A 111,973-nucleotide genomic window follows, 5' to 3' on the forward strand; every position below is an offset into this window, starting at 1 on the left:
ACGGATTCGAGGTGGGCCTTCTCCGCGCGGAGGCGCTCGCGGTCGTCGACCGACTCGTAAGAGCCGTGGAGGCCCACTTCCCACCCGCCCGAACGGAGCGTTTCGAGGAGGTCACGGATGCGGTCGTCCTCGATGTCGTACCGGCCGGCGTACAGTTGCCACCCCTCCATCGTCAGCCACTCGCTGGGGGGACGGTCGGTGAACAGCGACTGCTCGTCGAGCACGTAGAACGCCGACCGGACCCCCTGTTCTCGCTCGAACGCCAGCAGGTCGTCGAACGTCCAGTAGGGCGTCCGACTCGGCGCGAGGTCGAGGAGGTGGCTCGGGTCTCGCCGGGTCAGCGCGTAGAACAGCGACTGGTAGGTCTTGAACGGCCGGTCGACGTCGTGGGTGAGACAGAGGGCGAACTCGTGACCCTCCGGGACCCACTCCGTCCGTTCGGCTGGCGTGTTCATCGGCCCGCGGCCAGCGCCTCCTCGACGACGACGTCGGTCACGTCGACCCGTTCGGCGAGCAGTCGCTCCCGCCGGTGGTCCCACTGGGCCGCCGACTCGGGGCTCTCGACGATGTCTCTCACCCGGTCTATCGCGGCCCACTCGTCCCGGACGTTGGCGATGAGGCCGCGCTCGTCCAGTTCGCGGAACATCGAGATGTCGTCGTCGCCGACGAAGGAGTTCGACCGGACGGCCGGCGTCCCCAGCAGACCCGCTTCGAGGGCCATCGTCTGGGACTCCCCGACGTAGGCGTCGGCGTAGTACAGCAGGTGGTGTATCGCCTCCGGCGGGATTGGGAGTCGGTACGTCTCGAACTCTGGCGGGAGTTCCGACTCGCTCGTGATGTACACGCGCCCGCGCTCGTCGAGGTACTCGACCAGCGCTTCCTTGGCCTCGCGGCTGAACCCGGACTGGCCCACGTCGTGGTGGGCGGCCCACGAGACGAACCGCAGGACGTAGTACGGTTCGTCCACGGTCACGTCGTGTTCTCTGAGCAGGGCCGGGTCCGGTTCGAAGCGGTCCGGGTGGAGGTACGCGAGTTCGTGGTAGCCGTCGTAGCGTCGGTGTTTCGGGCCGAGGTCCATCTCGAAGCAGGCGGGGGTGCAGATACGCGACGTGAACGGGACGGTGAACCGCCGCAGCGTCCGCGTCTCCACCTCGTCGTCGGTGAACGTCACGCTCGGGGTGCCGGTCAGACGGGCCGCCTGCGCCGCGACGGGGCTGAGGTGACTCACGACGACGTCCGAGTCGAACGAGCGGATGGCCCGGACGAGTTTGAGTTCCCGCAGGGCCCACTCGAGGAGGAGTCTCGGCGTCGAGTCGGCCTGCGTCGAGAGCACTTCGTAGTCGATGTCGTAGGCGTCCAACAGGTCCGTCGTCACCTCCTTCTCGCGTGCGGTGACGAACGTCTCGTGCCCCCGTCCCTGCAGGTCCCAGATGGCGTGCTTGAACAGGTGGACGTGGGCCGGGTGACCGACTTCGAAGTGGACGTTCATCGCAGCAGCGTCAGCCCCCGTTTGCCGACGTTCGTGATGGCGTCTTTCGCCGCCTCCGCGACCAGCTCCGGCGTCGAGTCGGCCCATCGGTTGGGGTGGGTCAGCAGGCACGCCCGGTCGACACGGTGATTCCGCAGGAGGGCCTGCAGGTCCGCCGTCGTGTCGGCGCTCACGCGCTTCTCGCCCTCGCCCATCGTGTGGTCCTTTATCTTGAGGGCGCCGTCGCGCCACGTCCGCCCGGTGTCCGAGAAGTACGTCACGTCCGCGAAGTCCATCGAGAGGTACGCCTCGCCCACGAGGTCGTAGGGTTCGAGGTCGGCGGGGTCGTCCCACATGTCCCGGTTGTCGTGGGGCGTCAGCGGGTTGCCGTGCATGCAGACGGTGTCGACGCTGACGTACTCGCGCAGGCGCGCCAGTTGCTCCGCGAAAGAGGATCTGGCCGCCGCCACGTCGCCGTCGGCCCGGTCCAAGTCCTCGTAGTGGTAGCCGACCTCGTGGCCGAGGGCGTCGAGCGTCCGGAGTATCTCCGGGTCGAACACCTTCTCGATGGTCCTGACGTAGTAGGTGCTCGGCACGTCCCGGTCGGCCTCGATGCGGGCGAAGCGGACGGAGTTCTCCGGCTTGCGGTCCACGTCGTGGCGGAGGACGAGGAACCGCTCCGGCAGGTCGCCGCCCTTCCGGCGGACGTACTCCCGGACGGTCAGGAAGTCGTACCCCGCATCGATAGCCGTGTCCAGCAAGTCGGCGTAGGTGTCGTCTGTGAAGTCCCGCGTCATCGGTAGGCGTTGGTCGCGTCCAGATGTTCAGGCAACGGCCGGTGTTTCGCCGGCGTACCGACCGCGAGTGTCCGGGGCGGGACGTCCTCCGTGACGACGGCCCCGGCCGCGACGAACGACCGTTCGCCGACGGTGACCCCCGGGAGGACCGTCGCGTTCGCCCCGACGGAGACGTCGTCTTCGAGCGTCGGGCCGACGAGGTCGACGCCCATCCGGAGCGGGTACGGGTCGTTCGTCAGCGTCGCTCGCGGCCCGAGGAACACCCGGTCCCCGATGGTCGTCTGCGGGGGGACGTACACGCCGGTCTGCATGCTCACCTCGTCGCCGACGTCGGTCTGACCGTCGATGACCGTCTGCGTCCCCACGACCACGTCGTGACCCACCGTCGTCTCCTCTCGGATGACGGCGTTGTGTCCCGTCTGCAGGCCGTCGCCGACGACCACGTCCGGGTATATCACCGACCCGGACCGGACGACGCCGTCGTCGCCGATACTGGCCGGCGTCTGGTCCCCCTCCGGCGGGAGAATCTGCGCCGACTCCGCGATTCGGCACCCGCTTCCCAACTGGCACTTACTCATCGCTCGGCCCCCGTTCGGACGGTCGATACGTCGCTCCTCCGTCGGTACGGTCGGTCCCGGTCATCTGGGCTCTGTCGGAGATTTCCGCCAGTTCCGGGCTTTGTTATGGGCGTCCTGTGTTTCGGCGGGTCCGCGCCGGCGGCGTCGACGCCCCCGTAACGTGTTACTACGACCGGCCGTCTCCGCCGTCAGCGTCGCATAACCAAGGTGGGTGGCCGCCAGTCGGGTACAAATGGGAACTGTGGTCATCTCCGTGGACGCCGAACTCGGCTGGGGGTTCCACGACTACCCGCCCGAAGAGCGGCCGACAGAGCGAATCGAACGGGCTCGCTGGGGGTGGGAACGCCTCCACGGCCTCTTCGAGGAGTTCCACGTCCCCGCGACGTGGGCCGTCGTCGGCCACCTGTTCGAGAGCGAGTGCAACGGCGCTCACGTCGGGCACCCCTCGCCGCCCGGGTGGTTCGCCCACGAGCGAGACCCGGACCCGATGCCGGAGGAGTTCCGCTTCGCGCCCGACCTGATACGACCGCTCCTCGACGGCCCCGTCGCCCACGACGTGGGCTGTCACACCTACTCCCACGTCCTCTTCGGCGCGGAGTACGCGACGCCCGAACTCGCCGAGGCCGAGTGCCGGCGGTCCGTCGAGGCCGCCGAGGCGGCGGGCGTCTCGATGGAGTCGTTCGTCTTCCCGCGCAACCGCGTCGGTCACCGGGAGGCGCTCGCCAACGCCGGGTTCACGTGTTACCGCGGCCACGCACCGACGCCGGCCGTCGACGGACCCCTCGTCGGCGCGGCGCGGAAGCTCGCGCGTGCGACAGTGGTGGAACAGGCCCCGCCGCTGGTCACGCCCACCGTCGACGAGTATGGCCTCGTCAACGTTCCTGCGTCGATGTACCTGTTCGAGTTCGAGGGGGTCGCCCGCCGAGCGCTCTCCGCGACCCTCGGGGACCCCGTCGTCAAACAGGCCCGCCTCGGCGTGGACGCGGCCGCCGCTCGCGACGGCGTCTGTCACCTCTGGCTCCACCCCAACAACGTCACCGACGCGAGCGACGTGGCTCGTCTCCGTGCGATACTGGAGTACGTCGACCGCACGCGCGAGCGGACCGACCTGACCGTCGAGACGATGCGGGACGTCGCACGGCGAACGTTGCAGGCCGAGTCGGTGCCGACCGCCGGTCGGAACACGTCGTGACGGTACGAACGTAGCCGTCTCGTTCGCGCCCGCTCACTCGCTCCCGGAGGAGACGGCCCCCGCGGCGTCGTCCGACGCGCTCTCCGCGTCCCCCTCGACGCTGACCGAGTCGCCCTGCAATCGCTCCTCGGCGGCCTCACGGTCATCGGGATAGCCGACGTCGACGCGCCACCCGTCCATGCGGATGGCGTCGATGGTCCGGCCCGAGTACAGGAGGAGGTCGATGGCGTCGCTAATCTCGTACTCGCCTCGGTCCGATGGCTGGACGAGGCGACAGGCGTCGAAGATGGCCGGCGTGAACGTGTAGAACCCAGTCATCACGAGGTTCGACGGGGGGTCCGCTGGTTTCTCCACGACTTCGGTAATCTCGCCGTACTTGTTGGTGTCACAGACGCCGTATCGGCTAGCCTCCTCCCACGGCACCTCCTCGACGAGGAAAGCGGCGTCGGCGCGCTCTTCCTGCTGGCGGTTGACGACGTCGCTGAGGTTCGCCTCGAAGATGTTGTCCCCCAGCATCAACATGAAGTCGTCGTCGACGTGTTCTTCGACGGTGAGGAGGGCGTGAGCGAGTCCGTTCTGCTCGCGCTGGTGAGTATAGGTGATGGGGACGCCCTCGAACTCGTCTTCGTAGTGGTCGATGATGACCTGCTTCTTGTAGCCGACGACCACGTGCAGTTCCTCGGCCCCCAACTCGATGAGTCGCTCGAAGCAGTGTGCGAGGATGGGCTTGCCGGCCACCTCGACCATCCCCTTCGGCTTGTCGTCCGTGAGCGGGCGGAGGCGCGTGCCCCGACCCGCCGCCAGTATCACAGCGTCCATCGTACCCGTCACGCGGACGTGCCGGCGCAAAGGTATGGCCCGCCTTCGGACGGTAGGCGGCGGTTTTCAGGTCTGGATGTCGTTGCCCTCGGTGGGGAGGGCCGGCAGCCCGAGGAGGTCCCGGGTCTCCTCCGGTGTGGCGAGGTCACGGAGCGAGTACCGCGCTCGCTCCGCCGCCTGTCTGACGAGTTGGGCGTTTCGCTCGACCGGTTGCTCCGGAGCGACGAAGAGGTTGTCCTCCATGCCGACCACGGGGTGGGCACCGAGGAAGAAGGCCACAGCGGTCAGCGGGTACTGATTGGGTCCCGTCGCCCGGGCGAAACAGACCGCCCGGTCCGGGACGGAATCGAGCAGGGAGAGGACGTTCAGCGGGGTGGCCACCGTCCCGTCCGCGGCACCGAACAGGAGCGTCAGGACCGGCGGGTCCGAGAGGACCGACTGCCTCTGGAGGCGGTGGACTTCGTGTAGGTCCCGACCGTTGGTCACCAACAGGTTGGGCCGTATCGAACGGTCGACCAGTTGTTCGACCAGTCTGTCCACGTCCCGTCGGCTAGTCCCGGTGGCGTCACGATACCCGTACTGTGCGGGCCCGACTCGGACCGACGCGAGGTCGGGGGCGGGACCTTCGTCGAGGATGGCGAGGAAGTCGCCGGGCGGACAGTCCGGTCCGACGGCGTACTCGAGGAGGACCTCGTCGTCACAGAGGTCCCGAACCGCCGACCCGAACGACGAGAGCCGAGACGGCGACGGGTCCCCGTCGGGGCCGCGGCCGTGGAGGTGGGCCAGCGTCGCTCCGAACGACGCCGACTCGTACACCTGCTCTGCGACCTCTTCTGGGGTCACTGGAAGCGATTCGTTCACGTCGGTCGAGTACCGGTAGCCGGTCGGTGCGACGCCGAGTATCGCCTCGTCGCCGCGAATGTAGTCGTCGTACGTCATCGTCACCCACACCGTAGTCGTGGTGTGAGTGAGGACACCACGAGACGTCGAATAGTTATGCCCTGCCTTAGGCCGTCACTCGCGCAACTCGACGAGAGCGTCGGCACCGGCGACGATGAACGCGTCCTCCAGCAGGTGAGACTCCTCAGCCGGGAGGAACACGTACTTGTCGTCGGTCTCGGACTGGATGACGGTGAGGTCCTCCAGTTCGTAGTTCAGGTTCTCGTGCGGGTCCGGGTCGTCGGGAACGTCGTCCCAGTCGTCGTTCGACAGCATTCTCAGCCACGGTAGACGTTGAGGTCTGCTTCGCCGTCGATGTCGACGTCGCGGAGACGGCCGCTGTAGTAGAACGCGTCGACGCCGTTGCCGACCTCCCCTCTGACGAACCGGCACCCGATGCGGTCCGCCTCGACCTCGGGGGAAACCTCGCTGGTGACGGTCTTCGTCCGCTTCTCGTCGACCACGACGTCGCCGGTGACGGAGAAGACGTAGGTCGACGTCTCCTCGGCGTCCCCGGTCCCGTCGAACTCGATGCGGTTGGGGAGCGGCTGTTTCCGGCGGTTCGACTTCGACACGGAGTCGGTGGCGGACACGTTGACCTCGTCGCTCGGCCCCTCGCTGTTCTCGTCGGCCGGTTCCGGACTCTCGGGGGTGGCCGTCGCCGTGCTCTCCTGGGTCGCGTTCCCGGAGGACGTCGTGGAGTTCTCCGGCGTGGCCGTCTCGGTGGCCGTGGCGGTTTCAGTTTCGGTGGCGGTCGCGGTCTCGGTGGCCGTGGCGGTTTCCGTTTCAGTTGCGGTCTCCGTCTCCGTCTCCGTCGCTGTCGCAGTTTCCGTCTCTGTTTCGGTGGCGGTCTCCGTCTCCGTCTCCGTCTCCGTCGCTGTCGCAGTTTCCGTCTCTGTTTCGGTGGCGGTCTCCGTCTCCGTCTCCGTCTCCGTCTCCGTCGCTGTCGCAGTTTCCGTCTCTGTCTCGGTGGCGGTCTGGGTCTCCGTGGACCCACCGTCGCTGGTACTGCTGGACTCGCCGCCGACGGGCGTCCAGATGGCGTACTCGGTGTTCGCGCTCGTCGCTTCGCTACCGGTGACGGCCTCGAACCCGCTGGGGAGTTCCTTGTTGCCGCTCCCGGTGAGGTTGATGTTGTCGCCGCTCCAGTTCCCGGAGACGTCCCACTCGGTGTCTATCGGCGCGCTGTCGCCGTCGTTCGTGATGCGGCAGTTCTGGACGACGCCGGACCCGCCCTCGCCGCGTTCGTGGAAGTCGATGCAGGCGCTTCCGAGGTCGGTCCAGTTGAAGTCACAGTCTTCGATGCTGACGCCCTCACCGGCGTCGTCGACCTTGATACCCCGCTGTGAGAGTCCGCCACCCGTCTCCGTGGGGGCTTCCTCGGTCGCCTCGAAGTAACAGCCACGGACGACGCTGTCGCCGGGCGCGAAGCGAACGCCCGCCGAGTTCGTGTTCCGGAACACGCAGTCCTCGACGACGACCTTCCCGTTGCCGCCCGTGTAGGGGTCGGAGACGTACAGTGCGACGTTGCCCAGTCCCTCGAAGTAACACGCCTTGACCCGAAGGGTGCCGGCGTGGTCGGACCCGGCGTAGATGCCAGTCGAATCGGAGTTCTCGACGGTGCCGTCGGGGACGTTGACGTTGACTACCTCCATCGTCGCGCCCTCCGCCGCGCCGACGCGCCAGCGAGACTGCTCCTCGCCGCGCTTGCCGCGGATGGTGATGTTCTCGACCCGGACCGTTCCGCTCGTCGCCCGGATGGTCGGGCGAACGGTCGTCTCCGGGTCCGGTCGGTTGAAGACGACGCCCTCCGCAGACCCGACGAGGGCGGCGTCGGAGAGGTCGCCGCCGAGACCCTCGCCGGTGTATTCGTACTCGCCAGCGGGAATCAGCACTTCGTTCCCGTCGACGAAGTACTCGTCCAGATACGGGTCGATAAGGTCCCCATTCTGGAGGCCCTGTGCGCCGAGGTCGACGGTGGTTTCGGCCGCGAGCGTGCTTCCGACGGCCGTGCTCCCGACTGCGGCCGTCGCGGCGACGCCGACCGTCTTCATGAACGTCCGGCGGTTGGTACGATGTCCTTTCTCCGCGGAGTCGTCGTCATGGCTTCCTGCCATATCTCGGCAGGCAAGACCTACCTGAAAAGGCGTTCTGACCACCTACTGCGTAAGGTACTCCTACTTGGACGCAGATACCCACCAACTACGTACGGAGTGCTTACCACCGGCGGTTGGTTTCCGGTATCCACATCTTAATTCAGTTCATCGAGACGCACGCGAAGGAAAGGTTCGATAATCTGAATCTACCGTTCGGTAAGATATGTCTAGGAATACCATACCACGGTCGTACTGGCGGTAAGACTCAGATAACAAAGCCCGCCGCGGCGGGAGTCGCGGACGATGCGGACACTCCTGTTGGGGCTGGATGGGACCTGTCGGTCCGTACTCGACCCGCTGTTCGAGGCGGGCGTCGCGCCGACGCTCGCGTCGCTGTTCGACCGAAGCGTCACCGGGCCGCTGACGTCGCAACTCCCCCCGTGGACGCCCAGCGCGTGGCCGTCGCTGTACACCGGTGTCAACCCCGGCAAGCACGGGGTCTACGGTTTCCTGCGGTTCGACGGGTACGACTACGACGTGGTCGACGCCACCGACGTTCGCGCACACGCGCTCTGGGAACTGCTCGACCACCACGGCTACAGCAGCGTCGTCGTGAACGTTCCGGTGACCGCCCCGGCCAGCGCCATCGACGGCGCAGTCGTCCCGGGCTACGTCTCGCCGGAGGACCCACCGGGGCACCCCGAAGGTGTCCTCGACGACGTGCGCGAGGCCATCGGCCACTACACCGTCTACGGGCCGATGGACACCCCGGGCGAGGCCGAACTGGCCGACGTCGCCGCCCACGCGAAGAGCAGAGGCGACGCGTTCGCGTACCTCGTCGACCGCTTCGACCCCGACTTCGGCTTTCTGGAGTTCCAGCAGACCGACACCGTGTTCCACCGCCGACCGGAGGACAGAGAGGCCGTCGAGTGCGTGTTCGGGGCCGTCGACGACGCCGTGACGACGGCCCTCGACGCGGCGGACCCGGACAACGTCGTGGTGGTCAGCGACCACGGCATCGGTCCGTACGCTGGGCGCGAAATCCGCGTTAACGAGTGCTTACGCGACTGGGGACTGCTGGAAACGACCGCCGGTGGCGAGGGGATGCCGTCGTGGGACGCCATCGCCCGGCGACGGCTACAACGGGGCGAGTCGGGCGGGACGCCGGACCCCGGTCTGCTCGAACGCGGGGTGGCCCTCCTCGCTCGCGCGGGCGTGACGAGTCAGCGCGTTGAGGCCGTCCTCGAACCGCTCGGACTGGCCGACGTCGTCGCCCGCGTCGTCCCGACGGACGCCGTCCGGGCCGGCACGGAGCAGGTCGACTTCCCGAACTCCGTGGCGTACATGCGCGACCGAATCGAACTGGGCGTCAGGCTGAACCTCGCCGGGCGCGAACCGGACGGCGTGGTCGCGCCCGAGGCGTACGAGCGGACGCGAGACGAGGTAATGGACCGCCTCACGGACCTCGACGACCCCGACGGGAACCCCGTCTTCGAGCGCGTCGAACCGAGAGAGCGCGTCTTCGAGGGGCCCTACGTGGAGGACGCCCCGGACGTGATGGTCGTCCCCCGCGAGTTCGAGCACTTCCTCAACGGGTCGTTACTGGGCGAGTGGTTCGGGACGCCTCGGGAACCGTGGAACCACAAGCGGGACGGGGTTATCGCCGCCGTCGGCCCGGACGTCGACCCGACCGAACCGCTCGACGACGCACACCTGTTCGACGTGGCACCGACCGTCCTGAGTACGCTCGGAGTCCCTCTGTCCGACTCGATGGACGGCACACCCCTGTCCATCGTAGAGCCGGCACCCGTCGAGTCGTATCCGAACTACGAGGCGACGGAGCGACGGGTCCGGCAGGACCACGACGTCGCCGAACGACTCGCGCAACTCGGTTACCTCACCGACGAGGAGTGACCGGCGGCGGAACACCCGCACGTCGAGTCGTCCACGCGACCCGACCGGTCGACGGACTGGAGACGGACCTCCGAGCGGTCCAGCGGCGACCCGCGCGTCACCAGCGGCGTGCCCGTCACGGTGATGTTCGCGCGACGGAGCGCACATCCGATCGAGTCGACGACGTGGAGACCGTCCCTGTCGCGTCCGGGCTGGCAGATACAGAGGCCGTCGACGAGCGTTCCGTCGCGGTTGCTTATCTTGACGGCGGTGCCACGGGCCGCCGACCCGTCGACCGTCAGGTTCTGAACCTGGAGCGGGAACTCTCTGTCCGCGGCCACGCCGTTCTGGGGTGACTTCGCCCACAGGGCCCGGACGCCGTCGGCACGGACGGTGACGTGCGTGTTCCGAATCGTGGCCGATTCCAGCCAGTTCGCGCACGTGATGGCCCCGTCGCTCGCCGTCACGCGGTCCACGACGACGCGAGAGTCCTCCACGAGGACGCCCCGGCCCTCCCGGAGTCGGATGCCTCGCATGTTCGGGACGCCGGGTCGGGCCTCGGCGAGGCGGACGGTCACGCCGCGCACCGTCGCGGGGCCGCTCACCCTGACGTTCGAGATGCCGCTGTTCTGGTAGCGGCCGCCGACGACGTCCACCCGGCCGACGGCGGGCGAGGCGTACAGTCCGTTGTCCGGGAACCCGTCGATGAAACAGTCTTCGAAGCGGATGTGTCCGCGGTGGTCCTCGCCGACGTAACACCCCGTGTTCCGGTACTGCGGGGCACCGCCGTCGGGCATCCTGAGGCCGCGCACCACTCCAGTTCCCTCGGGGTCGGTCACGCCGAACCGCATCCCGTCCTGATTCGCGTCGAACTCGCCGCGGACCGTCACGTCGGCGACGTGGAGTCTGTCTGTGGCGACTACGTGGAGCGGGCGTGGCCCCGTGTTTGGCTGGCGGAAGTCGAAGGTCAACCCCTCGACGGCGACGTCGCTCGCGTCCGCAGTCCCCCCCAACCCGAACAGCGGTCCGGCGAACCGCGGGACGGTCGTGATAGTGGCCTCCGGACCGCGAATCCCGAGGCGGTCGAACTCGCGGACGTACCAGTGCTCGTCCATCAGGTACCGGCCGGGGGGGAACACGACCAACGTGTGGTCCGTCTCGATAGACTGGAGCGTGGGGAGGATGGAGGACGACCCCGTGGGGTCCGCACCGGCCTCTACGACGTCGACGACACGGTCGTACGACTCGGGGGCCGCGGTCGGCGTCTCCGTTCGCGCCTCGGTCGGCGTCGGCGTCCGCCTGTCGACGGCGGTGTCGCTGACGGGCGTGGACGGCGTCGCCGCTGTCGGGGTCTGTGTACCGGGGTCACCGTCTTCGCGGGGACACCCGGCGAGTGCGCCGAGCAGACCGGCACCTCCCAAGCGTGTCAGGAGGCGACGGCGGGACCAATCGCTGGACATACCGACTCTGGTGGAGGACGGGGAATTGTTATAGTGGTCGTATCGGTGTAAACTGTCCTCTGTCAGTCCTGGCCGACGGCGGGGGGGACCGTCGAGTCGGACGCCTCGGATTCGGCGGCCCGGTCGCCCTCGGCCGACGGGTCGATACGGTCGTCGAGATACGCCTCGTGCGACCGGTCGAGGGCGAACGCGCCCGCGAGGAAGACGCCGCTCAGGACGAGCGAGACGACGAGCCGGAGAGCAGTCCCTGCGGGGCCCTCGTCGCGAGTGACCGCGTCGGCCGCGCCGAGGAGGGCGGTCACCGCCGCCGCGGCGAACAGGGCGAGCATCGTGAACGGGCCCTCGCGGAGGTGTTTGCGCCGGAGACGCCAGAGGAAGTCGCGGAGCAACATCCCCGACACCTTCGGGATGTACGACCGGTAGTCGATGTGGCTCTCCTCGTCCCCGTAGTTGGCGGGGCGCGGAACGTCCACGACGCGGAGGCCGGCCACGTTCAGCCTGACGAGGATGTCGTTGCAGTAGCCGTAGTACTCGTACATGTCCTCGATACCGGCCGTCTTCAGCGCGTGCAGGGAGATGGCCGTGTAGCCGTTCTGGGGGTCGCCGATGGTCCAGTAGCCGCTGGCGATGCGGGTCAGCCACGTCAGGATGCGGTTCCCGACGTAGCGGAACGTCGGCATCCCGCGCCTGTGGGCATCGCTCATGAGGCGGTTCCCCTTCACGTAGTCGGCCTCCCCGTCGACGACGGGCCGGACGACGCCTTCGAGCAGTTCCGGTTGCATCTGCGCGTCACCGCCCATGACGGCGGTGACGTCGATGTCGTCGTCCCGAGCGGCGAGATAGCCGGTCTTTATCGCCCCGCCGACGCCCCGGTTCTCCTCGTGTCGAATCGGGACGACCCGACGGCAGAACCCGTTAGTAGCGCTCGTCTCGGCGTTGACGCGCCGTGCGGTCCGCTGTATCTCCTCCCACGTGCCGTCGGTGGACCCGTCCTCGACGGCGTAGATGCGGTCGACGTAGGCGGGAATGGTCTCTATCGTCTCGCCGACCAGTCCTTCCTCGTTGTACGCCGGGACGACGACGGCGACGGTTGCATCGCGGTACATCGTCACCACGCCCGGCCGCGGGATGCTCGTTCTGAGGCCATTCTCGCCGGAAACTGCTCCGCTGTATCGCATTGTTATGGTCGGCTTGTCAGTCCGGCCGGTGGATGCACCATCCCGACAGGCGAGTACCGCCATCGACGCCCGACAGCAGTCCGATGGGCAGGTCGTAGGAGCCACGTACCGGGGCACACAGCGCCTATAACAATACCTACGGGGGTGAGGTGATGTGACGATGAGACTGAACAGTGCAGTCGTCGGCGGCGGTACGGTGTCCGACGTCCACCTCTCCGGCCTCCAGAAGTGCCCCCTGACGGACCTCGTGGCTATCTGCGACCTCGACGAGTCGCGCGCCCGGGCGAAGGCCACCGAGTACGACATCGGTGCCTACGCCGACTTCGAAGGATTGCTGGCCCGCGAGGACCTCGACTGGATTCACCTCTGTACGCCGGTCCAGACCCACCTCGACCTCGCGCGGATGGCCATCGAGGACGGCATCGCCGTGCAGATAGAGAAACCCGTCACGACGTCCGCGGTGGAGGCGGAAGAACTCGAAGCGCTCGTCGCGGAACACGACGCGACGGTGTCGGTCGTCCACAACCACAACTACGCCCCGGCAATCCGGAAGGCCGCGCGACTCATCGACGCCGGCGCTATCGGCGACCTGCGCTCCGTCGACATCCTGTACACCGGCGAGACCTATCCGGACGACGTGCGCCGCGGCGCGTGGGCGTTCGACCTCCCGGGCGGTGAGTTCGAGGAGGGGCTTCCACACCCCATCTACATGGTCCTGAAACTCGGCGGGTACCCCGCCAGCGAGGAGGGGATTCAGGCCCAGACTGCGCTCACCCGCGAGTACGAACAGGGGTTCGATTACGACAGCGTGCAGTTCCAGTACACGAGCGAGAGCGGCGTCCTCTGTAGCGGGACGCTACTTGCGAGCGACGTCCCGCACAAGGCGATCCGCGTCCACGGCGAACGCGGGAGCCTCGACGTGGACATCATCTCACAGACCGTCACGATGCTCGACCGGGACTACGAGGCCTCCCCGAAGGCGCGGGCGCTCATGAACGTTGACCACGCCCTGGCCCGTGCCCGCGGCACGGTAGAGAACGTCGTCGCCGTCGCCCGCCGCGCCCTCGTCGACGACTGGGAGGCGGAACGGGACCTCGACTCGCACTACTACCAGTTCGACGTTGAGGCCAGAGCCATCCTCGACTGCGACCCGATGCCGGTTCCGGTCGAGGAGGGGACGTGGACCCTCCGAATCATGGAGGAGATACGGACGGCGGCCGCGAGACCGGCAGACAGCGAGCAGATTCACCTGAACACGGACTGACCGTAAGACCCAGTTACCCGGAGACGGCGCTCCATAACAAAGCCGTACTCTTCTGAAACCCGGCCATACTCAGTCGGGCACCAGCCCGTCAGACCACCATGGAACGGGAGACACTCGCAATCGGGAGTATCGCGTGGGTACTGCTCATCGTCAGTGCCAGTATCGTCCCCTTAGGGCCGGTAGGGACGGCCGCGGGGAACGTACAGAACGTGGAGAACCGACCGCAGGCGTACAGCGCGGTGCAGGGGGAGATGTGCGTCCCGCTGACAATCGTCGGCGACGCCTCCGAGAACGTCTCGACGTACTACGACTATCACGGCGGCATCGGGACCGACTACAGCTCGCACGGCACCGACGACCGGCAGGTGTCGCAGGTAAGCCAGTTCTACATCTACCGCGGGTCCGAGGGCGATAGCCTGCTGTTCCTGCACGACAAGCGCAACGACGGCGTCGGCAACGGGTCGGTCAGCATGACGATTACGAACATTCCCGAGGAAGCGGGGTGGGCCGTCGAGGACGACACCTACGAGGGGCGAGACGACAACTTCGACCATCAGGCGACGAGTAGCGAGATAGACTGGATGTGGCAAGCCAGCAGAAACGACGGCGGAGCGCTCCGCGGCATGGGTCACGCCAACGACAGCGGCGTCGTCATCGACCCGGCGTTCGGCGCCGAGAGCTACGCCGCACAGGAGCGGGGCTGGCCGTACGACCCCGTCGACTGGAGAGCCAGAGGCCCCGAGGAGCGACTGGCTCCGCTCTCGAAGGCCGACACGGTGACCATCCAACAGGGTGGCTGTGCCGGGAGCGCTCCGAACGCGGCGCTCTCCGCGTCGCCGGAGAACGCCAGCGTCGGTGAGACGGTCACCTTCGACGCCTCTAACTCGACGGACGACGGTGACATCTACGGCTACTTCTGGGACACGAACGGTGACGGCTCCGTGGACGTGGAGACGGACGGGCCGACGCTGAACCGGACGTACGACACGGCGGGCGAGAAATCCGTCACCGTCTACGTCGACGATATGGCCCGACGCCGTGGTGAAGCCACGGCCACCGTGACAGTGACCGACAACCAGTCCGTCGAGGCCGTCGTCGAGGGGCCGACGAACGCCACCGTCGGCGAGGCGGTGCAGTTCGACGGCACGAACTCGACGGTGGGCGATTCGGGGACCTACCAGTGGACGTTCGGCGACGGCGAGTCCGCGGCGGGACCGACGACCACGCACACGTACGCCGAGTCGGGCACGTACGACGTCGCGCTCACCGTGACCGACAGCGGGGGGACCAGCGACACCGCCAACGCGACCATCTCCGTGTCGCCCAACGAGAGTCGCGACCCGACGGCGGTCATCGAGGGACCCGCGACCGCCGCGGAGGACGAACTGGTCACCTTCGACGCCTCGAACTCGACGGTGCCGCGCGGGAACGCGTCCTACGAGTGGGACCTGAACGGGGACGGCACCGCCGAGACCGAGACGACGCAACCGACCGTCGAGACGGCATACGATAGCGTGGGCGACCGAACCGTGAGCGTGACCATCGTGGACGCCGAGAACCGGACCGACACGGCGAGCACGGCTATCTCCGTGGGCGCGAACCAGAGCAACGACCCGGTCGCGCGACTCGACGCGCCACCGTCCGCTCGCGCGGGGACACAGGTCACGCTCGACGCCTCGAACTCGACGGTGCCGCGCGGGAACGCGTCCTACGAGTGGGACCTGAACGGTGACGGCACCGCCGAGAACGTGACCAACCAGTCGTCGCTGACCACGACGTTCGACAGCGTGGGTGACCGGACCGTCGCCGTGACCGTCGTGGACGCCGAGAACCGAACCGACACCGCGACTGCGACGGTGTCGGTCACCGTCGAGAGGGACCTGTCGGCGACGCTCACCGCGGACCGACAGCAGATTCGACCCGGGGAGAGCGTGACGTTCACCGCCGACGCCGCACCGACCGACCGAGTCACCGGCGAGCGCCTCGACTTCGGGGACGGTACGAACACGACCGACGTGGGGGCGTCGGCGACCCACACCTACGAGGAAGCGGGGACCTACACCGCCACCTTCGAGGTGACCGGCCGCTACGGGCAGACCGCGACGGCCAGCGTCACCGTGACCGTCGAGCAGTCGTCTGGGGGCGGTGGGAGCGGCAGCAGCGGTGGGGACGACGGAAGCGAGAGCGGGGGCGGGAGCGTGGCTCCAGCGCCGGAGCCTGAACCCGAACCGACGGAAGAGGAACCCCGCGCGACGGTGACGAGCGACGGGAACTCCGTCACCGTCGAGAGCAACGTCGAGTCGGACCTCGTGGGCGTCGCGGTGGACGGGACGCTCGGCGACGGACGCGCGACGGTCCAGCGCATCGCGCTCTCGGACGTCGAGTCGGGGAGCGCAGTGACCGTGACCGACGAGTGGAACGGGAGCGACGGACCGCCGACGGGGAGCGACGAGACGCTGTTGGCGCTCTCTCCGAGCGTCGCGTCCGGACCAGCGCCCGACTCGGTCACGTACCAGCTAGCCTTCGACCGGGAGGCGGTCCGGAGTTCGGGCGGGACCGTGGACTCGCTCGTGGTCGCGACGTGGAACGGGTCGGGCTGGGAGTCTGCCGAGACGACGGTAGTCCAGAACGGCTCTCGCGGTCCGGCCGTGGTGCTGAACGCGACGGCCGGACCGCGAGAGCCGTTGGTCGTGGGCCTCCCGACCGCGAGAGTGAGCGGGACCGGCCTCTCGGTCGGCGGGTCGCCGGTCGCGAACCAACCGCTCGACGTCACGGTGACGCTGACGAACGCCGGCCACCGCGACGGGACTGAGACGGTGACCGCGGTGGTCGGCGGCCGCGTCGCCGCCTCGGAGCGCGTGACGATTCGGGCCGGCGAGACGGAGCGAGTCACCCTGACTGTCGTGCCCGCGTCTGCGGGGACTCAGCGACTCTCCGTCGCCGGCCAGCAGACGACGCTCGACGTGGCACCGTCCGAGGCGACCATCGGAGCGCCGACGGTCACCGTCGTCAACGAGACGGTCGGGACCGGTGAGTCGGTGCAGGTGCGGGCGACGTTCACCAACACCGGGACCGTCTCCGGCACCGCGAGTGCCTCGTTCTCCGCGTTCGGGGACGTCGTCGAGCGAAAGACCGTGACCGTCCCGCCGGGCGAGTCCGCGACGGTCACGTTCGAACAGCGCATCGACCACCCCGGCCGCTACACGCTCGGCGTGAACGGAGAGAACACCACCGTCGACGTCGACGGCGAGGCCCGAACGGTCCGGACGGAGTCGTTCGTCGGCGACGAGTCGGGAGAGGACGGCTCGATGTCACCGCTGCTGCTCGGGCTACTGGGAGTGGGGAGCGTCGGATTGGTTGCCGGCGGCCTCGTCGTCCTCAGCCGACAACTGTGAATCGCCTCGGGGTCAAGCCCCGGGGCATTCTCCTCTACCGCTTGTAAACTCCATCGGAGGGCGTCGTACAGCGATTCGAATACTCGTTCCTTCAACTCGCTCGGTACAGGCCAATGGCTGATCATTCGTCTCCATCTATTCACAAGCGACTGTCACCCACCCTGTTGATGGTATTTGCTCAGCTTGCTGTCGTTCAGTACGTAATGTGTAGGTTCGGGTGATATAGTACCACGACCGGAGCCGTTCACTACCGAGGTCAGTCTCTGCTTCACTTCCCTGTTTCATTGAGTAATCAACGGACAGCCAGACGGCAACTACGAAGCCCGCACTCGTTTCTTTCTGAACCGTACTTTCCCAGCCATCAAACCCATTGAATTTCGTATCTGGACGGGACGCGATTTCTGCCTTGACATATTGCTTCTCGAAAGTTAGTGCAAATGAACTCACCCGGTCTCTCGAAAGTTCAGTCGGAAGAGTAGGGTACTCACCTTCGGGAAGTTCCGAAACGGTACACGACTCGGTGGGTGACGGAAGGGAGTCCGTCTCCGTGGGTTCGTCGGTTACAGTGGAATTCTGCTCAGAAGATGAACAGCCGGCAAGAGACAGTAATAGAGCCAGCAGAGTACGAATAAACTGGCGCCGAGAGTAGTCGAACATACCGGCAATTGATAGATGTGTGTTAAGTTCTTTGTGTCGGATTCGTTCTGTTCGCACGCCCACTGAGCAGGTAGTTCACCCCAACAGGCCTGAAACCAACCACCTCGCGAACTGTTCGATGGAACCCTAAACCCTCCCCTACTTCGCTCACCTCGTACGGGTCCGCTCGTCGAAAGGAGGACGTCGACGTTGACTCCCAGCAATCAGTCAGCAAGGGGCTGGTGACTCTCGCAGTTCACCGTCCCACCGTGTACACGCACGTCTACGGGCGCGTCTCTGCGGACGAGGAACGGAGTCTGGTCGTCGCTTCCGAGCGTACCGCCCGCCGATGTTCTTCACTGCGGCGTCGTCCGTGTTCACTCCGTATCCGCACCTCTGGCAACAGCAGTGCTCACCGTGGCGATTGTCCCCGTGCGTGAATCCACAGTCCCCACGAGGAGAGCGGTGGGGCGTGTGGTTCGGTCCGACGTGTTCACTGTCCTGCCTGTGGGTCCGAGGCGGACAGGGACCGAGTGCGTCATCGAACGGCCTCTCTCGTGGTCTACGAGATTCGGAGCGGGACACTCGAAAAGGAACGGCTGTGCGCGGACTGAGTTCCCTGTGGATACGTCCGTATCTGCGAAGCGCGTCGTGGAAGCAAGAGGCCGCTCCTCTCACGGAGCGAACGGCGTCAGGTGTGAGCGACTAGGAGAGGGTGTGCGAGTAGGATAGGGTAGTGTGGTTTACCGGGGCGAGACGTCGATGCGGAGGTACAGCACCTTGTCGGCCGTGCCCTCGTCCACCGTCTCCGGAACCGGGCCGCGGACGACGTAGTAGACGAGGCGGAGGTCCTGCCCCGCCATCGTCGGCGTGACCGTGTGGTCGTACGTCCACGTCTCGTCGACGCCGACGCGTCGGGACTCCCGGAGGAGTTGGTCGCTCGCCAGCACAGTCCCGCCGTCCACCCGCTGAATCTTGGCGACGACAGTGTAGTCGGACGCGTTGTCGTGGTGGTTGGTCACCTCCACGACCAGGGGGATGGGGTCGCCGACCGTCCCGTTCGTGGGATAGCCGCCAGCAATCGGCTCACCGCCGGGCGATTCCGTCAACAGGGAGGTGCTGGTGTACGACATCGACTGGGATGGACCGGCCAGCGCGACGGTGAGCGACCCGAAGGCGGCGACGACGGCGATGCAGAGCCCGAGGGTCAGCGCCGTCGTTACGGCGTCGCCGCCGAAGAACCGCTCGGTCCCCGTCTGCTGGGCGACAGCCAACGGGTCGAACCGCTCGTGGGCGGGGAGCGAGAGCCGACGAATCGACCCGACGACGACGCCGAAGACGACGACGGCCCACACGGCCGCGAGGACCGACTCGGTCGTCAGTCGGACGCCGAACGCCCCGAGAGTGACGGCGACCAACGGAATCAACGTCACGCTCACGCCGAACGCCAGCGCAAGCCGTTCCCGTGCCAACACGCCGTCGTGGGCTGCCGTGAGCGAGAGGCCGATAGCCCCCTCCCCGGCGTCTCGGTTCTTCGGGCGCCCCGGAAACAGGGCGGAGACGAGAGCGTACCCCGGCGCGAAGAACACGAGCGCCGACCCGACCAGAAAGTGGAACACCGTGCCGCCGACGCTGATAGTCACCGCCGCGGTGGCGAAGACGACGTACGCCAGCAGAACGACGAGGTCTATCGGAAGCACCTCGAGCGTCGACTCCGCGAGGCGTCGTGCGGTTTCGGTGACACTCACGCCTCGGTCCTCCCCCGGTCCGTCCTCGACTCACAACTACCCCGCACGCTAGCCACAGACATTGTTCGGTTACGGGCTATCCGGCTACGTCGCTTTGTTATGGCGTCCGTACCGCCGCGACGACGTCGTTCCCCGCGCTCTGGCGGTCCCGGTCTACGTGCGGGTAGGCTGACTATAACTTACCCCCCGGGGCCGGCACTACGAATCGAGCGATGTTGGCGTCTACGGGGCTCCGAACACGGGGTACACGGCGAGGGACGGATGCATGAGTCTGGAGATAACCGAACTCTCGGCGAGCGAAGCCGACGAGTGGAACGACGCGCTCGAACGGACGGACGAACGAACCCCGTTCCACCGCTTCGAAGCGCTCGAAGTGTTCGCCGACCACGGGGGAGCGACGCTCCACCCGCTGATAGGGTACAAAGGGCAGGAACCGGTCGGTCTGTTCCCGCTGTACACCCTCCAGAAGGGGCCGATAACGACCGCGTTCTCGCCGCCGCCGGACCTCAAAGTGAGCTACCTCGGTCCGGTCGTCCTGAAGAACCCGGCCATGAAGTCGAACTCCGTCGAACGGCGGCGACGACGGTTCGTGGAGCGTTGCATCGACTGGCTGGATCGGACGCACAACCCGCGGTACGTCCACGTCCGCACGTCCATCACGACGCCCGACACCCGCCCGTTCGACTGGGAGATGTTCGAGGAGACGCCGCGGTTCACCTACGTGGTGGACCTCCGGGCCGGTCCCGACGAACTGTTCGACCGGTTCAGCCGTGACGCCCGGTCGAACGTCCGCGAGGCCGAGGAGGCCTGCGAGGTCACCGAGTCCGGACAGGCGGCGGCCCGGAGTATCATCACGCAGGTCCACAACCGACACGCGGAGCAGGACATCCGGTTCCCGGTGACCGTCGGCCTCGTCGACGACCTCTACGAGGCACTCCCGGCGGGCTACCTCCGCCCGTACGTCTGCACGGTGGACGGCGTCTTCGCCGGCGGGAGCCTCGTCCTCGACGACGGCCGGCGAGCCTACGGCTGGCAGGGGACGGTCAAGCCCGAGACGGAGTACGACATCAACGACCTCCTGCACTGGCACATCATCCGCGACGCCGCCCACCGCGGCGTGGAGGCGTACGACCTCGTGGGCGCGAACAATCCCCGCCTCTCGCGGTACAAATCGAAGTTCGCGCCGACGCTGACGAGGTACCACTCGCTGGAGCGGAGTGCCACCGGGTTCGGCACGATGGCGCGGCTCTACCGTCGTCTCAAGTGAGCCGAGAAGTGCGTCACTCCTCGGCCATCGACTCCAGCCACGTCTCGATGCGGCCGTCCCCGAGGTAGGTGACCTCGTTGGTCCGGGGGTCGTACTCCACCACGTCGAAGTCGTCGAGTTTCGGCAGGTGCACGTGGTGGAGGGAGACCCCGACCCGATGGGTCGAGACGTTACCGAGGTCAGTCCCCTGTTCGGTCTGTGCGACGACGGCGGCGAGTTCCGTCAGCGAGTGGTCGGGGTCCTCGGCGTCGACGAGAATCCGAAGGAGGGTGCGCCGCCGGTTCGACGCGAGCAGTTCGATGCAGTCCGCGTCGGGCAGGAGCCCCGTCTCGCTCTCCTCGTCGGCCAAGGGTGAGGGACCGTCGGCGTCACTCGGCATGGCTGTGCGACGAGTGGGCGGTCGGCGGGCGAGCGACGACGGCGCGCATCACTCGTCGTCCCCGGACCGCAACGTCCGGTACGCGAGGCCCACCGAGAGGATGACTATGCCAACTAGCAGGAACCGTTTGGGTGCGAACATCACATCGAGTCAACTCGTTGTCAGTACAGTAGTTATACGCTTCCTTCACCCGTTCGCAGACGCGATAACCGGTGAATGACGGTCGTTCGTGGGTACGACAGTGGGCACGAACCGCACTCCCTACCGGTTCTAACCAAGTAATAACAATACAGACGCCCACCGACTCCCGAACCGGGGAGAGCGAACACCTGCACGTACTGGCCACACCGGTCCATCCCTTGCCAACTCACCCACCCCACCCCCACTCAGGCCACACGAGACGGCGGGCGTCGTCGTCCCGACTGTGCTGTCCGCTCTCCCCAGATGCGTCTTATCGGCCCATAATTGGACGGAGAGATTCTGTAAGGCGGTCTTATGTGTCGAAAAGGTCCTTGCCTTTTAATACCTCACTCCGGCCATCGGTAGGTGATATACATGAGTTCAAGAGAGCACGACGCCGCCCTCGAAGAGTTACTGCAATCCACAGGGAGTCCTCTCAGAGCCGAGGTGTTCGTCCACTCGCTGGCCCCGGTCGGCGGGAAACGACAACAGGACGAACTCGTCGAACGGGTCGAACGGCTGGTCGACGACGGGGTGCTCGACGACGTCGACCTCCTCGTCTGGGGGGACAGCATCTGCACCGGGAGCGCGCTCGCACACGTGGGTAGCGGGAAGCGAATCGTCTCGACCATCGGCGAGTTCTACGCGCTGGCGGCCAAGCAAGACGTCTCTATCTCACCGTTCTTCCGCATCTCGAAGGTCTCCTCCAGCCTCGCCGACGAGACGTTCCGGCGCATCGTCCCGCCCTGCCGCTGTCTCGCCTTCTACGACGAGACGGGCCTGGTCGCTGTCTTCCCGTGCCTCCACGACGGCGTGGCCTACACGATAGACGATGCCCTCTCGTTTCTCGAAGCCGCGCCCGAGTCGGCACGCCTCTCCCGAGTTCTCGCGGACGAGTAGACCCGACTCAGACGCAGGCGGGGGCGTACTTCACGAGTAAGACGCTGTTGTGCCCGACAGCGAACAGTTGCGGGAGCGAGAACGCGCCGAGGGCGACTCGCTTGTACTTCGGACTCACCCACCGATAGACGACGAAGAGGGCACCGAGGGCCAGCAATTTCAGCGTCAGCAGTCCGAGACCACCGGCCGCGTCGAGGGCCGCGCGCGCGACGGGATTCGCCTCGCTGAAACACAGCGAGACGCCCACGAGCGTCAGCAACACGTCGGCCGCCGAGGCGACGACGACGACGCCCCAGAGTAGGTAGTCGTATCCCAGCGTCGTCTCGCTCCCGAGGTCCACCTCGGCGGTGATGTCGGACGTCACCTGTGAGACCACCGGTCCACGCACTATCGTAACGGACCGGATAACCACCCGCTCTCGGCGGGTATGGAACCGCTTACCGGGATAAATCCGGTCCTATGGGCGAAGTCGGGGACGGCACGGGCTGAAGTCCCCGCTCGAACCCGCAGGGACCCGTACAGAGCGGGTAACTATACCTACGTATCGTCTCCTCTCGCCGTGATGTCCGAACAGACTCAGCGTAACTCGGACCGTCGACGCCGACGGGGAGTGCGTCTGGCCGCCGTCGCGGTGGCCATCCTCGTCGCCGTCGGGGGTCCGATAGCCGGGGTGGGCGTGGTCGCTTCGGCCCCGGCGACCGACGATACCCGCGAGATTGCGTACGGCGAGACGGTGTCGGGCGCAGTCGATAGCGTCGACCCGATACGGTCGAATCCGACAGAGAACGGTCACATCGGCGACTGGTACTACGAACCCGTCTCCTTCGAGGGGAACGCGGGCGACGTGGTCGACATCCGCGTCTTCGCCGCCACCGACACCTCGTTGGTCCTCGTCGGCCCCGACGGCGAACGGCTAGCACACAACGAGGACGGCGGGACCGGGAACAACTCACAGATACTGTATCGCCTCCCCTCCGACGGCACCTACACCATCCAGGTGACGAGCCACTTCCCGGAGGACAGCTTCCAGTACCTCCTCTCGCTGGACCGGCGAGCGGCGAGCGAGACGCCCGAGATATCCGTCGGAGAGACGGTGGTCGGCACCGTCGACGAGACGAACCCCGAGAGCCGTGAGTACAACGGCCGCTACGAGGAAGTGAAGTTGGTCGGAGAGGTTGGTCAGGAGGTCGAACTCCGCCTCACGACGTCCTCGGACTCCGCGCTGTACCTCATCCCGCCGAACAACCGGCTGGTCGCGGAGGAGGTCGCTCCGTACGGAGGACAAGACGTCTCTATCCGGTACACGCTCGGACAGGACTTGCCGCACACTGTCATCGTCGCCACCGGCGACGCGGACGGTGAGTTCTCCTACGAGTTGACCGCGACGGAGGTGACGAACGAGACCGAGACGAACGACACGAGCCAGAACGAGACAGACGATGGCGAGACGGGCGGAGATGGCCACCACGCCGGGACCGGGCACGGACAGACCGGCCCGGCGTCGTCCGCGCTCCGCGTCACCGACGGCGGCCTCAACCGGACGACGGTGGCGCTCGGCACGCCAGTCGAGTACACGGCCACGGTCAGCAACTACGGGGACCTGACCGGGACGTTCGACCGCCCCGTCGTGGTCGACGGCGAGGAGGCGGCGCGTCTCAGCGGTGCGGTCGAACCCTACCGAATGCGAACGCTCACGGCCACTATGATGCCCAACCGGACCGGCCAGTTCAGCGTGGCATTGGGCGACGGGACCACCGAGACGCTGACCGTCGTGCCGCCAGTCGCGCCCGAGGGCAACACCGTCGCCATCAACGACGACACCCAGTTCGGGGTCGAACCGAACACCACGACCGGTGACCGGGTGTCGTTCACCTTCGACATGCCGCGGTCGGCCGCGACGCTCCGGTCGGTGACCGTCGACGCGGGCGGGTCCGGGACCATGTGGCTCGAAGCGGTTCGGACCCGGAACCTCACGGGCGGCGGCCCACCCGCCGACGGCCTGTCCCTCGACCACGGCTACGCGCTCTCGCCCTCGATGGAGACCAACGGGACGATGGCGGACGCTCCCATCCAGAACGGGACCGTAACGGTGGCCGTCGACCGGGCCGCTCTGGGTGACATGGCCGAGGCGAACGTCGTCCTCTACCGCTACGACGAGGCCGCGGGGACGTGGACCCCGCTACGGACCACGCGAGTCGGGTCGAGCGAGGACGCCGTGACCTACCGGGCGGAGACGACGCAGTTCTCGACCATCGCGGTCGGGACGGTCGACCCGGTCAGCGTCGACGGCGCTCTCGCGGCGAGCAGTATCACCGAGTCGGAGACCGTGACCGTGACGGCGACCCTGCGCAACGACGGGTCCGCCGCTGTCGAGCGGACGGTGCCGATTACGGTCGACGGCCAGACGGTGACGGAACGCTCGCTGACCCTGCCGGCACACGGCGAACGGACTGTCTCGGCGGCTATCTCACCGTCGGTCGGTACCCACGACGTCGGCGTGGCGGGAACGTCGGTCGGCACGCTCTCCGTGGAAGCGGCGACCACGGCGGAGAACGAAGACGCGAGTTCCGGGGCGTCCACCGACACCGCCGAGACGACCGGCGGTGGCGGCGCAGGGTTCGGCGTCGTCGTGGCGCTGCTCGCGGTCTCGACGGCGCTACTCCTCGGTTACAGGCGTCGGACGTAGGCAGCGGTCCGATTTTCGACTACCGGTCGGCGTCTCGCCGTGGGGACTCCGGCGGCGTTACCTCGATTCTACCGCCACCGGTGACGGCGACATCGAACCCGTCGAGCGTGAACTGGACGACCAGCGAGGGTTCGCCGGACGCGACCACGGCGTCGAGTGCGTCGGTGTCGATGGAGTGGTAGAGCGGGTCCAACTCCGCCGTCGACCGGTAGCGGATGTCGGCCACGACCTCCATCACCGCGATGCTCGCCGACTGTTCGCTCGTCGAAAACGCCGCGGTGTAGGTGTCTGTCTCCGGGTCGTACGGCGGTCGGTCGCCGACGCGCCGACCCGACTTCTGTCCCCCTTCTTCCCCCGTCAGACCCCTCGAACGGCAGAATTGGTCCCGTGCCATCTATTCAGTCAGATTATAGATATCCAGTTATTAAAGTCTTTGTCAGACGTTTTCCAAATTCGGGAGGCCCTACGTCGTTACGGCACAGGGACTCTCACCGGTCGGACGCCGGACGTCGGAGCAGTTCCACCCCCGGAAGTCCGTCGGCGTGCCAGAGCAGGAGCGTCACACCGAGAAGCGTCGCCTCGACGAACAGGAACCGAACGCCGGCCGACGTCCCGACGGCGTCGACGAACGCGGTGAACAGTTCGCCGACGCGGGCGAAGACGTTCGTCGGCGGGTCCGGTTCGACCGGGACGATGGGCCACAGTAGGAACCCGACCCGCAGTTCGTCGCCCAACACCAGCGGGTAGAACACGTCACCGGGGATATGTGCGAGGTACGCCGTCGAGAACGCGACTCCGAGCGAGGAGCGGCGATAGCGGTCCGCGACGACGAGGATTAGTACCGACAGCGGGACCGCGAACAGCAACGAGTGCGCCAGCGACGTTCCGGAGGGTAAGAGTGTCGTCCCCCACCCGAGGGGCTTGTCCACGAGGTCCGGAAACTGCGAGCCGACGGCCACGGCGAGCACTTCGAGCCCCCGTGGTCGGGGCCGGCCCGTGGCCCGCCGGAGTAGCGAGTAGACGAGGTATCCGACGGCGAGATGCTCCCACGGCCACATCGGCTACACACCCCTCCGTGTGACTGCGTTGGTCTGTCTCACGCACGCCGCTGGGTCCGACCCACGTATTGTTATGCTGTCTGTATCTGCGACCGGAGTGAGCGCCGTCTCGCGGTCTCGGATGGCCGTATCGGTCGTCTCAGTGGAGAAACTGACAACGAGTTATAGGTATCATTACCGGAGCTATGACCTCAATTACTAACCCCGGACACACGGTGTCACCCTGTGTGATGCCCACACACATCACGGACCAAGAGTTGGAACGGATGGCCGAATTTGCGAATACACCGACGTACCTGCGGAAACCAGAGCAGTTGCTCCCCGAGGACGAGGAGTAGTCCTCGGTGGTTCGCCGGCAGTCACTCGGTGAACTCCGACGGTGGCGGGCGCTGTCGCCATCTGTAGACGGCGTGGATGCCAGTAAGGACGACGAACGCACCGACCACGAGCACCGCGACTACCCCCTGTCCGATTCCGAGGCCGGCCGCCGAGGCGAGGATGAGTAGCGTACTCAACGCCGCGAGTCCGAGATAGTAGAGGTACCACGTCGGTTCCTCCTGCTGGTCCCCGAGGTAGGGGTCAATCTCGGAGGCCTTGCGCGCTATCGATACCTCTCCCGACTCGTCGTCGTAGTTGACGAGGCCGGCGTCGGCGAGTTTGGGAAGATGCGTCTGGTACAACGACACGTACACGCGCTTGCGTTGCTGTGTCGAGAGCTCTTCGACCGTCGTGTCGTTCTCCCACGCCGCGACGTGTTCCGCGAGGTCGGTCAACTGAATCGGGTTGGGTTCCGTCCTGAGGAAATAGAGCACGTAGCGCCGGCGAGGGCTACTGAGGATGTCGAAGACCCGGTCGCGTGAGAGTTGTGTGTTGTTTTGTTCCATCGCATCCGTCGCTGCGGTTGGTGGGTGAGCGGTTCATTTCGTTGTCGTCAGAGACGACACGGGCGTACCGATAGCCGGGTACCAATTTGTTACAGCGTCGTTACCCCGGAGACAGGGTTGATTACTGCCTACGGCGGTCGTTTGAACGCCGCCCGGACGCGCCGACACCCCTCGATAGACCGAAAGGAACTGGTAAGTATACGGGAAAGAGCTATATACGTCGACTGTCAGGTAACGTACGTAACACCGCCGAGCAACTGCGTTCAACCACACCTGCACCACCGTCCCAACCGTGAGCAAACAGCCAGATGACCCACCAGAACGAGAGTCTAACGCCGATACCACACCGGGCGAAGAAGAACTATCGGTAGTCCTTCACGACGGCGGACGGCCAGCGGAGTCGCCGGACGACGGCGCGGTGTTCGACGTGTTGAAGAACGACCGCCGCCGTGCCGCTCTCCGAATCCTCTCGTCAACAGACGGGTCGACGTCTGTCAGTTCGCTGGCCGAACAGGTCGCGGCCATCGAGAACGACACGACGCCGGAGGAACTCACCGAGCAACAGCGCAAACGGGTGTACGTCTCGCTCCACCAGAGCCACCTGCCGAAGATGAACACCCTCGGCGTCGTGGAGTTCGACCGGGAGGGGGCGACAGTCGCGCTCGGCCCGGCGAGCGACGTCGTCCTACGATATCTCGACAGTGAGCGGGCCGGCGGCGGGCAGTGGTACCGGTACTACGCGGTCATCGTCGTCCTCGGGGCCGGGGTGCTGGCTGTGAGTTCACTGTTCGGCCCGGTGGTACCGCCGGCGGCCGTCACCGTGGGGGTACTCCTGGCCGTCGCGGCGGTCGCGGGACTCGACTGGGCGTCCGACCACCGATAGCCGGACGGCGGGCGACAGCCGAGCGTGCCGTCCTCGCGTAGCCACGTCTTACCGACACTCGACCGGTCTCAGACGGACTGGAGAGCAGTCTCTTCGGGTTCGGAGAACAGGCTCGCGACGTCCTCGGTCGTCTCGTCGCGTTCGTTGGCGTTCTCGAGGAGGACCGTCTCGCTGGGGAACAGTCGCTCGCCGAGTTCGAGGTCGTGGTCCCGGGCCGTCGACCCGGTCACGGTGAGGTAGACGCCGAGACCGGTGGCCGCGATGTCGGCTTCCTCCTCCTCGCCGTTCTGCGGGTACGTGAACGTGATGTCGTCGAGGGCCGCCGTACCGAGGACGGCCTCGACCAGTCGCTCGTAGCGCGGCGAGATGCACAGCTCGCCGTCGTAGTTCGCAACGAACTCGCGGTCGAGCGGCCGGTCCTGCGAGTCGACTACGTCAGGCGTCGCCAGCAGGGTGTGGTAGACGGTGTCCCCGAGACCGGCGACGACACGGACGTCGGTGTCGAGGGGGTCGATGCGGTCGTTTATCTCGTCGATGCTGGTCAGGGCGTCGTCGCGCAGTTTGACGACTTCCTCCAACACCAGGTCCGCGCTGTCGAACCCGAGTGCGAACTCGTGGGTGCGAAGCGCCCGGAACGGTTCCTCCCGCCCGATGAGTTGGACGTCGCCGTGGGCCGTCGGGACGGTCACGCTGTCGAAGACGACGCGCCGGGGCATCCCGTCCCGGTCGTCGCGGAGCAGCGAGTACTCCGGGCGGGTGGGGTCGTCGAGCCCCGAGTACTCGGCGAGTCGATGGTAGATGTCGTGGTCTGCGCGCTGGTTGCCCTTGGTGATGGCTTTCTCGTAGCGCAGGGTCGAGATGATGTCGTCCGCCAGCTCGGTCGTCCCGGTCCGGGCGGCGAGCCGTTCGAGTACGGCCTCGAGGGGCCGTCCCTTCCTCGGAACGGCCACTCTGGTCGTCGTCATTAGGCCTACCCACAGGCGGGACGAATAAAACCAGTTCGATTAGTTGCCGCCGCCGATGACCGAGGAGAGTTGCTCGCGCCACTCTTCGAGCTCCTGGACGTCGTTCTCTAGCGACGACAGGCGGTCGTCGATTTCGCCCTCGCCGAGCTCCTCGCGCAGGCCTTCGATTTCGGATTCGAGGTCCCCGAGGTGGGACTCCATCTCGTCGAGTTCCTCGTCCACGGATTCGACTTCGTCGTCGAGTCGCGCCACCTCGTCGGTGGCCGTCTCCGCCGCGGATTTGGCGCTCCGGATGTCGTCCTCGAAGGTGGCGAGTTCGCTCTCGAAGGACTCGAGGCGCTCGCGGAAGTCCGCTATCATCTCGTCGCCGGTGCCGTTCTCGTCAAGGAACTCCTCCAGCGCGTCCGTGTACGCGCGCAGGTCCGAGACGTCGGACTGGATGCGCTTGATGCGCGCTTCGTTGACCCCGCCCGCGGACTCGTCCTCGTCAGAGACGGCGTCGAGCGCGCGCTTGAGGAGTTTCACGTCGTCGGCCGAGACGTTGTTCTGGCGAATCTCGTTGGCCATCGCCGCGACGACGTTGCCCGTCTCCACATCGACGTCGTCGCCGTCCGCTCCCGCCGAACCCTCGGCGTCACCGTTCTCGGCTGGGACGGCGGACCCGTTGGGGTCTTTGAGGTTCAGCGTCTCGATGTCCTCGCCGCCGTCGTCCTCCAGTCCGGGGACGCTGTCGGCGTTGCCCGAGATGACGTCCTTCACCGCGTCGTCGCCGCTGCCGACGATGTCCGTCTCGTCGTCGAGCGGCGGGTCGACGTTCTCGATGTCCGGTTCCGTGAGGAACTTCTCTACGTCCTCGGTTCCCGTCGCCCGGATGCCGTAGACCGTCGTGTAGTCGGCGTCGGGTTCGATTTCCTTCTCGAACGCGATGCGGTCCTCGTTGATGTCCCAGTACTCCGACCCGTACTCGGGGTGGAACCCGAGGTCTTCGACGGCGACGTCCTCCGGCACGGAGTCGACCAGACGGAGCGTCACGGGTTCCGACCGCCGGGACTCGACGTTGAACGCTATCGCGGGCACGGGGAACTCGTCGGCCTCGAACCGCTTGGTGACGGCCACCCCATCCGAGGCGACGGTAACCTCCTCGTAAGACTGTGAATCGCTCATGTATGGTACTCCATACCCCGCGAGTATTAAAGGTACTTCGTCTATCTCACCTGACGATAAAGTAACACTAAGTGCGGCCGGTTCAGAGGTCCACGCGGTCCCCGATTTCGACCACTTCCAGCGCGCCCGGATAGTCGAAACTGTTGGCGTGGTTGTGGAGGACAGTCGGTTCGGTAGTCATCCCTTTCCACATGTCCCAGTGGCTCGGCAACAGGGTGTCGAGTTGGAGTTCGTTCGCGGCCTCGATGATCATGTTCTCGTCGTTGTACCACTTGGTCCGGGTCGGCTCACCGGTGTCGCTGTCCCGAATCATGCCGACCGTTCCGAACGCGAGGACGCCGAGGTCGATGTCGTACCGTTCGCCGACCGTCTCGAAGTCGCCGGGTCGGGCGTCGCCGCCGTGGAAGAACGTCCCGGCCTCGTGTTCGAAGACGTAGGAGACGGGGTGTTCGGCGTCCGGGTCGTTGGCCGGTTCGACGTGCACCGTCAGGTCGCCGATTTCGAGCGTGTCACCCTCCTCGACCTCGTGCAGTTGGTCGTCGGTGACCGACCAGTTGTCGAGCCACGCCTCCTCCCGGACGACGCCGTGACCGCTGTCGGTCGTGTAGTAGTCCGCCCCGGTGCCGGCGAGGATGGGGGCCTGCGAGGGACCGTGGACGTGGTCGGTGTGCTCGTGCGTGCCGAGCACAGCGTCGGCCTCCCGCACTTCGCCGGGTTCGAACGGCACCGGGACCATGCGCACCGTCCGTGGCGGGTCTCCGATACCGAGGTACGGGTCGATGAACACCGTCGTGTCCCCGCTCGTCTTCAGGATGAAGCCGTTACAGCCCAGATACCAGATTGCCAGTCCGTCGGGGTCTGCGTCCTCGACGGCGCGGAGGAGCCAATCGTCCCAGTCTGAGTCGACCGTCATGGTTCCGACTGCGAGCGGGCGTGGCTAAGTCGTTACGGACCGTCGCGGAACTGCTCGATACGCTCGTCGCCGTACTCGACGCTTGCGACGGGTGGGAGCGAACGAAGCGAATCGGAGAGCGCGAAGTACAGCGTGCCGACGAAGTTCGCCACGCCGACGGCGACGACGATGGGCACCGGACCCACGACGGCCGCGGCGGCCCCACCGACGAGCGACCCGAACGGGGTGGCCGCCTGCTGGAGCGTGGACGTCGAACTCGTCACCCGGCCGACCGCGTCCTCGGGCACCACCGTCTGGACGAGCGTATCGAAGAGCACGCTGTTCCCGCCGGAGTAGACGATGGCGAGGGCGAAGAACGCGACGATTGCGGGCGTCCACGTCACCAGTCCCGCCCCAATCCACGCGACCCCGGTCAGGGCCGTCCCCACGAGCATGAAGTAGCCGTAGGGAACCCAGTCGAGGCGGGCCGAGAGGACAGACCCGACGAGTGCGCCGGCGGCCAGCGCCGAGAGCAGGACGCCGTAGAGGCCCGACCCGCCCCGCAACGCCGCGAACGCGGGCAAGACGGCCAGCAACATCCCCGTGGCGAAACTGACGAACACCTGCGGGAGCAGAACGGGGACGAACGCGGTGCCCCGGAGGTAGGCGAGGCCCTCCTCGAAGTCGCCCACGTAGCGTCGCGTCCGCGCTCGCACGGTTTCACCGTCGGCCGACGAGTGGCCGTCGCTGCCGCCGTCAGTCGCCGCCTCGGACGGCGAATCTCTCGGTTCCGTCGCCGGACCAGTATCTCGGTCGGGGAGCGTCAACCCCGCGAACAGCAGGATTGCGACGCCGAACGTCGCCGCGTCGACGAGGAACGCGCCGACGGCACCGACGGCCGCCATCCCGACGAGGACGCCCCCGACGGCGTTGAACGTCATGTTCACCCCCTCGTGGGCGGTGTTGAACACCGCGTTGGCCGACGAGAGGTCGTCCCGGTCCACCGCCCGCGGGAGCGCGGCGGACTGGGCCGGATAGGTCACCAGATTCACCACCGAGGCGAGCGGAACGACGACGAGGACGAGTTCCACAGTGAGAGCGTCGAACCACGCGGCCAGCGGAATCGTCAGCACGAGCAGTCCCTGTATCGCCTGCGTCACGACGAGTGCCCAGCGCACCTCGACGTCGTCGACCAGCGGACCGACGAGGAACTGGAGGAGGCCGGGGACCATCAACAGGAACGACGCGAGGCCGGTGTAGAACGTCGACCCGCCGAGGTCGTGGACCAACCACAGGGCCGCGACGTAGTAGATGCTGTCCCCGGCGTTGGTGACGAGACGGCCGAGGAGCAGTCGCAGGAAGGCCCGGTTGATGAGCAACTCGCGCACAGAGCCGACTCTCTCGGCCGGTTACATACGTGTTGCGTAGTTTCCTCAAACGTCAGCGCCAGCCGTCGTCGTACGGTTTCTGGAGTCTTTTCGGGGGTTGTAACTAGATATGCCGTGATTCGGCGTCAAAACGAAGGTGTCGAGTGTCGAAACGGAACCGGCTCGTCAGTCTTCGCAGCAACCGCCGGCCTTCTGGCCGAAGTCGACCGCGAGTTCGTCGGAGACGATTTCGTTCAGTTCCTGGAGGCGCAGTTCGAGTTCGTTCTGGGCCTGCAGGTAGTCGCTCATCACGGGCATCTCGTGGAGTTCCTCTTGGGCCTCCTGCAACTTGCGGAGGTCCTCCTGACTCGCGCGGCCGGTCTGGCGGGCGAGTTGGAACTCCTCGCGAATCTGTTCGAACTCCTTGATGGCCTCCTGGGCTTCCTCGTCGTCCTCGACGGCCGCCTTGGCCTCGACGAACCGCTGGTAGACGGGCAGTTCGGCGATAGCCTCGCCGAACTCCGTCGCGAGTTCGTCCACTCGGTCGCCGGTCGGGTCGGCGGCGGTGTCGCTGTCGATGCTCATCGCGCGAGGGTTGGGACTCGCGCGGTATAGGCTTGCCGAAACCGCGGGTCGAAACGCGGAGGTTTTACCCCGCGAGCAAGTAAGCCGTCTCAATGAGCCAAGAGCGCACCGAGGGTGACCTCCGAAACACGGGCCTCTCGCTGAAGCACGACCGCGAGTGGGATTACGAACTCGACCGCATCGTAGAGGCGGTCGACGAACGCGACGCCGAGACGGTCGGCCTACAGTTCCCCGAGGGGTTGAAGCGGCGCGGCCCCGCCGTCGCCGACGACCTGCGAGAAGAACTTCCAGACGACGTGAACGTGATGATTTCCGGCCAGCCGTGTTACGGCGCTTGCGACCTCGACACCTATCTGATGCGCCGGACGGACGTGTTCGTCCACTTCGGCCACTCCCCGATGAAGGAGTCCGAGAAGATAATCTACGTCCCGCTGTTCTCGAACGTCGACGTCTTCCCGATGATGGAACGGGCCGCCGAGGAGGAACTGACCAGTCCCGACGAGGACTCCGACGTGGGCCTCGTGACGACGGCCCAGCACATGAACAAGTTCGACGAGATGCGCTCGTGGCTGGAAGAACGGGGCTACGAGGTCCACACCCGCAAGGGTGACGACCGCCTGACACACGAGGGACAGGTTCTGGGCTGTAACTACGCCAGCGCCGACGTCGACGCCGACCAGATTCTCTACGTCGGCGGCGGCAAGTTCCACCCGCTCGGACTCGCGATGGAACACCCCGACAAGAAGGTCGTCATCGCCGACCCGGTCAACAACGCCCTCACCGTCGCGGACACGGAGCAGTTCATGAAACAGCGGTACGCCTCGGTCCACAAGGCGATGGACGCCGAGACGTGGGGCGTCATCTTCTGCACGAAGATCGGACAGGGCCGCTGGGACCAGGCACAGGAGATAGTCGAGAACAACGACGACGCCTACCTCATCACGATGGACGAGGTGACGCCCGACCGTCTGACGAACTTCGGGATGGACGCCTACGTCAACACCGGGTGTCCGCGCATCACCACCGACGACGGCCCGCAGTTCAAGAAGCCGATGCTCACGCCCGGCGAGTACGAAATCGCTATCGGGGAGAAACCGCTCGAATCGCTGGAGTTCGACACCTTCCACGGCACGTGGTGACCGACGGGGCCGGACCGCACTCCGCCCTGAATTACCACCAGACATTTGCAAACCTTTTTGCATGATTCTGGCGTATTGCCGCTGATGCCGACAAAGAGCGCGCTCGCCCAGCAACTCGGTGTCGTCGCGGGGTTCGACAACCCACGAGTCAGCCTCGAACAGTACCGGACGCCGCCGGACTTGGCGGCCCACCTCGTGCACACGGCCGACCTGCAAGGCGACATACAGGACCGGACCGTCGTCGACCTCGGCTGTGGGACCGGGATGCTCGCACTGGGCGCGGCGCTCCGGGGACCGGACACCGTGGTTGGTCTCGACATCGACCCCGCGCCCCTCACGACGGCACGGGAGAACGAACGCAAAGTCGGCTCCACCACCTCAGTCTCGTGGGTGCGTGCGGACGCGACGCAGGCACCGCTCTGCCCGCCCGAGGACACCACCGTCCTGATGAACCCGCCGTTCGGCGCTCAGTCGGGGAACGAGCACGCCGACCGGGACTTCCTCGCGACGGCCGCCGAGGTTGCCGCCGTCTCGTACTCGGTGCACAACGCGGGGAGCCAGGAGTTCGTCGAGTCCTTCGCCGCCGACAACGGCGGCGAGGTGACACACGCCTTCGAGGCGGAGTTCGACCTCCCGAGACAGTTCGACTTTCACGACGAGGACACGCGGACCATCTCCTCCGAAGTGTACCGAATCGAGTGGGACTGAACGCGACCCGTGAGTCTCAGTTGGGCGATTGCCGCTTCTCCGCGACTTTCACCTGCGTCCCATTGACGCCCGCGTAGAGACGCGTTCGGTTGCGTTCGAAGGTGAGGCCCCCGATGGTCCGGGTGGTCATGTTCGGCGGTATCCGGTCGACGTCGATAGTCTGATTGCCGCGGCGCACCCCGACCAGAAAGCCCTGTTCCACCGGCCTGAGGGTGACGTTGCGTCCCGCGATGGTCGCGTCCGCCGTCGAGGGCGGGGAAGTGTAGGCCGTGCGTCGCTCGCCCCCCGCGCGGCGGAGTTGGACCCGGTAGACGGTGTCGTTGCCGAGGACCAGCCACCCGCTTCGGTTGGCGATAATCCGTTCGCGCCACCCGGGTCCGCCGACGACGACCGGGGCGCGCTGGTTCAGCGCCAGTTGGCCCTTCTGGACCTGCACTATCCATATCTCCCGGCGGTCGCTGGCGACGATGACGCCGCTCTCGGTGACGTTCGTCCGGTCCTCGCCGAAGCCGAGCGGGAGCGAGATGCCCGCGATGTACTCGTTCCGGACGTTCTCGTCGTAGGTGACGACGTAGTCCCTGACCTCGACGCCGTCGGCGGGGACGTCGGACGGGCCAATCGTGGCGGTGTTCGCCGGCACGGAGGCCAGACAGAGCGCGCCGAACGAGACGAGGAGGACCAGACCGGCGACGGAATGCCAGTCTCGCTCGAAGCGCGGGAGGAGGCGGCGGTCCAACTGCACCGTCGCGGCCGCGACGAGGAGCGCGAGGACGAACACCAGTCCGGTACCGAGCCACCGGAACAGCGTGAACCGACCGCCGCTGACCGGGAGGTAGACGGCCCACAGGCCGTTCGAGACGGCGAAGACCAACGTTGCGAAGAACACCCGCGTCGTCCGGGGCCGTTCCGTGCGCGCCCACAGGAGGCCCGCCGCGAGGACGACGCCAGCCAGTAGCCCGATTGCGTGTCCCTGAATGGCGATGTTGGCCCACCACGGCGTGACGAACCGCGTGGTTCCGCCGACGGTCGGTTGCGGATACAGTATCGCGGTGTACACTTGGTCGAGAATGCGGCTTCCGAGGAAGGCCCCGAGGAAGAGGTACGGCCGAGTGACCAGTGCGAATCCCGCGAGGGCGAAGACGACGCCCGAGAACCCGACGACCGGACCGACGGCGAACACGCCCGTAAACACGCCGACGGCGGCCATCGTCGCCGGGACGGCGAGGACGCGGGCGAACGGGTTCGACGAGAGCGACGAGAACGTCTGCGTGCCGCGGCGTCGGGGGTAGTGCCCCCACACGTACTCGACGACGGTGCCGTACGCCAGCGTCCCGACGAGGTTGCCGGTCACGTGGGCGTCGCCGCCGTGTGTGAACGGCCCCGTCAGCATCCCGAGCGGGTAGAAGTACGACCACGTCCGGAACGGCGTCACGAGGGGGCGCGAGTGCCACCACGTGCCCTGGACGAACAGGTAGATTGCGAGGACGCCCGCCATCGTCAGCAGCGTTCCCCACGGCACGCCCAACAGGAGGCGGCGGCGGAGGGGGGTGGCGAGTCGGTCGCCGGCGAGGCGACGTACGCCGACGAGCACCGCCACGACTACGAGAACGACGGCGAGCGACCGGACCGGCACCGCACCCAGCGCACTCGGCAACGACGACTGCATCATTCACCCCTACCTCTGGACGGTGGCGGCTTATGACTGGCGCCGATGCTGGCGGGTCCTGCGTCACAGACGGCCGTCAGCCGTCGGCGCGCGGATTCAGACGAGGACGACGCCGACGCTGTAGGGCCACGCGGTGCCCGAGAGCGTCAGCAGTGCGAACGCGCCGCCCGCCAGTGCGACGTTCTTCAGGAACTGCGTCATCTCGTCCTGTTGCTGGTCCTCGGGGACGGCCCAGAAGTCGTGCATCGTGACGGCGGACCCCAGCAGGAACGTGGCGAGTGCGCCCGCCGCGACGACGGGGTAGGCCCCCACGACGACGAGGAGTCCGCTGAGAACGAGGAGGCCGCCGCTGAAGTACACCGACGCGGTCGGGGCTGGCAGCCCCTTCATCTCGGCGTAGGGAATCATCTGGTCGGCGTTCGCGAAGTGGTTGAGGCCGGTGAACGCGAGGACGCCGCCGAAGAGGACGCGGGCGAGGAGGAACAGTTCGGCCGCGCCGGCAGTCTCGAACGCCATCAGGCGACCACCGTTGCGAGGACGGCGGGAATCGAGCGGTCGGTGCGCACAGCGAGTTGTAGTTTCATTACGTTACTTGGTTCGGATGCGAACCTATATATCGCTTCCCGGACATAGGGGGTACCAGGTAACACAGATGTCATCCGAAGTGTTCTCAGAGCAAGCCGAGGACGAGGCAGAGGGGCCCTGCGCAATCGTCGAGTCGCTCGAACAGATAGGGTCGAAGTGGCGACTCGTCGTCCTGCACGAACTCCAGAACGGCGAGCGACGGTTCAACGAACTCAAGCGCGCCACCGACGCGAGTTCGCGAACGCTCTCGCGCGTCCTCGACGACTTACAGGAGATGGACTTCGTGGAACGTCGACTCGAGGAGGACGCCCCCGTAGCGACGTTCTACCGACTCACCGACAAGGGCGAATCGCTCTGCCCCGTCTTCGACGAGATAGAGGCGTGGGCCGACGAGTGGCTCGCGTCCTGCAATAACTGAGCCGACGAGAACGCAGGATTTTCCACCCCCTAGGCCGTGACACCAACCAATGGGAGTACGGCCACCAGCGGACGACAGCGACGAACCGGACGTCATCGAGTTCGGCATCGCGGCCCTCGACGCGCGGCTGACTGAGATAAACATCCAGTACCCCGCCGACGCCCGGACGGTCCGTGAGCGTGCGGGTCACGTCGAGGTACCCTACGACGCCGCGGGTCACAGCGTGACCGTCGACGAGGCGCTGGAGGAGGCGACGGCTCAACGGTTCGAGAACGAGCAGGAACTCCTCAACGCTCTCCACCCGGTGTTCGAGCGCAAACGCGAGGCCACCGGTGCCAGTCTGCTCTCGCAACTGCGTTCGCTGGTCCCGTTCTAACGCTGCCGGTCGCGCGCCGAGACGGCCGTCTCTACCTCTCCCTCGTCGGTCGCACTGCCGGCGTCGCCGTCTCCTTCGAGGGACTGTCGCCGTGAGTTCTGGGCACCGATTCTGTGAGCGATGTCTTCCAGCCGTCTCGTCTGTTCCCGGTTGACGGTCACGATCATGTCCGAGAGGACGCCGAACATGAGCAACTGGATGCCCAGTATGATGGCGACGCCGCCGACCATCGCGATGACCTCGTGAGAGATGCTGTTGACCACCCAGTCGTAGACGACGAACGCCCCGAGTGCGACGCCGAGACCGATAGAGCCGAACCCGACGCTCCCGAAGTAAAAGAGCGGGTTGTTGGTCTTGGCCATCCGGTACAGCGTGACGATGATGGTCCCGCCGTCGCGGAACGGTCGGAGGTTCGTCTCCGACTCGTCGGGCCGTGGCTCGTAGGTGATGGGGACCACCTCGGTCCGGACCCCGTGTTTGACGCACTCGACGGCCATCTCCGTCTCGATGCCGAACCCCTCCGAGGAGAGCGAGAGTCGCTGGAACGACTCCCGCGTGAACGCCCGGTACCCGGAGAGGATGTCGGTGAGGTAGTGGCCGTGGATGACGGAGAAGGCCCAGTTGATTATCTTGTTCCCCACCTGGTTGAGGCGGGTCATCGCGCCGGGGCGCATGTCGGCGAAGCGGTTGCCGATGACGTGTTCGGCCCGTCCGTCGAACAGCGGTTCGAGCATCCGGTCGGCCTCGTCGGGGCGGTACGTCTCGTCGGCGTCGGCCATCAGCACGAACTCGGCGTTCACGTGGCGCTCGACGGCCTCTCTGACCGCCTGCCCCTTGCCACTGCCACGCTGTTCGACGACGCGAGCGCCCGCGTCAGCGGCGATGTCTTGGGTCCCGTCGGTCGAGCCACCGTCTATCACCAACACGTTCTCGAACCCGTTGTCGCGGAACCCCCTGACGACGCTCTCGATAGTCTCTGCCTCGTCGTAGGCGGGGAGCAACACACAGACGTCGTCGCGGTCGGCCATTATCCGAACTCTACCACGCTGACCCAAATAAATGCGGGTCCGCGAGCGCCGAACGCGACGGCCGGGGATTGATAACCGGACGGGCCGTGTCATCAACAATCATGAGCTCTGTCACTGACGGTGAGACGATACCCATAACCGTCGTCAGCGGTCCGCTTGGTGCCGGAAAGACGACGCTCGTCAACCGGCTGCTGGACGACCCCGGCGGGCGACGCATCGCCGTCGTGGTCAACGACATGGGCGAGGTGAACGTCGACGCGGAACTGCTGGCGGACGGCGACGAGGAGGGCATCGTCGACCTCTCGAACGGGTGCATCTGCTGTCGGTTGCAGGACGACCTCGTGACCGAGGTGACGCGGCTGGCCGAGTCGCGGTCGTTCGACTATCTCGTCGTGGAGGCGTCGGGCATCAGCGAACCGCTCCCGATAGCGCGGACGCTCACCGTCGGGACGGAGTCGGGGAGCCTCCCCGAGCGGTTCCGACTGGACACCACCGTCTCGGTCGTCGACGCGTACGGGTTCTGGAAGGCGTTCGACCCCGAGGAAGCCCTCCCGGACGCCGCACCGGACCCCGAGCGGCCGCTGACCGAAGTCCTCGTCGACCAGATAGAGTTCTGTGACGTCCTGCTGTTGAACAAGTGCGACATGGTGCCCGACGACGCCCTCGACGACGTCGAGGCGGCGATTCGGGAACTTCAGCCCCGGGCGACGATTCACCGGACGACGTACAGCGACGTCGACCCGGACGCCGTCCTCGGGACGGGTGCGTTCGACTTCGAGGAGACGAAGCGCCAGCAAGGGTGGAAACGGGCGCTCGCGGGTTCGGAGGCCGAGGCAGCGGGTCACGACGAGGGCGGCCACGGTGAGGAGACGGACCACACCCACGGCCACGGCGAGCAGTCGGCGGCCGAGGCCCACGGCGTCGAGTCGTTCGTCTATCGGCGTGAGCGACCGTTCCACCCCGGGCGCTTCGACGCGTTCCTGAACGAGTGGGACGGGAGCGTCGTCCGGGCGAAGGGGTTCGCATGGGTCGCCAGTCGCCCGGACAGCGTGCTCGGGGTCAGTCAGGCCGGCCCTGCCGTACAGGCGGGGCCAATCGGGGAGTGGGGTGAGGACGACCCTGCGACCCGGTTGGTGTTCATCGGACGCGACATGGACGAAGGCGAACTGACGGACCGACTAGACGCCTGTCTGGCGACTGCGGAGGAACGCCGTGAGGGGTTCGAGTCGGACCCGTTCCCGCGCGAGGCCTGACTACGCGCCGTACCCGACTTCGTCTTTCAGGTCGTCCCACTCTTCGTGGAAGCCGTACGTGGACTGAGACTCCCCGCTGACGGCGTTCTGGTACGTCTCGTCGTACTCCAGTAACTGCGCCCACTCGTCGTGGTACCGATAGCTACAGTACTGACACATGTGTCACCGTAGCGCACTCTCGGGCATAGCCGTACCGGTCGAAAAAACGAACGCGGTGGCCGGTCAGGGCTCCAGCAGGACCTTCGTGACGCCCTCCTCGCGGTCGTCGAACTTCTCGTACATCTCGGGGGCCTCTTCGAGGCCGACGCGGTGGGAGACGACCCAACTCGGGTCGGCCCGCCCCTCGATGATGAGGTCACGGAGTTCGCGGTTGTAGGACTTCACGTTACACTGGCCCGTGCCCAGTTTCTGGCCCTTCTCGAAGAGGAGGCCGAAGTCGATACCCAGTCGGCCCTGGGCAGCCATGTCGTCCGGCGCGCCGGGGTCCTCGGGGACGTACAGGCCGGGGATGCCGAGTTCGCCGGTCGGCTTCACCGTCCGGATGAGGTTGTTGATGACGACGGCCGGGTTCTCGCGGGCCGGGTCGTAGGCGTCGTCGGCCTCCTTGTCGGGGTCGATGGCCTGATAGCCGACGGCGTCGACGCCCTTGTCGACCTCGCCGCCGTGTTCGTCCATAATCTGCTCGACGGGGTCGCCCTCCTCAAAGTTGATGGCCGTCGCGTCGCAGTGTTGCTCGGCGAGTTCGAGGCGACTCGGGACGCGGTCGACGGAGTAAATCTCCGCCGCCCCCTTGATTTTCGCGCTGTACGCGGCCATCAGGCCGACGGGACCGGCGCCGTAGATGGCGACGGAGTCGCCGGGTTCGAGGTTGGCGAGTTCCGTGCCGTGCCACCCTGTCGGGAAGATGTCCGCGAGCAGGGAAAACGCGTCCTCGTGTTCGTCGCCCTCCGGGAGTTTCAGCGCGTTGAAATCCGCGTAGGGGATGCGGAGTTTCTCCGCCTGTCCCCCCTTGTACGGCCCCATGGCGACGTAGCCGTAGGCACCGCCGGCGAACCCGGGGTTGACGTTGGTACAGAAGCCGGTATAGCCGTTCTCGCAGTTCTCACAGAACCCGCAGGCGACGTTGAACGGTGCCACGACTCGGTCGCCGACCTCCAGACCAGTGACGGCGTCGCCCACTTCGGTCACGATACCCATGTTCTCGTGACCGAACACGATGCCCGGTTCGGCGGCCGTCCGCCCCTCGTACATGTGGAGATCGGACCCGCAGATACAGGTCGTCGTGATGTCGATGAGTACGTCGTTCGGGTGTTCTATCTCCGGTTCGTCTACCTCCTCGACCGCGACGTCGTGTGGCCCCTTGTACACGACAGCTTGCATGGACATTGAGATGACAGCTCCGACAGAACGCTGGCGTGGCTATCGCTTATAGATAATCATTATGTGTGTAGTACATCAGAACACATCCGCCGAGAGCACCTCTACCGCCGATATTCTGGCCCCTCGTTTACTCCTCGCGCTGTTCGCTGACGTGTTCCCACACTTCCACACACCCGCATCCGTCTTCGACGTCGTCCAGATGGTCGGTTGCGGGCTCTCGTCGGCCGCGTTCTTGGTTACTCACGATGCGAGTAACTATATGAGACGCTGCGTAAATACTTTCCGGCGAACGCTCCCGCGCGTTTTACGGTCCACGGGGCGAACGAATGGGTATGACCGACGCGTCCGACGTGTTCGACAGCGTTGGGCTGACGGAGTACGAGACGACGGCCCTCGAGGAGTTGCTGTCGCTCGGCCGGACCACCGCGCCGAACCTCGCGGAGGCCACCGGTATCCCGAAAGCCCGCATCTACGGCGTCCTCGACGCCCTCGCCGACCGCGGGTTCATCAAGGTGATTCCCGGCCGGCCGAAGGAGTACCAGCCGAAGTCGCCGGAGGAGATTCTGGACCGCGCCGTCGAGAACCGCCGGCAGGACTTCGAGGGGTTCGCCAGCGACGTCGAGGCCCACCGTGACGCCTTCCTCGCCGAGTACCGGCCGCGCTACGAGCGGGCGAGCGAGGACATCTCGCCGACCGCCGAACTGTTCCACGTCGTCGACGTGGGCGCGCCGAGCGAACGGGAGACGCGCCGCCTCTACGACGACGCCGAGGAGACGCTCCGAGTCATCACCAACAGTTTCGCCTACCTCGACAGCGTGGACCGCGCGCTGGCAGACGCCGTCGACCGAGGCGTCGACGTCGCCGTCCTCTTTCTCGACCCGGAGAAGCTACCTCCGGAGAAGGCCGCCGTGCAAGAAGCGGTGGTGGAGCGACTGACCGAGGAGTTCCCCGAAGTGGACGTTCGCTTCAGCACGGCGAAACTGCCGTGGCGCGGGACGTTGGTGGACCCGAGCATGGACTACGAGGGCGGGGAGGCGATATTGCTCGTGGAGGAACCGGATGTGCCGAACCACATGCGTCAGGCCGCGCTCACCGAGAACGGGTCGTTCGTCGCGGGGATGAAGCGGTACTTCGACTTGGTGTGGGAGTACGAGAGCGTGGCCGAGCCTTAACGGTATCCCAGTTCCTCTAGCCGCTGTTCGACCGACGCCTTCTCTACGCCGGTCACGTCTGTGTCTGGTTCTTCGGCGACGATACGACGACGGTTGCCGGTCGTCGACTCGTACCACGGAACTTCGACCAGTTGGTCGACGTACAGGCCGACGTGATGGCCGTAGTCTTTCACCGGGACGGGCGCAGTGCGGTCACCGAGCAGTTCGCCGTGGTCGGCCGTGACAACCGTCTTCCCGCCGAGTTCGTCGAGTAGTCGGTGGACCTCCGGGAGGACCCACTCCAGATTTTCCACGTAGGCCCGCCGTAGAGTGTCGTCGTCGATGTCGAGTTCGCCGCGCTGTATGCGCTCGAACAGCGCGTCGGACTGGTCCTCGTAGGACGGGAAGTGCTCGTCGGCCGTCGGGCCTTTGAACGGATGGTGCGGCGGGATGTAGTGAGCCACGAGTCGCTTGTTCGGGTACTCTTCGGCGGCCTCCAGTACTTTTTCGGTCAGTACCTCCGGGTCCCGGTCGGGGGCGTAGAGGGCCGCGTGGACCTCTGCATCGATCTCGTCTTCGAGTTCGAAGTACCACGTGTTGGCAGTGGCGTACACCACGTCGTGGTGCTGCTTACCGGTGAAGTTTCCCCGCACGAACTCGGGTGTCGCCCCGCCGCGTGAGGTGCGCGTGTCGACACCCTCGAACGCCGTCTCTTCACGGAAGACGTCGGCGCGACAGGCGTCGAGGATGACGAGGTTGTCCCAGTCCGCCTCGAAGACGTCGATACCGTCGGTGTTGTACGGCCTCGTGTAGAGCCGTCGGTGGTAGGCCCGGTTCAGTTCCCGCAGTGCCAGATGCGGGTTCGAGAGCGCCTCACGGAGTTCTTCGAGGCCGTACATTCGACGTCAGTTGGTCCTCGGTAGGCGGTGTTAAGTCCGTCGAACCCCGGCAGGGCCGACGGCGTGACCGGTGCGGCCCCCGATATTGGCGCGGAAGCCAACGCTTTATTGTCGCGGTGGGGAAGGGACACTCAATGTGTGGAATCGGCGGGAAAGTCGCGTTCGGCGACCGGCCGGCCCAGGGCCTCGGCGACGAGATGGCCGACCGGATGGTCCATCGCGGCCCGGACGCCGACGGCGTGTACGCCAACGGGCCGGCGATGTTGGCTCACCGGCGACTCTCGATCCTGGACCTCTCACCGGCCGGGACCCAACCGATGGCGAACGCGGACGGGACCGTCCACGTCGTGTTCAACGGCGAGATTTACAACTACCGCGAACTCCGCGACCGGGTCGGAGACTACCAGTTCCAGTCCGAGACCGACACGGAAGTCCTCCTCCACCTCTACGAGGAGTACGGACTCGACTGCCTCTCGATGCTCCGCGGGATGTTCGCCGTCGCCATCTGGGACGAACGGGTAGAGCGTCTCGTCCTCGCTCGTGACCGTCTCGGACAGAAGCCGCTGTTCTACCACGAGAGCGACGCCGGTCTGACGTTCTCCTCGACAATCTCGGCGCTGCTGGCCGACGACGACGTGCCGTGCCGGCCGGACCTCCCGGCCATCCGCTCGTACCTCACCTACCAGTACGTTCCAAGCCCGGCGACGGGATTCGACGAGATTCGACAACTCGAACCGGGTCAGTACGCCGTCTTCGACGCGAACGGGATGCGGACCGACGCCTACTGGTCGCTGTCGTATCGCGACCAGTTCGGTGCCGGACCGGGCGAACTGGCCGACAAGCTCCGGAAGAAACTGAAAGAGGCGACCCGTCTGCGGATGCGAAGCGACGTACCGCTCGGTGTCTTTCTCTCGGGGGGCGTCGACTCGACAATCGTCACCGGCCTGATGGACGAGGTCGCGGAGACGGACATCGAGACGTACTCTATCGGCTTCGGCGAGTACGACGAACTCGACTACGCCCGCGCGGTGGCCGAGGAGTACGACACCGACCACACGGAGTACACCGTCACGCCAGACGCGATGGAGGTGTTACCGGAACTGGTCCGTCACTACGAGATGCCGTTCGGCGACCCCTCTGCGGTTCCGACGTACTACGTCTCGCAGGTGGCGAGCGACGACATCACCGTGGCCGTCACCGGGGACGCGGGCGACGAGAACTTCGCCGGCTACGACCGATACACCTACGACTGGTTGACACAGCGTGCTGGGGCCATCCCCGAGGCGGTCCGGGAGGCCGGACGGACCGTGCTCGACGCGGTACCCCACGAGGGCGCCGACCGAGCTATCGGCTTGCTGGACAACGCGGACGGCGACCCCGTCGAACGGTACGCCCCGTACGTCTGTCACATGCAAGGCGAGGAGGCCGCGGAGGTGTGGACCGGTCCCGAACCGGCGGACGAACTGGCGTCGCTCCGTCGAGCATACGAGAACGCCGACGGGCCGACACATCTGGACCGTATCCTCCAGACAGACGTACAGACGTACCTCCCCGACGACCTGTTGGTGAAGGCGGACCGGGCGAGCATGGCTCACTCCCTGGAACTCCGCTCGCCGTTTCTGGACCACGAACTCGTCGAGTTCGCGGCGCGAGTTCCGGCGAAGTACAAGTGGCGTCGCGGCGAGAAGAAGTGGCTCCTCAAGCGAGCCTTCGAGGACTACATCCCCGAGGCTGTGCAAGGCCGTTCGAAGCAGGGCTTCGCGGTGCCCGTCAACGCGTGGTTCCGCGGGGACTTGCGCGAGTTCGCGCGCGAGAAGTTCGAGGCGCTGGGGGCGCGTGACCCCTTCGACCACCGGGGACTGACGGCGAAGTTGGACAGACACACGAGCGGCGAGGCCGACCTTGGGTACCACGTCTGGGACCTCGTCCTGCTCGAGCAGTGGTACGAGACCTTTATCGACCGATGAACGTCGCACTACTCGTCAAGGAGTTCCCACCGAACGTCGTCGGCGGCACCGAGACACAGACGATGCGGATGGCGGACGCCCTCCAATCTCGGGGCCACGACGTGACCGTCTACACGAAGTCGTACGGCGACGAGACGCCGGAAGACGACCACAACTACGACGTGGTCCGAGTTCCGAACGTCCGGTTCTCTCCGTTCGTCAGCACCCTCACGTTCGTCCTCACCGCGACGGTGTTGCTGTTGCGCGACGCGAAGCGGTACGACGTGTTACAGTGCATGATGGTGTATCCCAACGGGTTCGTGGGCTATCTGGTCTCCCGACTGCGGGACCTCCCCTACTTCGCGTGGATTCGCGGCGGCGACTACTACTTTATGAAGGACACGCCCGGCAAACGGTGGAGTATCGACGCCGTCCTCCGCGATACGACCGTGCTCGTGCAAGGCACTGACATCGCCGCGGACGTCGAATCAGAGTTCGACCCGACCGACGTTCGAGTCCTCGGAAACGGCGTGGAACTGCCGTCCGTGCGGGCCGACGGCGACGACGTGGTCTTCGTCGCCCGCCTCGAGCGCTGGAAGGGACTGGACGTGTTGCTGGAGGCCCTCGCGGGGACCGAGTACTCGCTGACCGTCGTCGGCGATGGACCGGAGCGCGACTCGCTCGAGGCACTGGCCGACCAACTCGGCGTCGACGCGGAGTTCGTGGGCCTCGTCGACCCCGATGAGGTCGTCGGGTACCTCGAAGACGGCCGCGTGTTCGTCCAGCCTTCTCGCGAGGGCGAGGGCCTACCGAACACCGTTCTGGAGGCGATGGCCGTCGGTCTTCCGCCGGTCGTCACCGACTCCGGTGGGCTTCAGGACCTCGTCACCGACGGGGAGACGGGCTACGTCGTCCCGATGGAGGACCCCGAGACGCTCCGGGACCGCATCGAGACGCTGTTCACCGAAGACGAGACCCACGAGCGACTGGGGGAGAGCGCCCGTGCGTACGTGGAGGAACACCACAGCTGGGACGCCATCGTCGACTCGCTGGAGTCGGTGTACGGCGACGTTGGCGCCGCAGGAGGTACCCGCTGATGTGTGGCATCGCCGGCGTTCACGGCTGGGTGGACGAGGAGAGACTGGACGAGATGCTGGCGTGCATCCGCCACCGCGGCCCGGACGAAGGCGGACGCCACGTCGACGAGAGCGCCAGCGTCATGCTGGGGATGCGTCGCCTCTCCATCGTAGACCTCGCCGGGGGGAGTCAGCCGATTTACAACGAGGACGACACCGTCGCCGTCGTCTTCAACGGCGAGATATACAACCGCGACTCACTCCGGGCGGAACTGGAGTCGGCGGGCCACACCTTCTCCACCGACAGCGACACCGAGGTGCTGGTCCACGGGTGGGAGGAGTGGGGCCAGCGACTCCCGGAGCGCCTCAACGGGATGTTCGCGTTCGCCGTCTACGACGAGGGCGACGAGTCAGTGTTCCTCGCACGCGACCGCGTGGGTATCAAACCGCTGTACGTCGCCACCGTCGACGGCGGCCTCGCCTTCGCCAGCGAACTCCGGCAGTTGCTCCGGGCGGGCGTCAGCCGGGACGTGGACCCGCGGGCCGTCCACAATTTCTTCTCGGTCCGGTACACGCCGGGGTCCGAGACGTTGCTCTCCGCCGTCGAGAAAGTCGAACCCGGCACCTCGTTGCTCGTCACCAACGACGGCGTCGAGCGCCGACGGTACTGGGAACTGTCGCCGTCGCCAGTAACGGGGTCGCGGGACGCCATCGCCGGGAGAGTGCGTGACCTCCTCGAACAATCTGTCGAGCGCCGCCTGATGGCGGACGTGCCCGTCGGGGCGTTCCTCTCCGGCGGTCTCGACTCTTCGGCCATCGTCGGCCTCGCGAGCGAGCACTACGAGGGCGATTTACGGACGTTCTCCGTGGGGTTCCAGCAGGCCGCGGCCGACGAGAGCGAGGAAGCCCGCTTCGTCGCGGACCACTTCGGGACCGACCACCACGAACTGACCGTCGACGTGGACGACATGGACGTGTTCTCTGACCTCGTGGCCCACTACGGGGAACCGCTGGCCGACGCCGCGGCCCTCCCCACGATGCTCGTCTCCGAGTACGCGGCCGACGAGGTGAAGTGCGTTCTCACCGGGGAGGGGGCCGACGAACTGTTCGCCGGGTACCACCGCCATCGCCTCCTGCCCAAACACCGCCGGTACGCCCGGCATCTCCCCGGCGTCGCGTTCGACGCCGCGGACGCCGTGAGCGAGTACGCGGGACCGCTCCGCCGCCCGGTCCGCTACGCCGCGAGTCTGGAGAGCGACCGGCGAGCCATCCTCGAATCCGCCCGTCGATACGACGACGAGCGTCCGGAGACCTACCTCGAAACAGGCCACGACCCGCAATCGAGCGGCCTGACCGAGAAAGTCGAGACGGCGACCCGGCGGGCGAACGACGACACGCTCCAGCGCCTGACCGCCTACGACATCAGCTACTGGTTGCCGGACGACCTGCTGTACAAGGTCGACCGGGCGAGCATGGCCGCGTCGCTGGAGGCGCGGGTCCCGTTTCTCGACCACGAACTCGTCGAGTACGCCTACAACGTCCCGAGCGAGTACAAACTCGCGGGCTACAAGCGCGCGCTCACCGACGCCGTCGACGACGTGGTCCCCCGTCGCATCCTCGACCGGGACAAGCACGGGTTCAACGTCCCCGTCAGCGAGTGGTTCCGACGGGACCACGACGCCATCGCCGGGTGGCTCACGGAGGAGTACGTCGGCGCGACCCCCTACCTCGACCCAGAGGCCGTCTTCGCCCTCCGGCGGGCGCACAAGCGGGGGAACGCGGACCACGGGATGACGCTCTGGAAAGTGCTCACCTACGTCGCGTGGCACGACGAGTTCGTCGCCGGCACGTGACGACGATAGCTGAAAAGCTTCATGTGGCGACGCCCGGCAGTCCAGATATGGGAAGTGACTCGTAGGGATGCGACTCGGTAAGACGACGCTGCTACACTTCGGGTCACAGGTCGTCGTCTCCGGGGCCGGATTCGCGGTGACGTGGGTCATCTCCTACCTACTGGGCGAGGAGGTGCTTGGTCAGTACGCCGTCATCGTCGGTCTCGGCTTCTTCTGGCTGGCGATTCCGATGGCGGCCGTCGGGACGGCTGTGCGGAAGCGAATCAGCGAGGGACGCGACGCCGGGTCGTACTTCGGCGCCGGCGTGGTCCTCAACGCGGCGCTCGGTGCGCTCATCGCCGGTGTGGTGTTACTCGCTGGAGAGGTCGTTACCGCCGTCGATTCGTCCCCCTCACAGACGTTCCTGCAGATACTCGTCCGGTATAACCTCGAAGTGGCCGCCCTCGTCGCCAGCACGGCCGCCTACACGACCGTCGCGGCCGGCCTCGAAGGACAGAAGCGGGTCGCGTGGACCGGGTGGCTGCAGGCATTCGAGCGCGTCACTCGTTCGACGGCGCAGGTCGCCCTCGTCGCGCTGAGCTTCGGCGTCTCGGCGCTGGTCGCGAGCCACGCCGCGGCGCTGACCGTCGCGGCCGTCGTGGGCCTACTCTCCAGCCGGGTTCGACCCGACGTACCGGGGTGGGAGGAGGTCCGCGAACTCGTCAGTTACGCCCGGTACGCGTGGATGAGTTCGCTCCAGACCCACGTCTACGGCTGGATGGACACCATCGTCCTCTCCTTCTTCGTCGGCGCGGGTCTCATCGGCATCTACGAGGCCGCGTGGGGCATCGCTTCCCTGCTCGGTATGGTGAGTCTCTCCATCCGGCGGACGCTGTTTCCGGAGGTGAGCGACCTCTCGGAGCAGGGCGACTACGACTACATCCGTCACATCCTCGAAGAGGGGCTGATGTTCAGTGGCGTGTTCGTTATCCCGGGCCTCGCCGGCGCACTGGTCATCGGCGAGCGAGTCCTCCAGTTCTATCGCCCCTCGTTCGGACAGGGGCAACCGATACTCATCGTCCTCGTCCTCGCGTACGCGGCGGACGTCTACGCCTCGCAGTTCCTCAACGTCATCAACGCCGTCGACGAACCGCGCGCGGCCTATCGAGTGAACGTCGTGTTCATCGTCGCCAACATGGTCTTGAACCTCCTGTTGGTCTGGCAGTTCGGCTGGCTCGGGGCCGCGGCGGCCACGGCCACCGCCTCGGGGCTCCGGGCGGTGCTGGGCTATCGAACGCTCGCACAGACAATCGGCCGTCCGACGCTCCCGCTCAGGGAAATCGCGCTAGAGGGCGTGGCCGCCGCCGCTATGAGCGGCGTCGTGTTGCTCGCCCGACCCGTGGTCCCGTTCCGTCGGTCCGGGACGCTCATGCTCGTCGGCATCGGCACGATGACGTACGGCGTCGTCCTCCTCCTCGTCTCCGGCCGGGTCCGGAAGAAGGTTCGCTCGTTGCGCGCGACGGCGGCCTGAGCGGCGTTGAGTCGGGACCAGCACCCTTAACCCGGCCTGTGCCGGACCGGGCCGTATGGACAACGTCCTCCTCGTGACGATAGACTCGTTGCGGGCCGACCACGTCGGCTACCACGGCTACGAGCGGGACACGACGCCGAACATCGACCGCCTCGCCAGCGATGGCAGTCGCTTCATGCGGACCTTCGCCCACGGTGGCAGCACCATGTTCTCGTTTCCCGCCATCCTCACCGGCGTCACGCCGCTGATGTACGGGGGCCACGACCGAGTCTCCGAGTCCCAGACACTCGTCTCGGAAGTGTTCGACGAGGCCGGCTACCAGACCGGCGGCTTTCACTCGAACCTCTACGTCTCCGGCCAGTTCGGCTACGACCGCGGCTGGGACGAGTTCTACGACTCCGCCCCCGACCAAGGGTTCCTCGCGAGCGCCCGGAAGTGGGCCAAGACCAACCTCGAAGACACGCCGCTGTTCCCGATTCTCCAGTGGGGGTACGACAAACTCGAATCGGAGGGTGGCATCAACGTGGGGTCCTACCACGTCCCCGCCGACGAGATGACCGACCGTGCCATCGAGTGGTTGGAGACGTCCGACGACGACCGGCCGACGTTTCTCTGGGTCCACTACATGGACGTCCACCACCCCTTCTTGCCGCCGGAGGAGTACCAGCGCCACTTCCGCGACGACCTCGTCAGCGACTCCGAGTCGATAAAGCTCCGCCGGAAGTTCATCGAGGAACCGGAGGCCGTGACCGACGAGGAACACCAGCAGTTCATCGACCTCTACGACGCCGAGATTCGGTTCAACGACGCCGAGGTCGGCCGTCTGGTCGACGCAGTCGAGGACCAGTGGGGCGAGGACTTCGTGCTGGCGCTGACCGCGGACCACGGCGACCACTTCCTCGACCACGGCTACTTCGGCGGCGCGAACGCCCTCGACATCAAGACTCACGTCCCCCTGTTCGTCTCGGGATGGGACGACGACCGGAGCTACGACGAACTCGTCGGCCTCACCGACCTCCCCGGAACGCTGGTGGACGCCGCGGGGCTGGAACCCCCCGAGAACTTCTACGGCGAGAGCCTTCGCCGCCTCGTCTTCGACGACGGATGGGACCGCGACGCTATCTTCGGCGGGTGGACCAACCGAGAAGGACAGGACACCAACTTCGTCCGCGAGGACGAGTGGAAGCTTATCCGTCGCCCCGACGGTGAAGACGAACTGTACGACCTCGTGTCCGACCCCGAGGAGCGGACGAACGTCATCGGCGACGAGCCAGCGACGGCGCGCCGCCTCCAGAAGCGTATCGACGAGCATCTGGAACTCGTGCGGGCGACGGCGGACGAAGACGTCGAACGGCCTGACATGGACGAGGACGTCAAAGAACGGCTCCGGCGTCTGGGCTACTCCGAGTAGCTACGGCGAGACGGCGGCTAGAATCCGGCGGTATCGCTCACGGGCGGCCTCGAAACTGTACTCCGTCTCTATGAGCTCCCGCCCGTTCTCGCTGACTCGCAGCAAGTCGTCCCTGTCGAGGATGCCCTCGATGCCGTCGGCAAGCGCCGCCGGGTCGCGCGAGTCGATGAGAAATCCCGTCTCGCCCGCACGAACGACATCGGGGACGCCAGAGACGGGCGAGGCGTACACCGGCGTCCCGCACGCGAGGGACTCCAGAATCGTCGTCGGGAGACCCTCCGTCGGCTGTGAAGGCAGGACGAGCAACGCGAGGTCGTTCAGTTGCTCGCCGACCTCGTCGTGGTCGACCCATCCGGTGAGTTCGACGCGCCCGGCCTCGATTTCGTCTTCGAGTTCCGCTTCGAGCCACCCCCGAAGGTCGCCGTCGCCGATGAACCGGAACGTCACGTGCTCGGGCAGTCGCGTCGCCACCTCGGCGAGTTCGCGGACGCCCTTCTCCTCGTCTAGGCGGCCGAGGAAGCCGACGACCGCCTCGCGGTCCTCGTACGGTCGCTCGACGGCGAACTCGTCGGTCCGGACGTACCGTGCACCGGTCGGGTAGACGTCCGGGGCCTCCGGATGAAGGCCCAGTTGGCGGGCCATCTCCGGCGTGTAGGTCACCACGCCGTCGGCGGCGGCGAAACCCGCGCGTTCGAGTGCCCGGACGAGGCCCGCGAGGCCCCGAGCGAGCGGGGCCGGCATCCGCTGTTCCCAGTTGAGGCGGAGCGTCAGTGGCACGTCGCCGCGCGGTTCGACGAGCACCGTCTTGCCGAGCGCACGAGCGGCGAGGATGGGCAAGAGGTACGACGTGGCCCCGTAGAACAGGACCACGTCCTCGTCGCGGTCCGCGAGGACGCGACACATCCGCAGTTGGTTCAGCAGGAACCGCGCCGCGGCCACGGCCACGGAGTCGCCCGCTCCCTTGCGCGTGAGTTCGACGAGTTCGCGGCGCTCGCGTATCTCGGAGTCGTCGGGCAGGTCGGCCGTCACGAGAGCGACCCCGGTCACGGCCGCGAGGATGTCGAGCAGGCTCCGGGTCGCGTTCTCGCCGGCCGCGGCGAGGGGGTGCGTGACGACGCAGACGTCGGGGAGGTCGCGTTCCGTCATCGAGTTACCCCCAGACGTACATCCCGTAGAGGTACCCGAAGCCGACGGCCCCGGTCAGGACGAACAGGAAGAGGAGTTGCAGGACGCCAGCGACAGACGGCGACCGGACGAGACCGGCCAGTCTCTCTGGCACGAACGAGAACAGCAGGTCTCCGAGGAAGTCCGACTCGTCCCCCGTCGAGTCGGGGACGAACACCTCCATGCCGCGTTTGGAGTACCCCTGCCAGAATGCCCGGTCGACGAGCCAGCCCGGGTCAGTCCGGTAGTCGAATATCTTGTGTGCGACGAGCGCCTCGGGGACGTAGTAGACGCCGCTCCCGTACTCGCTCTCTAGGCGAGCGCACAGTTCCGTCTCCCCACCTTGCAGGTTCTTCGCGCCCTGTCGGCCGCCGATGTCGTCCTCGAACCCGCCCAGTTCGAGGAACACGTCCCGCCGGAAGGAGATGTTCGAGCCGAACGTGTTGCGAACCTCTCCGGCCTCCTCGGGGTCGCCGTCGGGGCCGAAGCCGCGATGTGTCACGCCGACGAGCCAGTAGAACTCCTCGGGGAGGAACGAGGGCTTGCCGGCGACCCACGCGGGAACCATGCGGCCGCCGACGGCGAGTCGGTCATCGTCTGCCTCGTAGGCCGCGACCAGTTCGGCTACCCAGTCCTCGTCGGCGACGGCGTCGTCGTCTAAGAACGCGACCACGCCACCGGTCGCTATCTCGGCCCCGTTGTTTCGGCTCTCCAGCAGGCCGACGTTCTCGTCGTTACAGTAGGTCAGAACGTCGTCTCGGTCCCCGAAGTCTCGTTCGTACTGGTCGTACACCGCCTCGTCGCCGTCGGAGACCAACACCAGTTCGACGTCCTCGTACGACTGGTCGAGGACGCTCTCGGCCGCCGCCCGACAGTCGTCGTACCGTTCCATCGTGTGCGTACACAGGACGACCGAGACGCGCATGCACGAAGGTCCACCACGGGCGCTGTTAGGCGTTTCCATCCCGACTGCGGAGAGAGGTCAAAAGGCTTATGCGCGCGTTGGCAGTGGTTCGGACCAATGAGTCAATCGCGGGGCTATCTCGACGACTACCCCGAACTCGAGTCCGCCCTGGACTGGGTGCAGGAGTGGTACCACATCCCCACACTCCTGGTACTACTCGGGTTCATGCTGTGGAACAGAGTCAGAAACTACTCCAACTTCGTCGTCGACGGCGAAGTACTGTTCAGCGGGCAGGACCCGTGGTACCACTTCCGGTCGACGATGTACGTCGTCAAGAACTGGCCGGCGACGATGCCGTTCGACCCGTGGACGTACTTCCCGAACGGGACGGCCTCGGGCCAGTTCGGTACGCTGTTCGACCAAGTGTTCGCGACCATCGCCCTCGTCGTCGGTCTGGGGTCCCCGAGCGAACAGACTGTCGGGATGGTCGCCATCGTCGCCCCCGCCGTCATCGGCACCGTCGCGGCGATTCCGACCTACTACATGGGTCGCCGTCTCGGCGGCCGCCTCGGCGGTGTCACCGCCGTCCTCGTCCTCGCCCTCTCGGCCGGGACCTTCCTCCAGCGAGGCCTCGTCGGAACGTACGACCACCAGGTCGCCGAGGGCCTCCTGCAGGTGACGGCCGTCTTCGCCGTGATGGTCGCCGTCAGCGTTGCGGAACGGGACAAGCCGGTCTACGAGCAGTTCGGAGAGCGCGACGTGAGCGCGCTCCGTGACACCGTCGGCTACTCCCTCCTCGCGGGCGTGGCAATCGCCCTCTACCTCTGGACGTGGCCGCCGGCGGTCCTCCTACTGGGTATCCTCGCCACGTTCTTCCTGCTCTGGCTGACAATCGAGTTCGCTCGCGGGAAGAGCCCCGAACACGTCGCCATCGCGGGCGCGGTGATGATGGGCGCGGTCACCGTCTTCAGTCTGGCCGCCATCAATACGCTCAGCATCACGGCGACGGACCACTCGCTGCTCCAGCCCTTGCTCGCGTTCGGGACCGGTGCCGGGACCGTATTCATGGCGTGGCTGGCCCGGTACATGGAGGCCGAAGACTACGACCGGAACCTCTACCCCGTCACCGTCGGCGGCATCATCGTCGTCTTAACCGTCCTGATGGCCATCCTCACGCCCGACCTCCTGAGCTACTTCGTCGACCAAGTGCTCCGGGTCGTCGGATTCACCTCGAGTCCGTCCGCCACGCAGACCTCCGTCGGCGAGGCGACGCCGCTCCGGAACCCCGGCGTCCTCTACCGGTACTACGGACTCGCGCTGTTCGTCGCCATCGCCAGCGCGCTGTTCATCGCGGGCAAGCAACTGTTCGACCGCGACGCGCCCGCAGAGCAGTTCCTCATGGTCGTCTGGGGCGCGTTCATCCTCGCGGCCTCGTTCACGCAGATTCGCTTCGGCGTCTACCTCGTCTTCCCCGTGGCCGCGCTGACCGGGTTCGCCGTCACGCGCGTCGTCTCGTGGGTCGACTTCTCCGCCGACGACGGCATCGAGGTCTACGAGGTCCTCACCGTCGTCGCCCTCGTCTTCACAATCGTCGGACCGCTCCTGTTCGTCGCGCCGACGGCGGCCGCCGTCGGGGCCACCGCCGCGCCGGGCGGCGAAGCGCAGGGCTGGAACGACGGCCTGGACTGGATGAGCGAGAACACGCCCGTCGAGGGCGCCTACGGCACGGGCGACGGCGCGAGTCTGGAGTACTACGGCACCTACAAGATCCGGGACAACTACGACTACCAGCAAGGCGAGTACGGCGTGATGTCGTGGTGGGACTACGGGCACCTCATAACGGTCGAGGGACAGCGCATCCCCGTCGCCAACCCGTTCCAGCAGGGCGCGACCAGCGCCGCGAACTTCCTGCTGGCACCCAACGAGAGTCAGGCCAACGACGTCCTCCAGAGCATCGACGAGGACGACGCACAGACCCGCTACGTCGCCGTCGACTGGAAGATGACGAGCGTCTACGGCCAGTACAACGGGAAGTTCTTCGCGCCGCCGCGCTTCTACGACGTCTCGAACGTCTCCGAGACCGACTACTACCGGAGCGTCGTCGACCAGCGGACCGGCCAGCGGTTCAACTACCGCACGCAGGCGTACTACAACACAACCGTCGTCAGGCTGTACGAGTTCCACGGGAGCGCCGTCCAGCCACAGCCAGTGGTGCTCGACTGGGAAATCGCCCAGCAGAACGGCCGGCAGTATCGAGCCACCCCGTCCGACGGCCGCACGGTCAAGCAGTTCAACACGATGGCACAGGCGCGTGCGTACGTCCAGAACGACTCCACCTCACAGGTCGGCGGCTTCGGGACCCTGCCGAGCGAGCGGATTCCGGCGATGGAGCACTACCGCTACGTCGGGTCCAGCGAGCGGGACGCCTACGAGTCGACCGCTCACAACCGCGGCCAACTCATCGAGGCCCAGAGCACGGGCATCCGGTTCCAGCCGGCGACGAACGGCACCTGTCCGGCCAACGCGACGAGGCTGGCGCTCGAGGGCCGGGCGTTCTGTATGCCGGACGCCGCGTCGGACCTGATGAGCACGAACAACCCCGCGTGGACGAAGATATTCGAGCGCGTCCCCGGGGCCACCATCGAAGGGACCGGCCCGGAGAACAGCACGGTCACCGCGGCCGTCCGCATGCGTAACCAGGAGACCAACGAGACGTTCGTCTACCGCCAGCAGGCCCAGACCGACGAGAACGGGAACTTCCAGATGACGGTCCCGTACTCCACCACCGGCTACGACCAGTGGGGGACCGAAGCGGGGTACACGAACGTCAGCGTCCGCGCCGAGACGCAGTACCAGTTCACCGCCCGCGGCACCCAGAACGGGAGCGCGATGGCCTTCGTCGGGACGGCCGACGTCAGCGAGGGGCAGGTCATCGGGGAGAACGAGACGGCGTCCACCGTCGAGCTGGAACCGCTGTTCCAGCGGCAACCCTCCGAGAACCAGACCGTCACCAACGAGTCCTCGGCAGACGAGGGGCTGACGAACGAGACGTCCGAGAACCAGACGACGACGAACGAGACGTCGGGCGACGGGTCGACGACGGAGACGGCGACGCCGTCCTCGACTGAGACGGCGACGCCTTCCGGCACCGAGACCGCGACCCCGACGAACACGTCCGAATCACTCGCGGCACCCGTTCGCTCCGCACCCTGAGAGCCGGCCGCTCTTTCTCTCACTCAGCGCGTTTCGTCGGGTTCGACGGCCTCGTTCCGCCAGCTAGCGAACCGGTTCAGCATCCCCGTCTCGTCGAACCGTTCGATGCAGGGCACCTCGTAGGGGTGGAGCTCTTCGACCCGGTCAGCGAGGTTCGCGTATCGCGCGTCGGTGGTCTTCGCGAGCAACAGCACCTCGCTCTCGTCGTGAATCTCGCCCTCCCAGCGGTACACTGACTCACAGTCGACCCTGTTGACGCAGGCGGCGAGACGCTCTTCGACGAGCGCGGTGGCGATGTCGCTTGCGGCCTCGGGCGGTGCGGTGACGTAGGCGGTCGGCATACCGTCGGAGACTGCCGCCGCCGAGAAGAACGTTCCGTCGGTTACTCCGCGAGCGGATTGAACGTGCCGTTGATGTCCCACTCGTGGAGACAGTGGGGGTTCCCCGCCAGTTTCTCGCCGTCTTCGACGGCGATGCGCCAGGTGTTCAGGTCCTCGTCCCACACGTCACGTCGCCCACAGCGTTCACACTCCCGTTCGCTGGGCGAGACGATAGCTACCATACGCCCCGTGAGGGAGTGGGCGATTATCAGCGTGCCGGTCCCGTCCGGGGATGACGTTTTGTCGCTCGACCCGGTACACCCGAGCGATGGGATTTCACACCTTCGACGCCGACCGGGCCTCGGAACTCGAAGACCCGAGTCGCTACGAGTACGTCTCCGTCGACGAGTTGCTGGCCCTGTTCGACCCGGGTCCGGAAGACGTCGTCGTAGACCTCGGCAGTGGGACGGGCTTTTACACGGACGACGTGGCCGCCGCCGCGGGAACGGTGTACGCGTTGGACATGCAGGCCGAGATGCACGACCTGTACCGGGAGAAGGGGATGCCGGAGAACGTGGTCCCCGTCACCGGCGACGTGGCGTCCATGCCCGTCGAGGGACCGGTCGACGCCGTCGTCTCGACTATGACGTTCCACGAGTTCGCCACGCCCGAGGCCATGGACGCCGTGACCGACGTACTGGCACCGGGCGGGCGGGTAGGGTTCGCCGACTGGTCGCGCGCGGGTGCGGGCGACGACGGGCCGCCTCTCGACGAACGGTACGCCGCCTCGGACGCCGTCGAGATGTGCGAGGCTGTCGGTATCGAGGTTCACCGCGCCGAGGACCGACGGGAGACGTTCGTCTTAGAAGGGGTGCTCTAGAAGTCTGGTAGGTCGCCAGCGTCTACTTCGTCCGCTTCCCAGTCGACGTACTCCTCTAGGACGACGTCACACACCACCTGTCCGAGTTCGGTCAGCGCCGCGTTGATGGAGGACACCGTCTCCCAGGACTCGATGTCCGGGTGAATCTGCCGTTCGCGCCAGTCTTCAGGGAGCCCCGGCGCGTGGTACCCGACGCGCCCCGCGAAGGAGTCCCAGAAGAAGTCGAACTCCGAAATCAGGTCGAGGTCGGTGACGACGGCCCACGCGTCCTCGTCCAGCGAGGTGTCGGCCGCCCACCGCTCGAACGCGTCGGCCCACGCGCCCTCGTCCAGCACGTCGGCCAGTTCGTCGCGCCGGTACTCGTCGCCCTGTACCTCCACGTCCTCGTAGTCCTCGGCGCCCATCGCACTGGACAGTTCGGGGCGGTCGGGGACGGAGACATCGAGTGCCATACGCCGCTTTCGACACCGACCGGGATAAACGTCAACGCTCGCCGTCGAGTGCCGCCTGCTGTAGGGCACGCCCCTCGTCCGAATCGACGGTGAGGTCCGGCACTGGCTGGGGGTCGCCAGCGTCGTCGACTGCGACGTAGACGGAGTACGACTCCGTCGTGGGTTCGCGGTCCCCCGTTCGGGGGTTCTCCCGGGCCGCCTTCAGTCGAACCTTGACGCTCGTCGTCCCCGTGTCGTAGACGTACGCTTCGACGACGGCCGTGTCGCCGACGGGAATCGGCCGCTTGAAGTTGACTTGGTCCATCCGTGCGGTGACACAGCTCTCGCCGGCGAAGCGCATCGCGGCCATCGCGCCGAGTTCGTCCATCCACTTCAGGACGTTCCCGCCGTGGGTGGTCCCGAGGTGGTTGGCGTGGTTCGGCTGGACCATCCAGCGGTTCTCCAGACGCGTCTCCGAGAGGTCGACCATACCGTCCACTCCCACTCCTCTCCAATCAGTGTACCGACGGAACGACGAGACGGTCGCGTCAGGCCGCGACGTACTGCGATTCCCAGTCCTGGCGGGCGTCGAGTTCGCGCTGTCCCCGACGGGTCAGCGTGTAAAAGTTGGTCCGTCTGTCGCGTTCGCCCTTCTCGACTAGCCCTTTCTCGACGAGCGTGTCGAGGTTGGGGTAGAGTCGGCCGTGGTTCACTTCGCTCTCGTAGTAGTCCTCCAGTTCGTCCTTGATGGCGAGTCCGTGCGGTTCGTCCAACCCGGCGATGACGTACAGCAGGTCGCGCTGAAACCCTGTCAAGTCGTGCATGTTTCCCGATAGTTCAGTGGGGCTCTACACGTATCATTATTGCTGATTAAAGAGTGAGTAGCTTACGTTTTGGTTATCCGCTTGAGTCGTGTAGTTACCCGATATATGTTACTGTAAATTAATGAGTCTCGTTCGAATCATCGAGATATCATGACCGCGTTCTTGTCGCCATCGTTATACTAGTTGCTGCGTTGACAGGGGGCCTCTCCCGACCCGACAACGGTAAAGGACGCGACTGTGTAACGCGGGTGATGACCGAACACGCGGCGTCGGCGGGCGACGACACCCCGTCCCCATCGGGCGAGGGGTCGGTAACCGTCGTCGGGACGGCCCACGTCTCCGAACACAGCGTCGAAGAGGTGGAGGCGACCATCGAGGAACGGCGCCCCGACATGGTGGCGGTGGAACTCGACGAGGGCCGGTACCAGCAGATGAAAGGCGAGACGCCGGACGACCTCGACGCGAGCGACCTGCTGCGTGGCAACACCGTCTTCCAGTTCCTCGCCTACTGGATGCTGTCCTACGTCCAGACTCGTCTGGGCGAACGCTTCGACATCGAGCCGGGGGCCGACATGAAGGCCGCCATCGACACCGCCGAGGGACTGGGTCTCGGGGTGGCGCTTGTCGACCGCGACATCCAGACCACTGTCCAGCGGTTCTGGGCCCGACTGACGCTCCGTGAGAAACTCACGCTCGTGGGCAGTCTCCTCGCCGAACTCGGCCCGCCCGTGACGGTCGGGTTCACCATCGGGTCCGTCTTCGGCTTGCTCGGCGCGGTGCTCGCCACGACGCTCGGCGGGCCGTACGTCGTTCCCGCCGGAGTCGTCTCCGGTGGTATCGGGGGCGGCCTCCTGAGCGTCCTCGACGCCGTCGTCGTCGGGGTTCTCGTCACGTCGCTCGTCGGCCTCCCCATCGCCGCCGTTCTCACGCGGATTCGGAGCGGCGGCGAGGACGTCGAGGAGTTCGACCTCGAAGAACTGACCGACACCGACGTCGTCGGCGCGATGATGGAGGAGTTCCGCCGGTTCTCGCCCGGGGGCGCGGAGGCGCTCATCGACGAGCGTGACGCCTACATCGCCCACCGACTCGTCGGCCTGCGCGAGGCGGGCTACGACGTGGTGGCCGTGGTCGGCGCGGGCCATCAAGCCGGCATCGAACGCTACCTCGAACACCCCGAGGAACTCCCGCCGCTGGACTCGCTCACCGGGAGGGAGACGGGCAGCCGATTCTCGCTGTACAAACTGTTCGGCTACCTCATCACGCTGGGCTTTCTGGCATTCTTCGTCCTGTTGGCGATGGCCGGCGTGCGCAACACCTTCCTGTTGCAGGTCTTCGCGGCGTGGTTCCTCATCAACGGCGTCGCGGCCGCCGGTCTCGCCCGTCTGGCGGGCGCTCACTGGAGCAGTTCGCTCGTCGGCGGCGGCGTCGCGTGGATGACCAGCGTCAACCCGCTGTTGGCGCCCGGGTGGTTCGCCGGCTACGTCGAGTTGCGCTACATCTCGGTGAACGTCGGCGACATCGGGAAACTGAACGAGATTCTCGCCGACGAGGAGGCCCCGATACTGGACCTCGTCAGGCGCATGCGGGCGGTGCCGCTGTTCCGCCTCATCCTCATCGTCGCGATGACCAACATCGGGAGTATGATAGCCAGTTTCGCGTTCCCGGTCGTGGCGCTGCCGTACCTCGCCACGCAGGACCGCGACGTGGCGTGGGTCGTCTCGAAGATGGTGGAGGGCGCACAGAACAGCGCCGACCTCGTCTGGGGGCTGGTCGCGTGAACGTCTCGTTCAGCAGGGAGGAGATGCAGGACCTCCTGATAGCGTGGCTGGCGCTGGGCGCGGCTTTCACATTCCTGTTGGAACCGGCGCTCCGGTCGGCTCTACTCGGACAGTTCGGCGGCCTGACGATGGGCGCGGCCGTCCAGACGCTCGTCGTCTCCCTGTTGACCGTCGGCGTCGGCTTCCTGTTGCACGAACTGGCACACAAGGTCGTCGCCGTCCGGTTCGGACAGGTCGCGGCGTTCAAGGCCGACTACCGGATGCTCGGGTTCGCCATCGTCGGCGCGCTCGTCGGTTTCCTGTTCGCCGCGCCCGGCGCGGTCGTCCACCGCGGACGCATCACTCAGCGGGAAAACGGCCTCATCGCGCTGGCCGGCCCGGTGACGAACCTCCTGTTGGCCGCCGTCTTCCTCGTGCCGTTCCTCCTCGCCGTCCTCGGTGGCGTCGGTGGCATCTTCTGGGACCTCGCCCGCCGGGGCCTCCAGATTAACCTCTTTCTCGCGGGGTTCAACATGCTCCCGTTCGGTCCGCTCGACGGCCGGAAGGTCCGCGAGTGGAGCACTGCAGTCTTCCTCGCCGTCGCGGTGCCGTCGATTCTGCTCGCGTTCGCCGCGCTGTTCGTGATTCCGTTCTGAGCGCGGGCGAACGATGCTCTTTTGCCCGACCCACGCACCGTCTCGGGTATGACCGACGACGCGAGCGGGGCCGACGCCTCGGAGGACGAGGAGGGACTGACCTACGCCGAGACGGGCGTAGACATCGACGCGAGCGAGGCCGCGACGAAGGCGCTCATCGGAGCCGCCGGCGAGTTCGAGGGCGACTACGCCGGCCTCGTCGACATCGGCGACCAGTACCTCGCACTGGCGACCGACGGCGTCGGGACGAAACTGCTCGTCGCCGAGGCCATCGACGACTACTCCACCATCGGCATCGACTGCATGGCGATGAACGCCAACGACCTGCTGGCCGCGGGCGTCGAACCGGTGGCGTTCGTCGACTATCTGGCCGTGGAGAACCCAGACGAGGAGACCAGCGAGGAGATAGGGGCCGGCCTGCGAGAGGGGGCCAAACGGGCGGGCGTCGCACTCGTCGGCGGCGAGACGGCGGTGATGCCCGACGTCATCAAGGGACTGGACATCGCGGGCACCTGTGCTGGGTTGGCACCGAAGGGCGCGGTGTTTCCCGGCGAAGCGGAGACCGGTGACGTCCTCGTCGGGTGGCCCTCCTCGGGCATCCACTCGAACGGTCTGACGCTCGCTCGGGAGGCCGTCACCCGGAACCACGACTACACCGACCCGTTCCCCCCGAACCCGGACGTGACCATCGCCGAGGAACTGCTGACCCCGACGCGCATCTACAGCGAAGTCCTCGCTCCGCTTCGGGACGCGGAGACCCACGCGGCGGCCCACGTCACCGGCGGCGGGTGGACCAACCTCACGCGGATGGGCGACCTGCGCTACGAGGTTACGGACCCGTTCGACCCGCAGGCCGTCTTCGAGTTCGTGCAGGAGGAGGGGAACGTCGACGACGAGGAGATGCATCGGACGTTCAACATGGGGACGGGGTTCGTCGCGGCGCTACCCGAGGACGACGCCGAGGCCGTCGTCGAGGCGTCTGAGGATGCACGGGTCATCGGGCACGTCGATGACGGCGACGGCGTCGTCGAAGTGCGCGGCCTCGAACTGCAGGACTGAGTGCGGTCCCGAGGTATCGAGGGACCGCTTTTTTCGCCCACGTTTTTCGAGGAGTGGACCGCGAGCGAAGTGAGTGAGTCCCGACGACGAAAAAGGTGGATGCGGGACCGGGTTCGTCGCGGCGCTACCCGAGGACGACGCCGAGGCCGTCGTCGAGGCGTCCGAGGACGCACAGGTTATCGGGCACGTCGATGACGGCGACGGCGTCGTCGCCGTGCGTGACCTCGAACTACGGGAGTGAACTCAGACGGAGAGGACGTCGGACTCGGTTTCCTGCTCGGCGATTCGTAACTGGAGCGCCTGCCGGATGTGGTACCGGGTGGTGTCGTCGTCGGCCTCCGCCAAGGCGGCTTCGAGGTGTGAATCGAGGGAGTTCTGCGTCGATGACATTGGTGTGACGCTCGTCAGTCGCGCCAGCATGGACATATAATGCAACGACCGTTTTCTCGCCCGTTACCGTTCTTAGGCGGCGTATAATGCGCTTAACAGCTGTTTCAGAAGTGATAGTGGACGAGTCGGCACCCGGCCGAGCGGAACCCCTCAGCTAACCGTCCGGGCGATGTCGGCCTCGGTGATGACGCCGATGGTCTCGCCGCTCTCGACGACCATCACGGCGGCGTTGTGGTTGAGGTAGGCGTCCACCTCGTCGATGGTGGCGTCGGGTTCGACGGTGGCGATGGACTCGTGCATCACCTCGGCGACGGGCAGGTCGCCGACGTTCTCCTCGGGTCGCTGGCGGATGTCGGAGTTGCCGATGAGGCCCTGCGGGGACCCGTCGCGGATGACCGGGACCTGCGAGTAGCCCTTCTCGTCCATCAACTGCTTGCTCTCGTGCACCGAATCGTCGGGTTCGACGCTGACCACCGGCGAGTTCATCACGTCGCGGGCCCGGACGATGCCGCCTTCGGCCTCGTCGAGGGCGTTGACGATTCGCCGAAGGGTCGAGAGGCGCGGGTCGACGTCCTCACCCTCGATGCGGGCGATGAGCGGTTGGGAGACGTCCGCCCGTTCGGCGAGTTCGCTCTGGGTCAACTCCAGTTCGTTGCGCCGTTCCCGCAAGTCCTCGGGTGTCGGCAGTTCCATGCACTGCTATAACTAAAGGTAATACAAAAAGCCACCGCCTCCCCGTTCGTCAGCCGCGGAGTCAGGCCTCGGCTTCCGCCTCGTCGTCTTCCTGCGTCTCGAACACTTCGACGACCTTCAGCGGGACGTCGCGGAGCGCACCGCCGATTTCGCTCTTGGCGATGCGCTGGGCGTGTTCCATCGACTCGGCGTTGAACACTTCCATCTCCAACACCAGTCCGACGAGAGCGGTGTCTGCGGCGATGAACGCCGAGTCGAACGGTTCGCCACACGCCGGACAGCCAGTCGCGCCGACTTCGACTTCGACGTAGTCCATCTCGGCTTCGTTGAGGCGCTTGCCCGCCTCGCTCACCGCGACGCCGATGGCGTCGTCGATGTCGTCTACGTCACGGACCAACCAGGCGGCTTCCATCGCTACGAGGTAGTTCATACACGAACTCTCGTGGTCCGAGTACTCGTTAGTTTTGATTCGCGGACGGTGCGCACGTCACCGTTACTATCCGCATAAGTTACGAGAACGCCGGGCTTTTCCAACGCTCCAGTTACGTCTGACCGGTCAGTTCACCCACATCTATTTGCCTTTCCTGCAAGTGCGCTTTAATCGATAGACGGCGGCGTGGTCATCTATCACGAACGACGCAACTATCTCGTGAGTCGGTGCGAAGAGTTATATATCGGCTGTTGCCTGCCATCTGGCGAGGGACATGGAATCCCGACTGTACACCGCAACGCTGTTCGCACTGTATCAACTCGCGCTGTTGGCCGGCATCGTGCTGCTGCCGATAGCCATGGTCACCGAACGGGTCGGACTCAGACTGCCCGTCAACCGAGTCGTGGAGGGACTTGGAGAGGCGTACGACCAGGCGAGCGCGTAAGCGCGGTGGCGGCGTCCGAGGGAGGCGGTCAGCCTCACCACAAAAAGAGGTTTTATCAGCGGCCGAGTGGTATCGGGCGGTAATGAGAGACACGACTCCTGACTTCTCACGCCCCCCGACGGCCGACGAGTTCCAGACCGACCCCTACGAACCGGAGGTCGGGTCGCTGCCCGACCAGTCCGGGCAGGACGAGGAGAAGGTCAACAAGACCGGAACGACGACCATCGGCATCTCCACGAGCGAAGGCGTCGTCATCGCGACGGACATGCGCGCCTCGCTGGGGGGCCGATTCGTCTCCAACAAGAACGTCCAGAAGGTAGAGCAGATTCACCCGACGGCCGCGCTCACGCTGGTCGGGAGCGTCGGCGGCGCGCAGTCGTTCATCCGCTCGCTCCGCGCCGAGGTCAACCTCTACGAGGCCCGCCGCGGCGAGGACATGAGCATGCAGGCCCTCTCGACGCTCGCCGGGAACTTCGCCCGCGGCGGCCCGTTCTTCGCCATCAACCCCATCCTCGGCGGCGTTGACGAGGACGGCCACCACGTCTACTCCATCGACCCCGCCGGCGGCGTCATGAAGGACGACTACACCGTCACCGGGTCCGGCCTCACCGTCGCCTACGGGACGCTGGAGGACCGCTACGAGGACGACATGACCAACGACGAGGCCCGCGAAGTCGCCGCCGCCTCCATCAAGGCCGCCGCCGAGCGTGACACCGGGTCGGGCAACGGTATCTACCTCGCCGACGTCACCAGCGAGGGCGTCGACATCGAGGGCTACGACTTCGACGAACTGCTGTAACGCGTCTTTTCACGGTGATACCGGTCCTCGCGTGCCCCGAGCGCGGCCGACGTCCGAGAACGGGGGAACTAAACGCGGACCGGACGCACAGACGAGTATGGAACTGTTCGGGACCGCCGGAATTCGCGGGGACGTCGTCGAGCGAGTGACGCCCGAACTCGCACTGCGGGTGGGGCGGGCCGCCGGGCGAGACGGTGAGGCGTTCGCGCTCGGCCACGACGGCCGGGTGAGTTCGCCGGCGCTCGCGGACGCTCTCGCGGCGGGACTGGCGAGCGCCGGGGCCGACGTCGTCCGGGTCGGACAGGTCCCGACCCCCGCGCTGGCGTTCGCCTCGCAGGGGCGACGGGGAGTCATGGTGACCGCGAGCCACAACCCGCCGACGGACAACGGTATCAAACTGTTCGTGGACGGGCAGGAGTACGACGGCGACGCCGAAGCCACCGTGGAACGCCGGGTCGAGGCGGACGAGCGACCAGTCCAGTGGGGGTCGTGGGGCCACGCGACCGCTCTGGACGTACTCCCCGACTACCGGGCGGCCGTGGCCGCCTTCGCCAGTAGATACGGCGCGGACCCCGAGGACACGACCGTCGCCGTCGACTGCGGGAACGGGATGGGTGCAGTCGGGACGCCGCAGGTCCTGCGGGCACTCGGTGCCGACGTGCTGGCGACCGAAGCCAACGTCGACGGCTACTTCCCGGCCCGCGAGAGTAAACCCACGCCGGAGACGCTCTCGAAGTTCCGCTCGTTCGTCGCCGGGACGGACGCCGACTTCGGCATCGGCCACGACGGGGACGCCGACCGGTTGGTCGTGGTGGACGGCAACGGAGACGTGGTCCACGAGGACACCGTCGTGGCGATGCTGGCCGAGCACTACACCCGGGCGTCCGAGGCCGGCGACCCGGTGGTGGTGACGACGCCGAACGCCTCGGGTCGCATCGACGAACGGGTCGAAGCCGCGGGGGGACGAGTCGAGCGAGTCCACCTCGGCGCGCTCCACGAGGGCATCGCCCGCGAGCGAGCGGCGGGCGGCGAGGACACCGCCGTCGTCTTCGCGGCAGAGCCGTGGAAACACATCCACACGGCCTTCAGCGGGTGGATAGACGGCGTCGCGAGCGCCGCCGTCCTCACTCGCCTGTTCGCCGCCGAGGACCTCTCGGCCCGCCGCGAATCCATCACCGAACGCCCGTACCAGAAGGTGAGTGTCTCCTGCCCCGACGACCTGAAGGCCGACGCGATGGCCCGGGTAGGTGAGACACTCCCCGAAGCGTTCCCCGAGGCCGACGTGTCGACGGAGTACGGCGTCCGCCTCTCGTTCCCGGACGACTCGTGGACGCTCGTGCGGCCGAGCGGCACGGAACCGTACGTCCGGGTGTACGCCGAGAGCGACGACGTGGAGACGCTCGCCGATGCGGTGCGCGACGTCGTCGCGGCCGCCGTCGATTCCGCGGGCGACGGCTGACGAAACCGCCGGTGGCTATTTGCCCGGGCCACCCGACCCGTCGGTATGGACGACCTGATGGACGCGGCGCGGGAGGCTATCGACGCCTCCTACGCGCCGTACTCGGAGTATCGCGTCGGTGCCGCCATCGAGACGGCCGACGGCACCGTCTACACCGGGTGCAACGTCGAGAACGCGAACTACAGCAACAGCATTCACGCCGAGGAGTTGGCTATCGGGTCCGCCGTCAGAGACGGCCACCGGGAGTTCGCCCGGCTCGCCGTCTCCTCGGACAAGCGCGACGGCGTGACTCCCTGTGGGATGTGCCGACAGACGCTGGCGGAGTTCTGTGACGACGACTTCCCCATCTACACGGACGGCGAGGACGGCGGGGAGTACACGCTGGGCGAACTGCTCCCGACCACGATTACGCCCGCCCACCTCGACAGATGACGGGCGACAGCGAGGACCCGAACGACGAGGAACAGTACCACCTCGCCGTCGGCCCCGACGACGTGGCCGACAGCGTCCTTCTCCCGGGGAACCCCGAACGCGTCGAAAAGGTCGTCGCCGACTGGGACGACTACGAGATAACGGGCGAACATCGAGAGTACCGGACGGCGACCGGCACCCACGAGGGGACCCCTATCTCCGTCACCTCGACCGGAATCGGGTCGCCGTCGGCGGCAATCGCCGTCGAGGAGTTGGCCCGCGTCGGCGCTGACACCCTCCTGAGGGTCGGGTCCTGCGGGTCCATCCAACCGGAGGCCAGCGTGGGCGACTTGGTCATCACGACCGGCGCTGTCCGGCAGGAGGGCACGAGCAAGGAGTACGTCCGCGAGGACTACCCCGCCAGCGCCGACCACCGCGTCGTCTCGGCGCTTGTCGCCGCCGCCGAGGAGTTGGGCTACGACTACCACCTCGGCGTCACCTGCTCCACCGATAGCTTCTACGCCGGCCAGTCGCGCCCGGGGTTCGACGGGTTCGAGGCCCGCGACAGCGACGCCAAAATCGACGAACTCCGAGCGGCCGGCGTCGTCAACTTCGAGATGGAGGCCGCGAGCATCCTCACGCTCGCCAGCATCTACGGCCTGCGTGCGGGCGCGGTGTGTACCGTCTACGCCAACCGCGAGACGGGGGAGTTCCGCACCGAAGGCGAGCGCAAAGCGGCGAAGTGTGCCAGCCTCGCAGTGACGTACCTCGAACGGATGGACGAGGCCGTCGACGAAGCGGACGCCGACGGGTGGCACGCCGGACTCTCGATAGAGCGGTAGCCTCATCGATAGTCCTTCTCAGACCACCCGAACACTCATCTTCGAGCCGTCAGGAACGACCCGTATGGGGGATTCAGGCAGGGAGAACCGGAAGCTGTGGGACGCGTGGAGCGACGACCATCAGGCACTGTGGAACGCGGCGACTGCCGAGGGTGGGCTTCCACCGGTGTACTCGCCGCTACCCGACCCCGAGTCGATGGCGGACTGGCAAGCCGACCGGTTGCCGGTCCGTGAAGAGATGGCGTTCGTCGAACTGGGCTGTGGCGGTGGGCAGGGGACGGTCGGCGTCGCCCGCGAAGGCGTCGAGACGGCCGTCGGTGTCGACTTCTCCATCGAACAACTCCGCCACGCGGTTCGCCTGCGAAACCTGTACGGCGTCGACGCCCGGTTCGTCACGGGCGACGTGACGGACGTGCCGCTGGCCGACGACGCGTTCGACGTGGCGTACTCGGGGTTCGTCTACTTCATGGTCGAGGACATCGCGGCGGCACTCCGAGAGGCCCACCGACTGCTCCGGGACGGCGGCGTACTCACCTTCGACGTACCCCACCCGTTTCACGAACTATTCGACCCGGAGACGCTGGCTATCGAACGGAGCTATCACACCACCGGGCCCCGCCGCGACAAGCACGACGAAGTCTTACACGAGGACATCGTCGTCTTCGACCGAACTGTGGGTGACCTCCACGCGGCGCTCGTGGACGCGGGATTCACCGTGAAGGAAGTGTACGAAGTCCCGCGGAGCGACGACCCAGACGACTACGACGAGGCCCCCGGCGGCAGTACGTCGCCGGAACTCCAAGCGAAGGTGCCGCGAACGCTCGGGTTCTGGGCCGTCGCAGACTGAGTGGTCCGACGGTGGCCGGGAGCGGCCTCCGTACCGCGACGACGGGGGAGGGCAAGCCGAAGAGTCGAGCGTACCGCGCCGGAACGCGGTTTCACCGGACGCGAACGTTGTGAGCGTCCGGCCGTTTTCCCCCACGTTTCTGCGAGGAGCGGTGAGCGCGATGCACTCACCCGACGACGTAAAAAGTGGTCGTCACATGTCCGGCCACGCCTTCGCGGCGCGACCGATGCCGGTGACGTCGGCTATCCAGCGGGCGGCGATACCCTTCTTCAGCACCTTCGCGGGGAGGCCACCGAACGTGTCGATGGGCATGCCCATCACGTCGTGGGCGACGGCCTCCTCGCCGACGGAGATGACGGTCCCCTTGTCCTTGTGCGTCCACGTTTTCAGCGGCTGACCGCGGACCGAACGGGCGAGGTTCTCACCGGCGACTTCGGCGGCCTGCCACGCGGCCTGTGCGGTCGGCGGGGCCGGCTGTTCGCCCGGCTGTTCGATGAGGGCGCAGTCGCCGATGGCGAAGACGCGCTCGTCCTCGGTCTGGAAGTCGCCCTCGGAGTGGATGCGGTGGTTGCGCTCGTCCTTCTCCAGGTCGACGTCGCGCACGCAGTCGCGACCGGTGATGCCGCCGGTCCAGACGAGGACGTCGTAGTCCAGTTCCTCGTCGTCGCCGATGTACACCGTCTCCTCGTCCACTTCGCCGATGAAGTCGCCGGTCATGATGTTCACGTCGGCGGCTTCGAGACGCTTGCGCAGGGCCCCCTGCAGTTCGGGGTCGTTGCCCGGGAACACCTCGTCCAGCCCCTCCACGAGGTGGATGTCTATGGGCGCGCGGTGCTGGTCGCGGAACTCGGCTATCTCGCCGCAGGTCTGGATGCCCGAGAGGCCGGCCCCGCCGACGACGACCTGCGCCGGGTCGCTCTGGGAGGCGTCGCGGGCCGCCGTCTGTATCGCGTCGTGGATACCCAGCGCGTCGTCGAGGCTCTTGAGCGTGTGGGCGTGCTCTTTGAGCCCCTCGATGCCGAAGAACGCGGTCTGGGAGCCGAGGCCCACGAGAAGGTAGTCGTACTCGACGTCGTCGCCGGCTTCGAGTTCGACGAGTCGCTCCTCGGTGTCGATGTCGACGACCGTGTCCTGTACGAACTCGGTCGTCGGCTGTTTGATTTCGTGGACGGGGATGGACACCTTCTCCTGGACGGACGGGTCCCGGATGCAGCGGTGGGACTCGTGGAGAACGAGGTGGTAGTCCGTGTCGGATATCCACGTCACGTCGGCTTCGCCGTTCAGTTCGTCTTCGAGGCTCTTGATGGCGCCTGCACCGGCATACCCAGCACCGAGTACGACGACCTTGTCGCTCATGATGGCGACTCGGGGGTCGGGTGATACAAAGGCTACGAAATCGCCGTCGTAGACCTGTCGTCGGCAGAGAACAATCGCGGAGAGTCGGGCCGCGTCAGAGCTATCGGCTGGATTTGGGGCGAGAAACGTTGACAAACAGAGAGGCCAAAAAAGATACTGCTCGCCGAATCAGTGTTCGGGCTCGCCGGCCGGCGCGCGCATGTCGTCGATAGTGAGGATGAGTTTGTTGTTCGTGTCGTCTTTCCCCTCCAGCGTGCCGATAATCTGGAGCTTCGAGAGGGGCGTCGGACCGACGGTGACGGAGTCGCCCTCGTGGAACTCGGAGATAGAGCCCTGTAGCTGAATCTCGGCGCGACACTCCTCGGGGTGGTGGACGCTCGTCAGGTCAATCTCCTCGACGTTGGAGTGTTCGACGAGTTCGCCGTTGTGCCGGAGGGGAACCTCGGCGGCTTGGTCCATGTCCTGAATCTGGAGGGCGTCGTAGGCCGTCGCCGTCGGCTTGTACCCGCCCTTCGGTCCGGGGACGCCCTCGACCAGTTGCAGGGCCTTCAGACTCTGCATCTGGTTCCGGATGGTTCCGGGGTTTCGGTCTACTTTCTCGGCGATGTCCTCGCCTTTCACTGCGCTCTCGCTCTCCCTGTACAGGTTCACGAGCTCCTGCAGAATGTTTTTCTGACTGGGTGTCAGCTCGATTGAAGACATAATGTGTCGTTCGGTACAGTCGTCCTTAAAAGCGACGGTGCTTCGTATCGTTTCCGGCTCTCCTCTGGGAGTTTTGGCAATCGAGTGGGAAGAATAAAAACGACACCCATTTACTCGCCGCTAAACCTGACACATGTATGGACGGACAACGCGTGCTCGTCACCGGCGGCGGCGGCTTCATCGGGTCGAATCTGGCCAACGCGCTGGCGGCTGACAACGAGGTGGTCGCTCTCGACGACGGCTATCTCGGCACGGCGGACAACGTCGACGAGACCGTCGAGTACGTCGACCGGAGCGTCCTCGAGGACGACCTGCCGACCGACGTCGACGTGGTGTTCCACCTGGCCGCGTTGTCCTCGTACGCGATGCACGAGGACGACGCGACGCGGGGCGCTCGCGTCAACGTCGAGGGGTTCGTCAACGTCGTCGAACAGGCTCGCGACGACGGTTGTGACACGGTAGTCTACGCCTCGACGTCCTCCATCTACGGCGACCGAACCGAACCGTCGCCCGAGGAGATGAGCGTGGCGGCGAACACGGGTTACGAGGCGTCGAAACTCGCCCGGGAACGGTACGCCGAGTACTTCCACAACCACTACGGAATGTCGATGGCCGGGATGCGCTTCTTCTCGGTGTATCAGGGCATGGAGGAGGGGGCAGAGGAGCACAAGGGCGAGTACGCGAACCTCATCGCGCAGTTCGCCGACGACATCGCCAACGGTCGGCACCCAGTCATCTGGGGCGACGGGAGCCACACCCGCGACTTCACGCACGTCGACGACGTCGTCCGCGGCCTCGAACTGGCCGCCGACCACGACCTCACCGGGGTCTACAACCTCGGGACCGGCGAGCAGTACAGCATCGACCACCTCGTCGACCGACTCAACGAGGCGCTCGGCACCGACGTCGAACCGCTCTACGAGGAGAACCCGATTCCCGACGAGGTGTTCGTCCACGACACCTGCGCCGACGCGTCGAAGATGCACGAGGCGACCGGGTGGGAACCAGAGATATCGTTCGACGAGGGCGTCGAACTCGTCTGCGAGCAGTACGAGTGAGACGATAGCGACGGGCGGGCGGCGGGGTTACGTCTGAGGGCGCTCGATGCCGCGGAACTCCAGTCGAGCGCCGCCCTCCGTTCCGTCGGTGGCGACCACCGACCAGTCGTGTGCCTCGGCTATCTCCCGGACGATAGAGAGGCCGAAACCGGTGCCGTGGTCCGACGTGGTGTATCCCGCATCGAACAGTTCGCTCCCGTCCGGTTCCGGGAACCCCGGCCCGTCGTCTTCGACGTAGAACCCCGACCCGTCGTCGAGCGGGCCGACACGGACCGTCACCGACGGTCCGCCGTGTTCGATGGCGTTGCGCAGGACGTTCGCTATCAACTGCCGAAGCCTGCTCTCGTCGCCGAGAATCGTGCCGAGCGAGGCGACCCGGTGGACGGTCGCGCCGGGGGCGTCGACGGCCGCCCACGTTACGTCAACCACGTCGTCGACGTCGACCGGCGAGGGAGAGACGACCTGATGCCCCTGTCTGGCGAGTGTGAGGACGTCATCGATGAGTTCGTCTATCCGTTCGAGCGCCGTCTCCACGGTGTCGAGGTGGTCGGCGGCCTCGTCGAGATCCGACGCGTCGGTGGCGAGTTCGAGGCGCAACATCGCCAACTGAAGCGGGTTACGTAGGTCGTGGCTCAGCATGCTCGCGAAGCGGTTCAGCCGCTCGTTCTGCCGTCGGACCTGCTCCTGTCGTTCCTTCCGTTCGGAAATGTCCCGGGTGACGCCGATGAGGCCGACCACCTCGCCGTCCGGGCCGTGCCACGGCACCTTCGAGGTGAGGTTCCACTGGTCGAGCATCGGCAGATACTCCTCCTTGTCGAGGACCGGTTCGTCTGCCTCGATGACGTGCATGTCCTCGACGTAGGCCCGTCGCGCGTGACGGTTGGCGACCATCCCGATTTCGGGGTCGGTCTTGCCGAGGAACTCGTCGAGCGAGTCCTCGAAGTACCCGGAACTGACGTATCGGTGACGGCCCTGTCTGTCCTTCACGTAGAGGTGGACGGGGATGGTTTCGAAAATCGTCTCCAGTAGGCGGCTCTTGTGCAGGAGTTCCCTGATTCGGAGGCGGTCCAGACCGCCCGACAGCAGTCGGTCGACGGTCTCGTCGTCTACGTTCGGCGTGAACGGTCCCTCGGGGTCCGGCGTCGAGTGCTGTTCGCCGGCGGCCCCCTCGAGTGCCACGTCCGTCACCGCACTCGTCAGCGCGGTGAACGCCTCGGGCCCGTCGTGGGTGACGAACTCGTCGACCACGGTGCTGACCGCACGCGGGGCGTCGGCGCGACTGTCGGAATCGGCAAAGAGAACTACCGGAAGGCAGGGGTGGGTCTCGCACACCCGCTCGGCCGCTTCGATGCCGTCGAACACGTCCGAGTGACCGACGACCAGACAGTCGACGTCGGGCCACGCCAGTCGGTCCAAGGCGTCTTCGGCCGACGTGGCGGTGTAGACGGCCATGTCCGCCCGTGACTCGAGTTCGCGGGCGACCGTACCGGCACGTGACTCGACGGCCCCGAGATAGAGGACGTGGTGCGCAGCGACGCTATCGTCGGTCCCCATCGATACCTACGGTTTCTTGGCCCGGAACTTAACTGATGCCCCTGCCCTTTATTCGCTGGACCGACAACGGCCGGTATGGACAGGACAGTGCGGATACTCGGCGTCCCGATGGACCTCGGCGCGGACCGCCGAGGGGTCGACATGGGACCGTCGGCCATCAGGTACGGCGGACTGGCGGACCAACTCGGTGACCTCGGCATCGCCTGCATCGACGGGGGTGACCTCGCGGTTCCCCGGCCGGAGGAACGTGACCCCGACGCGGACCAACCGCAGGGCGGCCGCGCCAAGTTCCGTCGCGAGACGGAGGAAGTGTGCGAGGACGTCACGACGGCCGTGCGAGGCACCATCGACGCCAGCGAGTTCCCCCTCGTTCTCGGCGGCGACCACTCCATCGCCATCGGGACCGTCGCGGGCGCGGCCGACCCCGACGAGTCGCTGGGTGTCGTCTGGTTCGACGCCCACGGAGACTTCAACACGCCCCAGACCACGCCGAGCGGCAACATCCACGGGATGTCCCTCGCGGCTATCCTCGGGAAGGGACCCTTCGCCGACGAGGAGTGGGCCCACACCCCTGCGGTCAGCGAGGAGAACGTCGCACTCGTCGGACTACGGAGTCTGGACGAGGAGGAACGCCGTCTCGTCCGCGAGAGCGACGTGACCGCATACACCATGTCCGACCTCGACGTCAGGAGCGTCCCGGCAGTCGTCGAGGACGCCCTCGACGTCGCGACGGACGGCACCGACGCCTTCCACGTCTCGCTGGACTTGGACTGGTTGGACCCCACCGAGGCCCCCGGCGTGGGGACGCCCGTTCGCGGCGGCGTCTCCTACCGCGAGGCCCACATCGGGATGGAGTGCGTGGCAGAGCGGCGCGACCAGTTGCGCTCGATGGAACTCGTCGAGGTCAACCCAATCCTCGACGACCACAACCGGACCGCGGAACTCGCCTGCGAACTGGCCGCGAGCGCCTTCGGCAAACGAGTGCTCTAGTCGCTCGGATACGCCGTGAGGCCGGCGTAGTCGGCGATGACGCCGTCGACCCCCCGGTCGAGGGCCGCACGGGCGTCCCGCCAGTCCCGGACAGTCCAGACGTACCGCGACGCGCCGAGGTCGGCGGCGACGTCGGCGAGCGTCCCTCCGCTACTCTCGTCGAGGATTGATAGCGGGAAATTGACCGCGTCGACGTCGTACCGGCGAGCGACGGCGGCCCCCGCGTCCGGGCTATCGCGGACGACGAGGACGGCGCGGGCCGCCTCGGGTTCGACCTCGTTCAGGGCGGCGAGCGCTCCCTCGTAGAACGACGAGTACAGCATCTCGTTGTCGAATCGGTGCGCGGTTTCGAGGACCGACTCCACGAAGGGCGCCCACCGCTCGCGTGCCCGCCCTCTGGCCGCCGCGTCGAGCGCCTCGCCCGCGCGAACCCCGTCAGTCCCCGGGTTCTTCAGTTCGACGTTCACGGCCACGCGGTCGGGGACTGCCGAGAGGACGGCGTCCAACAGCGGCACGCACTCGTCGGTCCCGAAGACCCGAGCGTCCGTGACCGCGTCGGTCGACTGCTTCCAGAGCACCCCCTCGCCGTCGGTGACGCCGCGGCTCTCACCGCGCCCGTCGAGTCGCCGGTCGTGGAACACGACCACGTCCCCGTCGGCCGTCGGTTGGACGTCTATCTCCACCGCGTCGGCTCCGTCCTCGGCGGCCGCCCGCACCGCCGCAACGGTGTTCTCGGGATACTGCCCGGCGAACCCCCGGTGTGCGACGACGGTCGGCTCGGTCACGGCTCCCTCCCCCCGGTCCTGCGAGTGAACGGTCTCACAGGTGCGATACGGACCCGTCTGTGGTGAGTGTGTGGGTCACACACGGCGAAAAAGGCCGCTCGCTTCGCTCGCGAGCTTACCCTTCAGCGGTCACCGCAGGTACCACCGTCACGCTCGCGACGCTGTCGCCCGCCTCCAGTTCCATGATGGTGACGCCCTTCGTGTTCCGGCCGACCTGTGAGACGTCGCCGGCCCGGATGCGCATAATCTGGCCGCGTTCGGACATGATGACGAGGTGGTCGTCGTCGCGGACGGCCTTCGCCGTCGACACCGGCCCGTTGCGGTCGTCGGTCTTGATGTCGATGAGACCCTGTCCGTAGCGGGACTGCGGGCGGTACTCGGTCAGCGCGGTCCGCTTCCCGAACCCGTTCCTGGTGACGGTCAGGAGCGACCGGTCGTCGTCGTCCGTCGTGGCGACCATCGCCGCGACACGGTCGTCGCCCTGCAGTTTGATGCCGTGGACGCCGCGGGCCGAGCGACCCATCTCGCTGACCTCACTCTCGTCGAAGCGGATAGTCATCCCTTGTTCCGTGGCGATGACGAGGTCACCGGTGCCGTCGGTGACGTCCACGTCCACGAGTTCGTCGCCCGCCTCCAGTTTCGCCGCGCGGATGCCCGTCGAGAGGATGTTCTCGAACTGGTCACAGCCGGTCCGCTTGACGTAGCCGTTCCGGGTGACCATCGTGATGCACTCGTCGGCCTCGAACTCGTCGGTGGAGACGACGGCGGTTATCTCCTCGCCGTCGTCCAGCGACAGGAGGTTGATGGCAGACTTCCCGCGTGCGGTGCGGGACATCTCGGGGACCTCGTAGGTCTTCAGGCGGTAGACCTGCCCCTGATTGGTGAAACAGAGCAGGTAGTCGTGGCTGTTCGCCCGGAACACCTTCGAGACGCGGTCGCCCTCCTTGGGGTCGGCCCCGATGATGCCCTTCCCGCCGCGGTTCTGCGGGTCGAACTGGTCGACCGGCATCCGCTTGATGTAGTCGTCCTCCGTGACGACGACCACGCAGTCCTCCTCGGGGATGAGGTCCTCGTGGGTGACCTGCCCCTCGTCCTCGATGATGCTGGTCCGCCGGTCGTCGTCGTACTCGTCTTTGACCTCCCGTAGTTCGTCCTTGATGACGCCGTCGAGTTTCTCCGAACTGCCGAGGACGGCTTCGAGGTAGTCGATGGTGTCCTGGACGTCGGCGTACTCGTCTTCGATTTCCGCGGACTCCATCGAAGTGAGCGAGCCGAGTTGCATCCGGACGATGTGGGCCGCTTGGTCCGCCGAGAAGTCGAAAGACTCCTGCAGACCCGACCGGGCGGCGTCCCGGTCCTCGCTGTTGCGGATGAGTTCGACCACGTCCTCGACGTTCTCCAGGGCCTTCAGGCGGCCTTCGAGGATGTGGGCGCGGTCCTCCGCTTCGGCGAGGTCGTGTTCGGAGCGTCGGCGGACGACCTCGCGGCGGTGCTCGACGTAGTGCTGGAGCGCCTCCTTCAGCGAGAGCACCTGCGGTTGGCCGTCGACCAGCGAGAGGTTGATGACGCCGAAGGTCGATTCGAGGTGGTGGTCGAGCAGTCGGTTCTCTACGACGTCGACGTTCGCGCCGCGCTTGAGTTCGACCACGATGCGGACGCCGTTGCGGTCGGACTCGTCGCGGAGGTCCGAGATGCCCTCTATCTTCCCCTCGTTCACGTCGTCGGCGATTCGCTCGACGAGCCGGGCCTTGTTCTCCTGATACGGGAGTTCGGTGATGACGATGCGCCCGTCCTCGCGGTCGACTTCGTACTCGGCCCGCACCCGCAGGCGACCACGGCCCGTGGTGTACGCCGAGTAGATGGCGTCGCGGCCGACGATGTTCCCGCCCGTCGGGAAGTCGGGCCCCTTGACGTGTTCCATCAGGTCCTCGACGGTGCAGTCGGGGTTGTCGATGAGGTGGACCGTCGCGTCGACGAGTTCGCCGAGGTTGTGCGGCGGAATGTTCGTCGACATCCCGACGGCGATTCCCGAGGATCCGTTGAGCAGGAGGCTCGGCACCTTCGCCGGCAGGACGTCCGGTTCCTGCAGTCGGTCGTCGTAGTTGCTGGAGAAGTCGACGGTGTCTTTCTCGATGTCGGCGAGCAGTTCCTCGGCGATGGGGGCCATCCGGGCCTCCGTGTAGCGCATCGCCGCGGGCGGGTCGCCGTCCATCGACCCGAAGTTCCCCTGCCCGTCGATGAGCGGGTACCGCATCGAGAAGTCCTGTGCCATCCGGACGAGGGTGTCGTAGATGGCGCTGTCGCCGTGTGGGTGGTAGTCACCCATCGTCTCGCCGACGATGGACGAGGACTTCCGGTGGCTGGAGCCAGAGGAGACCCCCATCTCGTGCATCGCGTAGAGGATGCGGCGGTGGACGGGTTTCAGGCCGTCGCGGACGTCCGGGAGCGCCCGACCCGCGATGACCGACATCGCGTAGTCGATGTAGGACTGCTCCATCTCGTCCTCGATGCGGACGTGTTTGATCTGCTCTGCCGGCGCGTTGGCGTCGTCGGATACGTCTGAACTCATATGTCGACCCACTCCGCTTCAGGCGAGTGCTCCTTGATGAACTCCTTCCGTGGCTCGACGGCGTCGCCCATCAGGATGTTGAACATCCGGTCGGCGGCCGCCGCGTCCTCGATGGTTATCTGCTTCAGGATGCGGTTCTCCGGGTCCATGGTGGTCTCCCAGAGCTGTTCGGGGTTCATCTCCCCGAGGCCCTTGAACCGCTGGACCTGCGTCGGGTTCCCGTCGCACTTCTCTTCGACGATGCGGTCCCGCTCTTCCTCGGTCATCGCGTCGTACGTCTCGCCCCGGTAGCGGATGCGGTACAGCGGGGGCTGGGAGGCGTAGACGTAGCCCGCTTCGATGAGCGGCTTCATGTGCCGGTAGAGCAGCGTCAGCAGGAGGGTGCGGATGTGTGCGCCGTCGACGTCGGCGTCCGTCATCATGATTATCTTCTCGTAGCGGAGGTCCTCGACGTCGAACTCGTCGCCGATGCCGGTGCCGAGCGCGGTGATGAGGTTCCGAATCTCGTCGTTCTCCAGAATCCTGTCGAGTCGGTGTTTCTCGACGTTCAGAATCTTCCCTTTGATGGGGAGGATGGCCTGGAACTCGGGGTTGCGACCCTGCTTGGCGCTCCCGCCGGCGGAGTCGCCCTCCACGACGAACAGTTCCGCTTTCTCCGGGTCGCGGGTCTGGCAGTCGGCCAGTTTCCCAGGCAGCGCCGTCGAGTCGAGCGCTGACTTCCGTCGCGTGAGTTCCTCGGCCTTCTTCGCGGCCTTGCGGGCCTTCGCCGCCTCGACTGCCTTGCCGATGATGGCTTCGGCCGTGTCGGGGTTCTCCTCGAAGAACGTCGAGAGGCCGTCGTGCATCGCCGACTCGACGATGCCCCGGACCTCGCTGTTGCCGAGTTTCGTCTTCGTCTGGCCCTCGAACTGCGGGTCCGGGTGTTTCACCGAGATGACCGCGGTGAGTCCCTCGCGGATGTCGTCGCCCTTCAGCGTGTCGTCTAAGTCTTTCAGGAGGTCGTTCTCCGTCGCGTAGTCGTTGACGACGCGCGTCAGCGACGTCTTGAAGCCGGTGAGGTGGCTACCGCCCTCGCGAGTGTTGATGTTGTTGGCGAAGGCGTGAATCGACCCCTGCAGGTCGGCGGTCCCCTGCATGGCGATTTCGACTTGGACGGTCCCCTCGGCTATCTCCTCCTCGTCCTCGAAGTAGACGACGTCGCGGTGGAGCGGGTCTTTCGTCTCGTTCAGGAACTCGACGAACTCACGGATGCCGCCGTCGTACTCGAACGTCTCCTCGTTGCCGTCGCGTTCGTCGGCGATGGTGATGGCTACGCCGGAGTTGAGGAAGGCGAGTTCTCGAAGCCGCGACTCCAGCGTCGAGAAGGTGAACTCGTCTGTCTCGAAGATGTCGTCGTCGGGCCAGAACCTGACCGTCGTCCCCGTCTCCTCGCCGGGTTCGAGGTCGCGGACGCGTTCGAGTTCGTACTCGGGTTCGCCGTGGTCGAAGCGCTGGCGCCACAGCGCCCCGTCGCGCTTGACTTCGACTTCGAGCCACTTCGAGAGCGCGTTGACGACGCTCACCCCGACCCCGTGGAGACCGCCGGAGACCTGATAGGACTTGTTGTCGAACTTCCCCCCGGCGTGGAGGATGGTCATCACGACTTCGACCGCGGGACGGCCGTGTTCTTCGTGTTCGTCCACGGGGATACCCCGGCCGTCGTCGCTGACGGAGACGGAGCCGTCCTCGTGGATAGTTACCTCGATGTTGTCACAGTAGCCAGCGAGGGCCTCGTCGATAGCGTTGTCGACGACCTCGTAGACGAGATGGTGGAGACCCCGGGCGTCGGTCGACCCGATGTACATCGCGGGCCGTTTTCGGACGGCCTCCAGCCCTTCGAGGGTCTGGATCGACTTTGCGCCGTACTCATCAGACTCACCTGACATAGGAATTGATTCTCCCTAATAGGGCGTGGTTCATAAAACTCCCGCACGCGCGTGTGCGCGTCGGCCGTAACCCATTTAATCGGGCCCTACTTTACGGGTCTGCGTCTGCACCGTTCACTTTCACCGTGGTGGCGATTACCTTTTAACCCCGACGGCGGTACCTACCGCACGACATGACCTCGTATCAGTCGCGACTCGGCGAGGGCGAGGGCATCGCCGAGGAGTTGGCCGAATCACAGCGGGCCATCTCCATCGCCGAGTTCTTCGAGAAGAACAAGCACATGCTCGGCTTCGACTCGGAGGCCAGAGCGCTCGTCACCGCCGTCAAGGAGGCGGTGGACAACGCGCTCGACGCCTGCGAGGAGGCCGGCATCAAGCCCGACATCTACGTCGAGATTCAGGAGGCCGACGACTACTACCGCCTCGTCGTCGAGGACAACGGTCCCGGTATCACGAAAGAACAGTTGCCGAAAATCTTCGGGAAGCTGCTGTACGGCTCCCGGTTCCACGCCCGCGAGCAGAACCGCGGCCAGCAGGGTATCGGTATCTCCGCCGCCGTCCTCTACTCGCAGTTGACCTCGGGGAAACCCGCGAAGATTACCTCCCGTCCGAAGGGGCAGGCCGACGCACAGTACTTCGAACTCATCGTCGACACCGACACCAACGAACCCGAAATCAGCGTCGACGAGACCACCTCGTGGGAGCGGCCCCACGGGACCCGCATCGAACTGGAGATGGAGGCCAACATGCGCGCTCGCGGGAGCCTCCACGACTACATTCAGGACACGGCCGTCGTCAACCCGCACGCCCGCATCGAGTTCGACGAACCCGGACTGGACGAACCGCTCAAGTTCGAACGCGTCGAAGGCGCAGAGCTCCCCGACGAGACGGAGGAGATTCGCCCGCACCCCCACGGCGTGGAACTCGGCACCCTCCTGAAGATGCTCGAAGCCACCGACTCCTACTCTATCTCCGGTTTCGTGCAGGAGGAGTTCACCCGCGTCGGCGGGAAGACGGCCGACAGCATCATCGCGAACTTCAACGACCGGCACTTCGGCCGCGGGATGGCGTGGAAGCCGCCGCAACTCCAGGAAGACGTCGACGTCGAGACGGCAGTCGAGGCGGCCGTCGCCAACAAGGACGCCACGGCCACGGCCGAGTTCGCCGCCGCCGTCAGCGACGAAATCCACGACCGCGACCGCGTCGCCCACCACGAGATAGCGGCCATCGTGGCCGACGCGGCCGAGACGGTCGAAGCCGACCACGACACCACGTTCGGGTCGACCGTCCGGGAGAACGCCGTCGAGGCCGCGTGGACCGCCGTCACCGACGAACGGACGAGCGACCTCTACGAACTCGTCGACGCGGCGACGACGGTCCGGAAGGACGACGCCGCCGTCGAGGGCCTCGCGAGCCGACTGGCCGAGAAGTTCTCGGACGACGGCCCCCACCGCCTGACCCGGGACGAGTTCCGCGCGTACGTCGACCGCGCGGCCGACATGACCGAAGAGCACGACGACGCGACCTTCGGCGAGACGGCCCGCGAGAACGTCGTCGACGAACTCTGGACCGCCGCGGTCCCGGTTCCGGACGACCCGCCGAAGGTCTCTGACGTGGCCGACGACCGGGACGCCGCCAGCCGACTTCTGGACGCGATGCGCGAGACGGACATCATCGCGCCGCCGACGGACTGTCTGGCCCCCATCGGGTCCGACCTCGTCGAGGAGGGCCTGCGCAAGGAGTTCGACGCGGACTTCTACGCGGCCTCCACGCGAGACGCCTCGGTCCACGGCGGCGACCCGTTCATCGTGGAGGCCGGCATCGCCTACGGCGGCGACCTCCCCGCCGAGGGGAGCGTCGACGTGATGCGCTTTGCCAACCGCGTCCCGCTGGTCTACCAGCGTGGGGCGTGTGCGACGACGGACGTCATCAAGAACATCAACTGGCGCAACTACAATCTCGACCAACCCGGCGGGTCGGGCATCCCCAACGGCCCGGCGGTCGTCATGGTCCACGTCGCGTCGACGAACGTCCCGTTCACGAGCGAGTCCAAGGACGCCATCGCGAACGTCCCCGAGATGGAAGACGAGATAGAACTCGCCATTCGTGAGGCCGCTCGCGAACTCAAGAGCTACCTCAACAAGCGCCGGTCGCTCCAACAGCGCCGGGAGAAACAGGACAAACTCGCGACCATCCTCCCGGAGATGGCCGAGAAGTTGACCGAGGTCACCCAGAAGGGCGAGTTGAACATCGACGACTCGCTGGCCCGAATCATGAACAACGTCCTCGTCGAGCGAGAGGTCGAAGACGGGCTAGTTCGTCTCGTCGTCGAGAACAACGACGACACGAACGCCGACGTCGACCTGACCGACATCGTCACCGCCGAACCGCAGGACACCAACGGCGCGACGGTGGTCGAGATGGACGGTGAGTGGTTCGTGAAGTGGTCGCCGACGGTGGCGGCCGGCGAGCGAGCGGTCCTGGAGTACAGCGTGGCAGACGACGCCGAGTTCACCGTCTCCGTCGACGGTGTCGAGGACGAGAAACTGACGGTGGACGCCTGACTATGAGCACAGACAGCGACGACACGCCCGATACGGAGGTGGCTCGCGAGAAACTCATCGACCTCGCGGCGGAGTTCTACGACCAGTTCGCGGAGGGGGACGTCCCGACGATGACGATACCCACCCGGACCAAGTCCAACATCGAGTACGACGAGGACAAGGACGTCTGGGTGTACGGCGACCGCACGTCGACGCGGTCGGCAAAGACCGTCTCCGGGGCCGAGAAGCTCCTGAAGGCGACCTACACCATCGACTTCCTCGCTCAGCAACTGGAAGAGGACCGCTCGTCGACCCTGCGTGAACTGTACTACCTCTCGGAGTCCTGGGACGTAGAGGAGGCCCAGTTCAACAGCCAAGACGAGTCCAACGACCTCGTGGAGGACTTGGAAATCGTCTCCGAAGTCACCCGCGAGGACTTCCACATGCGTCCCGAGGAGTCCGGTGCGACCATCATGGGACCGCTGAAACTCCGCGAGCAGACCCGGCGGGGCGAGCGCGAGATTCACTGCCAGAAGGACGTCGGCGAAGGTGGGTACCAGATTCCGAACAACCCCGACACCATCGAGTTCCTGGACAACGACGCCGACTTCGTCCTCTGCGTGGAGACCGGTGGGATGCGGGACCGCCTCGTCGAGAACGGGTTCGACGAGGAGTACAACGTCATCGTCGTCCACCTCAAGGGCCAACCGGCACGGGCGACCCGACGCATCACCAAGCGACTCCACGACGAACTCGACCTGCCCGTCGTGGTGTTCACCGACGGTGACCCGTGGTCGTACCGCATCTACGGCTCCGTCGCCTACGGCTCTATCAAGTCCGCGCACCTCTCGGAGTATCTGGCGACGCCCGACGCGCAGTTCGTCGGCATCCGCCCGGCGGACATCGTGGAGTACGACCTGCCGACCGACCCCCTGAGCGACTCGGACGTCAACGCGCTGGAGTCGGAACTGGAGGACCCGCGCTTCCAGACGGAGTTCTGGAGAGAGCAGATAGAGCTCCAACTCGATATCGAGAAGAAGGCCGAACAGCAGGCGCTCGCCTCGCGAGGGCTGGACTTCGTGACGGACACGTACCTCCCCGAGCGCTTGACCGAGATGGGCATCCTCTGAGGACGCCGGCCGTCTTTCGACACCCCAAACGGCTATCTCTTGGGACGAGTACGCCGAAGCGATGAGTGACGACGATGCTGACTCTGGTCGGAACGTGGCGCTACTGCTTCTCGCCGTCGTCGTCGGCGGGTTCCTTCTGCTCGGCGTCGTGATTGTTCTCGCCGCCGTACTCGGGTCGTTCGTCCTCGGAGTGGGCGAGGGCGGCGAAACCGGCCCCGCCGCTCCGGACGTGTCGTTCTCCGTGACCGCGAGCGACGGCGGCGTGACCATCACGCACCGGAGCGGCGAGAGCCTCGACGCGTCGCGTCTCACCGTCGCCGTGAACGACCGGGTGCGCGGGTCGTGGGAGGACCTCTCCGCGGGCGGCGACGCCACGGTGACGGCGGGCGACCTGATACGTCTCACCGGCGTGTCGAGCGGAGACAGAGTCACCATCCGGTGGGCGGGCGAGACGGAGAGCGAGGTGCTGTTCGACAGGCAGGTCTGAGTCCCCGACGGGTTTCTGGACCGACGGGAGCGCGGGCCCGTTCTCGGCGAGAACCGACTTCGTCAGTCGCGGTCCAGCACGACCGGCACGCGTCGACTCGCCACGTCGGCGGCGAACGCCTCGTCGTCGGCCTCCAGCGCCTCGAACGTGTTGTAGTGAATCGGCAGGACGAGGTCCGGGTCCATCGCCTCGGCTAACTCGGCCGCACTGTGGCGGTCCATCGTGAAGCTCTGCGAGATGGAGGGACAGAACAGGGAGACGTCCAGTTCCGCGTGACCCGGCAAGACGTCGGAGTCGCCCGGCCAGAACACCCGCGTCTCGTCGACCGCGAGGAGGTACCCACAGCCGATGCCCTTGGGGTGGAACGGGTCGCCGTCGGGACCGACGTTCGGGCCGTCCTCGCGGTTGTACGCCGGGACCGTCCAGATGGGGACGCCGTCGACGAGGAGTTCGTCCTCCATGCCCACCTTGCGGACCTCGTAGTCGAGGTCGGCGAGGCGGTCGAGGTCTCGGTCGCTCGCGTGGACGTTGATGCCCTCGAACGCGACGACGGTGGCGTCGTCTGCCGCGACCCGACGGATGCCGTCCGGGTCGTAGTGGTGGACGTGCGTGACACAGACCACGTCTCCGTCCTTGGGCGCGTAGTCCCGCGTCTCCGGGTGGCCGACGCCGGGCGTGTCCGGTTCCCACTCGCCGGTCAGTACGCCGTAGCGGCCGGGGTCGAGGTAGACCACGGTGTCCTCGCCTTCGAGTCGGAGGGTGGCGTACCCGCGCCACTCGGCCGTGATGCCGTCGTGTCTGATAGTCATGTGCTCCGGTAACGCCACCGCCCGCTTACGAGTGTCGGTCCCCGACAGGTCCGGGTGTGGACCGGGTCACGCCCCGTCGGCGAGACGGTCGACACGCGAGAGCGAGTCGGCGTCGTCGGGAGCCTTGTCCTCTCGAACCGCCAGAAACCGGGGAAATCGAAGCGCGTACCCCGAGTCGTACGTGGTCGACGTCTGAATCTCCTCGTAGCCCACCTCGAAGACGACGCTGGGCGAAATCGTCACGGCACGACCGTCAGACTCGGTGACGTGCGGTTCGAGACGCTCGGTCAGGTCGTCCAGTTCGGCGTCCGTGACGCCGGTGGCGACGTTGCCGACCTGCACGTACCCGTCGTCGGTCCGGACCGACAGTTCGAACGTCCCGAGGACGTTCGCCCGGCGGCCCTCGCCCCACTCCGCACCCGTGACCACGCAGTCGAGCGTCTCCACGTCGGGTTTCCGCTTGCGCCAGTTCTTCCCCCGCTTGCCGGGCGTGTAGGCCGCGTCGGGGTCTTTCAGCATGATGCCCTCGTGGCCCGCGTCGAGGGCGTCGGCCTCCAGTCGGCCGATTTCGTCGCCGTCGTCGGTCAGCCACAGGTCCGACACCACGCCGTCGCCGAACAGGTCGTCGAGGCGGTCGTGTCGGACCCGAAGCGGGGCGTCTAGCAGGTCTTCGCCGTCGGCGTGCAGGCAGTCGAACAGGTGGAGGCGGACCGTGACGTCCTCGCGGGTCGCCGCCACGTCGTGCTTCCGGCGGAACCGCCGGAGCACCTCTTGGAACGGGAGGGGGGCGCCCACGTCGTCGACGGCGACCACCTCGCCGTCGAGGATGGCGGGGGCGTCGAGTGCGTCCTCGACGGTGGCGACGATTTCGGGAAGCGGGTCCGTCACCTCTTCCATGTTCCGTGAGAACAGGCGTGCGGACTCGCCGTCGAAGTGGACCTGTACGCGAGCGCCGTCGTACTTCCACTCGACGGCCACCTCGTCCCAATCGTCCAGCGCGCCCGAGACGGTGCCGGCCTGCGCGAGCATCGCCTGCACCGGCCGTCCGACTTCGAGGTCGATGGCGTCGAGTCCCGGTTCCCCCTCCTCTCGGGCGACTTCCGCGACGTAGCCGTAGTCGTTCGACACCTGCAACGCGCGTTCGACGGCGTCGACGGGCACGTCGAACGCCGCCGCGACGGCGTCCCGGACGGTCCCGTCGCCCACGCCGATGCGCATCTCCGAGAGGACGAGGCGGGCCAGATAGCGCGCTTCGTCGGGGTCACAGCGATTGAACAGGCCGAAGAGGACGTCAACCTTCGTCTCCTGACTGCCGTCGTCGGTGACGGCGGCGAGGTCGGTGAGTTCGCGGTCCACCTCGGCGACGGTGAGCGAGTCGGCCCCGCCCGCACCGAAGGCCGCGAGACCCTGCTGGCCGCCGAAGTCGTAACTCGCCGCCACCTCGCCGATTTCGCCTCGCTCGGCGAGTCGTGTCTCCACGTCGTCGGCGCTCACGTTCCGGCCCGCCGCGCGGGCGATGGCCTCGTAGCAGAGGCGGGGGCCGACGTCGAGGGTCGTCGACTCGTGGGCGGGGAACACCCGACCCTGCACGAACCGGGCGAGGGTCTCGAGGTGGTCTCCGGCGTCGGCGAACAGGTCGGTGACGGACTCGGTGATGGCGGTGTCGGCACTCTCGGCTTCGATAGTGGCGGCGCGGTCGGCGAAGGCGGCGAACTCCATCACCCGCCTCTAACCGACAGGTGACCGTAAAGCCAGTCACTCCAGTTCGACGCTGACGGCGACCACGTCACGCTGGCCGGAGGCGGAGTACGGCCGGTCCCGCTGACCCGGTGCGTCGAAGTCGTAGTCCAGTCGCCCGTTCTCGTTCGTGTCGCGGTGGACGACGAGGACGATGGACTCCCCCCGGGAGGGTGGGTCCTCCAACTGGATGGTCACGTCCCTGTGAGTGCCCGGGTCGAGGTGTTCGGAGACGCCGACGACGTCGCCGTCGGTGTCGTACGTGTGGACCACGATGAACCCGCCGGAGGAGAGCGACGCCGAGTCGACGGTCAGTTCCCCGTCCTGCACCGTCGGTTGGGTGACCGTCAGCGAGGCCACCGGGGAGGTGAGCAGGACGAACGCGAGATAGGCGATACCCAGCAGCACCGCGGCGTGTTTCGCCCCGTCTTTCAGCGTTCCCTCGCCCAACTGCCCCCCGATGAACCCGGTGAGGACGGCCTGTATCAGCGCCGTGTGGAAGAACACCAGCGTGTAGGCGGCCTTGTCCACCTGTCCGAGTCGGGCGAACTGCTCGACGCCGACGCCCAGTCGGTTCGAGGACGACGGCGTCGGCACCGACGAGGGGAGCGCCGGGACCAACACCTCCTGGACGGCGACGATGATGACGAGGAAGACGAAAAAGGAGACGTAGATGACGACCAGATAGGTGAGCATCTGCTGGCGACGGCGGTTCCGGAGTCTGCGGTCGGACCGCGACTGGGTCGCGGCGATGCGCAGGACCGGGCCGAGTTGGCCGGAGGCCCGCATAGCGTTCGTCAGGAGCGTCACGACGCGCGTGACCGACACCGTCCGGATGCGCCGGCCGAACCGGACGAGTGCGTCGTCGACGTTCGCGCCCATCTGCACGTCCGCCCAGATGCGCTCGACTTCCGGCGAGAGGACGCCGACGTCGCTCCCGCGCACTCGACGGAGGCTCTCGACGAACGTCATCCCGGCCTCGTTGAGGCTGGCGAGGCGTTCCAGCAGTTCCGGCGTCGCGTCCTCTATCTGGCGGATGCGGCGGGCGTAGAGCGTCCGCACGACGGCGAACGACCCGAGGACGACCAGCGTCGACTGGACCACGAGGTCGTCGAGCAACCGCACGTTCACCACGTCCGTCTGGAACGCCACCGGCGCGCGGACGGCGAACAGGACCAGCGCGACGGGGACGGCCACGTACAGCACCTGCGTCGGGTTCCACAGGAGCGTTCGCGCGGGCGACCGGAGCGCCTGCCGAACCGTCCCCAACCGCTCGTGGAACCGGAGTCGGGCCCAGTTCTCGCGCTCGCCGGGCACGACGCCGCCGTCGGTCAGTCCGGTCCGGCCGTCGGTCGCGGCCGGACGGCCGAGCGTCGCCGTCTCCTCGCGTTCCAGTACGTCCGTCGTCCCGTCGTCGCCGATACCGAGTGCTTCGAGCGTCTGGTTCAGGTACACCATGAACCCGAGGTTCGCCAGCGGGATGGCGAGGTAGGCGAGCATCTGGAGGAACGCGAGCGTGTCCGTGGTCGTCAGGCCGAATACGAGGAGAATCGTGATGAGGAACAGCACCCCGGCGACGAAGATGGTGACGTACGCCTCCGCGATGGTCGCCAGCGACTCCAGCAGGTCGGCCTGCCGCTCTGCGGCCTCCTCGTGGTGGCGCTCGTACTGGTCGTGGAGGAACGAGGAGAGCGACTGGCCGCTCTGGAGGACGCTGGAGAGGTTCTCCGCGAACGTCTCGAAGCGCTCGCTGGGCGTCCGGTCGGACATCCGCTCGATGGCAGAAATCATGTCCCGGCCGAACAGGTTCATCTCCCGGACGGCGACGCCCATCTCGCGGGCCGTCTCGTCGTATATCTCGTCGTTCCGGGCCAGCAACTGCATCACGTCGGGAAACGAGACGCCACCCCGGGAGAGCGCGTACATGAACGCGATGGTGCGGGTCATCCCCTCGTCGATGTTCCGCCGGCGGACCGCCGCGGTGTTCTTCGGCAGTTCCCACCGCAGCGTGTAGGTCAGCGCCGCCGAGAGGAGGCCGCCGGCGACGCCGCTGGCGACGAGGACGGACAGCGTCTGCGTCTCGGTGAGGACGAGTTCGAACCCGCGAATCCCCAGCGCGGCCACCATCGTCGGCGGCAGTCCCATCAGCAGGTCCACGATGGCGGGGACGGCGAGGAGGAACCCGCCGACGACGTACGCGCCGCCGACGGCCCCGCCGAGGGCCGCGAGGCCGGTGAAGAGGAACGTCCGGGCGGCGTACCCGCGGTACGTCTGGCCGATGTACGCGGCCTCTAGCTGGCGTTCGCGCTGTGGCGAGGGGGTCACGTAGCGGCCGAACAGTCGCCGGGAGAGTCGCGTCAGGCGTCGGTCGAACCCCTCGTAGACGGCGGCGAGGCCGACGACGGCGAGGACGGCGACGACGACGGCGAGGGGTGCCAGCCCTAGCGGGTTCAGCGCCATGTTAGACCGTCACGTCGGTCCCGATGCGGGCCATGACCTCGTCCTTGTCGGCGTAGTACTTGTTGACCATCGCAGTGAAGCGGCGGTAGTCGCCGACGCCCTCCCGCTGGAGGTAGCGGAGGAACCGCTTGCGGTCGTTCATCTCTCTGAGGAGCCGTGACTGATTCCACCCTCGCTCCTGTCGAATCTCGTCCAGCAGTTCGCTGTTGCGCTCTGCGAACCGGTCCTCGGTGGCCTCCCACGAGTAACTGGTCGAGTAGTCCAGTTCGCCGGTCCGTTGGTCGATGCCCTCGATTTCGGCGAGCGTCTTCGCTCGCCGGACCCGTTCGTCGCCCGACCGGGTCAGCACCTGCACGCAGAGCACGTCGAGGCTCTGGACCATCGGCCGCGGGACGTTGATAGGTTCGTTCTCCAGCCTGTTGATGACTGTCTGCACCGAGTCGGCGTGCATCGTCGAGAACGTCGTGTGCCCGGTGTTCATCGCCTGAAAGAGCGTTATCGCCTCCTCGCCGCGCACCTCGCCGACGATGATGTACTCCGGGCGGTGACGCAGGGCCGAGCGCAGGAGGTCGTACATCGTGATGTCCGACTCGTCGAGGCGCTCCCGAGTCACCGAGGAGAGCCAGTTGTCGTGGTAGAGCGACAGTTCGCGGGTGTCCTCGATGGTCAGCACCTTCGAGCGAGGCGGGATGAACATCGCCAGCGCGTTCATCGAGGTGGTCTTTCCGGCCGCTGTCCCCCCGGCGAAGATGAGCGACTTGTTGGACTCGATGGCCAACCAGAGGTACGCCAGCATCTCCAAGGAGAAGGTGCCGTACTCCAGTAGGTCGATTGGCGTGAACGGTTCGTCGGCGTACTTCCGGATGGTGAACGCCGACCCCCGGGGCGTGACCTCCTGTCCCAGTGCGAGTTCGATGCGGGACCCGTCTGGGAGCGTCGTCGAGACGACGGGGTCGGAGACGGAGACGTGCTGACCCGACCGCTGTGCCAACTGGATGACGAAGTCGTCCAGTTCCCCCTCGTCGTAGACGACGTTCGTCTCGACGTCGGTGTAGCCGTCGTGGTAGACGAAGATTGGGAGGTTCGGCCCGTCACAGGAGATGTCCTCGATGTTGGGGTCGTGCATCAGCGGGTCGATGTGGCCGTACCCCTGAAAGGAGCGATAGAGGTAGTAGAACAGGCGGTAGAACGTCTCTGCCTCGACGACGACCCCGTACTCCTCCAGTCTGTCGCGCAACTCCTCGCGCAGCGCTCGCTCCGGGTCGGCGTCCACGTCGGTCCGGTAGATGAGCGGCCCCCTGATGTCCTCGAACAGGCGGTCGAGCAGTTCGCGTTCGATGTCCGAGAGCGACGGTTCCACGACGTGGTAGCGGTGTTCGTCGCTGTCCGGGTCCCTGTTGATGGAGACGAACGCGAACGGGACGTTGAGCCAGTAGCGTTCCACCTCCTCGAACCCGTCCAACCCGTCGAAACTCACCAGCGCCCCGTGCCGTCCCGGGTCGTAGTTCGACTCGGGGACGGCGGACCCCGAGAGAATCGTCGCGGTCCGCGAGAGCCACGACTGGATGTGGCCCAGTGGGTCACGAACGACGTCGCCGGGGTCGGGAGTCTCGGGGTTAGACATCAGTACTGAGAGGGCGTGCGGAACTGCAAGTTAACGTGCCATTATGTGGCCACCTACTTAAATTCGCTCGCCACCTCGCCAGTCGTTACGTCCGGTCCACGGTGAGCAACAAGTACGCGAGGACGGCGGCGACGAGGCCCCCGACGGGGACGGTCAGGCCCGGGAAGTACCGCAGGAACAGCGCCGTCGCCGCGAGGGTGAGGAGGGCGACGAGGCCGAGCAACCCGCCGAACGCGCGGACCGGGTCGACCGGGAGCGCCGCCGCGAGGCGGTCCTCCTCGAAGTAGTAGAAGATGCTCAGCGCGAACGGCACGGCGAACAGGGCGAAGGCGGCGAACCCGAGGTAGCCGGCGAGCGTCAGTGGGCCGGACTGCTGGAATCCCGCCACCTCCCACGCCCAGAGGAACGGCCGTTCGTTCTGGAGCGTCGCTCCGAAGATGAACTGGAACCGGAAGGGGAGAAAGCGGAGCGCAACCACCGTCAGCCCGGACACTTCGAACACGGATGCGGACCACGGCGCGAGCGCCACCAGCCACGTCGAGAGCACCGCGAGTTCGCCAGCGTACTCAGATTTGACCCACGCCATCCTGTCTCGACGGCCTGTTGGCAGGGGGTAAAAGCTACCGAAAGCACCCGACAAGACACTTGTGGTGATGGCACCGCCGTTACGTTCATTGCGACCGACCACCAACCTTCGACCACCCGAATGAGGCGCGACAACTTCACCGTCGACATCGACAGCGAACCCGACGACGGCACCCCCACCATCAGTATCGACTACGACGGCCCTGCGGGGACATTGCGAGAGCGCCTCACGACGACCACAGACGGGACACTCGACGCCGACGAGATAGACGTCGCGTTCCGACGACGGGCGGACGAGGACGGCGGCGTCCTCTCGCTGACGAACCGCCTGACGGGTGAGTTCGTCCTCGAAGTGGCCGCCGACCCCGACGAGATGCAGGCGCTGGTCTCCGCGGCCGAGCGCCACGACGGCGACGGCGAGTACGAGGTCAGACTGACCGACAGCGAGGGGAAGTCCCTCGTCTACGAGAAGCGGACGCTCCTCGTCTACGACCACGACGGGAGCCTCCTGCGTCAGCGGAGTCTCATCCCCGGCGGCGTCGAACTCTAGAGTCGGTCGGCGACGGCCGGCAACACCTCGGTCACGTCGGCCCGAACCACGCGGTCTGCTTCTGCGTCTCGCGGCGTCTCCTCGAAGTTCACTACGACCAGCGTGGCGTCCGACTCGGCCGCAATCTGTGGCAGGAGCGACGCCGGCCTGACCGAGAGGGACGACCCGACGGCGAGGAAGGCGTCGCTCTCCCGGGCTATCCGCTGGGCCTCGTCCATCGCCGCGTCAGGCAACGCCTCGCCGAACAGGACCACGTCGGGCCGATAGACGCCGCCACAGGCACAGCGGGGCGGCACGTCGCCGTCGGCCGCCCGGTCGAACGCCGCGTCGGCGGGCAGTCGGTCGCCGCAGGCGTCACAGCGGACGCGTCGGTTGCTCCCGTGGAGTTCGACGACGGACTCGGACCCGGCGTCCCCGTGCAGGCCGTCGACGTTCTGGGTGACGACTGCATCAAGGTGTCCCGCCGACTCCATCGCGGCGAGCGCCTCGTGTGCGGCGTTGGGGTCCGGGTCGAGGTCGCCGTACAGGGCCTCGCGCAGGTCGAGTCGGTCCCGCCAGAACCCCGCCGGGTCGGCGTCGAGGCGTCTGCGGTGGAACGACGTCGGGTCCCAGCGGTCCCAGACGCCGTCTTCGCCGCGGAACGACGGGATGCCGGAGGCCGTCGAGACGCCGGCCCCGGTCAGCGCCACGGTGGTGTCGGCCTCGCGCACGGCGGCCGCAACGGCGTCGACAGCGTCGCGTTCCTCGGTCACGGCCGCGGATAGCGGACCGTCCGCCCTGTCTCTGTCGGTCTCTCACTCGCCGGCGGACCGGGTCTCGCGGACCCGTCGCCGGTAGCGGTTCGACTTCGACGCACGCCGGACGAGGTACCAGAACGCCGCCCCCTGAACCACCGCCGAGAGGAGGTAGAGCCACCACGCGTCGCCGACGGTCCACTCGCGCGAGCGCCGCCACGCGGCGTCCTTGTAGACGCATCCGGCGAAGAACGGCCCGAACGGGACCCAGAGCAACAGGCCGAGTATCTGGATGCCCAGCTCCGAGAGGGACGGTATGGCCACGGCCAGAAGCATCACCACGAGGAAGTACACGCCGAAGACGTATCCGGCCCGCCGGAACCACGGAGACCCCTCGACGTCGGTGTCGTCGGTGTGTTCGTCCGCCTCCGGAACCCGATACGACACCGTCGCGTCGACGGACTGGAAGGCCGCCCGCCGTTTGTAGAGGTAGGCGGCGCCCGCGAGGACGTTGACGAACGGGAGCGCCGCCCCGATGCTGTACCCTCGCGAGTTCGGGTTCCAGTCGGTGTACCCGCGGACGCGGACGGCGTCGAGCAGTACCCCGACGGGGAGCGCAACCCACGTGAGGAGGACGAAGACGGCCATCGCGTCGTAGAGCGGCTCAGGTATCGTCCCCTGCGGGAGACCGTAGTCGAGTACGAAGGCCACGACCCAGAATCCCACCGACGCCGCCACCACCGTCTCCCAGTGTCGGGACGGGGCCGTCCGACTCGCCGTGACGTACCGACGCAGACAGTAGGCCGTCCCCACGACGACGTTGACGAACCACACGAGCGACCCGAGGACCCACAGCGAGGTGGCGGGGTCCCACGCGAACTCGGCGGCGGGACCGCGCTGGTCGAGCGCGATAGACACCGGCATCGCCAGCCACGCGACGACCATCGCGACGACGACGGGGCCCACGACTCGTCGTTCGAGCGGCGATGACTCGGGCACGGCGCCGAGCGTGAAACAGCCGACCACCCAGACGGCCGTCGAGAGGGCGACGCCGTACCACCACGGAACGCGCATGGCCTACGATTCGTGAGCGCCTCCGTATAATTTACCCTCGAAGCGGCCGATATTTCCAGACCCACGATTTAACCCACCCGAGTCCTCAGTGCGCTCCATGTGTTACGACCGACTCGTGAACGACGACGTCGCGGAGACGAGCGCCGCCGACCTCCTCCGGTCGGAACTGTACTGCGCGCTCCGCAACGGCGCGGTGGCCGGCGCTATCGTCCTCGCGGTGTCGCTGTTCGAAGGCGCGCCGGCGTGGGTGGTCCTCGTGAGCGTGGTCGGCGCTGTAGCTCTCGGCACCGCCCTCCACCAGACGCTCCTGCTGGCCGGTGCCGGCCTGCTCCGCGTTCGACAACGCTTGCGCGGTCACAGTGGGGATGGGCCACCCCATTCCGTGTGAAACTTGCGGCGGACTGGAAGTTCGTCTGCGACTGCGAGATATTTCCGGACGTTCGCGTAGTTCTGTTTGCGTTGAGTCCCGGCCACCCCAACCGAGAAAGACGGATTTAAAACGCCACCGCGCCCCATTCCGTATGACATGCGATTGCACGAATACCAGGCGAAGCAAGTCTTCGCCGACGCGGGCGTTCCAACACCCGCCTCGCAGTTGGCCGAGACAGTTGACGAGGCCGTCGACGCGGCCGAGGACATCGGCTATCCCGTCGCCATCAAGGCGCAGGTCCACGTCGGCGGACGCGGGAAGGCCGGGGGCATCAAACTCGTCGAGAGCAAGGACGAGGCCCGCGAGGCCGCCGACGCCATCCTCGGGATGGACCTCAAGGGCTACCACGTCTCGAAGGTGCTCGTCGAGGAGGCCGTCGACTTCGTCAACGAACTGTACGTCGGCGTGACCATGGACCGCGGCGAGGGCAAGCCCGTCGCCATGGTCTCGACGAAGGGCGGCGTCGACATCGAGGCCGTGGCAGAAGAGGACCCCGACGCCATCGCGCGCGAGCACGTCGACCCCGCGTTCGGGATGCACCCGTATCAGGCCCGGAAGGTCATCTACGAGGCCGGCGTCGACCGCGACGTGGCCAACGACGTGGCGTCGGTGCTGACGACGCTGTATCAGCTCTGGGACGACCGCGACGGCAGCGACGTCGAGGTAAACCCGCTGATGATTACGAGCGACGACGAGGTCGTCGCCGCCGACGCCGTCATGAACATCGACGACGACGCCCTGTTCCGCCAGCCGGAACTCGCCGAGATGGGCGAGGAGGCCGCGGAGGGCGACGAACTCGAACAGAAGGCCGACGAGTACGGCTTCGACTACGTTCGTCTCTCGGGTAACGTCGGCATCATCGGCAACGGCGCGGGCCTCGTGATGACCACGCTGGACCTCGTGGACTACTACGGCGGCGAACCCGCCAACTTCCTCGACGTGGGCGGCGGCGCGAAGGCCGACCGCATCGCGAACGCGCTGGACATGGTGTTCTCCGACGACAACGTCGACTCGGTCGTCTTCAACATCTTCGGCGGCATCACGCGCGGCGACGAGGTGGCACGGGGCATCAACCAGGCCCTCGAACAGTTCGACGAGATTCCGAAACCCGTCACCGTCCGTCTGGCCGGCACGAACGCCGAGGAGGGGATGGAGATTCTGAACGAGGACCTCGTCACGGTCGAGTACACGCTGGAGGACGCCGTCCAGCGTGCGGTCGAGTACGCGAAGGAGGTGGAAGCATGAGTGTTCTAGTCGACGAAGACACGCGCGTGGTAGTGCAGGGTATCACCGGCGGTGAGGGCAAGTTCCACACCGAACAGATGCTGGAGTACGGGACCAACGTGGTCGCCGGCGCCGTCCCCGGACGTGGTGGCCAAGAGGTCGCCGGCGTTCCGGTCTACGACACGGTCCAGCAGGCCGCCCGCGAGGAGGACGCCAACGCCTCCGTCGTGTTCGTCCCGCCCGCGTTCGCCGCGGACGCCTGCTTCGAGGCCATCGACGCGAAGGGCGTCGACCTCGTCGTCGCCATCACCGAGGGCGTCCCGACGCAGGACATGGCCCGCGTCTACCGCAAACTGCAGGAGACCGACACGCACCTCGTCGGGCCGAACTGCCCCGGCGTCATCACCCCCGGCGTCGCCAAACTCGGCATCCTGCCGGGCAACATCTTCTCGTCGGGCAACGTCGGCCTCGTCTCCCGGTCCGGCACCCTCACCTATCAGGTCGTCGACAACCTGACCGAGCGCGGTCTGGGTCAGTCCACCGCCGTCGGCATCGGCGGCGACCCCATCATCGGGACGGACTTCATCGACGCGCTGGAACTGTTCGAGAACGACCCCGACACCCACGCCGTCGCCATGTGTGGCGAAATCGGCGGCGAGGACGAGGAAGAGGCCGCCCGCTACATCGGCGAGCACATGGACACGCCCGTCGCCGGGTTCATCGCCGGCCGCACGGCCCCGCCGGGCAAGCGCATGGGCCACGCCGGCGCCATCGTCTCCGGTAGCGGTACGGGCACTGCAGAGTCGAAGATTTCGGCGCTTGAGGACAACGGTGTCCCGGTGGGCGACACGCCGGAGGAAGTCGCCGACCACATCGAAGACCTGCTGTAACCCGCCCTTTCTTATCCTCGCTTTTCTTACGTTCGGTGAATGAGTGAGTGGGGACAATCGAGACGCGTCGCGGTGACGAGTGCGGCGGCAGCGGACTTCGACGCCGTCGCCGCCGCTCTCGCCGATGCCGACGGGTTCGACGTCGCGCGCGTCGACCGGACCGACCTGCTGGACAGACTCGACACCGAGACGTTCGACGCCGTCGTCGTGGGGGACCGGCCCCCCGAACAGGACGCACTGGCGGTGCTGAAGCGCGTTCGGGACGCCGACTACGGCCTGCCGGTCGTCGCCGTCGGTGCCGACACGGACGGCGACCGAATCGAGACGGCGCTGGTGGCGGGCGCGAGCGACTACGTCCGCTGGCGCGGAGGCGACGGCGCGGAACTGACCGGCCGTCTCGGGGCGCTCCTCCGCCGGCCGTGGCGCGACGGCGCCGCACAGGCGGTCCGGTGGGACGACGTACTCGGGTCGCTCGCCCACGACGCGAAGAACCCGCTCAACGTCGTGACCGGGCGACTCGAACTCCTCGATGTCGAACCGACCCACGAGGAGGCGATGACCCGCTCCATCGGTCGGGTGGAGGCGATGCTCGACGAGACGGCGGTCGTCGGGGACGTCGTCGGCCCCGTGACCGAGACAGAGACGCTCGAACTCGACGACGTGGCCCGGGCGGTGTGGGGGCGGCTGAACGCCCCCGAGGCGACGCTCGCCGTCGAGACGGAGCAGACGCTCACCGCCGACCGGGACCGCCTCGAAGCGGTCCTCGAACGCCTCTTCGAGAACGCCGTCCACCACGCCGGGCCGGACGTGGTCGTCACACTCGGCGCCACGGAAGGGGGCTTCTACGTGGCCGACGACGGCCCCGGCGTCCCCTCGGAGGACCGCGAGCGGGTGTTCGAACAGGGGTACGGGACCGACCGGGCGGGCGAGGGATACGGACTGTGGGTCGTCGCGGAGGCCGCGGCCGCCCACGAGTGGGACGTCACCGTCGGCGAGAGCGACCGAGGTGGCGCGCGGTTCGACGTCCGCACTCGCTGAGGGGTGCCGAAGTAGGGTCGCCGAACCGTGTGCCCGAACGTCCACCCACGCGCCAGATTTCGGGCCACAACTGGACAGACGACCACCGTGTGGTAGGTTGTCACGGTATTCGTCACGAGGAATCGAGCGACGTGAACGTTCCGGTGTAGCTATAAGGCGCGAATGTCAACATTCGGGTATGCCCCATACCTGCCGGAACTGCAAGCGGACCTTCGGGACAGAGCTCGAGCTCGAACTCCATCTCGACACCTGTTCGGCCGGCCAGTTGTACTGCGACGAGTGTGGCGACCGGTTCACCGAGCGAGCGGCCACGGAGGACGGGTGGCACTATCGCTGTCCGAACGAGGACTGCGACGGGAGCGGCATCGACGACGACATCCACCGCGTATCGGACGCCCGGGTCACCAAACAGTAACGTCCGCACCGACTCTCTTTCACGCGTCGTCCGCAGTCGCCAGCGCACCGATTCGAGCGCAGGCTCTTGCACACACCGGCGCGTAGGCGGCGGCGAGCACCGGAATCTCGAACCCGACGACGGCACCGGCGGGGTGTGACTCGACGAAGTGGCCGGTCGCCGGTACGCCGGCGACGGACCACGTCCAGCGGTCGTTCTCACAGGTCGTCACTCTGAACCGGACCCACAGTCCGCCGACCGTCCGAACGCGACCGGTGGTCCCGGCCTCGACGTAGCGGACGGGACAGTCGACGGCCGTTATCGACGGTCCCCACTCGGGCCAGCGTTCGGTGTCGGTCAGCACGCGCCAGACCGACTCCGGAGTCGCCTCGACGACCCGCCGGACGACGACCCGCCGACCGTCAGGCGTCTGCTCCATCGACACGTCGGAGTCGCCGAGCGAGAGCGCCATTATCAGCAACAATAGAGCGGAGCCAAGGTATAGGTTGGTCTGGTCACAAGCGACCGCCAGATGATTGACGCCCGCGACCTGCGCAAAGAGTACGGCGATTTCGTCGCCGTGGAGGGGAGCACGTTCTCGGTCGACCGGGGGGAGGTGTTCGGCATCATCGGTCCGAACGGGGCCGGCAAGACGACGACGCTGAAGATGCTCGCCGGCCTGCTGGAACCGACCGCCGGCGAGGCAGAAATCGCGGGGCTGGACACCCAGACCACCGAGATGCGCCAGCAACTGGGCTTCCTCCCGGAGGAGTCGCCGCTGTACGAGGAGATGACGCCAGTCTCGTATCTGGAGTTCTTCGCCGACCTCTACGACGTACCCGGCGGCGTCGCCGAAGAGCGGATGCACGACACCCTCGACGAACTCGAACTGGAACACCGCGACCGGAAACTCGGCGACATGTCCAAGGGGATGAAACGGAAGGTGGCGATAGCCCGGTCGCTCATCAACGACCCCGACGTGCTCGTCTACGACGAACCCGCCTCCGGTCTGGACCCGCTGACGACGAACTACGTCATCGAGTTCACCGAGCAACTCGCCGAACAGGGCAAGACCATCGTCTTCTCGGCGCACAACCTCTTTCACGTCGAGTCCATCTGCGACCGGGTCGCCATCATGAACGAGGGCCAGATAGTCGCCCGCGGTGACCTCGAACAGTTGCAAGACGAGTACGGCGAGACTCGCTATCACGTCTACACGACCGTCGACGTGCCCGAGGCCGCGAGAGAGAACGGCCACTTCAAGCGGGTGGTCGGGAGCATGGACGCCGTCGAGGAGACGCGGGCGGCCGCAGAGTCTGCCGGTGGGACCGTCGTGGACATCCGGACCGAGGAGTCCAGTCTCGAAGAGGTGTTCCTCAACGTCGCGGAGGCGGGGACCCGCGGCACCCGCTACGTCGGGGAGGACGCGGAGTAGATGCGACCGGACAAACTCCTCCGAGTCGCGAAGTGGGAGGTGACGAAGAACGCGGGCGGCGTCGACAGGCGGACCCTCGCCATCATGGCCGTCGCCGTCGTGGCCATGGGCGGCGTCGCCGCCGTCGCCGTCGCGGGCGCGAGTCCGGGCCTGAACGCGGACATCTACCGGGTCGGCGTCGAGGAGTCGAGCCCCTATCACCCGGTCGTCGAAGACGACGGGAGCTTCCGGATACAGGACCCGAACCCGAAGGCCGTCCGTCGCGGTGAACAGGAACTGGCCTTCGACGGGGCCGAACTGCAGACCCGCCCGCGGACGCCCAAACAGGCCGCCGCCCTCTCGGCGCTCAGGGACAGCACGGAGTCCTACAACGACCGGACGCTGGCCCGCGACGACAACCGGACCGCGGCGTTCCCGGTGTCCGTCACCGTCGTCTATCAGGAGCAGGGCGGCCCGAGTCCGCTGGACACGCGAGACGACCCGTCGAGCGGGGACGGTGACACCAGCGACGGCGACGGTGGCGCGACGGGAGGCGGTGACGGGTCGGCGGACGGCGGTGACGGGACGACTAGCGGAGGTAGTGGGGACGATGCGGCAGGAGGCGGCGGTGCGAGCCTCGGCACCATCGGGGCGCGTCTGGCCGGCGACGTACAGAGCGGGACGCCCTCCGACATCGCGCCGCCGTTCCCGTTCGAGTCGCTCGTCCTCGCGTTCCTCTACGTCGTCCCGATGAACTTCGTCATCCAGGCCTACGGCTCCTCGATGCTCTCGGAGCGGCTGAACCGCCGCGGGGAACTGTTGCTCGTGACGCCCGCCTCGCGTGTCGACATCGTCGCGGGGAAGACGCTCCCGTACTTCCTCGGGGCTGTCGGCGTGGCGACGGCCATCACCGCGACGCTCCGTTTCACCGGCGTCGCCCCGTCGGGGAGTCCAATCGCGGTGCTGGCGGTGTTGCCCATCGCCCTGCTCTTTCTCGCGGCGACGTTCTGCGGCGCGATGTTCGCCCGGTCGTTCAAGGAACTCACCTTCGTCACCGTCACCATCACCGTCTCGCTGACCTCCTACGCGTTCGTGCCGGCCATCTTCACCGACGTGACGCCCATCGCGCTCATCTCGCCGCTGACGCTCGTGGTGATGGACCTCACTGGCCAGTCCGTGGGCCTCGCCGAGTTCGCCTTCTCGACGCTCCCGCCGCTCGTGACGGCGCTGGTCCTCTTTGGCCTCGGTGCGGGCCTCTACCGCGAAGAGGACATGTTCACCCAGCGGTCCATCCCGCTGAAGGTGCTCGACGCCCTCGCGGGCCGCATCAAGTCCCGCAAGAGCGCCCTGAAGATGAGCGCCGTCCTCCTGCCGTTCGTCGTCGTCGCCGAACTGGTCGCCATCGCGTTCCTGTTCGTCCTCGACTCAGTGTCGCTGAACGTCTTCGGGACGAACCAGTCGCTGGGCATCGTGCTCGTCCTCGTCGTCGTCGCCGTCGTGGAGGAACTGGCGAAGAGCCTCCACGTCTACGCCGGGTACGCCCACGCCCGGTACGAGCGGTCGGTCCGGTCCGCCGTCGGTCTGGGCGCGCTCTCCGGACTGGGCTTCTTCCTCGCGGAGAAGGGCCTGCTCATCGCTCGGCTCTCGGATTTGGAGAGCCTCCCTATCGGCGACGCGGCGTTGCAGGGCGCGACGCCGCCGTCCGGCGTGCCTCTCTGGGTCGTCGCCCTCCTGTTCCTGTTCGCACCGCTGGCCCTGCACGCGGTGACGGCGGCCATCTCTTCGGTCGGCGCACAGCGGAGTCGCGGGGCGTACGCCGCCGCCGTCGGCGTGGCCGTCCTCGTTCACTTCGCCTACAACCTCACGGTGGTGAGTAGCCTTGCCTGAGGACCGCGCGTGGTACCGCGACCCGCGACTAGTCGTCGCTCGGCGGGACGTGGCGTCCCTCTCTCGGGAGAAGACCATCGTCCTCGCGCTGCTCATCCAGTTGTTCGTCGCGGGGTTCTCGTCGTTCCTCGTCGTCGGCCTCACCTCGCTGTACGACCCGGGGTCCGTCTCGACGGGTGAGGTGGAAGTCGCGGTCACCGGCGACGCTCGGGACGCCCTGCTCGAAGCGGCGAACGAACACGACGGCGCGAGCGCGATGGCGTTCGAGAACTCCGAGGCCGCGATTCTGGCGTTTCAAGACCGCCGCGTGGACGCGGTGTTGAACGCCCGTTACGTCGAGTCACCGTCGGACGGGGGACGGCAGATAGCCGTCACCGCCCGCATCCCCGAGGGGAGCATCCGCTCGACGCTCATCGTCGTCGAGGTGCGCCGAGTGCTGAACACGCTGGAGCGACAGGAACGCATCGAGCGGGCCACCTCGCTGGATAGCGACCCCGTCCCGCTTCCCCCGAGAGTCGGCGCGAGTCCGTACTTCGGGTTCACCTACACCGTCCTCGTTCCCCTCCTGCTGTTCCTCCCCGCGTTCATCAGCGGGTCGGTGGTCGTCGACACCATCACCGAGGAGATAGAGCGGGGGACGCTGGAACTCCTGCGCGTCGCGCCGGTGTCCCTGCTGGACGTCGTCGACGGCAAGGCGCTGGGGATGGTGCTACTCGCCCCGGCACAGGCCCTGTTGTGGGTGCTGTTGCTCTCGGTCAACGGCATCGCCGTCGCGAACGTCCCGGCCATCCTCGTCTTCGTCACCGCCGTCACCGGTCTCGTCGTCACCATCGGCGTCGTCCTCGGCGTGTCGATGCGGCGGCGGCGGCCCGCGCAGTTGCTGTACTCCGTCCTGACGCTCGTCGTCTTCGGCGCGGCGGTGTTGCTCCCCGAACACCCCGCGACGACGGTGGCGAAACTCGCCGTCGATAGCCCGACGCTCCTGACCTACGGCCACGTCGTCGGGAGCGTCGCCCTCGCGGTGGCGGCCTACGTCGCGGCGCGGCGATACGTCGCGGGCGTGAACGCCGACGCGCTCTGACCGACGCCCAACTTTTTGTCCGCGGCGCTCGGCGCTCGGGTATGGAGTACACGACACTCGGCTCCACCGGCATGGAGGTCAGCCGTCTCTGTCTCGGTTGTATGAGCTTCGGTTCGTCCGACTGGCGCGACTGGGTGCTGGACGAACAGGAGGGCGCGGAGATAATCGAGCGAGCCATCGACCTCGGTATCAACTTCTTCGACACCGCGAACATGTACTCGATGGGCGAGTCCGAGCGCGTCCTCGGGAACGTCCTCGCAGACTACGAGCGCGACGGTCAGGTCGTCGCCACCAAGGGGTACTTCCAGATGGACGAGCGGAACCCCAACTCCGGCGGCCTCTCGCGGAAGGCCCTGGAACAGGAACTATCGAACTCGCTGGACCGGTTACAGATGGACACGGTCGACCTCTACCAGATTCACCGCTGGGACTACGACACGCCCATCGAGGAGACGCTCCGGACCCTCGACGACGCTGTGCGGCGCGGCCAGATTCGGTACGCCGGCGCGTCCTCTATGTGGGCCTATCAGTTCGCGGATTCGCTCCGAGTGAGCGAACGGGAGGACCTCGAGCGGTTCGAGACGATGCAGAACCACTACAACCTCCTCTACCGGGAGGAGGAACGCGAGATGCTCCCGCTGTGTGAGAAGGAGGACGTCGGCGTGATGCCGTGGAGTCCGCTCGCGCGGGGCTACCTCACCCGCCCGCACGAGGAGTTCGAGGCGACGACGCGGGGCCAGAGCGACGAGTACGCCCGCGAACACCCGTACTTCGAGGGCGGCGGCCGCGAAGTGAACGCACGGGTGCAGGAACTGGCCGAGGAGTACGACGCGACGATGGCTCAAATCGGATTGGCGTGGCTGTTGGACAAGGAGTGGGTCGACGCCCCCATCGTCGGGACGACGAGCGTCGAACACCTCGAACAGGCCGTCGAAGCGCTGGACATCGACATCTCGGACAGCGACGTCGAGTACCTCGAAGCGCCCTACGAACCGGTTCGCGTCGCCGGGCACGAGTAGCGAGGGGCAGACCGCAGGGAGGGCCCTCGCCGCGGAGTGGCAAGTAGTGCGGGCCGATGACGTCCACAGCGTCGCTCTAATTTAATATCTCGGAGGGCCTCTCTCTGTCATGTACGACGTCTCATTCCAGAGTGACATCGAAACGCCGTTCGCCGACAGCGTCGTGAGCGCCGCCCGCACGAGCCTCGGCGACGCGCTTCGGAGCGTCATCTACTTCACGCCCTCGGCGATGGACCTCCTCTACGTCCGGTCGGACCTCTACGAGTCCCGTGAGACCGCTCTCGAAGCGAAGTCCCGTCTGGTGGAGTTCGAGCGAGTGGGGTTCGCAGAGGCACCCGTCCGGACGGCGCTCGCCGTCCCTTCGGAGGAGGAGAGCATCGGGCCGTACGAGTTCACCGTCAGGTTCCACGACGACGGGTTCGTGGTGCGGGTTCTCGGCGACGACGCTGGCGTCATACTGACGACGGACGACATGGACGCCGACGCCTTCGGAGACGCCGCGGCCGCTATCACGTCGTTGCTGTCGGAGTGAGTCAGGGCACGCGACCGCCCGCGGTTCCGGGCTGGTCGGTCCCCGACTGCTCGTGAGTGTGGTGGAAGAACCGGATGAGCGGCGTCCCCTCGTCGTCGCTGACCGGTTGAAAGCAGACCCGTCGGAACCGGTCGTTGTCGAGGAGGTTCACCATCAACCCCTCGTCGTGGAGCGACACCGACTCGAAGTCCGCGCCGCAGACCGGACAGACGACGGGACCGTCGTCGGCGCTGTCGGCCTCGTCGGTCACGCCTGTACCTCGGCGGCGATTCGTCGCATGGTCTCGAACTCGGCGTCGTCGTAGGCGATGAGGGACACGTCGGTCAGGGACTCCGGTTCGAACGCCGCAATCTCCTCACAGATGACGCGGACGCCGTCCTCGAAGTCGTACCCCGCGATGCCGCACCCGATAGCGGGCAGGACGACCGACTCGCAGTTCAACGCGTCCGCCTCCGCGAGCGCGTTCCGCGTGGCGTCGCGGATGCTCTCGCCCGTGGACTCCCCGCCGGGATGCATCGCCGCGGCGTGGACGACGTACTCGGCGTCCAAGTCGTAGGCGTCCGTCGTGGCGACCCCGCCGAGTTCGACGGGGCCTTTCGCGACTGCCTCGTCGTCGATGCCTGACCCGGCGGCCCGCTTGAGCGCCCCGGCGACGCCCGACCCCATCCGGAGACTCGTGTTCGCGGCGTTGACCAGTGCGTCCGCGGATTGGGCGGCGATGTCGCCGTGGATGACGTCAAACTCCATGCGAGAGGGTGGGTTCCTCACCCTCAAAGAACTACGGGCCATGCGAGCACCCACCGCACCACTCGGAAAGTCGTCGAGTCCGTAGAGACGGTATGGACCTGCTCAGGATGGACTGGCGCGACGTGGGGTTCGTCCACTGGCCGGTCGCGGCGGAGACGGTGGCAGCGACCCTGCCGCCCGAACTCGACGTCGACACGTTCGACGGGCGTGCGTGGCTCGGCGTCGTCCCGTTCGAGATGGCGGACATCCGACCGCGAGGGAGTCCCATCGGGCGGTCGTTCGGAGAATTGAACCTCCGAACGTACGTCACGGACGGCGAGACGCCGGGCGTGTACTTCTACAACCTCGACGCCGATGACGGACTCAGCGTCGGTATCGCCCGCCGGTTCTTCGAGTTGCCGTACTACCGCGCCAAGATGGAGGTGACTCGGTCGGGCGGGAACGTCCGCTTTCGGAGCGAGCGGACCGACAGTCGGGCACCGCCCGCCACCTTCGACGCGACGTACGGCCCGGCCGCGGACGGCCATACGCACACGCCGGACCCCGGGTCCCTCGAAGCCTTCCTCGTCTCCCGGTACCGCTTCTACGTCGCCGACGACAGTGGGACCGTCTATTACGCCGACATCGACCACGACCCGTGGCCGCTTCGAGACGGGACCGTCGACGTCCGACGGAACGACTTGTTCTCGGCCAACGGGTTCGCGGACCCGCCCGGCGACCCCGTCGTCCACTACAGCCCCGGTCTGCCCGTGACCGCGGGCCGACTCCGTCGGTACTGACCCCGGCCGCCAAACTGATTGTCGCGCCGACCCGAGAGAGCGTGTGTTCTCGGTCCGTCCACTCACGGTGGCGCTCTCGGACGTGTGGTTCTGCCACTGGCCGGTCGACCCCGACAGCCTCGACCGGTCGATACCGGACTGGTTGACCGTCGAGACGGCCGACGGCGACGCGTGGGTGAGCGCCGTCGCCCACACCGTCACCGGCGTCTCGTCGTTCGGTATCGACCTGACCGCCCCGGCCGAGGCGGTCAACGTCCGCACCTACGTCCGGGGGCCGAACGGCCAGCGAGGGGTTCGCTTTCTCGCCCTGTTCACCGACGACGAACTGACCGCCGCCACCTCCGGGCCGGCGCTCTGCCTCCCCTACCGCGACGGGGTACTCGACAGACGGCCGGACGACGAGTACCGAACCCGGCGGACACTCGACGTGGACGGCCGGCGTGCGCTGGACGTGCGCTACACGCCCGATGAGGGGTCGACGACCACCGCACCGCCGGACTCGCTGGCCGCCTTCCTCGTCGAACGCCAGCGGTACTTCACGACTGGCGGATTCGGCACGCGTCTCGTCGGGAGCGTCGGCCACGACCCGTGGCCACTCGCCTCGGTCGACGCCGACGTGAGGGGGCCGCTCCTGCGAACCCTCGGGTTGCCGGCACCGGAAGGGTCGCCGCTGGTCCACTACAGCCCCGGTACCGAACTCGGTCTGTCCCCGCCGCGACCGGTGTGGCTCGACTGACCCGAACTTTTACAACTCGCCGTTCGTGGAGAGTTGTAGACGTGAGAGACGTTGACCGGGCCAGCGGGTTGGCGGGCGTTGTATCGGTAGGGTTGACGAACGCGTCGATAGTGGCGGCGACGCTGGCGTCGCCGACGTTCGAGTGGACGGGGAACGCACTCTCGGACCTCGGGCAACCCGGCACCGCCGCGGCGACGCCGGTGACGACGCTCCTGTTCGACGGCGGCCTCGTCCTCGGCGGCGCCGTCGGCGTCGCGTTCGCGTACACCCTCTGGAGGAGGAGCAGGCACGTCGTCGAGACAGTCGCGGCGCTCCCCTTCGCGGTGTCGCTGGTCGGGATGGCCGGCGTCGGCCTGTTCCCGTCCAGCCAACCGCTCCACGCGCCGGCCGCGCTCACGCACTATCTGGCGTCGATGGTCGCCATGGCGGTGTACGGCGTCGGCAACGCTCTCGCAGGGGCCGTCCGCCGGGCAGCCGTGACGCTGACACTCGTGGCGGCCCACGTCGGGGTCTGGTGGTGGTGGGCGACCGCCGGGTCGCTGACCCGTGGCGGCCTCGCCATCCCCGAGTTCGCCGGCGCGCTGCTGTTCAGCGCGTGGGTCGTGTGGACGGCCCACTGGCACCTCCGGGGCGGGCGGGCCGGGTGAGTGGGTCGGCGACCCGTCCCAGTATCACGCGTGGTGACCGGGGCCAAACAGCTAAGACGACGCCCCGACTGGTCCACGCCGACATGGCTGCCATCGAGACGACGGGACTGACGCGTCGGTTCGGCGACGTCACGGCGCTGTCCGACCTCTCGCTGACGGTGGAGGACGGGGCGCTGTTCGGCCTCCTCGGCCCCAACGGCTCCGGGAAGACCACGACTATCGAACTGTTGACCGGGCAGCGGGAACCGACGAGCGGCGAGGCGCGAGTAGTCGGGCGCGACCCGGTGGCCGACCCGATGGGCGTCAGGCGGGCCATCGGCATCCTGCCGGAGCGCGAGGACCCGCCGAGTTTCCTCACGCCGCGGGAGTACCTCACCTTCGTCGGCGAGGTGCGGGACGTGAGCGACGTGGACCGGCGCATCGAGGCGTGGGCCGAGCGACTGGAGTTCGGGGGCGTCCTCGACGCCCTCTCGACGGGCCTCTCGGAGGGGGAACGCCAGCGCGTGATGCTCGCCGCGGCGTTCTTCCACGACCCGGAGGTGGTGTTCATCGACGAACCGCTGGTCAACCTAGACCCCATCATGCAGGAACGGGTCAAGCGCCACCTCGCGGAGTACTGCGAGCGCGGCAACACGCTGTTCCTCTCGACGCACTACGTCGACGTGGCCGCCGAGTTGTGCACCCACGTCGGCATCGTCGAGGACGGGCGACTCGTCGCCGAGTGCGACCCGCGGGAGATGACCGAGGAGGAACTGCTCTCGTACTTCATCGCGGAGGTGGGCGGGGAGAGCGCGGAGGTCAGCGCGTGACGGGCGCGCTGTTCCGCTGGATGGTCCGCGAGGAGTGGCGACTCCACAGCCACCTGTTCGGCGGGCCCCGATTCGCGGCCTTCCCGGTGGTCGTCGCACTCCTGACCGGTGTGGGGACGTGGCTCCTCTCGGTGACCGGGACGCCACCGCCGGACGTGGCGGGTGGACTGGTCGCGCTCGTCGGTTTCTTCGGACTGCAGGTCGGCACCATCGGACTGGTCGGCCGCGACGCTCTCCGGGACGTACTCGGCGACGTGACGCTGCTCGTGTTCTCGGCGCGGACCCTCCCGGTGTCGTGGCGGCGTCTGCTCGCTACCTTCCTCCTCAAGGACGTCTGCTACTACGCCGGCCTCGTCCTCACGCCCGCGGTAGTCGGCTACGGGGCCGTCGCAATCGCCTCGGGTGTCGCCCCCGCGAGCGTCGCGCGCCTGTGGGTCGCCGTCACCGCGGCGTTCGCCTTCGGCGCGTCCCTGAGTCTCTCGCTGGTCGCGCTCGCGGCCCGGAGCCGTCTCGCGTTACTCGGCGCGATAGCGGCGGGGGCGGCGGCCGTGGTCGCCGGTGTCCTCGACCCCGCCGCCTACACGCCCTACGCGCTGTACGCCGAGGGGTCCCTGTCGGCGGCGGTCCGCGGCCTCCTGCCGACCGTCGCGCTCGCCGGCCTCGGCGTCGCGCTGTTCGAACCCGTCGGCGACGACTCCTCCGGGCGTCACCGGCGGACCGACCGCCTGTTCACGGGCGTCTCGGACCCGCTGACGAGGCGCGCTCTGCTCTCGGTCGCTCGCTCGTCGGGGTCCGTCGGGAAGGTGGCGTTCTCGATGGGCGTCCTGTTCGCGGTGATGGCGCTCTTACTCGGCCGGGTGACCGCCGGGACGGGCGTCACGCCGCACCCGGGCATCGCCTTCGGGACGCTGCTCGGACTCGGCGCGTTCACGACGTATAGCTGGGTGACGCAGTTCGACTCGCCTCGCCAGTACCTCCGGTTCCCGGTGACCTACGCCGACGTATTCGCGGGGACGATGCGGGCCTACCTCGTGCTGTCGCTGACTGCGGGTGCGGGCTACCTCGCCGTCGCCGCGTCGTGGTACCCGGTGGGCCGTCTGGCCGTGGGCTTGCTCGTGATGCCCGGCGTCGCCGTCTACGTCTTCGGCGTCTCGGCGTACCTCACCGGTCTCGCGCCCAACGAACTGCTGTTCGACACCGCGCTGTTCGCGGCGTTCGGCGCGGCGCTGGCCGTCCTCGCAGTCCCCTTGCTGGTCGCCGCACTCGTCGTCAGCGTCGCGCCGCAGGCGGCCGTCGTGGGTGCTCTCGCCCTCTCGGTCGCAGCCGGTGGACTCGGGTGGGCACTCGCACGGCGGGCCGGCCCGCGCTGGGAGCGACGGCTTCGAAGCGCGTGACGCGGTCACGAGCGGTCGCGCTCGCCTAGTCCCGTTCGAGGCGAGCAGCGTAGAGGTGGAGCCCTGAGAGAGGTTTTTCCGTCCCGACTCCCTACCGCAGTCGATGACACTGCGAGGCGTCGTTCTGGACCTCGACGGGACGGTGTACCACGGCGACCGACTGCTACCCGGTGCCGCGGCCGCCGTCGACCGCCTGCGCGACCGCGGACTGTCTCTGTGTTTCTTCTCGAACAACCCGTTGCACGACGGCGGGGAGTACGTGGCACGGCTGAACGAGTTGGGCGTCGACGCTCGGACGGGCGAGGCCTGTTCGTCGGCCGTCGTCACCCGCGAGTACCTGAACGCGCACCACGCCGGCGACGGCGTCTTCGTGGTCGGGTCCGACTCGCTCAGGGACCGGGTTCGGGGGACCCGCGCTGAACTCGTCACGGACCCGCAGGCGGCAGACGCGCTGTTGGCCTCGTGGACAGACGAGTTCCACTACCGCGACATGGTCGCCGCGCTCCGGGCGCTGGACGACGGGACGCCGTTTCTCGGTACGGACCCGGACCCGACGTTCCCCGACGCCGACGGGAACCCCAAGCCGGGGTCGGGCGCGATAATCCGCGCCATCAGCGGCGTGGTCGAACGGGACCCGGACATCGTCCTCGGAAAGCCCTCCGACGCCGCCGTCGAGGCGGCCCTGGAGCGAGTCGGGTGCGCCCCCGAAGAGTGTCTGGTCGTCGGCGACCGGTTGGAGACGGACGTCGCCATGGGCGAGCGAGCGGGGATGCGCACCGCGCTGGTTCGAACGGGCGTGAGCGACGACGCGTCCGTCGAGCGCAGCGACGTGTCGCCGGACCACGTCGTCGATTCCCTCGCCGACGTCGACGCCGTCCTCGACGCGGCCGACTGACGCTCCTGTCGCCTCACCTACGTCTTTAAGCCGCGGGCGCCGCTACGTACGAGTGGTGATACCGATGAGCAAAGACATCCTGATGATAGTCGGTGACTTCGGCGAGGACTACGAGATAATGGTCCCGTACCAGACCCTGCTGACCGTGGGCCACAGCGTCGACGCCGTCTGTCCGGAGAAGGAGGCAGGCGACACCGTCAAGACGGCCATACACGACTTCCGGGGCGACCAGACGTACATGGAGTCGCGCGGCCACAACTTCGAACTGAACGCGGCGATGGCCGACGTGGACCCCACCGAGTACGACGCCCTCGTCGTCCCCGGCGGGCGCGCCCCCGAGTATCTGCGGACCCACGAACCGGTCATCGAGGCGGTACAGCACTTCTTCGAGGCCGACAAGCCCGTCGCGGCGCTCTGTCACGGCCCGCAAATTCTCGCGGCCGCGGACGTCTTGGACGGCTACGAGATGACGGCGTACCCGGCCTGCCGGGCCGAGTGCGAGGCCGCCGGTTGTTCGTGGGTCGACGGCGTGGTCCGCGACCGCAACCTCGTCACGGGACAGGCGTGGCCGGACCACCCGGAGTGGCTGGCGGAGTTCATGACGCTCCTGGGGGACGAAGTGAGCCACGGCGACCCGGCGGTGGCGGCGGACGACTGAACCGTCGGGAGAAAATACGGCGATAAGAACTGTTAGTCGGCTAATATTTGTAAGGGTCGCTACCCAACGTCGGGATAGAATGGCCGCTACTATCGCACTGCTCGGCCTGTTCGTGTTGGCCGGGATAACGGTCCCAGCCGTCGTCTACCTCCTCCGCAAGGGTCAACGGGACCGGCGGGTCAGGACGAATCGATAGCGGGCCGACGCGCCGGAGTCGGGCCGCTCAGCGCACCGCGACGCCGGCGTACGCTTCACCGAGTCAGGCCGAGCGCAGGCGATGCACCGCGCCAGTCGACCCGGAGACGCCCTGTTCGTTCGTCGTACAGACGAGGAGTTCCCCCGCCACAGTCCGGCCGAACGAGAGGACGTTCGACCCGAGTCCGTCACCGTCCACCGGAACAGCCCTCACCGGCCACCGGCCGTTCGCTCGTTCCGTGGCGACGAACAGGTTCCCGCGGGCCTGCCAGTCGGCGAAGACGTAGCGGCCCCGTAACGCCGGGATGGCGTCCCCCGCGTACAGGTAGCCGCCGATGACGGAGATGCCCGAGACGGCACCCCCGTCGTGTGGGTACTGGATTATCGGGTCGCGTAGCGGGGCCCCCTCGGACGTCTCCGTCGGACAGTCGTCCGCCCGGAAGCAGTTCGCGCCCTCCCGGACGTTCCACCCGTAGTTGCCGCCGCGTTCGACGACGCTGACCTCCTCCCAGCGGGACTGACCGACGTCGGCGACGAAGAGGCGACCCTCCGGCCCGAACGAGAACCGCCACGGGTTCCGGAACCCCCACGCGAACTGCTCCGGTAAGCCCGCCGTACCGACCAGTGGGTTGTCGTCCGGGACGGCGTAGGGCCGCCCGCCGTCGCCCTCGCTGTCCACGTCGATGCGGAGGACGCTCCCGAGCAGATTCTCGGTCACGTCCTGCCCGTTGCCGCCGTCGACGGCGTCGTACCAGTCGTCGACGTGGCCGCGCCCTTGGTCGTTCCCGCCGCCGCCGTCGCCGACGGCCACGTAGAGGTAGCCGTCCGGGCCGAACGCGACGGCCCCGGCGTTGTGGTTGCTCTGCGGTTCCGGAATCTCCAGTAGCGTCCGTTCGCTGTCGGAGTCGATGCTCCCGCCCGTGGCCGCGAACTCCGCGAGGACGAACGTATGCGAGTAGTTGTCGGGAGTCCCCTCCCGCCGCGGCGCGCTGTATCGGACGTAGACGCGCCCCTCACCGTCGTAAGCGGGGTGGAACGCGAGTCCCAGCAGTCCGCGCTCGTCGTAGCCGCCCACGTCGACCATGCGGTCGGTGAGGTCGAGCGCCACCCGTGGGTCGGCCCCGTCGCCGTCGACGAAGTACACCTGTCCCGCTTGGTCCGCGACCCAGTACTCCCCGGCGCGGGGCACCACCACGTCGAGCGGGGAGGTGAACCCGTCCGCGACGGGGACCGCGCCGAGTTCGAGCGAATCGAGTGGTGTGCCCGGCGTCGCCGTCCCGGCGGTCTGACCGCCAGTGGCAGTCTCCGTCGGGTCGCTGCCGGCCCCGCCGTCAGCGCACCCGGCGAGGGCAGTCAGGGCGAGGCCGGTCCCCCGGAGGAACCGACGCCGCGTCGAAGAGTCCATATCTCGGGGAGGCGACCCACCGGCAAGAAGATTGGGCGGCCCCGAATAAACTCAGAACAACGGGAGAGTGTATCGATGTCGAATCCTTTATCTAACGGCTCGCGCAATGGACAGAACGAGTCATGGTTGACAAAGCGGACCTTCGCGACCAGTTCACCGAGGCGTTCGAAGACGCAGACTACCCCATCTCCAGCCCAATGGACCTCGTCCCGGCGCTGCCGAACGGTCCGTCCACGAAGTTCGAGTCGGGCGACTTCTCGATGACGGCGATGGAACTCAACACCAAACTGAACGGGGAGTTCCCCTACGACACCGTCGACGCCTTCGTCGACGACGTGATGGAGTCGCTCGAGAGTCAGGACCTCATCTAACCGACGAGTAGCGAGGGCCGGGCGACGGCGACGACGACTGCGACGGCGAACACCCCGAGGGCGAGGACGAAGTAGTTCGCCAGCGTGTTGTCCGCCCGCGTCAGTCCCAGCGTGTACCGTTTCCCGGAGACTGGCCAGAACGGCGCGATACCGGCCGGCG

The 111,973-nt window shown here is 66.9% G+C and carries 110 protein-coding genes and 1 pseudogene (2 of these 111 cut by a window edge); 55 read left to right on the forward strand and 56 right to left on the reverse strand.

All coding sequences use genetic code 11. From position 1 onward, the window contains the following. The 4 genes in view from Hhyl6_RS00780 to Hhyl6_RS00795 are tightly spaced (each overlapping or abutting the next) and all read right to left on the reverse strand, a layout consistent with a single transcriptional unit that may run on beyond the window. Positions 1-455 carry the 5' portion of a polysaccharide deacetylase family protein gene (locus Hhyl6_RS00780; protein ID WP_483737313.1) on the reverse strand. Its footprint begins 439 nt before the window's first position, so the window shows 455 of its 894 coding nt (coding positions 1-455); it begins with the start codon at positions 453-455; its stop codon lies beyond the left edge, outside the window. Continuing rightward, positions 452-1,489: a DUF354 domain-containing protein gene (locus Hhyl6_RS00785; RefSeq protein ID WP_483737314.1), complete on the reverse strand. Its 1,038-nt coding sequence runs from the start codon at positions 1,487-1,489 to the stop codon at positions 452-454. Before Hhyl6_RS00785 ends, Hhyl6_RS00780 begins: the two co-directional genes overlap by 4 nt. After that, positions 1,486-2,265 carry a polysaccharide deacetylase family protein gene (locus tag Hhyl6_RS00790; protein WP_483737315.1) on the reverse strand — a complete coding sequence of 260 codons (780 nt, stop codon included), beginning with the start codon at positions 2,263-2,265 and terminating at the stop codon, positions 1,486-1,488. Before Hhyl6_RS00790 ends, Hhyl6_RS00785 begins: the two co-directional genes overlap by 4 nt. Then, entirely contained in the window at positions 2,262-2,843 is a 582-nt protein-coding gene (locus Hhyl6_RS00795; protein ID WP_483737316.1) for an acyltransferase, read from the reverse strand. Before Hhyl6_RS00795 ends, Hhyl6_RS00790 begins: the two co-directional genes overlap by 4 nt. A gap of 232 nt (positions 2,844-3,075) precedes the next feature. On the opposite strand from Hhyl6_RS00795, the gene Hhyl6_RS00800 reads away from it, so the two are divergent. Next, positions 3,076-4,035: a polysaccharide deacetylase family protein gene (locus Hhyl6_RS00800; RefSeq protein WP_483737317.1), complete on the forward strand. Its 960-nt coding sequence runs from the start codon at positions 3,076-3,078 to the stop codon at positions 4,033-4,035. A 33-nt stretch (positions 4,036-4,068) separates the two neighbouring features. On the opposite strand, the gene aglF is transcribed toward Hhyl6_RS00800, so the two are convergent. From aglF to Hhyl6_RS00820, 4 genes are all read right to left on the reverse strand, one after another. Further along, positions 4,069-4,854: a UTP--glucose-1-phosphate uridylyltransferase AglF gene (aglF, locus tag Hhyl6_RS00805; protein ID WP_483737318.1), complete on the reverse strand. Its 786-nt coding sequence runs from the start codon at positions 4,852-4,854 to the stop codon at positions 4,069-4,071. Positions 4,855-4,920: 66 nt separating this feature from the next. Continuing rightward, the gene (locus Hhyl6_RS00810) at positions 4,921-5,793 is read right to left on the reverse strand and encodes a beta-keto acid cleavage family enzyme (RefSeq protein WP_483737319.1); all 873 of its coding nucleotides are present in this window, start codon (positions 5,791-5,793) and stop codon (positions 4,921-4,923) included. Positions 5,794-5,868: 75 nt separating this feature from the next. Further along, complete coding sequence (locus Hhyl6_RS00815) at positions 5,869-6,069, reverse strand: hypothetical protein (RefSeq protein ID WP_483737320.1); 201 nt, start codon at positions 6,067-6,069, stop codon at positions 5,869-5,871. A gap of 2 nt (positions 6,070-6,071) precedes the next feature. Further along, positions 6,072-7,910 carry a right-handed parallel beta-helix repeat-containing protein gene (locus tag Hhyl6_RS00820; protein ID WP_483737321.1) on the reverse strand — a complete coding sequence of 613 codons (1,839 nt, stop codon included), beginning with the start codon at positions 7,908-7,910 and terminating at the stop codon, positions 6,072-6,074. Positions 7,911-8,192: 282 nt separating this feature from the next. Here Hhyl6_RS00820 and Hhyl6_RS00825 point away from each other — a divergent pair, with 282 nt between their 5' ends. Next, positions 8,193-9,803: an alkaline phosphatase family protein gene (locus Hhyl6_RS00825; protein ID WP_483737322.1), complete on the forward strand. Its 1,611-nt coding sequence runs from the start codon at positions 8,193-8,195 to the stop codon at positions 9,801-9,803. Here Hhyl6_RS00825 and Hhyl6_RS00830 read toward each other — a convergent pair. Together Hhyl6_RS00830 and Hhyl6_RS00835 are read right to left on the reverse strand one after the other, a co-directional pair. Further along, a complete protein-coding gene (locus tag Hhyl6_RS00830) occupies positions 9,782-11,242 on the reverse strand; it encodes a hypothetical protein (RefSeq protein WP_483737323.1) in 1,461 nt (486 codons plus the stop codon). The two genes, Hhyl6_RS00825 and Hhyl6_RS00830, sit on opposite strands and share 22 nt — an antisense overlap. Before the next feature lie 62 nt (positions 11,243-11,304). Next, positions 11,305-12,348: a glycosyltransferase family 2 protein gene (locus tag Hhyl6_RS00835; protein ID WP_483739654.1), complete on the reverse strand. Its 1,044-nt coding sequence runs from the start codon at positions 12,346-12,348 to the stop codon at positions 11,305-11,307. Between the two features lie 232 nt (positions 12,349-12,580). On the opposite strand from Hhyl6_RS00835, the gene Hhyl6_RS00840 reads away from it, so the two are divergent. Beyond that, the gene (locus Hhyl6_RS00840; RefSeq protein ID WP_483737324.1) at positions 12,581-13,684 is read left to right on the forward strand and encodes a Gfo/Idh/MocA family protein; all 1,104 of its coding nucleotides are present in this window, start codon (positions 12,581-12,583) and stop codon (positions 13,682-13,684) included. Positions 13,685-13,782: 98 nt separating this feature from the next. Beyond that, positions 13,783-17,079, forward strand: coding sequence for a PKD domain-containing protein (locus Hhyl6_RS00845; protein WP_483737325.1), 3,297 nt, complete (start codon positions 13,783-13,785; stop codon positions 17,077-17,079). An 860-nt stretch (positions 17,080-17,939) separates the two neighbouring features. Here the strand turns inward: Hhyl6_RS00845 and Hhyl6_RS00850 are convergent. Further along, positions 17,940-18,210, reverse strand: a pseudogene (locus tag Hhyl6_RS00850) (RNA-guided endonuclease InsQ/TnpB family protein); the annotation flags it as partial. A 248-nt stretch (positions 18,211-18,458) separates the two neighbouring features. After that, positions 18,459-19,463 (reverse strand): DUF1616 domain-containing protein, encoded by a 1,005-nt coding sequence (locus Hhyl6_RS00855; RefSeq protein ID WP_483737326.1) that lies wholly within the window; start codon positions 19,461-19,463, stop codon positions 18,459-18,461. A gap of 265 nt (positions 19,464-19,728) precedes the next feature. On the opposite strand from Hhyl6_RS00855, the gene Hhyl6_RS00860 reads away from it, so the two are divergent. Further along, positions 19,729-20,730 carry a GNAT family N-acetyltransferase gene (locus Hhyl6_RS00860; RefSeq protein WP_483737327.1) on the forward strand — a complete coding sequence of 334 codons (1,002 nt, stop codon included), beginning with the start codon at positions 19,729-19,731 and terminating at the stop codon, positions 20,728-20,730. Positions 20,731-20,743: 13 nt separating this feature from the next. Here the strand turns inward: Hhyl6_RS00860 and Hhyl6_RS00865 are convergent, their stop codons facing one another. Then, a complete protein-coding gene (locus tag Hhyl6_RS00865) occupies positions 20,744-21,109 on the reverse strand; it encodes a DUF7344 domain-containing protein (protein WP_483737328.1) in 366 nt (121 codons plus the stop codon). Between the two features lie 555 nt (positions 21,110-21,664). On the opposite strand from Hhyl6_RS00865, the gene Hhyl6_RS00870 reads away from it, so the two are divergent. Continuing rightward, positions 21,665-22,189, forward strand: coding sequence for an HTH domain-containing protein (locus Hhyl6_RS00870; RefSeq protein WP_483737329.1), 525 nt, complete (start codon positions 21,665-21,667; stop codon positions 22,187-22,189). 7 nt (positions 22,190-22,196) lie between these two features. Here the strand turns inward: Hhyl6_RS00870 and Hhyl6_RS00875 are convergent, their stop codons facing one another. Then, positions 22,197-22,553 (reverse strand): DUF5658 family protein, encoded by a 357-nt coding sequence (locus tag Hhyl6_RS00875; RefSeq protein ID WP_483737330.1) that lies wholly within the window; start codon positions 22,551-22,553, stop codon positions 22,197-22,199. Between the two features lie 198 nt (positions 22,554-22,751). On the opposite strand from Hhyl6_RS00875, the gene Hhyl6_RS00880 reads away from it, so the two are divergent. Next, entirely contained in the window at positions 22,752-24,875 is a 2,124-nt protein-coding gene (locus Hhyl6_RS00880; protein ID WP_483737331.1) for a pre-peptidase C-terminal domain-containing protein, read from the forward strand. A gap of 19 nt (positions 24,876-24,894) precedes the next feature. On the opposite strand, the gene Hhyl6_RS00885 is transcribed toward Hhyl6_RS00880, so the two are convergent. The 3 genes from Hhyl6_RS00885 to Hhyl6_RS00895 all read right to left on the reverse strand — a co-directional run bounded on the left by Hhyl6_RS00885 (position 24,895) and on the right by Hhyl6_RS00895 (position 26,817). After that, a complete protein-coding gene (locus Hhyl6_RS00885) occupies positions 24,895-25,269 on the reverse strand; it encodes a HalOD1 output domain-containing protein (RefSeq protein WP_483737332.1) in 375 nt (124 codons plus the stop codon). 94 nt (positions 25,270-25,363) lie between these two features. Then, positions 25,364-25,933, reverse strand: coding sequence for a metal-dependent hydrolase (locus Hhyl6_RS00890; RefSeq protein ID WP_483737333.1), 570 nt, complete (start codon positions 25,931-25,933; stop codon positions 25,364-25,366). A gap of 359 nt (positions 25,934-26,292) precedes the next feature. Further along, positions 26,293-26,817, reverse strand: coding sequence for a DUF7344 domain-containing protein (locus tag Hhyl6_RS00895; protein WP_483737334.1), 525 nt, complete (start codon positions 26,815-26,817; stop codon positions 26,293-26,295). 292 nt (positions 26,818-27,109) lie between these two features. On the opposite strand from Hhyl6_RS00895, the gene Hhyl6_RS00900 reads away from it, so the two are divergent. After that, positions 27,110-27,700 carry a DUF7344 domain-containing protein gene (locus Hhyl6_RS00900; RefSeq protein WP_483737335.1) on the forward strand — a complete coding sequence of 197 codons (591 nt, stop codon included), beginning with the start codon at positions 27,110-27,112 and terminating at the stop codon, positions 27,698-27,700. A gap of 68 nt (positions 27,701-27,768) precedes the next feature. Here Hhyl6_RS00900 and Hhyl6_RS00905 read toward each other — a convergent pair whose 3' ends face one another. From Hhyl6_RS00905 to Hhyl6_RS00925, 5 genes are all read right to left on the reverse strand, one after another. After that, entirely contained in the window at positions 27,769-28,665 is an 897-nt protein-coding gene (locus Hhyl6_RS00905; protein WP_483737336.1) for a phosphoribosyltransferase HisG-related protein, read from the reverse strand. A gap of 39 nt (positions 28,666-28,704) precedes the next feature. Next, positions 28,705-29,829 (reverse strand): zinc ribbon domain-containing protein, encoded by a 1,125-nt coding sequence (locus Hhyl6_RS00910; RefSeq protein WP_483737337.1) that lies wholly within the window; start codon positions 29,827-29,829, stop codon positions 28,705-28,707. Between the two features lie 82 nt (positions 29,830-29,911). Further along, positions 29,912-30,742, reverse strand: coding sequence for an MBL fold metallo-hydrolase (locus Hhyl6_RS00915; RefSeq protein ID WP_483737338.1), 831 nt, complete (start codon positions 30,740-30,742; stop codon positions 29,912-29,914). 32 nt (positions 30,743-30,774) lie between these two features. Further along, positions 30,775-32,109 carry an MFS transporter gene (locus Hhyl6_RS00920; protein WP_483737339.1) on the reverse strand — a complete coding sequence of 445 codons (1,335 nt, stop codon included), beginning with the start codon at positions 32,107-32,109 and terminating at the stop codon, positions 30,775-30,777. A 165-nt stretch (positions 32,110-32,274) separates the two neighbouring features. After that, a complete protein-coding gene (locus tag Hhyl6_RS00925; protein ID WP_483737340.1) occupies positions 32,275-32,673 on the reverse strand; it encodes a YlbF/YmcA family competence regulator in 399 nt (132 codons plus the stop codon). Positions 32,674-32,765: 92 nt separating this feature from the next. On the opposite strand from Hhyl6_RS00925, the gene dph2 reads away from it, so the two are divergent. Continuing rightward, the gene (dph2, locus tag Hhyl6_RS00930) at positions 32,766-33,812 is read left to right on the forward strand and encodes a diphthamide biosynthesis enzyme Dph2 (protein WP_483737341.1); all 1,047 of its coding nucleotides are present in this window, start codon (positions 32,766-32,768) and stop codon (positions 33,810-33,812) included. A gap of 84 nt (positions 33,813-33,896) precedes the next feature. Continuing rightward, the gene (locus tag Hhyl6_RS00935; protein ID WP_483737342.1) at positions 33,897-34,520 is read left to right on the forward strand and encodes an METTL5 family protein; all 624 of its coding nucleotides are present in this window, start codon (positions 33,897-33,899) and stop codon (positions 34,518-34,520) included. 16 nt (positions 34,521-34,536) lie between these two features. On the opposite strand, the gene Hhyl6_RS00940 is transcribed toward Hhyl6_RS00935, so the two are convergent. Together Hhyl6_RS00940 and Hhyl6_RS00945 are read right to left on the reverse strand one after the other, a co-directional pair. Continuing rightward, positions 34,537-36,189 carry a rhomboid family intramembrane serine protease gene (locus Hhyl6_RS00940; RefSeq protein WP_483737343.1) on the reverse strand — a complete coding sequence of 551 codons (1,653 nt, stop codon included), beginning with the start codon at positions 36,187-36,189 and terminating at the stop codon, positions 34,537-34,539. A 93-nt stretch (positions 36,190-36,282) separates the two neighbouring features. Next, on the reverse strand, positions 36,283-36,702 hold the full coding sequence (locus tag Hhyl6_RS00945) for a DoxX family membrane protein (RefSeq protein WP_483737344.1): 420 nt from the start codon (positions 36,700-36,702) through the stop codon (positions 36,283-36,285). Positions 36,703-36,838: 136 nt separating this feature from the next. Here Hhyl6_RS00945 and Hhyl6_RS00950 point away from each other — a divergent pair, with 136 nt between their 5' ends. Next, a complete protein-coding gene (locus Hhyl6_RS00950; protein ID WP_483737345.1) occupies positions 36,839-37,189 on the forward strand; it encodes a winged helix-turn-helix transcriptional regulator in 351 nt (116 codons plus the stop codon). Positions 37,190-37,238: 49 nt separating this feature from the next. Continuing rightward, complete coding sequence (locus tag Hhyl6_RS00955) at positions 37,239-37,565, forward strand: hypothetical protein (protein ID WP_483737346.1); 327 nt, start codon at positions 37,239-37,241, stop codon at positions 37,563-37,565. Here the strand turns inward: Hhyl6_RS00955 and aglJ are convergent. Continuing rightward, on the reverse strand, positions 37,562-38,593 hold the full coding sequence (aglJ, locus tag Hhyl6_RS00960; RefSeq protein ID WP_483737347.1) for an S-layer glycoprotein N-glycosyltransferase AglJ: 1,032 nt from the start codon (positions 38,591-38,593) through the stop codon (positions 37,562-37,564). The two genes, Hhyl6_RS00955 and aglJ, sit on opposite strands and share 4 nt — an antisense overlap. Positions 38,594-38,694: 101 nt before the next feature. Between aglJ and Hhyl6_RS00965 the strand changes: the two genes are divergently transcribed. After that, entirely contained in the window at positions 38,695-39,846 is a 1,152-nt protein-coding gene (locus Hhyl6_RS00965) for a CobW family GTP-binding protein (protein ID WP_483737348.1), read from the forward strand. Here Hhyl6_RS00965 and Hhyl6_RS00970 read toward each other — a convergent pair whose 3' ends face one another. Together Hhyl6_RS00970 and Hhyl6_RS00975 are read right to left on the reverse strand one after the other, a co-directional pair. Beyond that, positions 39,847-40,005, reverse strand: a complete 159-nt coding sequence (locus tag Hhyl6_RS00970; protein ID WP_483737349.1) for a hypothetical protein — start codon at positions 40,003-40,005, stop codon at positions 39,847-39,849. It abuts the gene before it with no gap. Positions 40,006-40,068: 63 nt separating this feature from the next. Then, a complete protein-coding gene (locus Hhyl6_RS00975) occupies positions 40,069-41,226 on the reverse strand; it encodes a glutathione-independent formaldehyde dehydrogenase (RefSeq protein WP_483737350.1) in 1,158 nt (385 codons plus the stop codon). Between the two features lie 332 nt (positions 41,227-41,558). On the opposite strand from Hhyl6_RS00975, the gene Hhyl6_RS00980 reads away from it, so the two are divergent. Continuing rightward, positions 41,559-42,398 carry a TrmB family transcriptional regulator gene (locus tag Hhyl6_RS00980; protein ID WP_483737351.1) on the forward strand — a complete coding sequence of 280 codons (840 nt, stop codon included), beginning with the start codon at positions 41,559-41,561 and terminating at the stop codon, positions 42,396-42,398. On the opposite strand, the gene Hhyl6_RS00985 is transcribed toward Hhyl6_RS00980, so the two are convergent. Next, positions 42,395-43,276: an alkaline phosphatase family protein gene (locus Hhyl6_RS00985; RefSeq protein WP_483737352.1), complete on the reverse strand. Its 882-nt coding sequence runs from the start codon at positions 43,274-43,276 to the stop codon at positions 42,395-42,397. The two genes, Hhyl6_RS00980 and Hhyl6_RS00985, sit on opposite strands and share 4 nt — an antisense overlap. Positions 43,277-43,410: 134 nt before the next feature. On the opposite strand from Hhyl6_RS00985, the gene asnB (Hhyl6_RS00990) reads away from it, so the two are divergent. From asnB (Hhyl6_RS00990) to Hhyl6_RS01010, 5 genes are all read left to right on the forward strand, one after another. Next, the gene (gene asnB / locus Hhyl6_RS00990; protein ID WP_483737353.1) at positions 43,411-45,243 is read left to right on the forward strand and encodes an asparagine synthase (glutamine-hydrolyzing); all 1,833 of its coding nucleotides are present in this window, start codon (positions 43,411-43,413) and stop codon (positions 45,241-45,243) included. Next, a complete protein-coding gene (locus Hhyl6_RS00995) occupies positions 45,240-46,319 on the forward strand; it encodes a glycosyltransferase family 4 protein (protein ID WP_483737354.1) in 1,080 nt (359 codons plus the stop codon). The genes asnB (Hhyl6_RS00990) and Hhyl6_RS00995 overlap by 4 nt, the downstream gene beginning before the upstream one ends. After that, on the forward strand, positions 46,319-48,151 hold the full coding sequence (gene asnB, locus Hhyl6_RS01000; protein WP_483737355.1) for an asparagine synthase (glutamine-hydrolyzing): 1,833 nt from the start codon (positions 46,319-46,321) through the stop codon (positions 48,149-48,151). Before Hhyl6_RS00995 ends, asnB (Hhyl6_RS01000) begins: the two co-directional genes overlap by 1 nt. 67 nt (positions 48,152-48,218) lie before the next feature. Continuing rightward, positions 48,219-49,661 (forward strand): oligosaccharide flippase family protein, encoded by a 1,443-nt coding sequence (locus Hhyl6_RS01005; RefSeq protein WP_483737356.1) that lies wholly within the window; start codon positions 48,219-48,221, stop codon positions 49,659-49,661. A 55-nt stretch (positions 49,662-49,716) separates the two neighbouring features. Further along, complete coding sequence (locus Hhyl6_RS01010; protein ID WP_483737357.1) at positions 49,717-51,072, forward strand: sulfatase family protein; 1,356 nt, start codon at positions 49,717-49,719, stop codon at positions 51,070-51,072. On the opposite strand, the gene Hhyl6_RS01015 is transcribed toward Hhyl6_RS01010, so the two are convergent. Continuing rightward, on the reverse strand, positions 51,073-52,218 hold the full coding sequence (locus Hhyl6_RS01015; protein WP_483737358.1) for a glycosyltransferase: 1,146 nt from the start codon (positions 52,216-52,218) through the stop codon (positions 51,073-51,075). It abuts the gene before it with no gap. A 4-nt stretch (positions 52,219-52,222) separates the two neighbouring features. Further along, the gene (gene aglG, locus Hhyl6_RS01020; protein WP_483737359.1) at positions 52,223-53,161 is read right to left on the reverse strand and encodes a glucosyl-dolichyl phosphate glucuronosyltransferase; all 939 of its coding nucleotides are present in this window, start codon (positions 53,159-53,161) and stop codon (positions 52,223-52,225) included. A gap of 96 nt (positions 53,162-53,257) precedes the next feature. Here aglG and Hhyl6_RS01025 point away from each other — a divergent pair, with 96 nt between their 5' ends. Next, complete coding sequence (locus Hhyl6_RS01025) at positions 53,258-56,353, forward strand: oligosaccharyl transferase, archaeosortase A system-associated (protein ID WP_483737360.1); 3,096 nt, start codon at positions 53,258-53,260, stop codon at positions 56,351-56,353. A gap of 23 nt (positions 56,354-56,376) precedes the next feature. Here the strand turns inward: Hhyl6_RS01025 and cutA are convergent, their stop codons facing one another. Both cutA and Hhyl6_RS01035 read right to left on the reverse strand, forming a co-directional pair. Next, positions 56,377-56,694, reverse strand: coding sequence for a divalent-cation tolerance protein CutA (gene cutA, locus Hhyl6_RS01030; protein ID WP_483737361.1), 318 nt, complete (start codon positions 56,692-56,694; stop codon positions 56,377-56,379). A 41-nt stretch (positions 56,695-56,735) separates the two neighbouring features. Next, positions 56,736-56,915: an HEWD family protein gene (locus Hhyl6_RS01035; protein WP_483737362.1), complete on the reverse strand. Its 180-nt coding sequence runs from the start codon at positions 56,913-56,915 to the stop codon at positions 56,736-56,738. Between the two features lie 86 nt (positions 56,916-57,001). Here Hhyl6_RS01035 and Hhyl6_RS01040 point away from each other — a divergent pair, with 86 nt between their 5' ends. After that, positions 57,002-57,553 carry a class I SAM-dependent methyltransferase gene (locus Hhyl6_RS01040; RefSeq protein WP_483737363.1) on the forward strand — a complete coding sequence of 184 codons (552 nt, stop codon included), beginning with the start codon at positions 57,002-57,004 and terminating at the stop codon, positions 57,551-57,553. On the opposite strand, the gene Hhyl6_RS01045 is transcribed toward Hhyl6_RS01040, so the two are convergent. Genes Hhyl6_RS01045 through Hhyl6_RS01055 form a run of 3 tightly spaced genes read right to left on the reverse strand, consistent with a single transcriptional unit; the run spans position 57,550 to position 58,808 of the window. Further along, positions 57,550-58,005 carry a DUF7992 family protein gene (locus Hhyl6_RS01045; protein ID WP_483737364.1) on the reverse strand — a complete coding sequence of 152 codons (456 nt, stop codon included), beginning with the start codon at positions 58,003-58,005 and terminating at the stop codon, positions 57,550-57,552. The two genes, Hhyl6_RS01040 and Hhyl6_RS01045, sit on opposite strands and share 4 nt — an antisense overlap. A 31-nt stretch (positions 58,006-58,036) precedes the next feature. Continuing rightward, positions 58,037-58,474, reverse strand: coding sequence for an acyl-CoA thioesterase (locus tag Hhyl6_RS01050; protein WP_483737365.1), 438 nt, complete (start codon positions 58,472-58,474; stop codon positions 58,037-58,039). A gap of 58 nt (positions 58,475-58,532) precedes the next feature. Beyond that, positions 58,533-58,808, reverse strand: coding sequence for a PadR family transcriptional regulator (locus Hhyl6_RS01055; RefSeq protein WP_483737366.1), 276 nt, complete (start codon positions 58,806-58,808; stop codon positions 58,533-58,535). 251 nt (positions 58,809-59,059) lie between these two features. On the opposite strand from Hhyl6_RS01055, the gene Hhyl6_RS01060 reads away from it, so the two are divergent. The 4 genes from Hhyl6_RS01060 (at position 59,060) to Hhyl6_RS01075 (ending at position 62,521) form a co-directional block, all read left to right on the forward strand. After that, positions 59,060-60,586 (forward strand): TraB/GumN family protein, encoded by a 1,527-nt coding sequence (locus Hhyl6_RS01060; RefSeq protein ID WP_483737367.1) that lies wholly within the window; start codon positions 59,060-59,062, stop codon positions 60,584-60,586. A gap of 23 nt (positions 60,587-60,609) precedes the next feature. Further along, positions 60,610-61,221 (forward strand): zinc metalloprotease, encoded by a 612-nt coding sequence (locus tag Hhyl6_RS01065; protein ID WP_483739655.1) that lies wholly within the window; start codon positions 60,610-60,612, stop codon positions 61,219-61,221. Positions 61,222-61,269: 48 nt separating this feature from the next. Then, a complete protein-coding gene (gene purM / locus Hhyl6_RS01070) occupies positions 61,270-62,280 on the forward strand; it encodes a phosphoribosylformylglycinamidine cyclo-ligase (RefSeq protein WP_483737368.1) in 1,011 nt (336 codons plus the stop codon). Between the two features lie 73 nt (positions 62,281-62,353). Beyond that, complete coding sequence (locus Hhyl6_RS01075; RefSeq protein ID WP_483737369.1) at positions 62,354-62,521, forward strand: hypothetical protein; 168 nt, start codon at positions 62,354-62,356, stop codon at positions 62,519-62,521. Positions 62,522-62,523: 2 nt separating this feature from the next. On the opposite strand, the gene Hhyl6_RS01080 is transcribed toward Hhyl6_RS01075, so the two are convergent. The 3 genes from Hhyl6_RS01080 to Hhyl6_RS01090 all read right to left on the reverse strand — a co-directional run bounded on the left by Hhyl6_RS01080 (position 62,524) and on the right by Hhyl6_RS01090 (position 63,793). After that, the gene (locus Hhyl6_RS01080) at positions 62,524-62,670 is read right to left on the reverse strand and encodes a hypothetical protein (protein ID WP_483737370.1); all 147 of its coding nucleotides are present in this window, start codon (positions 62,668-62,670) and stop codon (positions 62,524-62,526) included. Positions 62,671-62,820: 150 nt separating this feature from the next. Continuing rightward, entirely contained in the window at positions 62,821-63,363 is a 543-nt protein-coding gene (locus tag Hhyl6_RS01085) for a CBS domain-containing protein (protein ID WP_483737371.1), read from the reverse strand. Between the two features lie 61 nt (positions 63,364-63,424). Beyond that, the gene (locus Hhyl6_RS01090; RefSeq protein ID WP_483737372.1) at positions 63,425-63,793 is read right to left on the reverse strand and encodes a DUF555 domain-containing protein; all 369 of its coding nucleotides are present in this window, start codon (positions 63,791-63,793) and stop codon (positions 63,425-63,427) included. A 274-nt stretch (positions 63,794-64,067) separates the two neighbouring features. Between Hhyl6_RS01090 and Hhyl6_RS01095 the strand changes: the two genes are divergently transcribed. The 6 genes from Hhyl6_RS01095 (at position 64,068) to Hhyl6_RS01120 (ending at position 68,596) form a co-directional block, all read left to right on the forward strand. Next, positions 64,068-64,238, forward strand: coding sequence for a hypothetical protein (locus Hhyl6_RS01095; protein WP_483737373.1), 171 nt, complete (start codon positions 64,068-64,070; stop codon positions 64,236-64,238). Between the two features lie 82 nt (positions 64,239-64,320). After that, positions 64,321-65,037: an archaeal proteasome endopeptidase complex subunit beta gene (psmB, locus tag Hhyl6_RS01100; RefSeq protein WP_483737374.1), complete on the forward strand. Its 717-nt coding sequence runs from the start codon at positions 64,321-64,323 to the stop codon at positions 65,035-65,037. A 97-nt stretch (positions 65,038-65,134) separates the two neighbouring features. Further along, positions 65,135-66,496, forward strand: a complete 1,362-nt coding sequence (locus Hhyl6_RS01105) for a phosphohexomutase domain-containing protein (protein ID WP_483737375.1) — start codon at positions 65,135-65,137, stop codon at positions 66,494-66,496. A gap of 45 nt (positions 66,497-66,541) precedes the next feature. Then, on the forward strand, positions 66,542-66,928 hold the full coding sequence (gene cdd / locus Hhyl6_RS01110; RefSeq protein ID WP_483737376.1) for a cytidine deaminase: 387 nt from the start codon (positions 66,542-66,544) through the stop codon (positions 66,926-66,928). Beyond that, complete coding sequence (locus tag Hhyl6_RS01115) at positions 66,925-67,749, forward strand: nucleoside phosphorylase (RefSeq protein ID WP_483737377.1); 825 nt, start codon at positions 66,925-66,927, stop codon at positions 67,747-67,749. Before cdd ends, Hhyl6_RS01115 begins: the two co-directional genes overlap by 4 nt. Before the next feature lie 64 nt (positions 67,750-67,813). Beyond that, the gene (locus Hhyl6_RS01120; protein WP_483737378.1) at positions 67,814-68,596 is read left to right on the forward strand and encodes a class I SAM-dependent methyltransferase; all 783 of its coding nucleotides are present in this window, start codon (positions 67,814-67,816) and stop codon (positions 68,594-68,596) included. Positions 68,597-68,788: 192 nt separating this feature from the next. On the opposite strand, the gene Hhyl6_RS01125 is transcribed toward Hhyl6_RS01120, so the two are convergent. Further along, positions 68,789-69,952 carry an NAD(P)/FAD-dependent oxidoreductase gene (locus Hhyl6_RS01125; protein WP_483737379.1) on the reverse strand — a complete coding sequence of 388 codons (1,164 nt, stop codon included), beginning with the start codon at positions 69,950-69,952 and terminating at the stop codon, positions 68,789-68,791. 168 nt (positions 69,953-70,120) lie between these two features. Beyond that, positions 70,121-70,654, reverse strand: a complete 534-nt coding sequence (locus tag Hhyl6_RS01130; protein ID WP_483737380.1) for an HTH domain-containing protein — start codon at positions 70,652-70,654, stop codon at positions 70,121-70,123. A 137-nt stretch (positions 70,655-70,791) separates the two neighbouring features. Here Hhyl6_RS01130 and Hhyl6_RS01135 point away from each other — a divergent pair, with 137 nt between their 5' ends. Continuing rightward, positions 70,792-71,712: an NAD-dependent epimerase/dehydratase family protein gene (locus Hhyl6_RS01135; protein WP_483737381.1), complete on the forward strand. Its 921-nt coding sequence runs from the start codon at positions 70,792-70,794 to the stop codon at positions 71,710-71,712. A 27-nt stretch (positions 71,713-71,739) separates the two neighbouring features. Here the strand turns inward: Hhyl6_RS01135 and Hhyl6_RS01140 are convergent, their stop codons facing one another. After that, positions 71,740-73,266 (reverse strand): sensor histidine kinase, encoded by a 1,527-nt coding sequence (locus tag Hhyl6_RS01140; protein ID WP_483737382.1) that lies wholly within the window; start codon positions 73,264-73,266, stop codon positions 71,740-71,742. A 75-nt stretch (positions 73,267-73,341) separates the two neighbouring features. Between Hhyl6_RS01140 and rocF the strand changes: the two genes are divergently transcribed. Next, positions 73,342-74,256 carry an arginase gene (gene rocF, locus Hhyl6_RS01145; RefSeq protein WP_483737383.1) on the forward strand — a complete coding sequence of 305 codons (915 nt, stop codon included), beginning with the start codon at positions 73,342-73,344 and terminating at the stop codon, positions 74,254-74,256. On the opposite strand, the gene Hhyl6_RS01150 is transcribed toward rocF, so the two are convergent. The 3 genes from Hhyl6_RS01150 to gyrB form a co-directional block, all read right to left on the reverse strand. Next, positions 74,253-75,041, reverse strand: coding sequence for a glycerophosphodiester phosphodiesterase (locus tag Hhyl6_RS01150; protein ID WP_483737384.1), 789 nt, complete (start codon positions 75,039-75,041; stop codon positions 74,253-74,255). The genes rocF and Hhyl6_RS01150 overlap by 4 nt on opposite strands. A gap of 115 nt (positions 75,042-75,156) precedes the next feature. Beyond that, entirely contained in the window at positions 75,157-77,610 is a 2,454-nt protein-coding gene (gene gyrA, locus Hhyl6_RS01155; RefSeq protein WP_483737385.1) for a DNA gyrase subunit A, read from the reverse strand. Next, the gene (gene gyrB / locus Hhyl6_RS01160; protein ID WP_483737386.1) at positions 77,607-79,535 is read right to left on the reverse strand and encodes a DNA topoisomerase (ATP-hydrolyzing) subunit B; all 1,929 of its coding nucleotides are present in this window, start codon (positions 79,533-79,535) and stop codon (positions 77,607-77,609) included. The genes gyrA and gyrB overlap by 4 nt, the downstream gene beginning before the upstream one ends. A gap of 173 nt (positions 79,536-79,708) precedes the next feature. On the opposite strand from gyrB, the gene Hhyl6_RS01165 reads away from it, so the two are divergent. The 3 genes from Hhyl6_RS01165 to Hhyl6_RS01175 all read left to right on the forward strand — a co-directional run bounded on the left by Hhyl6_RS01165 (position 79,709) and on the right by Hhyl6_RS01175 (position 83,695). After that, a complete protein-coding gene (locus Hhyl6_RS01165; RefSeq protein WP_483737387.1) occupies positions 79,709-82,099 on the forward strand; it encodes a DNA topoisomerase VI subunit B in 2,391 nt (796 codons plus the stop codon). A 2-nt stretch (positions 82,100-82,101) separates the two neighbouring features. Further along, entirely contained in the window at positions 82,102-83,208 is a 1,107-nt protein-coding gene (locus Hhyl6_RS01170) for a DNA topoisomerase IV subunit A (RefSeq protein WP_483737388.1), read from the forward strand. 61 nt (positions 83,209-83,269) lie between these two features. Then, positions 83,270-83,695: a type IV pilin domain-containing protein gene (locus Hhyl6_RS01175; protein ID WP_483737389.1), complete on the forward strand. Its 426-nt coding sequence runs from the start codon at positions 83,270-83,272 to the stop codon at positions 83,693-83,695. Between the two features lie 62 nt (positions 83,696-83,757). Here the strand turns inward: Hhyl6_RS01175 and Hhyl6_RS01180 are convergent, their stop codons facing one another. The 5 genes from Hhyl6_RS01180 to Hhyl6_RS01200 all read right to left on the reverse strand — a co-directional run bounded on the left by Hhyl6_RS01180 (position 83,758) and on the right by Hhyl6_RS01200 (position 90,911). Beyond that, positions 83,758-84,504: an MBL fold metallo-hydrolase gene (locus Hhyl6_RS01180; RefSeq protein ID WP_483737390.1), complete on the reverse strand. Its 747-nt coding sequence runs from the start codon at positions 84,502-84,504 to the stop codon at positions 83,758-83,760. 66 nt (positions 84,505-84,570) lie between these two features. Continuing rightward, on the reverse strand, positions 84,571-86,223 hold the full coding sequence (gene ligA / locus Hhyl6_RS01185) for an ATP-dependent DNA ligase LigA (protein ID WP_483737391.1): 1,653 nt from the start codon (positions 86,221-86,223) through the stop codon (positions 84,571-84,573). 36 nt (positions 86,224-86,259) lie between these two features. Further along, complete coding sequence (locus Hhyl6_RS01190; protein ID WP_483737392.1) at positions 86,260-88,701, reverse strand: type II secretion system F family protein; 2,442 nt, start codon at positions 88,699-88,701, stop codon at positions 86,260-86,262. Between the two features lies 1 nt (position 88,702). Beyond that, positions 88,703-90,325: a type II/IV secretion system ATPase subunit gene (locus Hhyl6_RS01195; protein ID WP_483737393.1), complete on the reverse strand. Its 1,623-nt coding sequence runs from the start codon at positions 90,323-90,325 to the stop codon at positions 88,703-88,705. Positions 90,326-90,410: 85 nt separating this feature from the next. After that, positions 90,411-90,911, reverse strand: a complete 501-nt coding sequence (locus Hhyl6_RS01200; protein ID WP_483737394.1) for a TIGR04206 family protein — start codon at positions 90,909-90,911, stop codon at positions 90,411-90,413. Positions 90,912-91,031: 120 nt separating this feature from the next. Between Hhyl6_RS01200 and Hhyl6_RS01205 the strand changes: the two genes are divergently transcribed. Beyond that, a complete protein-coding gene (locus Hhyl6_RS01205) occupies positions 91,032-91,460 on the forward strand; it encodes a DUF5793 family protein (RefSeq protein WP_483737395.1) in 429 nt (142 codons plus the stop codon). On the opposite strand, the gene Hhyl6_RS01210 is transcribed toward Hhyl6_RS01205, so the two are convergent. Continuing rightward, complete coding sequence (locus Hhyl6_RS01210; protein ID WP_483737396.1) at positions 91,457-92,212, reverse strand: NAD-dependent protein deacylase; 756 nt, start codon at positions 92,210-92,212, stop codon at positions 91,457-91,459. The genes Hhyl6_RS01205 and Hhyl6_RS01210 overlap by 4 nt on opposite strands. A gap of 42 nt (positions 92,213-92,254) precedes the next feature. Beyond that, entirely contained in the window at positions 92,255-93,268 is a 1,014-nt protein-coding gene (locus tag Hhyl6_RS01215) for a hypothetical protein (RefSeq protein WP_483737397.1), read from the reverse strand. Positions 93,269-93,365: 97 nt separating this feature from the next. Between Hhyl6_RS01215 and Hhyl6_RS01220 the strand changes: the two genes are divergently transcribed. The 5 genes from Hhyl6_RS01220 to Hhyl6_RS01240 all read left to right on the forward strand — a co-directional run bounded on the left by Hhyl6_RS01220 (position 93,366) and on the right by Hhyl6_RS01240 (position 97,265). Continuing rightward, positions 93,366-93,656: a hypothetical protein gene (locus tag Hhyl6_RS01220; protein WP_483737398.1), complete on the forward strand. Its 291-nt coding sequence runs from the start codon at positions 93,366-93,368 to the stop codon at positions 93,654-93,656. 138 nt (positions 93,657-93,794) lie between these two features. Then, positions 93,795-94,943, forward strand: a complete 1,149-nt coding sequence (gene sucC / locus Hhyl6_RS01225) for an ADP-forming succinate--CoA ligase subunit beta (protein WP_483737399.1) — start codon at positions 93,795-93,797, stop codon at positions 94,941-94,943. Beyond that, a complete protein-coding gene (gene sucD / locus Hhyl6_RS01230; protein ID WP_483737400.1) occupies positions 94,940-95,812 on the forward strand; it encodes a succinate--CoA ligase subunit alpha in 873 nt (290 codons plus the stop codon). Before sucC ends, sucD begins: the two co-directional genes overlap by 4 nt. Positions 95,813-95,851: 39 nt before the next feature. Continuing rightward, positions 95,852-96,850 carry a sensor histidine kinase gene (locus Hhyl6_RS01235; protein WP_483737401.1) on the forward strand — a complete coding sequence of 333 codons (999 nt, stop codon included), beginning with the start codon at positions 95,852-95,854 and terminating at the stop codon, positions 96,848-96,850. A 178-nt stretch (positions 96,851-97,028) separates the two neighbouring features. Next, a complete protein-coding gene (locus Hhyl6_RS01240; protein ID WP_483737402.1) occupies positions 97,029-97,265 on the forward strand; it encodes an HVO_2901 family zinc finger protein in 237 nt (78 codons plus the stop codon). A gap of 19 nt (positions 97,266-97,284) precedes the next feature. Here the strand turns inward: Hhyl6_RS01240 and Hhyl6_RS01245 are convergent, their stop codons facing one another. Further along, positions 97,285-97,716, reverse strand: coding sequence for an SRPBCC family protein (locus Hhyl6_RS01245; RefSeq protein WP_483737403.1), 432 nt, complete (start codon positions 97,714-97,716; stop codon positions 97,285-97,287). A gap of 60 nt (positions 97,717-97,776) precedes the next feature. Here Hhyl6_RS01245 and Hhyl6_RS01250 point away from each other — a divergent pair, with 60 nt between their 5' ends. From Hhyl6_RS01250 to Hhyl6_RS01270, 5 genes are all read left to right on the forward strand, one after another. Continuing rightward, positions 97,777-98,679 carry an ABC transporter ATP-binding protein gene (locus Hhyl6_RS01250; protein ID WP_483737404.1) on the forward strand — a complete coding sequence of 301 codons (903 nt, stop codon included), beginning with the start codon at positions 97,777-97,779 and terminating at the stop codon, positions 98,677-98,679. Next, a complete protein-coding gene (locus Hhyl6_RS01255) occupies positions 98,680-100,545 on the forward strand; it encodes an ABC transporter permease (protein ID WP_483737405.1) in 1,866 nt (621 codons plus the stop codon). It begins immediately after the preceding gene. Then, a complete protein-coding gene (locus tag Hhyl6_RS01260; protein WP_483737406.1) occupies positions 100,538-101,626 on the forward strand; it encodes an ABC transporter permease in 1,089 nt (362 codons plus the stop codon). Before Hhyl6_RS01255 ends, Hhyl6_RS01260 begins: the two co-directional genes overlap by 8 nt. 41 nt (positions 101,627-101,667) lie before the next feature. Then, positions 101,668-102,645, forward strand: a complete 978-nt coding sequence (locus Hhyl6_RS01265; RefSeq protein WP_483737407.1) for an aldo/keto reductase — start codon at positions 101,668-101,670, stop codon at positions 102,643-102,645. 109 nt (positions 102,646-102,754) lie between these two features. Beyond that, positions 102,755-103,177, forward strand: a complete 423-nt coding sequence (locus Hhyl6_RS01270; RefSeq protein WP_483737408.1) for a DUF7522 family protein — start codon at positions 102,755-102,757, stop codon at positions 103,175-103,177. A gap of 1 nt (position 103,178) precedes the next feature. On the opposite strand, the gene Hhyl6_RS01275 is transcribed toward Hhyl6_RS01270, so the two are convergent. Beyond that, on the reverse strand, positions 103,179-103,427 hold the full coding sequence (locus Hhyl6_RS01275; protein WP_483737409.1) for a DUF8145 family protein: 249 nt from the start codon (positions 103,425-103,427) through the stop codon (positions 103,179-103,181). Further along, positions 103,424-103,924, reverse strand: coding sequence for a macro domain-containing protein (locus Hhyl6_RS01280; RefSeq protein ID WP_483737410.1), 501 nt, complete (start codon positions 103,922-103,924; stop codon positions 103,424-103,426). Before Hhyl6_RS01280 ends, Hhyl6_RS01275 begins: the two co-directional genes overlap by 4 nt. A gap of 92 nt (positions 103,925-104,016) precedes the next feature. On the opposite strand from Hhyl6_RS01280, the gene Hhyl6_RS01285 reads away from it, so the two are divergent. The 7 genes from Hhyl6_RS01285 to Hhyl6_RS01315 all read left to right on the forward strand — a co-directional run bounded on the left by Hhyl6_RS01285 (position 104,017) and on the right by Hhyl6_RS01315 (position 109,842). Further along, on the forward strand, positions 104,017-104,703 hold the full coding sequence (locus Hhyl6_RS01285; RefSeq protein WP_483737411.1) for a YqjF family protein: 687 nt from the start codon (positions 104,017-104,019) through the stop codon (positions 104,701-104,703). A 43-nt stretch (positions 104,704-104,746) separates the two neighbouring features. Then, positions 104,747-105,439, forward strand: coding sequence for a DUF2071 domain-containing protein (locus Hhyl6_RS01290; protein WP_483737412.1), 693 nt, complete (start codon positions 104,747-104,749; stop codon positions 105,437-105,439). A 41-nt stretch (positions 105,440-105,480) separates the two neighbouring features. Beyond that, positions 105,481-106,086 carry a DUF998 domain-containing protein gene (locus Hhyl6_RS01295; RefSeq protein ID WP_483737413.1) on the forward strand — a complete coding sequence of 202 codons (606 nt, stop codon included), beginning with the start codon at positions 105,481-105,483 and terminating at the stop codon, positions 106,084-106,086. Positions 106,087-106,169: 83 nt separating this feature from the next. Next, entirely contained in the window at positions 106,170-106,895 is a 726-nt protein-coding gene (locus Hhyl6_RS01300; RefSeq protein ID WP_483737414.1) for an ABC transporter ATP-binding protein, read from the forward strand. After that, positions 106,892-108,289: a hypothetical protein gene (locus Hhyl6_RS01305; protein WP_483737415.1), complete on the forward strand. Its 1,398-nt coding sequence runs from the start codon at positions 106,892-106,894 to the stop codon at positions 108,287-108,289. The genes Hhyl6_RS01300 and Hhyl6_RS01305 overlap by 4 nt, the downstream gene beginning before the upstream one ends. 103 nt (positions 108,290-108,392) lie before the next feature. Then, the gene (locus Hhyl6_RS01310; protein ID WP_483737416.1) at positions 108,393-109,184 is read left to right on the forward strand and encodes an HAD-IIA family hydrolase; all 792 of its coding nucleotides are present in this window, start codon (positions 108,393-108,395) and stop codon (positions 109,182-109,184) included. A gap of 64 nt (positions 109,185-109,248) precedes the next feature. Next, positions 109,249-109,842 carry a DJ-1/PfpI family protein gene (locus tag Hhyl6_RS01315; protein ID WP_483737417.1) on the forward strand — a complete coding sequence of 198 codons (594 nt, stop codon included), beginning with the start codon at positions 109,249-109,251 and terminating at the stop codon, positions 109,840-109,842. A 259-nt stretch (positions 109,843-110,101) separates the two neighbouring features. Here the strand turns inward: Hhyl6_RS01315 and Hhyl6_RS01320 are convergent, their stop codons facing one another. Next, on the reverse strand, positions 110,102-111,442 hold the full coding sequence (locus Hhyl6_RS01320) for a PQQ-dependent sugar dehydrogenase (protein ID WP_483737418.1): 1,341 nt from the start codon (positions 111,440-111,442) through the stop codon (positions 110,102-110,104). A 122-nt stretch (positions 111,443-111,564) separates the two neighbouring features. Here Hhyl6_RS01320 and Hhyl6_RS01325 point away from each other — a divergent pair, with 122 nt between their 5' ends. Next, positions 111,565-111,813 carry an MTH865 family protein gene (locus Hhyl6_RS01325; protein WP_483737419.1) on the forward strand — a complete coding sequence of 83 codons (249 nt, stop codon included), beginning with the start codon at positions 111,565-111,567 and terminating at the stop codon, positions 111,811-111,813. Here the strand turns inward: Hhyl6_RS01325 and Hhyl6_RS01330 are convergent. Beyond that, positions 111,810-111,973 carry the final stretch of a metal-dependent hydrolase gene (locus Hhyl6_RS01330; RefSeq protein WP_483737420.1) on the reverse strand. 337 nt of this gene lie beyond the right edge of the window, so the window shows 164 of its 501 coding nt (coding positions 338-501); its start codon lies beyond the right edge, outside the window — the gene reads right to left on this strand; the stop codon is at positions 111,810-111,812. The genes Hhyl6_RS01325 and Hhyl6_RS01330 overlap by 4 nt on opposite strands.

The organism is Haloarcula sp. H-hyl6, assembly GCF_056934455.1.

Coding starts and splice junctions, on each gene's coding strand:
- asnB (WP_483737355.1), top strand. CDS start 46,319: ATGTGTGGCATCGCCGGCGTTCACGGCTGGGTGGACGAGGAGAGACTG.
- Hhyl6_RS00815 (WP_483737320.1), bottom strand. CDS start 6,069: ATGCTGTCGAACGACGACTGGGACGACGTTCCCGACGACCCGGACCCG.
- Hhyl6_RS01195 (WP_483737393.1), bottom strand. CDS start 90,325: ATGTCTAACCCCGAGACTCCCGACCCCGGCGACGTCGTTCGTGACCCA.
- Hhyl6_RS01175 (WP_483737389.1), top strand. CDS start 83,270: ATGAGTGACGACGATGCTGACTCTGGTCGGAACGTGGCGCTACTGCTT.
- Hhyl6_RS00895 (WP_483737334.1), bottom strand. CDS start 26,817: ATGGAACAAAACAACACACAACTCTCACGCGACCGGGTCTTCGACATC.
- Hhyl6_RS01240 (WP_483737402.1), top strand. CDS start 97,029: ATGCCCCATACCTGCCGGAACTGCAAGCGGACCTTCGGGACAGAGCTC.
- Hhyl6_RS01035 (WP_483737362.1), bottom strand. CDS start 56,915: ATGGTAGCTATCGTCTCGCCCAGCGAACGGGAGTGTGAACGCTGTGGG.
- Hhyl6_RS01015 (WP_483737358.1), bottom strand. CDS start 52,218: ATGACGGAACGCGACCTCCCCGACGTCTGCGTCGTCACGCACCCCCTC.
- sucD (WP_483737400.1), top strand. CDS start 94,940: ATGAGTGTTCTAGTCGACGAAGACACGCGCGTGGTAGTGCAGGGTATC.
- Hhyl6_RS00965 (WP_483737348.1), top strand. CDS start 38,695: ATGAGCTCTGTCACTGACGGTGAGACGATACCCATAACCGTCGTCAGC.
- Hhyl6_RS01045 (WP_483737364.1), bottom strand. CDS start 58,005: ATGGCACTCGATGTCTCCGTCCCCGACCGCCCCGAACTGTCCAGTGCG.
- Hhyl6_RS00845 (WP_483737325.1), top strand. CDS start 13,783: ATGGAACGGGAGACACTCGCAATCGGGAGTATCGCGTGGGTACTGCTC.
- Hhyl6_RS00790 (WP_483737315.1), bottom strand. CDS start 2,265: ATGACGCGGGACTTCACAGACGACACCTACGCCGACTTGCTGGACACG.
- Hhyl6_RS01095 (WP_483737373.1), top strand. CDS start 64,068: ATGGAATCCCGACTGTACACCGCAACGCTGTTCGCACTGTATCAACTC.
- Hhyl6_RS00935 (WP_483737342.1), top strand. CDS start 33,897: ATGCCGACAAAGAGCGCGCTCGCCCAGCAACTCGGTGTCGTCGCGGGG.
- Hhyl6_RS01090 (WP_483737372.1), bottom strand. CDS start 63,793: ATGAACTACCTCGTAGCGATGGAAGCCGCCTGGTTGGTCCGTGACGTA.
- Hhyl6_RS01215 (WP_483737397.1), bottom strand. CDS start 93,268: ATGCGCGTTCCGTGGTGGTACGGCGTCGCCCTCTCGACGGCCGTCTGG.
- Hhyl6_RS01255 (WP_483737405.1), top strand. CDS start 98,680: ATGCGACCGGACAAACTCCTCCGAGTCGCGAAGTGGGAGGTGACGAAG.
- Hhyl6_RS00825 (WP_483737322.1), top strand. CDS start 8,193: ATGCGGACACTCCTGTTGGGGCTGGATGGGACCTGTCGGTCCGTACTC.
- Hhyl6_RS01200 (WP_483737394.1), bottom strand. CDS start 90,911: ATGGCGTGGGTCAAATCTGAGTACGCTGGCGAACTCGCGGTGCTCTCG.
- Hhyl6_RS01025 (WP_483737360.1), top strand. CDS start 53,258: ATGAGTCAATCGCGGGGCTATCTCGACGACTACCCCGAACTCGAGTCC.
- psmB (WP_483737374.1), top strand. CDS start 64,321: ATGAGAGACACGACTCCTGACTTCTCACGCCCCCCGACGGCCGACGAG.
- Hhyl6_RS01040 (WP_483737363.1), top strand. CDS start 57,002: ATGGGATTTCACACCTTCGACGCCGACCGGGCCTCGGAACTCGAAGAC.
- Hhyl6_RS00945 (WP_483737344.1), bottom strand. CDS start 36,702: ATGGCGTTCGAGACTGCCGGCGCGGCCGAACTGTTCCTCCTCGCCCGC.
- Hhyl6_RS00785 (WP_483737314.1), bottom strand. CDS start 1,489: ATGAACGTCCACTTCGAAGTCGGTCACCCGGCCCACGTCCACCTGTTC.
- Hhyl6_RS00915 (WP_483737338.1), bottom strand. CDS start 30,742: ATGACGGTCGACTCAGACTGGGACGATTGGCTCCTCCGCGCCGTCGAG.
- Hhyl6_RS01280 (WP_483737410.1), bottom strand. CDS start 103,924: ATGGAGTTTGACGTCATCCACGGCGACATCGCCGCCCAATCCGCGGAC.
- Hhyl6_RS01065 (WP_483739655.1), top strand. CDS start 60,610: ATGCAGGACCTCCTGATAGCGTGGCTGGCGCTGGGCGCGGCTTTCACA.
- Hhyl6_RS01250 (WP_483737404.1), top strand. CDS start 97,777: ATGATTGACGCCCGCGACCTGCGCAAAGAGTACGGCGATTTCGTCGCC.
- aglG (WP_483737359.1), bottom strand. CDS start 53,161: ATGCGCGTCTCGGTCGTCCTGTGTACGCACACGATGGAACGGTACGAC.
- Hhyl6_RS01165 (WP_483737387.1), top strand. CDS start 79,709: ATGACCTCGTATCAGTCGCGACTCGGCGAGGGCGAGGGCATCGCCGAG.
- purM (WP_483737368.1), top strand. CDS start 61,270: ATGACCGACGACGCGAGCGGGGCCGACGCCTCGGAGGACGAGGAGGGA.
- Hhyl6_RS00795 (WP_483737316.1), bottom strand. CDS start 2,843: ATGAGTAAGTGCCAGTTGGGAAGCGGGTGCCGAATCGCGGAGTCGGCG.
- aglJ (WP_483737347.1), bottom strand. CDS start 38,593: ATGGCCGACCGCGACGACGTCTGTGTGTTGCTCCCCGCCTACGACGAG.
- Hhyl6_RS00835 (WP_483739654.1), bottom strand. CDS start 12,348: ATGTACCGCGATGCAACCGTCGCCGTCGTCGTCCCGGCGTACAACGAG.
- Hhyl6_RS01135 (WP_483737381.1), top strand. CDS start 70,792: ATGGACGGACAACGCGTGCTCGTCACCGGCGGCGGCGGCTTCATCGGG.
- Hhyl6_RS00810 (WP_483737319.1), bottom strand. CDS start 5,793: ATGACGTACGACGACTACATTCGCGGCGACGAGGCGATACTCGGCGTC.
- Hhyl6_RS00905 (WP_483737336.1), bottom strand. CDS start 28,665: ATGACGACGACCAGAGTGGCCGTTCCGAGGAAGGGACGGCCCCTCGAG.
- Hhyl6_RS01265 (WP_483737407.1), top strand. CDS start 101,668: ATGGAGTACACGACACTCGGCTCCACCGGCATGGAGGTCAGCCGTCTC.
- Hhyl6_RS00925 (WP_483737340.1), bottom strand. CDS start 32,673: ATGAGCATCGACAGCGACACCGCCGCCGACCCGACCGGCGACCGAGTG.
- Hhyl6_RS01270 (WP_483737408.1), top strand. CDS start 102,755: ATGTACGACGTCTCATTCCAGAGTGACATCGAAACGCCGTTCGCCGAC.
- Hhyl6_RS00955 (WP_483737346.1), top strand. CDS start 37,239: ATGGGAGTACGGCCACCAGCGGACGACAGCGACGAACCGGACGTCATC.
- Hhyl6_RS00950 (WP_483737345.1), top strand. CDS start 36,839: ATGTCATCCGAAGTGTTCTCAGAGCAAGCCGAGGACGAGGCAGAGGGG.
- Hhyl6_RS00985 (WP_483737352.1), bottom strand. CDS start 43,276: ATGTACGGCCTCGAAGAACTCCGTGAGGCGCTCTCGAACCCGCATCTG.
- rocF (WP_483737383.1), top strand. CDS start 73,342: ATGGACAGGACAGTGCGGATACTCGGCGTCCCGATGGACCTCGGCGCG.
- ligA (WP_483737391.1), bottom strand. CDS start 86,223: ATGGAGTTCGCCGCCTTCGCCGACCGCGCCGCCACTATCGAAGCCGAG.
- Hhyl6_RS00995 (WP_483737354.1), top strand. CDS start 45,240: ATGAACGTCGCACTACTCGTCAAGGAGTTCCCACCGAACGTCGTCGGC.
- asnB (WP_483737353.1), top strand. CDS start 43,411: ATGTGTGGAATCGGCGGGAAAGTCGCGTTCGGCGACCGGCCGGCCCAG.
- Hhyl6_RS00880 (WP_483737331.1), top strand. CDS start 22,752: ATGTCCGAACAGACTCAGCGTAACTCGGACCGTCGACGCCGACGGGGA.
- Hhyl6_RS00860 (WP_483737327.1), top strand. CDS start 19,729: ATGAGTCTGGAGATAACCGAACTCTCGGCGAGCGAAGCCGACGAGTGG.
- Hhyl6_RS01140 (WP_483737382.1), bottom strand. CDS start 73,266: ATGGGGACCGACGATAGCGTCGCTGCGCACCACGTCCTCTATCTCGGG.
- Hhyl6_RS01060 (WP_483737367.1), top strand. CDS start 59,060: ATGACCGAACACGCGGCGTCGGCGGGCGACGACACCCCGTCCCCATCG.
- Hhyl6_RS01125 (WP_483737379.1), bottom strand. CDS start 69,952: ATGAGCGACAAGGTCGTCGTACTCGGTGCTGGGTATGCCGGTGCAGGC.
- cdd (WP_483737376.1), top strand. CDS start 66,542: ATGGACGACCTGATGGACGCGGCGCGGGAGGCTATCGACGCCTCCTAC.
- Hhyl6_RS00890 (WP_483737333.1), bottom strand. CDS start 25,933: ATGTGGCCGTGGGAGCATCTCGCCGTCGGATACCTCGTCTACTCGCTA.
- Hhyl6_RS00970 (WP_483737349.1), bottom strand. CDS start 40,005: ATGTGTCAGTACTGTAGCTATCGGTACCACGACGAGTGGGCGCAGTTA.
- Hhyl6_RS01180 (WP_483737390.1), bottom strand. CDS start 84,504: ATGACTATCAGACACGACGGCATCACGGCCGAGTGGCGCGGGTACGCC.
- Hhyl6_RS01115 (WP_483737377.1), top strand. CDS start 66,925: ATGACGGGCGACAGCGAGGACCCGAACGACGAGGAACAGTACCACCTC.
- Hhyl6_RS01190 (WP_483737392.1), bottom strand. CDS start 88,701: ATGGCGCTGAACCCGCTAGGGCTGGCACCCCTCGCCGTCGTCGTCGCC.
- cutA (WP_483737361.1), bottom strand. CDS start 56,694: ATGCCGACCGCCTACGTCACCGCACCGCCCGAGGCCGCAAGCGACATC.
- Hhyl6_RS00865 (WP_483737328.1), bottom strand. CDS start 21,109: ATGCCGAGTGACGCCGACGGTCCCTCACCCTTGGCCGACGAGGAGAGC.
- Hhyl6_RS01050 (WP_483737365.1), bottom strand. CDS start 58,474: ATGGTCGACCTCTCGGAGACGCGTCTGGAGAACCGCTGGATGGTCCAG.
- gyrB (WP_483737386.1), bottom strand. CDS start 79,535: ATGTCAGGTGAGTCTGATGAGTACGGCGCAAAGTCGATCCAGACCCTC.
- Hhyl6_RS01105 (WP_483737375.1), top strand. CDS start 65,135: ATGGAACTGTTCGGGACCGCCGGAATTCGCGGGGACGTCGTCGAGCGA.
- Hhyl6_RS01220 (WP_483737398.1), top strand. CDS start 93,366: ATGTGTTACGACCGACTCGTGAACGACGACGTCGCGGAGACGAGCGCC.
- Hhyl6_RS01005 (WP_483737356.1), top strand. CDS start 48,219: ATGCGACTCGGTAAGACGACGCTGCTACACTTCGGGTCACAGGTCGTC.
- Hhyl6_RS00980 (WP_483737351.1), top strand. CDS start 41,559: ATGACCGACGCGTCCGACGTGTTCGACAGCGTTGGGCTGACGGAGTAC.
- Hhyl6_RS01130 (WP_483737380.1), bottom strand. CDS start 70,654: ATGTCTTCAATCGAGCTGACACCCAGTCAGAAAAACATTCTGCAGGAG.
- aglF (WP_483737318.1), bottom strand. CDS start 4,854: ATGGACGCTGTGATACTGGCGGCGGGTCGGGGCACGCGCCTCCGCCCG.
- Hhyl6_RS00870 (WP_483737329.1), top strand. CDS start 21,665: ATGAGTTCAAGAGAGCACGACGCCGCCCTCGAAGAGTTACTGCAATCC.
- Hhyl6_RS00840 (WP_483737324.1), top strand. CDS start 12,581: ATGAGACTGAACAGTGCAGTCGTCGGCGGCGGTACGGTGTCCGACGTC.
- Hhyl6_RS01300 (WP_483737414.1), top strand. CDS start 106,170: ATGGCTGCCATCGAGACGACGGGACTGACGCGTCGGTTCGGCGACGTC.
- Hhyl6_RS01205 (WP_483737395.1), top strand. CDS start 91,032: ATGAGGCGCGACAACTTCACCGTCGACATCGACAGCGAACCCGACGAC.
- Hhyl6_RS01235 (WP_483737401.1), top strand. CDS start 95,852: ATGAGTGAGTGGGGACAATCGAGACGCGTCGCGGTGACGAGTGCGGCG.
- Hhyl6_RS01055 (WP_483737366.1), bottom strand. CDS start 58,808: ATGCACGACTTGACAGGGTTTCAGCGCGACCTGCTGTACGTCATCGCC.
- Hhyl6_RS01120 (WP_483737378.1), top strand. CDS start 67,814: ATGGGGGATTCAGGCAGGGAGAACCGGAAGCTGTGGGACGCGTGGAGC.
- Hhyl6_RS00885 (WP_483737332.1), bottom strand. CDS start 25,269: ATGGCACGGGACCAATTCTGCCGTTCGAGGGGTCTGACGGGGGAAGAA.
- Hhyl6_RS01245 (WP_483737403.1), bottom strand. CDS start 97,716: ATGGCGCTCTCGCTCGGCGACTCCGACGTGTCGATGGAGCAGACGCCT.
- Hhyl6_RS01080 (WP_483737370.1), bottom strand. CDS start 62,670: ATGTCATCGACGCAGAACTCCCTCGATTCACACCTCGAAGCCGCCTTG.
- Hhyl6_RS01320 (WP_483737418.1), bottom strand. CDS start 111,442: ATGGACTCTTCGACGCGGCGTCGGTTCCTCCGGGGGACCGGCCTCGCC.
- sucC (WP_483737399.1), top strand. CDS start 93,795: ATGCGATTGCACGAATACCAGGCGAAGCAAGTCTTCGCCGACGCGGGC.
- Hhyl6_RS00800 (WP_483737317.1), top strand. CDS start 3,076: ATGGGAACTGTGGTCATCTCCGTGGACGCCGAACTCGGCTGGGGGTTC.
- Hhyl6_RS01285 (WP_483737411.1), top strand. CDS start 104,017: ATGGACCTGCTCAGGATGGACTGGCGCGACGTGGGGTTCGTCCACTGG.
- Hhyl6_RS00820 (WP_483737321.1), bottom strand. CDS start 7,910: ATGGCAGGAAGCCATGACGACGACTCCGCGGAGAAAGGACATCGTACC.
- Hhyl6_RS00910 (WP_483737337.1), bottom strand. CDS start 29,829: ATGAGCGATTCACAGTCTTACGAGGAGGTTACCGTCGCCTCGGATGGG.
- Hhyl6_RS00830 (WP_483737323.1), bottom strand. CDS start 11,242: ATGTCCAGCGATTGGTCCCGCCGTCGCCTCCTGACACGCTTGGGAGGT.
- Hhyl6_RS01170 (WP_483737388.1), top strand. CDS start 82,102: ATGAGCACAGACAGCGACGACACGCCCGATACGGAGGTGGCTCGCGAG.
- gyrA (WP_483737385.1), bottom strand. CDS start 77,610: ATGAGTTCAGACGTATCCGACGACGCCAACGCGCCGGCAGAGCAGATC.
- Hhyl6_RS01085 (WP_483737371.1), bottom strand. CDS start 63,363: ATGGAACTGCCGACACCCGAGGACTTGCGGGAACGGCGCAACGAACTG.
- Hhyl6_RS01310 (WP_483737416.1), top strand. CDS start 108,393: ATGACACTGCGAGGCGTCGTTCTGGACCTCGACGGGACGGTGTACCAC.
- Hhyl6_RS00940 (WP_483737343.1), bottom strand. CDS start 36,189: ATGATGCAGTCGTCGTTGCCGAGTGCGCTGGGTGCGGTGCCGGTCCGG.
- Hhyl6_RS00975 (WP_483737350.1), bottom strand. CDS start 41,226: ATGCAAGCTGTCGTGTACAAGGGGCCACACGACGTCGCGGTCGAGGAG.
- Hhyl6_RS01010 (WP_483737357.1), top strand. CDS start 49,717: ATGGACAACGTCCTCCTCGTGACGATAGACTCGTTGCGGGCCGACCAC.
- Hhyl6_RS01325 (WP_483737419.1), top strand. CDS start 111,565: ATGGTTGACAAAGCGGACCTTCGCGACCAGTTCACCGAGGCGTTCGAA.
- dph2 (WP_483737341.1), top strand. CDS start 32,766: ATGAGCCAAGAGCGCACCGAGGGTGACCTCCGAAACACGGGCCTCTCG.
- Hhyl6_RS01315 (WP_483737417.1), top strand. CDS start 109,249: ATGAGCAAAGACATCCTGATGATAGTCGGTGACTTCGGCGAGGACTAC.